Source organism: Halodurantibacterium flavum, from assembly GCF_042681825.1.
Taxonomy (GTDB): domain Bacteria; phylum Pseudomonadota; class Alphaproteobacteria; order Rhodobacterales; family Rhodobacteraceae; genus Halodurantibacterium; species Halodurantibacterium flavum.
The window spans coordinates 55086-163772 of the sequence record NZ_JBHUGH010000038.1 but is presented as its reverse complement, the minus strand read 5'-3'; the positions used below and the strand labels follow the sequence as shown (position 1 = coordinate 163772).

Sequence of the window (108687 nt, the reverse complement as noted above, 5' to 3'; positions counted from 1 at the left end):
ATCGACTGCCTGTCCGAAGGTCTCTCCGACACGGGCGAACGACTGGCGCCCGCCGATGGCGAGCGCATCGTCCGTCTCGTCGCACACCATGTCGGCGCCGAAGTTCATCCGGGTAGCCCGCGTGTCTCCGCCGAACTGCCCGAGACGGGGGAGCGGTTTGAAGGCTTGCTGCCACCCATCGTTGCGGCGCCTGCCTTCGCCATCCGCAAGCCTGCCATCGCTGTCTTCACACTCGATCACTACGTTGCCGGCGGCATCATGTCGGCGGATCAGGCCGAGGCGCTGCGCGCGGCCATCGCCTCGCGCGCAAACATTCTCGTCGCCGGCGGCACCTCGACCGGCAAGACTACACTGACCAACGCACTGCTCGCCGAAGTGGCGAAGACCACGGACCGCGTCGTCATCATCGAGGATACGCGCGAGCTGCAATGCGCCGCGCCAAACCTCGTCGCCATGCGCACCAAGGACGGTGTGGCGACGCTCTCCGATCTGGTCCGGTCCTCCCTGCGCCTGCGCCCCGACCGCATCCCGATCGGCGAGGTGCGCGGGTCCGAAGCCCTCGACCTCCTGAAAGCGTGGGGCACCGGCCATCCTGGCGGCATCGGCACCATTCACGCCGGCACCGGCATCGGCGCGCTGCGCCGTCTCGAGCAGCTCATCCAGGAAGCCGTCGTCACCGTCCCGCGCGCGCTCATCGCCGAAACCATCGATCTCGTCGCAGTGCTTGCCGGGCGCGGATCGCAGCGCCGGCTCGTCGAGCTTGCCCGTGTCGAGGGTCTCGGCCCGGAGGACGACTACCGCATCACCCCCGCAACGCAAGCCCCCAACCCAGCAGGAGATCCCTCATGAACCGCCATGCACTTCGCATCCGCCGCCATGTCGCGACGGCCGTCGCCGTTACCTATACCAGCCTAGTCCTCGCGCCCGCCGCCCACGCGTCTGGCTCGTCCATGCCGTGGGAAGCGCCGCTGCAATCAATTCTTGAGTCGATCGAAGGACCGGTCGCCAAGATCATCGCCGTCATCATCATCATCGTCACCGGCCTGACGCTGGCCTTCGGCGACACCTCGGGCGGCTTCCGCCGGCTGATCCAGATCGTCTTCGGCCTGTCGATCGCATTCGCCGCGTCGAGCTTCTTCCTGTCATTCTTCTCGTTCGGCGGCGGGGCGCTGGTCTGATGGCGGGCGGGTACGAACAGCTCGACGCGGTGCCAGGCTTCACCGTTCCGGTTCATCGCGCCTTGACCGAGCACATCCTGCTCGGCGGCGCTCCGCGCTCCATCGCCATCATGAACGGAACGCTGGCGGGGGCCGTAGGGCTCGGCCTGCGCCTCTGGCTGGTCGGTCTCGCGATCTGGGCCATCGGCCACTTCGCCGCCGTCTGGGCGGCCAAGCGCGATCCGCTCTTCGTCGAGGTCGGCCGGCGCCACCTGCGCATCCCCGGTCACCTGTCGGTCTGAGGACGGTGCCATCATGATGAACCTTGCCGAATATCGCCGCGCCGCCGCCCGCCTCGCCGACTACCTGCCCTGGGTCGCTCTCGTCGGTGAGGGCGCCGTCCTCAACAAGGACGGATCGTTCCAGCGCACGGCACGCTTCCGCGGCCCGGATCTCGACAGTGCCGTTGCCGCCGAGCTGGTCGCCGTTGCCGGGCGTCTCAACAACGCCTTCCGCCGTCTCGGCTCCGGCTGGGCGATCTTCGTCGAGGCGCAGCGCCACGAAGCCTCGACCTATCCGGAAAGCCGTTTTGCGGATCCTGCCTCGGCGCTCCTCGACGCCGAGCGCAAGGCGGCGTTTGAGGAAGCCGGGGCGCATTTCATCTCCAGCTATTTCCTGACCTTCACCTATCTGCCGCCGGCGGAAGAAGCCGCCCGCACCGAGACCTGGCTCTACGAAGGACGCGACCGCGCCGGCGTCGATCCGCACGAGATCCTACGCGGTTTCATCGATCGCACCGATCGCGTGCTGGCGCTGCTCGACGGCTTCATGCCCGAATGCGCCTGGCTCGATGACAGCGAGACGCTGACCTACCTGCATTCGACCGTCTCGACCAACCGGCACCGGGTGCGCGTGTCGGAAACCCCGATCTATCTCGACGCGCTGCTCGCCGATCAGCCGCTGACCGGTGGGCTCGAGCCGCGTCTTGGCAATGCGCATCTGCGCATCCTCACGATCATCGGCTTCCCGACCGCGACCACACCCGGAATCCTCGACGATCTCAACCGCTTGGCGTTCCCATATCGGTGGTCGACGCGGGCGATCCTGCTCGACAAGACCGACGCCACGAAGCTGCTGACGAAGATCCGCCGGCAGTGGTTCGCCAAGCGCAAATCGATCGGCGCGATCATCAAGGAGGTGATGACCAACGAGGCATCGGCGCTCGTCGACACCGATGCGGCCAACAAGGCCGCTGATGCCGATCTCGCCCTTCAGGAGCTCGGCGCCGACTATGCCGGGCAAGCCTACGTGACCGCCACCATCACTGTCTGGGACGCCGATCCCCGTATCGCCGACGAGAAGCTGCGGCTGGTCGAGAAGGTTATTCAGGGCCGCGACTTCACGGCGATGGTCGAGACCATCAATGCGGTGGACGCCTGGCTCGGTTCGCTGCCGGGCCATGTCTACGCCAATGTCCGCCAGCCGCCGATCTCGACGCTCAATCTCGCCCACATGATCCCCCTGAGCGCCGTGTGGGCGGGACCGGAACGGGATGAGCACTTCGGGTCGCCGCCCTTGCTGTACGGCAAAACCGAGGGAAGCACCCCGTTCCGGTTTTCCCTTCACGTCGGCGACGTCGGCCATACGCTTGTCGTCGGACCGACCGGCGCCGGCAAATCGGTCCTGCTCGCCCTCATGGCCCTGCAATTCCGCCGATATGAGAACTCGCAGGTTTTCGCCTTCGATTTCGGCGGCTCGATCCGGGCGGCCGCGCTCGCCATGGGTGGCGACTGGCACGACCTCGGCGGCGACCTGACCGAGGGATCGGACTTCTCCGTCTCACTCCAGCCGCTCGCCCGCGTCCATGAGATGCCCGAGCGGGCCTGGGCCGCCGACTGGCTCGTCGCCATCCTGATGCGCGAGGGCATCGCGATCACGCCCGAGGTCAAGGAGCATCTCTGGTCGGCGCTGACCTCGCTGGCCTCCGCGCCGGTCGAAGAGCGGACGATCACCGGCCTTTGCGTTCTCCTGCAATCGAACGATCTGAAGCAGGCGCTGCGCTCCTATTGCGTCGGCGGTCCCTACGGACGGCTGCTCGACGCCGAGACCGAGCATCTGGGCCAGGGCTCGGTGCAGGCGTTCGAGATCGAGGGCCTGGTCGGCACGGGCTCCGCGCCAGCCGTGCTCGCCTACCTCTTCCATCGCATCGGCGATCGTCTCGACGGCTCGCCCACGCTCCTGATCATCGACGAAGGATGGCTCGCGCTCGATGACGAAGGATTTGCGGGGCAATTGCGCGAATGGCTGAAAACGCTGCGCAAGAAAAACGCCAGCGTCATCTTCGCCACCCAATCGCTCAGCGACATTGACGGTTCGGCGATCGCGCCGGCGATCATCGAAAGCTGCCCGACGCGGCTGCTGCTACCGAACGAGCGCGCTATCGAGCCGCAGATCACCGCGATCTATCGCCGCTTCGGTCTCAACGACCGGCAGATCGAGATCCTCGCGCGGGCCACGCCCAAGCGCGACTATTACTGCCAGTCGCGGCGCGGCAACCGCCTCTTCGAGCTCGGTCTCTCCGAAGTCGGACTGGCGCTCACCGCCGCATCCTCGAAATCCGACCAGGCGGCCATCGCCCGCATCTTCGCCGAGCATGGTCGCGACGGCTTCCTCGCAGCCTGGCTGCGCCTGCGCGGCGTCGACTGGGCAGTCGACCTGATCCCCGACCTCACCAACCTGGAGACACCATCATGATCCGTCGCCCGCGCGCGGCCTTGCTTGCCGCAACATTCCTTTCGTTCCCCATCGCTTTGTCGCCGGTGCTCGTCGCACCCGCCGCCGCGCAGTGGATCGTCTTCGATCCGAGGAACTACGTCGAAAACGTACTCTCGGCGGCGCGCGCCATGGAGCAGATCAACAACCAGATTCAGAGCCTCCAGAACGAAGCGCAGATGCTCATCAACCAAGCCCGCAATCTCGCGAGCCTGCCGCATTCCTCACTCCAGCAGCTCCAGCAGAGTGTCCAGCGCACGCAGCAGCTTCTGAACCAGGCGCAGAACATCGCCTTCGATGTCCAACGCATCGACCAGATGTTTCAGCAGCAATACGGCAATGTCTCCATGTCAATGACGGAGCAGCAACTCGTCGCCGACGCCCTCGCGCGCTGGCAGAACACCGTGGGCAGCCTGCAGGACGCCATGCGCGTGCAAGCCGGCGTGGTCGGCAACATCGACACGAACCGTGCCGAAATGGCGACGCTGGTCGGCCAGAGCCAGGGCGCGACGGGCGCGCTCCAGGCGACCCAGGCCGGCAACCAGCTCCTCGCGCTCCAGTCGCAGCAGCTCTCCGACCTGATCGCCCTGATCTCGGCGAATGGCCGAGCCGGCGCGCTGAGCGAAGCCGAACGCGCGGCTGCGGCCGAACAGGGACGCGAACAGCGCCGCCGCTTCCTGACGCCCGGTTCCGGCTATCAGCCGGGCAACGCGCAGATGTTCAACAACGGCAACTGACACGGCGAAAGGGGGCGGCCATGGATGGCAAGATGCTGGCCCGGCTGGGCGTCTTCGTCTTCGTCGCCGTCGCCATTACCGCGACGGCGATCGAGATGACCCGAAAAGTAGAAGCTCCGGGAACGGAGCCGGTGCGCCTCATCGAGCCCGCACGCGATCCGTTGCGCGAGGCGCAACGCCGGTGCCAACAGCTTGGGCAGAGTGCCGCCAACGATCCCGACTGCCTGCGCGTCTGGGCCGAAACCCGCGACCGATTCCTCGGCCGTTCGCCGCAACCGGCTCCTTCGGCCGCGGGCGAGGGGAGATAGGTCGATGGGCGGAACAGGCGTTATCGATACATTCCTCGGGACATTCACCCGCTATATCGACTCTGGCTTTGGCCTGCTCGGCGACGAGGTGGCCTTCATCGCCACCACGCTGATCGTCATCGACGTGACGCTCGCGGCTCTCTTCTGGTCCTGGGGCGCGGACGACGACATCATCGCGCGGCTGGTCAAGAAGACGCTGTTCGTCGGCGTCTTCGCCTACATCATCGGCAACTGGAACAACCTCGCCAAGATCGTCTTCGATAGCTTTGCCGGTCTCGGCCTGAGGGGCTCCGGCACCAGCTTCACGGTCGAGGATCTCCTGCGCCCCGGCAAGGTCGCTCAGACCGGCCTCGATGCCGCTCGCCCCTTGCTCGATTCCATCTCCGACCTGATGGGCTGGGTCGCCTTCTTCGAGAACTTCATCCAGATCGCCTGCTTGCTCTTCGCCTGGGCGCTGGTGCTGCTCGCCTTCTTCATCCTGGCCGTGCAGCTCTTCGTGACGCTTATCGAATTCAAGCTCACCACCTTGGCCGGCTTCGTGCTGATCCCCTTCGGACTGTTCGGCAAGACCGCTTTCATGGCCGAACGGGTCTTGGGCAACGTCGTCTCCTCCGGCATCAAGGTGCTGGTTCTGGCCGTCGTGATCGGCATCGGCTCGACCCTGTTCTCGCAGTTCACCGCCGGCTTCGGTGGCCAGACACCGTCCATCGATGACGCCATGGCCGTCGTGCTCGCAGCACTTTCCCTTCTGGGCCTCGGCATCTTCGGCCCCGGTATTGCCAATGGCCTCGTGTCGGGCGGGCCGCAGCTTGGCGCCGGCGCAGCTGTCGGTACTGGCCTTGCCGTCGGTGGCGCAGCGCTTGCTGCCGGGGGCGCCGCGGGCCTTGCCGTGAAGGGTGGAGGGGCAGCGATCTCCGGCGGCGGCGCTGCTGTTCGCGGCGGTGCGGCCGCGGCAGGTGCGGCTTCGTCGGCCTACAGCCTCGGCTCGCTGGGACAGTCCGGCGCCGCGGGCGTCGCATCCGGCCTCGGCGGCGTTGCGCGCGCCGCGGGATCGGCCGCTGTCTCGCCGCTCAAGCGCGCCGCCGCCCGCGCATCCGAGAGCGTCAAATCCAGCTTCTCCGATGGCGCCAAGGCCGGCTTCGGCGTGACCGGTGGCTCCTCGACCATGGGAACCATTGGCGGCGCGGATGCGGCTGCCGAATCCGTCAGTCCTCAGCGCGATGGAGCCCCTGACTGGGCAAAGCGCATGAAACGCAGCCAGGCCCTCAGCCACGGCATCTCAGCCGCCGCGCACGCCGTCCGGTCCGGCGACAGCCACGGCGGCGGCTCTTCCGTCAATCTTTCCGAAAGTGACCGCTCATGAGCCTCTTCAAACGACCCGCCACCCACTACGGCAAGACGCCGGAACCAGAAACGCCTTACCAAAAGGCCGCGCAAGTCTGGGACGAGCGCATCGGCTCGGCCCGCGTCCAGGCGAAGAACTGGCGCTATATGGCGTTCGGCAGCCTGATCCTCTCGGCCGGCTTTGCCGCAGCCCTTGTCTGGCAGTCGGCGCGCGGGACCGTAGTTCCCTGGGTGGTGCAGGTGGACAACCTCGGCCAGGCCCAGACCGTCGCCCCGGCATCGGCCGACTATCGGCCGACCGATCCCCAGATCGCCTGGCACCTCGCGCGCTTCATCGAGCAGACCCGCTCGATCCCGGCCGACGCCATCATCGTGCGGCAGAACTGGCTTCGGGCCTATGAGTGGACCACGGACCGCGGCGCAGCCGCTCTCAACGACTATGCCCGCGCCAATGACCCGTTCACCCGCGTCGGCCGCCAGCAGATCGCCGTCGAGGTATCGAGCGTCATACGTGCATCGCCGGACAGCTTCCGCGTCGCCTGGACCGAGCGCCATTACGAGAACGGCCAGCTCTCCACCACCGAACGTTGGACCGCGATCCTGACGATCGTGATCCAGACGCCGCGCGACGCCGAGCGGCTGCGCGCCAATCCGCTGGGGATCTACGTCAACGCCATCAATTGGTCGCGGGAGATGAGCCAATGAGCCGCCCGACGATGAACAAACCCGCCTTTCAGCGTTTCCGTAAACCCGCATTGGCGATTGTCCTGCTTTCCGCCACCATGCTTGCGGGCTGTGCAACCAACCGGCCACCCCAGATCAGCTACGATGCCGACGTGCCGCCACTTCCGGCCGTGCCGGCGATCGTCACCGACCAGCGGCCGCGCCCATTGCATGTGCCGCCGGCCTGGACGCCGGCGCGCGGTGGTACCGCCGCCAGTACGCCGGAAGGTCGCGTCCAGAACGCCAATGCCGCCGCAAGGGTTCAGCCACGGCGCGAGGGATACTACAATTCCATCCAGATCTATCCCTGGAGCGAAGGGGCGCTCTATCAGGTCTATGCCGCCCCCGGCCAGATCACCAATATTGCACTCGAGCCGGGCGAGAGCCTGACCGGCGCCGGCCCGATCGCCGCCGGCGACACGGCGCGCTGGATCATCGGCGATACCGAGAGCGGCAGCGGCGCCGCCCGCCGCGTCCACATTCTCGTCAAGCCGACGCGCGCCGACATCACCACCAATCTCGTCGTCACGACCGATCGCCGCGTCTACATGATCGAGCTGCGATCAGGCGAAAGCCCCTATATGCCTGCCGTCGCGTGGGCCTATCCGCAGCCGCCCGCCGGTCAGCGGCAGAGCGTTCCGGCCACGCCGGTTATTCCGGCCGTTGCGGCGAGGAACTATCGCTACGGCCTGACCGGCGACACGCCGCCATGGCGGCCGGTCTCGGTCTATGACGACGGACGCCGGGTCTATGTCGAGTTCCCGCGCGGCATCGTGCAGGGCGAGATGCCACCGCTCTTCGTCATCGGATCGGACGGCGAGGCCCAGATCGTCAACAGCCGCATCTACCAGAACATCCTGATCGTCGATCGCCTCTTCGGCGCGGCCGAGCTGCGTCTCGGCGGCGGCGACCGCCAGCAGACCGTCAGGATCGTTCGTACCGACGGAAGGCCAACGTCATGAGCAACCACGAAGAAAAAAACGAAGAGAGCGCTCCGCTCACCGGCGTCGCCGTCGATTCCACATCCACCATGCGGCTGCGTGCGGAGCCGCCGCGCGTCACGCGCCTGTCGCGCAAAGTTCTGGCCAGCGTCGGCCTCATCGCCAGCATCGGCATCGCAGGTGCGCTGATGTATGCGCTCCAGACGCGCGATGCCGGTACGGAGAACGAGGAGCTCTACTCCATCGACAACAGGCCGACGGCCGATGGCCTCGCGGGCCTGCCGCGCGACTACACCGGCCCGGTACTGGGCCCAGCTTTGCCCGGCGATCTCGGGCGGCCGATCCTCGACGCCCAGAACCGCGGCCGGCCGGTCGTGCCGCCGGCCATGGCGACACCGCAGGTCGATCCCGAGGAACAGCGCCGTCTGGCCGAGGAAGAAGCGGCCCGGACCAGCCGCGTCTTCTTCCAGACCGGCCCGAGAACGGGAGCGGCTGCCGCAACCTCTCCAGGCGTAGCCAGTCCAAATCTTGCCGGCCTCGGGCTTGCAGGCCAGTTAGGTGCCCCAACTGCCCAGGACCGGCAAAACGCCTTCCTCAACGCCGCCGTCGACAGGCGCACCGTCGCCTCAGATCGCGTCATGCCGCCAGCATCGCCCTTTGTGCTGCAGGCCGGCGCGGTGATTCCAGCCGCGCTGATCACCGGCATCCGCTCCGATCTGCCCGGTCAGATCACCGCCCAGGTGACGGAACACATCTACGACAGCCCCACCGGCCGGGTCCTGCTTGTGCCCCAGGGCACCCGAATCATCGGCGAATACAGCAACGATGTCGGTTTCCGGCAGCGCCGCGTGCTGCTCGTCTGGAATCGCCTGATCTTCCCGAACGGTCGCTCGATCGTGCTGGAGCGTCAGCCCGGAGCGGACACGCAAGGCTATGCCGGACTCGAAGATGGCGTGGACTATCACTGGTGGGATCTGGCGAAGGCTGCTGGCCTCTCGACGCTGCTCGCCGTCGGCGCTGAGCTCGCCGTCGACGATGAGGACCGCCTGATCCGCGCCATTCGCGACGGCGCACAGGACACGATCAACGACGCCGGCCAGCAGATCATCCGTCGCCAGTTGCAGGTTGCTCCCACGCTGACCATCAGACCAGGCTTCCCGGTCCGCATTATCGTCACCCGCGATTTGGTCCTCGAGCCCTACGGAGCTGCGCAATGAACAAATCGACATTCGGCCCGATCATCGAAGACAAGCCCATCAAGCTAGGGCGTGTTGACAAAAGGGATTCACCGGGCGCGGTGATCGTGATTCAAGCTGGTATCTGCAATGGAGACCAGCGTGGCACGAAACCTGATGTCGAACGACGAGTGGGCGTTCTTTGAACGCTTCATCCTGGCTGTCCGTTCTCCGAACGGCCGCAAGCCCACGAACCATCGGCTTGTTCTGGATGGGATTTTCTGGATCGCCCGAACGGGGTCGCCCTGGCGCGACCTGCCGGAAGAGTTCGGCAAATGGTCGTCTGTCTATCGGCAGTTCCGGCGCTGGACGTTGGCGGGGCTGTGGGAACAGATCCTGGAGGCGCTGAACGAGAGCCGGATCGTGCCGGATGCGCTGCAGATGATCGACAGCACCGTGGTTCGCGCTCATCATCAGGCAGCGGGCGCAAAAGGGGGACTCCGCGCCAAGGTTTCGGCCGCTCGCGAGGTGGCTTCACGACCAAGATCCATCTGCGGGTCAATGCGGCAGGCCTGCCCATGAGAACCGAGATCACGGCCGGGCAGACATCGGACTACCTCGGCTTCGATCTGGTCATGGCTGACAACCTGCCCGAGCCAAGCGTTCTGCTCGCAGACCGCGGCTACGACTCCGACAACATCCGCAAGACCATGGAGGTGCGCGACGTGGTGCCGGTCATCCCCATGCGCAAAACCCGGAAGCTACGGGTCGCCGTTGACCGCAGGCTCTACCGCCTGCGCAATCTCGTTGAGCGGTGCTTCAACAAGCTCAAGAATGCCCGTCGCGTCGCCACCCGCTACGACAAGACCGCCGAAAGCTTCCTGGGCTTCATCGACATCACGTCGATCCGCCTCTGGCTCCGCCATTTGTCAACATGACCTAGGTCTGCGATCAGAACACGTTCTTCACTCTGGTTTATGTCTTCACGAGAGCGCCATTCGCGGATCTGGCTGCGGATTGCATCGATCTTCTGGGCATTGCCTTCCGTGAAATACATGCGGGACACAGAACAATGTTGTGAAGAAGCGGGGCTGTATTCACGCCAGATGAAGCCGCGCTGTGGCTTGAGCGAATTCAGCACCTCGACGGCACTGGCATACCCCCCGAGCCCGGAAAACAGAACGTCGGCTTTGGAGACCAGCCTCGCGAATGACATGATGGCCGACGAACTCAGATGATCGTTTACATGTACTTTCCAACCGGCTCTGGAAGCAGCTTCCGCAACCGCACCAGTCCCCGAAAATGCATCAATGAACATCCCGCTATCCGGCGACCCGATCCGGTCGATGATGGTGTCGACGACACGGGCCTTTGATCCGATATAACGGAATGACATGTACGGACGTTCTCCCTGCTCTTGTTTTTCTATATTCTGGTTGGCATCACTACGAGGAGTTTGTGTCATGGTTTCGGGGGCGTCGCTCCACGCTGCTGCCGAATTTGCGCCAATCGACGTTAATGAGTGTCTAAGATGAACGAAGACTCTGTTGCTGCGTTGCTCCGTATGAATTCAAGATCGGGTCACGGTCAACATGGCACAACGACACCCTCATGAGCAACATCTTGTAGAGGGCAGTGCCGATTGGGCTGCTCGTTGTGGCGTGGGTGGTTGAAGGGGACAACGCTGCAGGCCGACGCACAGTCCATGGGCGAATGACGAGTGCCTTGTTCGCAGGCTGCCGTCATCACAGTGAGGCGACGCAGAGCAGCGATGAGCCGTAAGCGATGGGGTGGACGCCGTCGAAGGTCTGAAGGCGGTACGGTCCGCATCGCGGAAGTTGATGCGTGAGACGACCGTGCCGGCTGGCTGTAGCAAAAGTTCGAGTTCTGTTCCATTTCAGCGAACGCCACTGGTGTCGATGTGCCCAGCTGCGACGTAGAAAAAGTCTCGCAAATCCAGATATTTGCAACAAATTCACCAAATCCGCGCAGTCATGAGGTCCGGAGAATATCGGCCATGAGAGACCTCTACCGGACCTCCTGGCACCGACGCCACTGAACAGCCCCATACGCATAACCCTCGAAAACAACGGAAAAATCTGGCCACAGCCGGATCGGGAGAACGCTTTCGCGGGGGAAAGTGGCGGAGTGGATGGGCCTGATATCCAACCTTCTCTGGAAGACCTGCCTTCTGACAGGTCGCCGTTCTCCTGGGCGATCCAGCTTCCCTGCAGGCCTACCAGTAGAGCCCAAGGCGATGGAACCGAGGCGGTGTCCCTCCCAGCGGTACCCTTGCGGTCGGGTAGCCGACAAGGGCGGGGATCGGGGTCGTGCGACCCGTGACCAGGTCCCGGAGGCGGCGGATTCGGCTTTCGGTCGGGGGATGCGTCCTGAGCAACGAGGGCTCCGGAATGCGGCGGCCGGGCAGAAGGATCTCCTCCCAGAACCGACCGACCCGGCGTTCGAGCTTGACGAGCGCGCGCACGAGCCCCTCCGGATCGCCGGTCAGCTCTGCGGCGGCGCGGTCGGCGTCGTACTCGCGCGTCCGCGAAAGGCCGAGTTGGACCAGCGCCATGAGGGTGGGCGCGAAGACAAGGAGAATCACGACATGCCAAGGCACATGGACCATGCCTGCCAGGACCAGAGGCAGGTTGAGGAGTAGAAGCAACTGTCCGAGCCAGCTTGCCAGCGAGACGAGGCGCGACATCATGTCGGCGAGGCTCATGATCCACAGGTCGCAGTTGGCGATATGCCCGATCTCATGCGCCAGAACCCCGGCGAGTTCTCGGCCGTCGAGCAGGTTGAGCAGCCCGTCGGTGACGCAGATGGCGCTGTCCTCGGGGCTGCCCAGGGCGAAGGCGTTCGGCAGCCGGCTCGGCACGCGATATAGCGCCGGCGCGCGCTGCAGCCCGGCCCTGCGGGCGAGTTCGGCCAGGGCCGCGACGAGACCGGGGGCATCACGACCGGTGAGCCGCTGCGCCTGATAGGCCGAGAGGAGCAGCCGGCGTGGCAGCGCGGGCGCAAACAGGAGACCCCCGACCATCGCGAGCGCCATGAGGAGACCGGTCTCGGGTCCGACGATCGCTGTCACCGCGATCCAGGCGATCGCGGCCATGAGCCCGAGCAGCAGCGCCGATTGCACGAAATTGAGCAGGCGGTGGCTGGCGGAGGCCGCGGTCATCGCGTCTCGTGGCCTCCGAGTTCGCGTCGGTCCTGATCGCGCACGAGCCAATGGACAGCGCCGAGCGCAAGCGCCGCGCCCGCGAGTGCGGCAATCTTGGATGATTCCGTCTCGCCGAGGTCCAGGATGATGAATTTGCGCACGATGGCGAGGAGCGCGATCAGCACGATCGTGCGGACCTGGAGGATCCCGAAGCTGCGTTCGGTCGCAACAAGAATGGAGCGCTTGAACTCGAGCGCGATCACCACGGTGAAGATCATGCCGAACACCACCTGGAAGGTGGCGTAATCGAGCGTGTCAAATGCCCCCAGAACCAGGCGGTTCACGACTTCGCGCATCAGCGCCCAGACCGACGCCACGACGATCGCCGCAATGATGACGCTGAGGACGAAGATGACGATTTGTTCGAACTTCTCGTAGAGCGTCATCGCCGACCATTGTTCACGGGTCAGGCCGGATCGTTGCAAGTCCTTCATGATTGCCCCTCGAAAGCCGCCCCGGAGAGACAAGCTCCCCGGGGCTTCGCCAGACGGTGCGATATCGCACGGAGCGGAGGGGACGCCGCAAACCGGCGACACCCGATTTGGCAAATCAGCCGTTCTTGACCTCGATGCGCTTGACCTTCGCCTGCGCCTCGGGTGTCTGGGGCAGCTTGATCGTCAGAACCCCGTTCTTGAAGGATGCCTGCGCCTTTTCGCCATCCACGCCGGGCGGAAGCGGGATCGTGCGGTAGATCGCGCCGTAGCTGCGCTCGGAGAGATAGTATCCCTTCTTCTCCTCCTGGCGCTCGATCTTCTTCTCCCCCTTCACGGTCAACATGTCATCGTTGACCGTCACCTCGATGTCCTTCATCTCCATGCCCGGCAGCTCGATCGACACTTCGATCGCCTTGTCGGTCTCAACCATGTCGGATTTGGCTTCGCCGCTGCCCCAGGGCCATTCGAACTGACCGACCCGGTTCCAGAAGTTCTCGAACACATGGTTCATTTCGCGCTGGAGCGTCGCGATCGGGTTGTCTTCGCTGCTCTTGGCGTCTGGCGCGCCGTCCTTGCGCGCCCAGGGGATCAGGTCCTTGATCTGCATGATGGTGTCTCCTTCGGTTTTCAGGCGCCCTTGACGGCGATCCTTTTTGGCTGCGCTTCAGGGGCTCGGGGGAGCGTCAGGGTGAGGACGCCTCCGCGCATCTCGGCCTCGATCCTGTCGGGGTCGAAATCCTCGGAAAGCGTGAAGGCCCTCTCGAAATCACCCTCGCCATATTCGGCATAGGCAAGTTCCAGGTTTTCTGGCCGCACCGGGTCAACCTTGCCGCGGATCGTCAGCACGCGATTTTCCAGCGTGATTTCGACCGCATCGGGGGCGACCCCAGGCATTTCGAGCATCATGGAGACGCCCTGATCGGTTTCGACGATATCGGTCAGCGGGCGGTAGATGCGGCCGCCGCCGGTTGTCTCGGGCGAGTCTGTCGGTGTCTTTTCGGTGGCTTGCGTGATGTCGGGGCTCATCGTTCCAGCTCCTCTCAGGCTGCCTTGATTTCGATTCTCTTCGGCTTCGTTTCCTCGGGCCTGGAGATGACGATCCGCAATACGCCGTTCGTCATCCTCGCCTCGACCTTGTCATCCGAGGCCGCGAACGGCAGACGGATAGCGCGGGAGAACCTGCCGTAACCGCGTTCGTTGCGGTGCCAGCGCGCACCTTCGGGAACCTCGGGCGCCTTGCGTTCGCCCGACAGCGTCAGGACGTTGTCCTTGATCGAAATTTCAATGTCGCCCGGTTCGATGCCGGGAAGTTCAGCGGTGACGGCGACGGCCTCAGGGCCTTGCCAGACATTCACCGCCGGGAACGCCGCGCGGGACGTCGGCCAGACGCCGCGGTCGAGATCGCGCATCATGGAGCGCATCAGCGCGAAGGGATCGCTGCGGCGCAGATATGTCGGATAGAGCATTGCTGGCCTCCTGCTGCTGATCGATGCCCCCGAACCGGCGGCATGGTCCGAGCGGGCAACGGTGCCGGCCAGATGTCGGTTCGGAGACCGCCCATCAAGATAGGCGGTTCCATTTATTATGCAAGCATATATGATGCGTGCATTGCGTTTTGGATGGAGTGCGGTCTCTCCTGTGTCCCATGCAATCGGAGGAAGGATACCCATGATCTCTTCGGACATCGCGCTGATCGGGACGACGATCCACCGGGTCGCGCAGCTCATCCAGCAGCGGATCGACCAAGAAATTCGCGGCAGCGGCCTGACCCGCCTGTCCTGGATGGCGGCGGCGCATGTCGAGGATGAGCCTGGGCTGACCATCGGCGATCTGGCCGACCGGCTGGAGGTCGGCCCGGCCACAGCCGGCCAGCTCGTCGATCGCATGGTCAGGGGCGGCTGGGTCGAGCGGTCGCCCTCGCCCGACGACAGGCGGGCGCAGATCGTCACGGCAACGTCGAAGGCCCGGGCGATGCTGAAGGAACTCGCGCCGCGGCAATCGGCGCTCGAAGATGAAATCCTGCAGGATCTGTCGGCGGACGAAAGGCGCGTCCTGCTGGCGCTGCTCGAGCGGATCAGGGCGCGGATCGGGCGCTAGTGAAAGGGACAAGGGGCATGGAAAGGAAGACCGAATACAACATCTGGTACTGGGTGGTGGCTTTCATAGCCGTGCTTTTCATCCAGAACCTGATCGCCGGCTGGCAATCCGTCGCGCCGATCAGCTACAGCCAGTTCGAGAAGTATCTCGCTGACGGGAAAATTTCCTCTGTCGCGGTCGGGTCAGACACTATCACAGGCACCTTCGCCGAACCGGTCGACGGCAAGAAGCAGTTCGTGACGACCGTAGTGAATCCCGCAATCCTGGAACGGATAGACCGGTCAGGTATCGAGATCACTGGCGTTCCGCAAAACACTTTTCTCGGCACGCTGATTTCCTGGGTGGCGCCAGCGCTTGTCTTCTTCGGAATCTGGATGCTGCTGTTCCGCAAGTTCGCCGACAAGCAGGGCTTCGGCGGGTTCATGCAGGTCGGCCGCAGCAAGGCCAAGGTTTACATGGAAAAAGAAACCGGCGTCAGCTTCGCCGACGTGGCCGGTGTGGACGAGGCCAAGGCCGAGCTCGAGGAGGTCGTGGAGTTCCTCAGGAACCCCGCCGAATACGGAAAGCTGGGCGCACATATCCCCAAAGGCATATTGCTCGTCGGGCCGCCGGGCACCGGCAAGACGCTTCTGGCGCGCGCAGTGGCAGGCGAGGCCGGCGTGACCTTCTTTTCGATCTCGGGATCAGAGTTCGTCGAGATGTTCGTGGGCGTCGGTGCCGCGCGGGTGCGCGACCTGTTCGAGCAGGCTCGGAAATCCGCGCCGGCGATCATCTTCATCGACGAACTCGACGCTCTTGGGCGGGCGCGCTCCTCCGGACAGATCGCCGGTGGCCATGATGAGCGTGAGCAGACGCTGAACCAGCTTCTGACCGAGCTCGATGGCTTCGACCCTTCTGTGGGCATCGTGCTCCTGGCCGCCACCAACCGGCCCGAGATCCTCGATCCCGCGCTGCTGCGCGCGGGCCGCTTCGACCGGCAGGTGCTGGTGGACAAGCCCGATAAGAAGGGGCGCATCCAGATTCTCGGCGTGCACATGAAGACGGTGACGCTCGCCCCGGACGTCGATGCCGAGAAGGTCGCGGCCCTGACCCCCGGGTTCTCGGGCGCTGACCTCGCCAACCTCGTCAATGAGGCAGCGCTCCTGGCCACGCGCCGCAAGGCTGATGCGGTGACGATGGACGACTTCAACAATGCCGTGGAGCGTATCATCGCGGGGCTGGAAAAGAAGAACCGCGTTCTGAACCCGCGCGAACGCGAGATCGTGGCGCATCACGAGATGGGGCACGCGCTGGTGGCGATGGCTCTGCCCGGCACGGATCCGGTGCACAAGGTCTCGATCATCCCGCGCGGCATCGGCGCGCTCGGCTACACCATCCAGCGCCCGACCGAGGACCGCTTCCTGATGACGCGCGAGGAGCTGGAGAACAAGATCGCCGTCCTCCTCGGCGGGCGCGCGGCCGAGAAGATCGTCTACGACCACCTCTCGACCGGGGCGGCCGACGATCTGGTCAAGGCCACCGATATCGCCCGCGCCATGGTCGCGCGGTACGGGATGGACGAAGACCTCGGGCATGTCAGCTACGACACCGATCGGCCCGGCTTTCTCGGCACCGGCGACCAGTCGTCGTGGCTGAACCGCCGCTACAGCGACGCCACTGCCGAGCGGATGGACGCGAAGGTGCGCGACATCGTGGATGGCGTGTTCAAGCGCACCCTCTCGCTTCTCGAAGCCAACCGGGCGCTGCTCGAGCAATCGGCGCAGGATCTCCTGCAACGCGAGACACTGGACGAGCCCGATCTGGTGGCAATTGGGTCCAAGGTGAAAAGAACGGAAGCCGTCGCTGCGTGACACCGTCACTGACGCAGATGATCGGCGGACAACCCTGACTGGATAAAGAAACGGAGAGGAAAAATGGCAAACGGAACTTGCGATATTTGCGGTCGCCCGGCGACGGCGCGCGTGCGCGCTTCGGTGAACGGCAGAGTTCAGAACATGGAGCTGTGCGATCAGCACTACCGCGAAATGGTGCGCCGGTCGGGCCGCAGCGCATCGCCGCTGGAGTCCCTGTTCGGACGACATTCCCTTTTTGACGAATTCTTCGGCGACAGCGGGTTCGGCGGCCTCTTTGGTGACAGCCCGCTGCGGGGCGGCACGCTCGGCTCCATGGGTGACGGCGATGACGATGTCGTCGACGCCACTTTCGGTGAGGGTGCCCCGCGGCGTGGATCGCGGCGCGGCGGTGGACGCACCATCGCTGACCGGCTGAGCGAACAGGGCAACAAGCTGTTGCAGGATGCCGCACAGAAGGCAGGCGAATTCGGGCGCAGCGAGGTCGATACCGAACATCTGCTTCTGGCACTGACCTCGTCCGACGTCGTCAAAACAATCCTGGAACAGTTCAAGGTCGATGTGGACGACCTGCAGCGCCAGGTCGAGAAAGAAGCGAAGCGTGGAGAGGCCAGGACGGAGGGCGAAATCGGCGTCAGTCCTCGCCTGAAGGACGCGCTGAACCGGGCCTTCATCGCCTCGAACGAACTCGGCCATTCCTATGTCGGTCCCGAGCACCTGCTGATCGGCCTTGCCGAGGAAGGTGAAGGCCTGGCCGCGTCGGTCCTGCGCAAGTACGGCCTCACGCCGCAAGCGCTGCGCCAGCAGGTGACCAAGGTCGTTGGCAAGGGCGCCGAGGAAGGCCGGGTGGAGGCGCCGTCCAGCACGCCCGATCTCGACCAGTTCAGCCGTGACCTGACGAAGCTCGCCCGCGAGGGCAAGCTCGATCCCGTCATCGGCCGCGCCCGCGAGATCGAGACGACGATTGAAGTGCTGGCCCGGCGCAAGAAGAACAACCCGGTGCTGATCGGCGAGCCGGGCGTAGGCAAGACCGCCATCGTCGAGGGACTCGCACAACGGATCGTCGCGGGCGAAGTGCCCGAGGCGCTGCGCGACAAGCGGCTGGTCGAACTCAACATCAACTCGATGGTGGCCGGGTCGAAGTATCGCGGCGAGTTCGAGGAGCGGGTGCAGAAGATCCTCAAGGAGATCACCGAGGAGAAGGACAGTCTGATCCTGTTCATCGACGAGATCCATACCATCGTCGGCGCCGGTCAGGGCGGTGGCGAAGGCGGTCTAGACATCGCCAACACCTTCAAGCCGGCGCTGGCGCGGGGCGAGCTGAACCTGATCGGCGCGACGACGCTCAACGAATACCAGAAATACATCGAGAAGGACGCAGCGCTCGAACGCCGCTTCCAGCCGGTCTATGTCGAGGAACCCACGGTCGCTCAGGTCATCATGATCCTGCGCGGCCTGCGCGACACGCTGGAGGCGCACCACAAGGTGACGATCACCGACGAGGCCATCGTCGCGGCGGCCGAGCTTTCGGACCGCTACATCACTGGCCGCTTCATGCCTGACAAGGCGATCGACCTGATCGATCAGGCCGCCGCACGTGTGAAGATCAGCGCCACAGCGCGCCCCGTGGACGTCCAGGAGCTAGAGGCCGAGGTCGCGCAGATCAAGCGCGAGCAGGACTATGCCGCAGCCCGCAAGCAATTCGACCGGGCAGCGGAACTGAAGAAGGAACTCGAACAGAAGCAGAAGGAGCTGGACGAGCTTCTGGAGATTTGGAAGCGCGACCAGGCTTCGGCGACCGCCGAGGTGCGCGCCGATCATGTCGCGCAGATCGTCTCGAAGATCACCGGCGTTCCGGTCACCGAGCTGACCACCGAGGAGAAGGACAAGCTCCTCAAGCTCGAGGAGAAGCTACACGAGCGCGTCATCGGCCAGGAAGAAGCGATCCGCGCCGTGGCCGATGCGGTGCGCCTGGCGCGTGCGGGTCTGCGCGAAGGCTCCGGTCCGACTGCGACCTTCCTGTTCCTCGGGCCGACCGGGGTTGGCAAGACGGAACTGGCCAAGACGCTCGCCGAGGTGATCTTCGGCGACCAGGATGCGATGATCCGCATCGACATGTCGGAGTATGGCGAGCGCCACTCGGTTGCCCGGCTGGTTGGCGCGCCTCCGGGCTACGTCGGATACGACGAAGGCGGGCAACTGACGGAGAAGGTGCGGCGTCGGCCCTACTCGGTCGTGCTCCTCGACGAAATCGAGAAGGCGCATCCGGATGTATACAACATCCTACTTCAGGTGTTCGACGATGGCCGCCTGACAGATGGCAAGGGCCGCGTGGTGGACTTCACCAACACCATCATCATCGCCACCTCGAACCTCGGTTCGGACATCATCCAGCGCAACCTCAAGAAGCGCGGCACCAAGGAGTTCGACGAGGCAAAGCAGAAGTCCGAACTGATGGACGTGCTGCGCGGTCATTTCCGGCCAGAGTTCATCAACCGGATCGACGAGATCATCGTTTTCCATTCGCTGAACCAGACCGAGATCCGCCAGATCGTCGAGTTGCAGCTGAACCGGGTGAAGCGGACTGCACTGGGGCAGGGGGTCGAACTCGAATTCGACGTGAGCGTCGTGGATCACTTCGGCGCGGTCGGCTTCCGTCCCGAATTCGGCGCCCGCGAGCTGCGCCGGCTGATCCGGTCGGAGTTGGAGACCGAGTTGGCCCGCGAAATGCTCTCCGGGCGGATCGAGGATGGTGACAAGGTCCGCGTCGCTTGGTCAGCGGACGAACAGAAGGTCGTGTTCGAAAAGATCGCAAAGGACACCGGTGACAATAGCCCGGACGATCAGGCCGAGGCCGGGATCGACGAGTCCAGCGAAGCTGCCGAAAACAAGGCGGACGCTCCGACACCCGATGTCCCGGTCGACACCAAGGATAGGGAGCAGTCCAAGGACGATAAGTCTACCGGGTGACGTCGTGGAGGACTGGCCGGCGCGATGACGGTCGCGCCGGCTCATCTCGTCAAAAAGCGACAAGCAAGGTCACACGGCATGGAAGTCATCAGAGCATTTCGCAATCTTGACCGGCACGGCCAACAGCGCGCGCCTGAGGTCATCGAGGAAGAGGTGCGGCAACTTGAACCGCATCTTGTACGCTTCCGCGAGAATCTCGTCCGGCTCGAAGTCGTCGCCTCCCAGACGAGGGGCAAGACGCGCATCAAAGTCAGCTTGCGCTTGCAACTGCCATCGGGCGTGATCGCGGCGCAGGAAGAGGGGTTCGAGATCGAGCCGGTCCTGCGCAAGGCCTTTGCCGACTTGCGCCGCCAAGTCGATCGGCATGTGGCGCGCCTCAAGCACGAGCCGGAGTACAAGCGTCCCGCCCGCCGGCGCCGGATCGGCGCCCCGCTGCCGCCCGCGCGGGATGCGGCGGAGGCGGAGCGGCGCCAACTCTTCTTCGACCTGATCGAGGATCATCTCGATACGGTCTACGACACCGTCAGGCGTGAGTTGACCTATCTCGAATGCAGCGGATCGGTACCACAGGGCTATCTTGCCGTTCGCGATATCGTCGATGCGACGATCCTCAATGGGCTCGATCGCTTCGAGCGGCGGCCGACCGAATTCTCCGTCCGGGACTGGCTGACGCAACTGGCCTTCGAGGCCATCGAGGCCGAGGCGCAGGCCGCGCGCCGCGCGGTGCCCGAGGATGCCGCCCCGATCGACGTGGCGCCCGAGGTGCTGGCCGGGGAGCCTACTGAGTCGGATGAGGAGATGTTCGAGTTCTACCAGCCCGACGACGTGCTGATGCTCGAGGAACTCGTCGCCGACGACGGTGTGGACGACCCCGAAACGGCGGTCGCTAAACGGCAGGACGCGCTGTTCTTGCATCGGGCGATCGCCGGTCTTCCGGCGCTATGGCGCAGGGTCCTGTTTCTTGTCGACCTGAACGACACCCCGCTTGAGAAAGCCTCTTCGGTTCTCGGCATTCCTGAAGACGACGTGACCCGGATCGTCCAGTCGGCTCGCAATTATCTTCGCGATAAACTGCGTGACTCAGGTCAGTCTTCCGATACCGCTCATGCGCTTTTTGAGAGTGCTCACCAGAGGAGGGTGCGAATTCCACAGCCCCTGCGGGATCGCGCCCGGCTGGAACGCGCTTTTCTGGGGGATAACCGAGGGGAAGCACCATGATGCGCGGTCACAATCGTCCACCCTTTCCGCCGAAGATACCCGGGACCAACATGAGATCATGGGACGTTCCGACCGCGATCATTTACCGGCCGGCACGTTCCGCGATGACATCGGCGCCGCGGCCCAACTACTGGATATTGGAATTCGAGCCGTCGCGCCCGCCCCACATCGAGCCGCTGATGGGATATACCTCCAGCGACGATCCCTATCGTCCGATCCGGCTGAAGTTTCCCGACCGCGAAAGCGCTGTGGCATTCGCGGAGCGGCAGGACTGGCGCTACCTCGTGCGCGAGGACACGACTCACCGACGTGCGCCGCACCACTGGCGGGGAGAGGAATGGCATCGGCTCTACAAGGGAGCCGATGCGCCGGAAGCCTATCGTATACCGTCCCGCGTGGATCACGGTCGCACGGATCACCGCCTCCGGCGCGCGGTCGAGGAGAAAGGCACGGTGGACCTGTCGTCGCAAGAACAGGCCGAATTCGATCCGGTGCTCGAAGCCTCGCTCGAATCCTTCCCTGCCTCCGATCCCCCGGCCTGGACGGGCGTGACGATAGCCGGGAAAGAACAATGAACGGAATGTCTAGCGCGAGCGAGGATCTGCCGCTTGTTTCCCTATCTTGACAGCGTCGCGCGCCGCTACCCGCCCGTCATCGTATGGGCGGTCATCGGCATGAGCGTCCTCGCGTTCCTCTATCAGACCAGCCTGCCGCCGCACGCGCTGGATCGGTTCCTTTTCGAGTTCGCGCTGGTGCCCTCGCGCTTCTTCGGGCAACTGAGCCTCGTCGCCCCGTCGGACTGGACCCCTTTCCTGACCAACATCTTCCTGCACGGGGGCTGGCTGCACCTCATATTGAACATGTGGACGCTCTGGATCTTCGGCCCCGCCGTCGAAGATCGGCTCGGACCGGGTCGATTCACGCTGTTCTATCTGTTCTGTGGTGTGGCAGCCGGACTGGCTCAGGCGCTGGCGAACCCCGACTCAGTCGTTCCCGCGCTTGGCGCATCGGGGGCGATCGCGGGCGTGATCGGTTGCTACGCGCGCATGTTTCCGGCGGCTCGGCTGGTGGTGATCGTGCCGATTCTATTCATTCCCCTCTTCTTCGAAGTGCGCGCGGTCATTTTCGCGATGATCTGGTTTTTCATGCAGGTCATTCCCGGCTTTCTGTCGCTCGGCAGCGATCAGGCCACGGGCGGGATCGCCTGGTGGGCGCATATCGGCGGGTTTCTCGCCGGTTGGCTTGTAACGCCACTCCTGCGAAGGCGCGCCGATGCCTATCGCCACTATTATCGCGACGAGGGTATCTATGGCTTTCTGCCGGATGGCCGACGGGAAGGAGGACAAGGTCCATGGACATAATGCAGCTGTTCTGGCTGTTCTTCATCATTTCGGCGCTGCAGCCGGTTCTGCAGCGCAGATATCTTGAGGCGATGCGCACTCGCAAGATCGCCAACATCGAGAAGAAGCGCGGCAGTCGCGTCATTCTGCTGATTCATCGGCAGGAGACCATGAACCTGCTGGGTTTCCCCCTGATGCGCTACATCGACGTCAATGACTCGGAGGAAGTGCTGCGCGCGATCCAGATGACCGACGACGAAGTGCCGCTCGACATCGTGCTGCACACACCGGGCGGCCTTGTGCTGGCGGCAACACAGATTGCCCGCGCCATTCAGGGACACAAGGGCAAGGTCACAGTGTTCGTGCCACATTACGCGATGTCCGGTGGCACGCTGATCGCACTCGCTGCCGACGAGATCGTGATGTGCGAACACTCCGTGCTGGGACCCGTCGATCCGCAACTTGGCCAGTTGCCTGCTGCCTCGCTCATCAAGGTCGTCGAGGAGAAACCTATCGCCGAGATCGACGACCAGACCCTGATCATGGCCGATGTCGGTCGCAAGGCCATTGCGCAGATCGAGGCATTCGCGAAACGTCTGCTGTCCGACAAGATGGACGAGAACCGCGCAGCGTCCGTGGCGGCGAAGCTGGCGACGGGCACCTGGACCCACGACTATCCCATCTCTGCCGATGAGGCCCGCGACATGGGCCTGCCCGTTGGAACGGACATGTCCAAGGAAATACTGGAGCTGATGACGCTCTATCCGCAGCCGGTTCGGCGCCAGGGCGGTGGCGTGGAATACCTGCCCGAGCCGCGGCAGCGAGAGGCGCGCCGCGCCATATCCACGCGCTGAACGCTTGCATCATTCGGCCGCCGAGCCCGGCTCGTCAACGAAAGGATACAGGATGCCCACGGTCGCTTGCCTGCAGTGCAATTCCACCAACAGGGTGCCGCAAGAGCGCCTGAGCGACAACCCCAATTGCGGACGCTGCGGCGCGCCTCTCTTTCAAGGCATGCCCGTCACGCTCACCGCGGCTAATTTTGACCGCCATGCGAATGCCGAACTGCCAATGCTGGTCGATTTCTGGGCCGAGTGGTGCGGGCCATGCAAGATGATGGCGCCCCAGTTCGAGGCGGCGGCGCGCTCGCTCGAACCCCATGTCCGCCTGGGCAAGCTCGACACCGAGGCCGAACAGCAGATTGCCGGCCGCTACGGGATCCGCGGCATTCCCACCATGATCCTGTTCAGGAGCGGCAAGGAAATCGCGAGGACGAGCGGTGCAATGCCTGCCGCGCAGATAGCGCAGTGGGCGCGCTCGCACGTCTAGAGGTTACAGGTAGCGGCCTTCCCTGCGCCATGTCATCAGGAGAAGAACATGCATGGCGTGACCGGATTTGTCGAGAGTGCGGCCTTGTTGGTCTTTGCCGCGTTCGTACCTTGAGGCACATGGCCGTGGATGACATGGCAACGGCCCCGCCGATGAGGATTGCGGGGACGGGCGCGAGATCGAAGATCAGACTCGCTATCAACCTCACCGTCGTTTCCAACAATGCCGGCGTCGACGGCTACGGCCTCGGCATCCTGCTGGAGACGCGTCAGATCAGGAAGATGATCTCCTCTTATGTCGGCGAGAACAAGCTGTTCGCCGAGCAGTATCTTGCAGGCGATCTTGAGCTTGAATTCAATCCGCAAGGCACGCTTGCCGAGCGCATTCGCGCCGGCGGGGCGGGCATTCCCGCCTTCTTCACCCGCACCGGCGTTGGCACGCTCGTGGCTGAAGGCAAGGAGGTACGCGCCTTCGGCGGGATCGACCATGTGATGGAGACCGGCCTGTTCGCGGACCTCGCCATCGTCCATGCGTACAAGGCCGACACCGAAGGCAATCTGGTGTTCCGCAAGACGGCCCGTAACTTCAATCCGGTGATGGCGACGGCCGCCCGCGTCACCGTGGCGGAGGTCGAGCATCTGGTTGAAGCGGGTGAGATCGATCCCGACCATGTCCATACGCCCGGCATTTATGTGCAGCGCATCGTGCAAGTGCCGAACCCTGAAAAGCGCATCGAGCAGCGCACGGTGCGCCCGGTACGCCAGACGGAAGACGCCTGACATGGCCTGGACGCGAGAGCAGATGGCGGCCCGCGCAGCACGCGAAATCCGCGACGGCTTCTACGTCAATCTGGGCATAGGCATTCCGACGCTGGTGGCCAACTATATTCCCAATGGGGTCGACGTCACCCTGCAGAGCGAGAACGGCATGCTCGGCATGGGGCCGTTCCCGTATGAGGGCGAGGAGGACTCCGACCTTATCAACGCCGGCAAGCAGACCATCACCGAGCTGCCGAAGACCAGCTATTTCTCGTCCGCTGACAGCTTTGCCATGATCCGCGGCGGCCATATCGACCTGTCGATCCTCGGCGCGATGCAGGTGTCAGAATGCGGCGACATCGCCAACTGGATGATTCCCGGCAAGATGGTGAAAGGCATGGGCGGGGCCATGGACCTCGTGGCCGGGGTGAAACGTGTCGTGGTGGTGATGGAGCACGCGGCGCGAGGTGAGCCGAAACTCCTGAAATCCTGTACCCTGCCGCTAACCGGACAGCGCGCGTCGATCTCGTCATTACCGATCTTGGCGTGTTTCGTCTGGCGCGCGAAGGGGCGCAGCCTATGACGTTGATTGAGCTTGCCGACGGCGTTGCGCTGGACGAGATCAGGGCCAAAACACGGGCGTCGTTCGACTTGCAGATCGGCTGACCAGGCTGTTTGGGGAGCGAGCAACGATGCTCGCGGCGCTCGGCTTAGTCGTTACGCCGCCGCGCCAAACGATACGTACCTCGGCCCGGTCGCGGGCGCTGCGGTGCCCGGTCGCGAGGTTGTATTGGCCCGCTTGCTGGAGGTTTTGCTGATCGAGGCCTTGCGATCAACCACGGGACCGGCTTCGGTACCTGGCCTGCTGCGCGGACTTTGCGACGATCGGCTTGCCGTCGCGCCGCGGGAGATGTACGAACGCCCGGGCAAGAGTTGGTCAGTCATGAATCTCGCGAAGGCGGCCGCGCTTTCACGCTCGACATTTTTCGACCGGTTCCGGCGCGAAGTCGGCGTTGCGCCGATGGAATACCTCCTGGGCTGGTGCATGGCCCTGGCGAAGGACCTGCTGAGGCGGGAAAGACTCAGCGTAACCCAAGTGGCCGAACGCGTGGGTTATAGCTCGGCAAGCACGTTCAGCGTCGCGTTCTCGCGACACGCTGGAACGCCGCCAGCGTACTACGCGCGCGCAACCTCGTAGTTTTGCGGATCTTCCGTCAATGGAAAGACGGGCCTTCAACATATGATCAGCGATTCTACGGTACGGCGATTCCACGTGGTAGGACACGCGAGAGCCTGTCCCCTCGCTCAACCGCCTAGAACCCAGATATCTAAGGAGATTCTTTGTCAACTTGTGCGGTAATCGGCGGCCAAGCGGAGGCCATGAACATAGGAACTGATCACTACAACGGTGTGCCTTGGCATCGATAGGATCAGTCGTAGAAGAACCGCAGGCTGCATGCCTCATCGCACTTCCAGTCCGTGGAGTCCGGCTGTAATCTTGTTACCGTCGCGCAGTGCCGGCAGCCAACGGTACGGTCGGGCATTCACGATGGGATAGCTCTCCCGGGCAAAGCCGGTCGTGTACTTCACCGCGCATGCCGATTTTCCTGTTGACCGATACCTTCAAATTATCGTAGGTTCGCAGCAATGAAAATCGATCTCGAATCCATGCAGACCGCCGCTGACGATGCCAGCGAATTGCTGAAGGCGCTCGCTAACCGGCACCGCCTCCTGATCCTGTGCCAACTCATCGAGAGCGAAAAATCAGTCGGGCAACTCGCGGAGTTCCTCGGCATTCGTGACTCGACCGTGTCTCAGCACCTGGCTTTGCTCCGCCGTGATCGACTGATTGCAGGCCGACGGGACGGCCAGACCATCTGGTATCGGATCGAGAGCGAGCCGGCCCGCAGCGTCCTGAGTGTGCTCTACAAGTCCTTTTGCGAGCCGCGGGCAGCAAAGGGAACGGCCACGCTCGCCGACGGCCCTTCTGCGGGAAATCGCGCTTCCGGGCGCAGGAAAGTCACGCAGGACTGATCGGGAATGGAGGCCGAGCCGTTGTTGAACTTCTGCACGCTAATAGTTGCAGTTTTTTGCAATCGTTGTTGCGCAACAATCGGTGCGCGACCTTCAAACGAGAGGAATGAACCATGACCAAAAATGTCGGAGGCATCGATCGCATCCTCAGGATCATCGTCGGTCTGGCGCTGCTGTCGCTCATCTTTCTGCTTGACGGCAACGCACGCTGGTGGGGGCTGATCGGGCTCGTTCCGCTGCTGACGGGCCTGTTCTCGACTTGCCCGCTCTATCCGCTCTTCGGCTTCAACACGTGCCCTCTCAAAGGGGGGCGGCAATGAAGCCTGTCCGCATCAACGACCGGCTGTCGATCTGCGAACAGCTCAGCACCAGCGATGTCAGCGCAGCTGCCGGGTCGGGCTTTCGGGCCCTGATCAACAATCGGCCGGATGGCGAGGATTTCGGCCAGCCGCGTGCCAGCGAAATTGCCGAGGCCGCCGCGCAGGCCGGACTCTCCAGTACGCATATTCCCGTGCGCGCCGCCGAGATCAGCGAAGATGCCGTGCGGGCGTTTCAGCGTGCGCTCGCCGATAGCGGCGGCCAAGTTCTCGCCTTCTGCCGGTCCGGCACCCGTTCCTTGACACTCTGGTCCATCGGCGAGGTTCTCGACGGCCGCATGGCGAAAGACGACGTCATCCCCTTCGGGCGGGAACGCGGCTTCGATCTGTCAGGAGCCGTTGCCTGGCTGGGAGCCCATGGCCACTAGCACCGCAAATCCATTTTCAGCAGACGAACCTTCAGAAAGGTAGCTCTTATGGCCCAGAAACCGGAAGTGACCGGCTTTTTCGACCGTCGCACGTGGTCGATCCAATATGTCGTCGCCGATCCCGAGACGAAGAAATGCGCGATCGTTGATCCCGTCTATGACTTCGACGAGAAGTCAGGCCAGACGGCCTCGACGAATGCCGACCGCATCCTCGAATTCGTGCGGGACAACGGTTACGAGGTTGAGTGGATCCTCGACACCCATCCGCATGCCGATCATTTCTCGGCTGCCGCCTACCTGAAACAGAAGACAGGCGCACAGACCGCCATCGGCGAGAAGGTCATCGAGGTCCAGAAGCTGTGGAAGGACTTCTACAACTGGCCGGATTTCCCGGCCGACGGCTCCCAGTGGGACCGGCTCTTTGCCGACGGAGACACCTTCCGGGTCGGCAATATCGATGCCAAGGTGATGTTCTCGCCCGGCCATACGCTCGCCTCGATCACCTATGTCATCGGCGATGCCGCCTTCGTCCATGACACGTTGTTCATGCCCGACAGCGGAACGGCGCGCGCCGACTTTCCCGGCGGCAGCGCCAAGGTGCTGTGGAAGTCGATCCAGGACATTCTGGCGCTTCCCGACGAGACCCGCATCTTCACCGGTCATGACTATCAGCCCGGCGGCCGGGAACCGCTGTGGGAGTCGACGGTCGCCGAGCAGAAGGCGAAGAACATCCACATGGCCAAGTACAAGACGGAAGAGGAGTTCGTCGCCGCGCGCGAGGCCCGCGACAGAACTCTGCCCATGCCGAAGCTGATCCTGCATTCGCTGCAGATCAACACCAGGGGTGGCCGTCTGCCCGAACCGGAAGCGAACGGCCGGCGCTATCTCAAGATCCCGCTCGATCTGTTGACAGGCGCATCCTGGGACTGAACCGGTGATCGAAAAGCTCTCCTGCGAAGCCGCCGATCTGAAGGCCAATGTCGATGAGGCATCGGCCTTCCTGAAGAAGCTGTCCAATCCGGACCGCCTGCTGGTCTGTTGCGCTCTCGTGGAGGGCGAGCGCTCCGTGCGCGAGCTCGAGGATCTGCTTGGCATCCGCCAGCCGGGCCTCTCGCAGCAGCTCGCCGGTCTTCGCGAGGCAGGACTGATCGCCGGCCGCAAGGAGGGCAAGCATGTCTTCTATCGGCTCGCCGACGCCCGCGTCGCGGCCTTCATCCACACCATGCATCGGTTGTTCTGCCAAACCGGCACGACCAACCCACAACCACGAGACTGATCGATGACCGAGTTCACACCACTCGCCTCCCTTCTCGGGGGCGCTATGATCGGCCTTGCCGCCATCCTCCTTATGGCCTTTCACGGCCGCATCGCCGGCATGACCGGCATTCTCTCCGGGCTCCTTCCGCCCTTGTCGAACGACTGGGCATGGCGCGCTGCTTTCATCGCAGGGGCGATCGTGGCTCCCGCCTTGATCATCATCGTAGCCGGGGCTTCGGCCGTGCCGTTCGAAAGCCCGGTTCCTACGCCCTGGCTCATCATCGGCGGTCTCATCGTCGGCATCGGCGTCCATTTTGGCGGAGGCTGCACGTCGGGCCATGGCGTCTGCGGGCTTGCACGCCTCTCGCCGCGCTCGATCGCCGCCACCCTGATCTTCATGGCTTCGACGGCGCTCACCGTCTTCGTTGTCCGTCACCTTCTCGGAGGCTTCTGATGGCCCGAATCCTTTCCGCCCTGATTGCCGGGCTCATTTTCGGCGCCGGCATCGCCATTTCCGGCATGATCAATCCCGCCAAGGTGCTCAACTTCTTCGACTTCGCCGGAACCTGGGACCCGTCGCTGGCCTTCGTGATGGGCGGCGCGCTCGTGGTCACCGCCATCGGCTACAGTTTCATCCTCAAGCGCCCGGCGCCGCTCTTCGACAAGACGTTCCATCTGCCGACGGCACGCAAGCTCGATCTTCCGCTTGTTGCCGGCTCGGCCGTGTTCGGCATCGGCTGGGGCATCACCGGCTTCTGTCCGGGCGGTGCCGTTCCGGCTCTCGGTCTTGGAGAGATGAGCGCCGTGATTTTCGTCGGCTCGATGCTCGCGGGCATCGTGCTGGCACGCTTCATCCGTCGTTCGGTTACCACGCGGATGCAATCGCGCATCGCCTGAGCAGGGGAAAGCAACAGGAACAATGCGTCTTCCAGCCATCAGGCTCCAGCGCTACCTCCCGATCCTCGACTGGGCACGGGCCTACGACCGCGCGACACTCACCAGTGATGTTGTTGCCGCGATCATCGTGACGATCATGTTGATCCCGCAGTCGTTGGCTTATGCAATGCTCGCCGGCATGCCGCCCGAAGTCGGCCTCTATGCCTCGATCCTGCCGCTCGTGGCCTATGCGCTGTTCGGCACCAGCCGCACGCTCGCAGTCGGCCCGGTAGCAGTCGTTTCCCTGATGACGGCCTCTGCCGTTGGCCAGATCGCCGTACAGGGGACGGCCGACTACCTTACGGCGGCGATCGTGCTGGCGCTGTTGTCGGGCGTCATGCTCGTGCTGATGGGGCTGTTGCGGCTCGGCTTCCTCGCCAACTTCCTCAGCCATCCGGTGATTTCCGGCTTCATCACCGCCTCCGGCATCCTGATCGCTGCCAGTCAGCTGAAACACATCCTTGGTGTTGCGGCCGGCGGCGACACGCTCCTCGAGATGATCATCGCGCTTGCCGGGCTGGCCGCTGAGATCAATCCCTACACCGTCGCCGTCGGCGTCGGCGCACTGGCCTTTCTCTACTTCGCGCGCACCCGCCTCAAACCTCTGCTGATCGGCATCGGCGTCGCGAAGCGCGCAGCCGACCTTGCGACCAAGACGGCGCCGATCCTTGCCGTAGCCGTCACCATCCTTCTCGCCGTCGCCCTCGACCTCGCCGCGAAGGGCGTGCCGCTTGTCGGTTCGATCCCGCAGGGCCTGCCGGCACTCGGCTTCCCCCAGGTTTCTTTCGAGCTGATCATGACGCTTGCCGCGCCGGCCTTTCTGATCAGCATCATCGGCTTCGTCGAATCCGTCTCCGTTGCCCAGACGCTCGCCTCGAAGCGCCGGCAGAGGATCGTCCCGGACCAGGAACTGATCGGGCTCGGCGCGGCCAACATCGCCGCCGGCCTCTCATCCGGCTATCCGGTGACCGGCGGCTTCGCCCGCTCCGTCGTCAATTTCGATGCCGGCGCCGAGACCCCTGCGGCCGGCGTCTTCACGGCTGTCGGCATCGCCTTCGCCACACTCTTCCTCACCCCGCTGCTCACCAGCCTGCCGCAGGCGACGCTGGCCGCAACCATCATCGTCGCGGTGCTGTCGCTCGTCGACTTCAAGGCGATCCGCCATGTCTTCCACTATTCGAAGGCCGACTTCTCCGCCATGGCCGCGACGATCATCGTCACGCTGCTCTGGGGGGTGGAGCCGGGTGTCGTCGCCGGCGTGGCACTCTCGCTGTTTCTCCACCTCTACCGCACCAGCAAACCGCATATGGCGATCATCGGCCAGGTGCCGGGCACCGAGCACTTTCGCAACGTCGAGCGACACCAGGTTCTGACCGATCCGCAGATACTGTCGATCCGCGTCGACGAAAGCCTTTATTTCGCCAACAGCCGCTATCTCGAGGATCGTATTGCCGAACTCGTTGCGCAAAGGCCGGACGTCCGCCACGTCGTGCTGATGTGTTCCGCCGTCAACGCCATCGACGCCAGCGCGCTGGAAAGCCTGGAGGAGATCAACCACCGACTCAGGGACGCCGATGTCACCTTCCATCTGACCGAAGTGAAAGGCCCGGTAATGGACCGGCTGAAGCGGGCCGACTTCCTTGACCACCTGACCGGCAGGGTCTTCCTCAGCCAGTTCGAGGCCATAAGTGCGATCCGTAGCGCAAATCCGTGACCCTCACTCGCTCCGCGGCTTTATCCCGAACCCGGCCGCGCGCTGCAACGGCGATGCATTCGACGGACATGCCCAGCGCAGTCACGTGCCGGTGCTGGTTGACGTTATAGCACCCTGGCGCGGCCCGTGCCGCGTGATGGTCTGCGCACGGACCCGAGATTGCCCGCCTCTCAGGCGGGATGGCAGCCGCATGGCGCGTCGCCAGTGCGCCGCCGACCCATAGCGGCCAATAGACCACTTATCCAACGGGGGAGGACTACGACAATGAAAAGACGAGATTTCCTTTTGGCCGGCGGGGCATTTGCTCTTGTCGGTCTTCCAGCACAACGGGCATCCGCCGCACGCCGATGGCGAGCGTGATCGTGATGACGGCGGGCAACCCCTCCGGCACCACGCCGACGGCGAGGGCGACGACCGCAATCAGCGCCTCTTGCCAGACGAAGCCGCGCACCTCGACCGCGAACCGGAACAAAAGCAGCGCCGCCGCGATGGCGATGAAGGTGAAGCGGCGGCCGAAACGGTTGATCTGCCGCAGCAGCGGCGTGGCCAGCTCCTCGACGCTGCCGACCAGGGTGCTGATCTTGCCGATCTGTGTGGCGGCGCCGGTGGCGATCACCACCCCGGTGCCCTGTCCGGCCGCCACCATCGCTCCGAATAAGCCATGGAGGTGCGGTCGCCCAGCTCCGCGTCGGCCGGCGCGGGCCCTTCGGCCTTGGCGCTGGCGACGGATTCGCCGGTCAGGGCCGCCTCTTCAAGGAGCAGACCCCGTGCGCGCAGAAGCCGCAGGTCCGCCGGCACGCGGTCGCCGGCCTCCAGCAGCACGACGTCGCCCGGCACGAGCTCGGCGGCGGGCACACTCTGGCGCCGCCCGGCCCGCAGGACATGCGCCCGCGGCGAGATCATCTTGCGGATCGCGGCAAGCGCGTCCTCGGCCTTGCCCTCCTGAACGAAGCCCACGATGGCGTTGATCAGCACCACGGCGACGATGACGCCGGCATCGACGAAGTGTCCGAGGGCCCAGGCCGCGCCCGCGCCCGCGAGCAAGAAATAGATCAGCGCGCTGTTGAACTGGGCCAGGAAACGAAAGACGGGATGGCGCCCGGTCGGCGGCGGGAGGGCATTCGGCCCATGCTTCCGAAGGCGCTGCGCAGCCTCCTGCGCCGACAGGCCGGAAGGGTACGAGCCGAGCGCGGAGACCACCTCCTCCGCCGGCAGGGCATGCGATCGCTGCGCCATATCCATCGAAATGCAGTTTCTCCTTCGCGTGTTCGGCGGCAAGCGCGCGCAGCCTGCCCCTCGTCAGACGCGATCTGCGGCCCGCAACCTTCGAACTCACCCTGGCACGCAGGCGGCGGTCTCGATATCCGACGATCGCCAGAGCCACGCCGGCCGATGATCCGGTCCGTTCACCCGGCCAGGCTTTGCGCGCTGACGGAGGCCGGTTCGGATTGCATGCTGCCGCACTCGCGCAGTTTCGCGTGCCAGGAGAGCGCTTCCTCGATGACATGCGGAGTGTGGCCGCCGCGGGCAAGCGCGCGTCGATAATAGTCGGAGAGTGCGTCGCGATAGGCCGGATGTGCGCAGTTCGCAATGATCAAACGGGCGCGTTCGCGTGGCGCCAGCCCCCGCAGATCTGCAAGACCGATCTCGGTTACCACCAGGTCGACATCATGTTCGGTGTGATCGACATGACTCACCATCGGCACCACGCTCGACACGAAACCATCCTTGGCCGTCGACTTGGTGACGAACACCGACAGGTAGGCGTTGCGCGCGAAATCGCCGGAGCCGCCAATGCCGTTCATCATATGCGTGCCGCCGACATGGGTCGAATTGATGTTGCCGTAGATGTCGAACTCCAGCGCGGTGTTGATGCCGATAATGCCGAGCCGGCGCACGACTTCCGGATGATTGCTGATTTCCTGCGGCCGCAGGATCAGCCGCTGCTTGTACCGGGGCAATTCCGGCAGCACGACCTGGTATTTCGCCGCCGAGAGCGTGATGGACGAGCCGGAGGCGAAATCGAGCTTGCCGGCATCGAACAGATCGAAGGTCGAATCCTGCAGCACCTCGGAATACATGGTGAGATTGTGGAAGGGCGTGTCGATCAGCCCGTGCAGCACCGCATTCGCAATGGTGCCGATGCCGGCCTGCAACGGTTGCAGGCGCTCTGTGAGCCGGCCCTTCTTCACCTCGTGCAGGAAGAACTCCGTCAGGTGCCCGGCGATCGCGCGCGTCTCAGCGTCGGGCGGCAGCACGCTCGAGGAACTGTCGAGCTTCGTCGTGATGACGATGGCCGCGATCTTTCCCGGGTCGACGGGAATGAAGGGCAGTCCGATCCGGCTTTGCGGCGCGACGATCGGAATCGGCTCGCGGGCAGGCCTGTGCGTGGGGATGTAGATGTCGTGGAGACCTTCGAGCGCGGCGGGCTGGGAGAGGTTGATCTCGACGATGACCTTCTCGGCGAGAATGGCGAAGCTCGCCGAGTTGCCGACCGACGTCGTCGGCACGATGCCGCCCTCTTCGGTAATGGCCACAGCTTCGATCACCGCGATGTCGACCGGGCCCATCTGGCGGCTGCGCAGCAGCTCGACGGTCTCCGACAGGTGCTGGTCGATAAACATCACCTCGCCGTTGTTGATCGCCTTGCGCAATGCAGGGTCCGACTGGAACGGCAGGCGGCGGGCGAGAACATGAGCCTCCGCCAGCGTCTTGTCGAGGTCGTTGCCGAGTGACGCACCGGTGATCAGGGTGATCTTCAGCGGCTCGGTTCGCGCGCGCTCGGCGAGCGCCATCGGCACCGCCTTGGCCTCGCCGGCGCGGGTGAAGCCGCTCATGCCGACCGTCATGCCGTCCTTGATCAGGCGCGCGGCTTCCTCCGCGCTGACCACCAGATCCCGAAGGTCGGAACGGCGTACCCGATCCTGATGCATGCGTGTTTCCCCCGCTTGTCGCCGTCGGTCCTGGCCGCCCCAGGCAACAGCTGCTTGTCGTTCTCGCGGGCCAGCCGCACTGGCTGACCCGCTTCGCGCTACCGGCAATGCTTCGATTGCCTGGCGTCATCATTCCTGCGCGTATCCTCCATCCCAGTGGCAGCGCGCATCCGGGCCTGTCTTTCTCACTGGGCCGTATAGCCGCCGTCAATCACAAGTTCCGAGCCCGTCACGAACTTCGACTCGTCGGATGCGAGGTAGAGGATTCCATAGGCGATGTCGTTCGGCTCGCCTACGTGGCCGATCGGGTGCAGCGCGTCGAGCGCCTTGCGTCCCTCGTCCGCCTCCCCATCCTCACTTACCAAAGTGTCCACCAGCGGCGTCCAAATGTAGCCCGGGTGGACCGAGTTCACGCGGATATTGAGCTTCTCCTTGGCGCAGTAGAGAGCCACAGACTTGGTGTAGAGCCGGACACCGCCCTTCGAGGCATTATAGACGCCGAGCAGCGGATCGCCGACGAGCCCGAGGATCGAGGAGAGATTGATGATCGAGCCGCCTGGGCGGGGATCATTCCGCTTCATCGCGAGTATCGCGTGCTTCGTCCCCAGATAGACACCGTCGAGGTTGATGCTCATCAGCTTGCGCCAGTCTTCATAGGTCTGCTCGTCGGGCGGGCAGGATTTGGCGATGCCGGCATTGTTGACGACGATGTCGACGCGACCAAAGCGATTGATCGTCGCCTCCACCGCCGCTTCCCACGCGCTTTCATCCGTCACGTCATGGTGAACAAACAAGGCGTCGCCGCCGGCATCGCGGATGCCCTTGGCCACCTGCTCTCCTTCCGCATCCTTGATGTCGGTGATCGACACCTTCGCCCCCTCGCGCGCCAGCAACTCGACCGTCGCCCTGCCGATACCCTGAGCCGCACCCGTGACGATGGCGACCTTTCCTTCAACACGTCCCATGACAATTTCCTTTCCACGATGCCTTTTGAATATTCGCTGTTGCTTGGCAAACCACTTTGATCCCGGTCAATCGCTATCGTACGGGCTCCAGCATGATCTTCTTCAGAATCCTGCGCACGAGCGGCGCGACCACCAGCACGCTCGGGAAGGCGATCACCCAGGACGAGAAATAGGCCCGCACCCAGAAGGAGACGAGCTCGGCCGACCAGCCGACCGCGAGCGCCGTGGATATCCCCGAGATGATGAAGGTCTGTATCCCGGAGAGCAGCAGCGCGAAGGCCAGATTTTCGTATTTCCTCGGCAGGAACGCCATTCCAACAACCATGATGCAGACGGACTTTGCCTCAAAATATACGATACTGCGCAAATGCGTAGAAACGAATAATTCGCATCACCGTCATTGAGGGCGTCGATCAGGCGCACTGTCCGCGGTTCACGACGAACAAGTGTATCTTCGCACTTGCGTAGGTACGTCATCGCGCGTATAGGAGTTTCAGAAATTTTTGAAACTTCAGGATACGCGAGTATGAACCTTCCGCCACTCGTCCAGGCCTTCGTGCTGCATTTCGGCGAAATGGGCAGCCGCTGGGGCATCAACCGCACCGTCGGCCAGATCTATGCGCTTCTCTATGTCTCGCCCGAACCGCTCTGTGCCGACCAGATCGTCGAGGCGCTCGGCATTTCGCGCTCCAACGTGTCGATGAGCCTGCGCGAGTTGCAGGGGTGGGACCTCGTCGTGCTCAAGCACCTGCCCGACGATCGACGCGACTTCTTCACCACGCCGGACGACGTCTGGCAGATTCTTCGCACCCTCGCCGAGGAGCGGAAAAAGCGCGAGATCGACCCGACGCTCTCGGTCCTGCGCGAAATCCTCATGCAGCAGCCGGGCAACGAGAATGAGCGCTTCGCGCAGCAGCGCATGGCCGAGATGCACGGCCTGATCGAGCGTCTGACCAATTGGTACGACGATGTCAAGCGGCTAGAAACCGACCGCCTCGCAACGCTTCTGAGCCTCGGTTCCAAAGTGACGAAGCTTCTGGAGACCAAGGACAAGATCGTCTCCATCGGCCGCAAGAAGCCGCGCTCCGGGGAGACGTGATCGTGATCGGGGCGGGCACCATCAACATGCGATCGGGTTCGGGAACGCCGCCGGCGGCGTCCTGCCCCTCCGCCAGTGCCCGCACCGGATCGACGTCTCTTGCTGATGAGGGTCTCTCGGACGACAGACCGAAACGGTATGCGCGGACGCTTTTGGGACCGGCGCTTCAGGTCGCCGCCTCGCTGCTCTGGATACCGCAGGCCGCGCTCATCAGCCTGTCGGTCGGCGACATTGCCGCCGGTGGCGACATCGACGCCGTGCTCATCAATGCGGGAGGCGTTCTGGCGCTCGGCATCGTCAGGGCCGTGGTCGACGCGCTCGGCGGCCGGGTCGCCTATCGCCAGGCGCGGGCGCTCCTGTCCCATCATCGTCGCGACGCGCTCGCGACGCTGGCCGCGCGCTCGCCGCTCGATGCCGGGCGCCCGGGATCCGGGCTGGCCGCAAGCACGCTCGGCGAGCAGGCCGAGGCGATCGTTCCCTATCTTGCGCGTTTCCAGCCGGCGCGCCTGCGGGCGAGCATCGTTCCCCTTGCGATCCTTGGCTGCGTCTTCGTCTGGTCATGGGTGGCCGCTCTCGTCCTCCTCATCGCCGCGCCGCTGATCCCGATCTTCATGGCGCTCATCGGATGGCGCGCCAAAGCAGCCTCCGAGGCGCAGCTTGTCGAATTGGGCGGCATGAATGCCTTTCTGCTCGACAGGCTGCGCGGCCTGGCGACGATCCGTTCGCTCGATGCCGTCGATCTGACGGCCAATCGGCTGAGAACCGACGCCGAGAGCCTGCGCACCCGCACCATGGCGGTGCTGCGCATCGCCTTTCTGTCTTCGGCCGTGCTCGAGCTCTTCGCCGCGCTCGGCGTCGCCATGGTCGCCGTCTATGTCGGTTTCCATCTTCTCGGCCAGCTTCCCTTCGGCGCATGGGGCAGCAAGCTTTCGCTGAGCGAAGGCCTGTTCATCCTGCTGCTGGCGCCCGCCTTCTTCGAGCCCTTGCGCGACCTCTCCGCCGTCTGGCATGACCGCGCTGCCGGCGAGGCCGCGCTCGAAGCCCTGCAGCGCCTCGCCCAGAAAGGCGAACGGCTTCCCGGCGCCGCTGACGGGGCGTCGGCGGACAAGCCATCCTCGCTGGCGCCGCTTTCGGTGCGCGTCGAGAACCTCCGTTTCCGTCATGCCGGACAGCGCGCGCCGGTCTTCGATGGTTTCGGGCTCACGGTCGCGGCGGGAGAACATGTCGCACTGCTCGGGCCCAGCGGAACGGGAAAATCGACACTGCTTGCGCTGCTTGCCGGTCTCTCCCTTCCCGAAAGCGGGCGCATCGTCATCGCTGGAGAGACGCTGACGGACCGCAATGCCTCGCTATTGCGCCGCCGCATTGCCTGGATCGGCCAGACACCGCATGTCTTCGCCGGCACGCTCGCCGGCAATGTCTCCCTCGGTCGGTCCGACGTCGGCAGGGCAGCCATCCAGAGCGCGCTGCAAAGCGTCGGTCTCGAAGAGGTTGCGGCCAGGAGAGGGGCCGTTCCGGTCGGCGAGAACGGGGTCGGGCTTTCGGGCGGCGAGGCTTCCCGCCTGGCGCTCGCGCGCGTGGCCGTGGCCCCGCAGACTGGGCTGGTCCTCGTCGACGAGCCCACCGCCCATCTCGACACCAGGACCGCAGCGGCGATCGCCGATGCGTTGATTGCGCTTGCCCGTGGCCGCACGCTGATCGTGGCCACCCATGATCCGGTGCTCGCGGCGCGCATGGACCGGATCGTGCGCCTGGCGCCTTCGCCGCTGGAGGACGCCGCATGATCGCTCGTGCACGCCAGTTACTTCCGGTCGCGCGGCTGTTCCTCACCGGCAACCGCCCCATGCTGCTCTCCGGACTGTTGCTTTCGGCGGCGACGGCGCTTTCCGGCGTGGCGCTCCTCGGCCTTTCCGGCTGGTTCATCACCGCGACAGCCATCGCGGGTCTGTCCGTTGCGACCGCGCTCGCCTTCGACGTGTTTGCGCCGTCCGCGGGCATCCGCTTCCTGGCGCTGGCGCGCACGGCCGCCCGCTACGGCGAGCGGTTGACCACGCATGACGCCACGCTCGGCGTTCTCGCCGAACTGCGCGAGCGCCTGTTCCGGGGATGGGCAAGAGCAGGGGTGGCGGGCGAACTCGCCAAGCGTCCCGCCCGTCTTCTCTTCCGCCTCACGCTCGACATCGACTCGCTCGACTCGCTCTATCTGCGGGTCGCCGTCCCGATCGCCGCCGCGCTCGCCGTGGCGCTGACGAGTGGTGTCGCCCTGGCGCTGGTGCATCCCGTGCTCGGCGCGGTGACCGCCATCTTTCTGGTTGTCGTCGGGACGGGCATCCCGATCGCAGCGGCGGTGGCTGCGAGGCGGCCGGCCCGGCGCAGGGCCTATGCCCTGGAGATCCTGCGCTCGCGGGTCATCGACCTCATCGCCGGCCAGACCGAATGGATCATGGCCGGGCAGCTCGCCGATCGCCAAGGCGAGCTCGGCGCCGTAGACCGCTACCTGTCGGACAGTGACGACGCACTGAACCGCATCGAAACGATGACCAGCATCGCCTTCGGCGCTGCCGGCGCGCTTCTCCTGTCGGCCGTCCTCGTGGCCATGGGGCTTCTGGCCGGACAAGGCATGTTCGCCGCGCCGGTCGCCGCCCTCGCTCTCCTCATAGCCCTGGCCGCGCTCGATCCCTTTGCGGCGCTGCGGCGCGGATCCGTCGAACTCGGCCGCACGCTGCTTGCGGTACGGCGGATCGCACCGCGTCTGGAGGCGGCGGCGCCGGCACCCGGTATCGCACCGCCGCCACCGGGTATCGCCGCGTGCCTTGCCGATGTCACCGTCAGGCATTCCGGCGCGAGAGCCCCGATCCTCCATGCGATCTCGCTTTCAATACGGGCTGGCGAGCGTGTCGCCGTGATCGGCCCGAGCGGAGCCGGCAAGTCGACGCTGCTTGCCCTCATCGCGGGCGAGATCGGCGCCGAGACGGGGCAGGTCGCATGCCGCTCCGCCACGCTCTTCACCCAGCGGACCGAACTGTTCCAGGATTGCCTACGCGACAATCTGCGCCTTGCCGACCCACAAGCCGACGACCGCCGTCTTTGGGAGGCGCTGGACGCCGCCGGGCTGCGCCGCGATGTCGACGCCATGGCGCACGGTCTGGACACGCGCCTCGGGGAAGGAGGGTACGGCCTTTCCGGAGGACAGGCGCGCCGGCTCGCACTCGCCCGTCTCCTCCTTCGTGACACGCCGCTCTGGCTGCTCGACGAGCCGACGGAAGGTCTCGATGGGGCGACGGCGCGCGACGTGCTGGCGCGCATCATGGCGCGCGCCGCAGGCCGCACGATCGTCGTGGCGACGCATATCCGGCGCGAGGCCGAAAACGCCGACCGACTGGTCATCCTGAACAAGGGAACCATCACCGCCGTCATCGGGCGTGGCGAGCCCGGCTTCGTGGCCGCACTCGCCGCGCTGCGACCCGACTGACGGCGCTCAACCGCAATCAGGCGCTACCTCTGGCGTGACGCCGTAATGACAAGGAGGCCGGACGAAGCCGGACCAAGTCAATGGAACTCGATATTGTTGATCTTTCGCGGCTGCAATTCGCCATAACCGCGCTCTACCACTTCCTGTTCGTGCCGCTGACGCTCGGCCTCTCCGTGCTGCTGGCCATCATGGAGACGGTCTATGTCATGACCGGCCGGCCGATCTGGCGACAGATGACGAAATTCTGGGGCACGTTGTTCGGCATCAACTTCGTCCTCGGCGTCGCCACCGGCATCGTCATGGAATTCCAGTTCGGCATGAACTGGAGCTACTACAGCCACTATGTCGGGGACATCTTCGGCGCGCCGCTGGCGATCGAGGGTCTGATGGCCTTCTTCCTCGAGGCGACCTTCGTCGGCCTGTTCTTCTTCGGCTGGGACAAGCTCTCCAAGGTCGGTCATCTCGTGGCGACCTGGGCGGTGGCGCTCGGCTCCAACCTTTCGGCGCTGTGGATCCTCGTCGCCAACGGCTGGATGCAGAACCCGGCCGGCTCCGTCTTCAATCCCGAAACAATGCGCATGGAGGTTAGCGACTTCTATGCCGTGCTGCTCAACCCGGTGGCGCAGGCGAAGTTCGTCCATACGGTCTCGGCAGGCTATGTCACCGCCGCGGTGTTCGTGCTCGGCGTTTCGGCCTGGTACGCGCTCAAGGGCCGTCATGCGGAACTCGCGAAACGCTCTATGACGGTTGCTGCCTCCTTCGGCCTTGCGGCTGCCCTGTCCGTCGTCGTGCTCGGTGACGAAAGCGGTTATCTGTCGACCGAGCACCAGAAGATGAAGCTCGCGGCCATCGAGGGCATGTGGGAAACCGAACCGGCTCCCGCCGCCTTCACGCTCCTCGGCTTGCCCGATCAGCAATCCCGCGAGACCCATTACGCAGTCAAGATTCCCTGGGTCATGGGCCTGATCGGAACGCGCTCTCTCACGACCGAAATCCCGGGCATCGAGGAGCTCGTGGTCCATGCCGAAAGCCGCATCCGCCGGGGAATCGCCGCCTTCGACGCGCTCCAGCAGATTCGGGAAGCCGGAGGCCCGAACGCCGTCGCTGCGGACGTTCGCGCGGCCTTCGAGGACAACGGCCAGCATCTCGGCTACGCCTTGCTGCTCAAGCGGTACGTCGACGATCCGCGCCAGGCGAGCGACGCGCAGATCGCGCAGGCGGCATGGGATACGGTGCCGCACGTGCCGTCCCTGTTCTGGTCGTTCCGCATCATGGTCGGGCTGGGCTTCTTCTTCATCGCTTTGATGGCCCTGTTCTTCTATCTCTCGGCAAGACGCAGGCTCGACCGCTATCCCCTGCTGCTGCGTCTCGCGGTCTTTTCCATCCCGCTGCCGTGGATCGCAGCCGAGCTCGGATGGGTCGTCGCCGAGTTCGGTCGCCAGCCCTGGATCATCGAAGGTGTGCTTCCCACCGCCGCCGCGGTCTCGAATCTCGGGGCCGCGACGCTGCTCGTCACCATCGCCGGCTTCGTGCTGATCTACACGGTCCTGTTCGTCATCGAGATGGCCCTGATGATCCGGGCGATCCGCAAGGGACCCGAGCCCGACGACGAGGCCGAGGCCGAACTCGTTTCCCCGTCCCTTGTCGCCGCGGAGTGAACATCATGATCCTGCATCAATTCATCGACTACGAAATGCTCCGCGTCGTCTGGTGGCTGCTGCTCGGCGTGCTCCTGATCGGTTTCGCCGTGATGGACGGCTTCGACCTTGGTACCGCCACGCTGCTGCCCTTCGTCGCCAGGAGTGATGTGGAGCGGCGCGTCGTCATCAACGCGGTCGGGCCGGTCTGGGAAGGCAACCAGGTCTGGCTGATCCTCGGCGGCGGCGCCATCTTCGCCGCCTGGCCGCCGCTCTATGCGGTGTCCTTCTCCGGCTTCTACCTGGCCATGTTCGCCATCCTCTTCGCGCTGATCCTGCGCCCGGTCGGTTTCAAATACCGTTCCAAGCGCGACAGCGCGGCCTGGCGCTCGGCCTGGGACTGGGCCCTCTTCATAGGCGGTTTCGTGCCGGCGCTCGTCATGGGCGTGGCAGTCGGCAATGTGCTGCAGGGCGTGCCGTTCCGTTTCGGCGACGATCTGCGCATCTATTATGAGGGCACGACGCTGTTCGAACTGCTCAATCCGTTCGGATTGCTGGCCGGGCTTGTCTCGGTCGCCATGCTCGTCATGCATGGGGCGGCCTGGCTCATCCTGAAAAGCGAGGGTCCCGTCGCCGAGCGCGCGCGACGCTGGGGAAGCATCGCCGCCATCGTGACGATCGCCCTGTTCGCGCTCGGCGGCGTCTGGCTCTGGCTCGGCATCGACGGCTATCGGATCGCCAGCGAAGTCACCACGACCGGTGCGTCCAACCCGCTGCGCAAAACCGTCGAGCAGGCGCCAGGCGTCTGGTTTGAGAACTATGGCGCGCATGCGTGGATGACGATCGCTCCCGCGCTCGGCTTCCTCGGCGCGGCGGGGGGCTACGCCTTCATGCGCGCGCGCCGGGAAATCCCGGCACTGCTCTCCACCTCGATCTCCATCCTCGGCATCATCTCGACGGTGGGATTGTCGATGTTCCCGTTCATCCTTCCGTCCTCCCTCGACCCCCGGTCGAGCCTGACGGTCTGGGATGCCTCCTCGAGCCATCTCACGCTCTTCATCATGCTGGTCGTGACCGTCGTCTTCGTGCCGATCATCGTCGCCTATACCGCGTGGGTCTATCGCGTCCTGTGGGGCAAGGTGGACGAGAAGGGCATCCGCGAAGGAAACGGTCACGCCTATTGACGGAAAGGATAGTTGCAATGTGGTATTTCGCCTGGCTTCTCGGCCTGCCGCTGGCGGCGGCGTTCGCCGTCCTCAATGCGATGTGGTACGAGCTCATGGACGACACGGCGAAGAAGCCGACGCAGCCGCTGCCCGCGGCCGGACACGCCCGCCCGGACCGGTGAGCCCCGGGACGTCACCTTTCGGTGGCGTCTTGGCGTCTTCCAGCGGCGGCAGTCGCTTTGCCATGCCGCAGCGGCGATGGTTCAGCGGCGCATGCCAAGGGCGGATGCCATGCCGCGTGGCGGCCTCGCTTCACCCCTGCTGGCCTTTGGCCCAGGTCTGGATGAGCCGTCCCAGGGCACGAAACTCCTCGCCGCGCATCGATTGCCTGCGCCAGCACAGGCCGATCTCCCGGGCATTGGCCTGGTCCGACAGCGGCCGCGTCACCACCGGGCTGCCTTTGAGAATGCCCGCGGACAGCGCGCTTTCGGGAAGCAGGGTCGCTCCCATCCCCTCGGCGACCATAGCGACCAGCGTGTGCAGGCTGGTCGCCGAAAAGGTCGTCTGCATCCGTCGGGGAGCCGCCTCCAGGAACGGCAATGCATGGCTGTGAAGGCACTGATCCTTCTCCAGGAGCAGAAGCGGCTCGCCGTTGAGGTTATCCTCGCTCAGACATTGCGCATCGGCGAGCGAATGCTGAGGGCTGCAGGCGAACCAGTAGGGATCCTTGAACAGGGCCATCGTCTCGAAGCCGCCCACGTCATAGGGGAAGGCCATGAGCAGCAGATCGAGCCGGCCCGCCGCCAGCCGCTCGAGCAGAGCCCCCGTCTTGTCCTCCCGCAGCACCAGCCTCAGCTCCGGATATCGCCCGCTGATGTAGGGCAGGAGCCTCGGAAGAAGAAACGGCCCGATCGTCGGGATCACCCCGAGGGCGAGCTGACCGGTCAAAGGCAGGGCTGCCCTCGCACCCATCTCGATGAGCGCCTCGGCCTCCTGGAGAAGATGGCGCGCCCGCTCGGCGATCTGGAGACCGGCCGGTGTGATGAAGACGGTCCGCTTCGTGCGCTCGGCCAGCGTGACGCCGAGCACGGCTTCGAGTTCCCTGATGCCAACGCTGAGCGTCGACTGGGTCACCCCGCATGCATCCGCCGCCCGTCCGAAATGGCTGTGATCCGCCAGGGCGACGAGATAGCGCAGCTGCCTCAGATTCGGGAGCGGCTTCACCGGCAATCGTTTCCTTCGATAACTGAAGCCAGAATAATTCATTTCTACGAACTTACGCAATATCGTATATGAGGCGCAGAGCAATATTCGAAGGAGGATCATCTGATGGGCCCGAAGCCAGCTTCCTATCCAGTCGATCTCTCGGTCAGTCCAGACGTAACGCCGTTTTTCGACGAGGCGACCAACACCATCAGCTACGTCGTCAAGGACCCGGCCTCCAAGGCGTGCGCCATTGTCGATTCGGTGATGGACATCGACTACGCCGCCGGCCGGATCGCCTACGAGTCCGCCGATGAGATAATCGACTTCGTCACCAGGAATGGATTGACCGTCGAGTGGCTGATCGAGACGCACGTCCACGCCGACCATCTTTCGGCCGCGCCCTACATCCAGGCGAAGCTCGGCGGCAAGCTGGGCATCGGCGACCGCATCACCATCGTCCAGGACACCTTCGGCAAGATCTTCAACGAAGGCACCGAGTTTCAGCGGGACGGCAGCCAGTTCGACCGGCTGTTCCAGGACGGCGACACCTACACGATCGGGACGATGAATGCGTTCGCCATGCACACGCCCGGCCACACGCCCGCATGCATGACCCATGTCGTCGGCAATGCCGCCTTCGTGGGCGACACCCTGTTCATGCCCGACAGCGGAACGGCTCGCGCCGATTTCCCGGGTGGGGATGCACACGAACTCTATCGCTCCATCAAGAAGGTGCTCGCCCTTCCTCCTGAGATGCGCCTGTTCATGTGCCACGACTATGGTGCCGACGGCCGGCGGGAAATCCGATGGGAAACCACGGTCGGTGAGGAGCGCGCGCACAACAAGCACGCGCGCGACGGCATCAGCGAAGACGAGTTCGTCGCCATGCGGACGGCCCGCGACGCGACCCTCGCCATGCCCAAGCTCATCATTCCGTCGATCCAGGTGAACATGAAGGCCGGCGAACTGCCTGCGCCCGATGCCAGCGGCAAGCGCTTCCTCAAGGTTCCCATCGACGCTCTCTGACTGCCGGATATCCGCAGCAGAATCACCCCGCACCCCGCTCAACCACAACGAAAAGGACAACCCTATGAGCTGCTCCGATACCAGACCCCAGCCGACGCCGACGGCCAGCGAGAGCCCGGCGCCAAGCGCCGCCACTTCGTCGTACGCATCGACCGAGCCAACCGGCTCCGCGGCCATGCCCCGCATCAACGAACCGGCGCCAGCCTTCAAGGCCAACACGACGCATGGCGAGCGCTCGCTTGCGGACTATAAAGGGCGCTGGCTCGTGCTGTTCTCCCACCCGGCCGATTTCACGCCTGTGTGCACCACCGAGTTCATCGGCTTCGCCAAGGCTGCCAACGCGTTCAAGGCGCTCGATTGCGAATTGCTCGGTCTCTCCATCGACAGCATCTTCTCGCATCTAGCCTGGGTCAGGAACATCAAGGAGAAGTTCGAGGTCGATATCCCGTTCCCGATCATCGAGGATCTGTCGATGACGGTCGCCAGGGCCTACGGCATGATCCATCCGGGCGCCTCCGACACCTCCGCCGTGCGCGCGACCTTCATCATCGATCCCAATGGCATCCTGAGGGCCATGGTCTACTACCCGATGACCAACGGCCGCAGCGTCGCGGAGATCCTCCGCCTCGTGAAAGCGCTCCGCACCAGCGATGCCCATTCCGTCGCCACCCCGGAGGCCTGGCAGCCCGGCGAGAAGGTTCTGGTCGGTGCACCGAAGACCGTCGAGGCCTGCGAGAGCCGCATGAAGGACGGCCTCGAGACGACAGACTGGTACTTCTCCATGAAGTCCGTCGCCTGACAATCAGCTTCGGGACGTTCCCCAAAGGGACGTCCCGACATTGTTGCCTCCGGCGACAAGAGCGGCCTCGACGGGGCGGAAGCCCGCAAGGACGGATGCGGCCGAAGAAATGGGCCGACGCGCGAGAAGCATCGCGCCGAAGCGAGCATCGGTCTCTCACCGGGCGAGCTCATCACGAAAAGCAACCTCGGAGGCTGAAGCGCTTGCTTGCCCCGTCAATGGCCGAACGGCGCCGATTCAATTGAGATGTTCAACGAGCGAGTGTAGCCGCATATGTCTGTCACAACCGATCGCAATATCGTTCATATAGAGGAGAGTGGTCACGGCCCCTACGGTCAGTTCGTCAGCATCGGTCACCATGTCCTCGGCGCGGACGAGCCGCAGGCGCTTGGTGGCGAGGACACCGGCCCTGATCCCTTCGAGTTCGTCATGGCCGGTCTTGGCGCCTGCACGGCCATGACCATCCGCATGTACGCGAGCAGAAAGAACTGGCCGCTTGAAAACGTCCAGGTATCCGTCCAGCACGTGCGCGCCACGGGCGTCTCTTCAGATACCAGGCCGCACGCCATGGAACGACGCATCGTGCTCGTCGGTCCGCTCACCGACGAGCAGCGCGACGCCCTCATCAAAATAGCGCAAAAGTGCCCGGTCGGTCTCGCCCTCGAGGCCGGGATCGAGGTGCTCACGGTCGAGGCGAGCGGAGTGAGTTGAACGGTCTCTACCAAGGCGAATTCAGGGCTCTTCTCGACCGCGCCAACCTACCGCTCCATAGTTGCACGATCGGCGTTCGTGTCGAAGACGCCATGGGGTGGGGCAAGCAGCAGCGACGGCCCATTCAGGTCGAACACCTTCGCCATCCCCGCCGCATCCGTGCTGACCCACTCTCAGGCAATCAAGCGTGGCCATTTTCATCTCGGTTCGGCGATGCTGGCGCAGCATGTAGCCGGAGAACACCCAGCCGCTGACCGCATCGGCACCACGGTAGACGACCGTGTCGACGAAGTTCTTAGTCTTGTATTTGTCGGCTGTCGGCACCGAAATTAAAAGGCATCTCGCGACCGGGGCGCACAAGCGCGTATTCTCCGACGTGCGGATAACCATGCCTATGCCTGCCCCCGATGGTGATAGGTGAGCGCCGAACTCCGCCTACAGTCGCCATCCGCCCCCGGGACCACCATAGGAACCGTTGTAGTAGATCAGATGGCGGATGCTGTCGGGATAGAGCGAGGCATGGTGGTCGAGTCACTGCGACCCCGTCGTCCAGCCACGCCATCATGCCGCCTATCCCCTCGGCATGATTGCGCTGTGTCGACGGTCGCCGGGTTTGGTAGATCTTCTCAGAAGAAGAGCTGTGATTTGGCAATGTCTCGGCAATGCGGCGCGTCATAGAGCCTCGACTACCGGTCTGCGCGGGTTTGCTTGGCCAGTTCGCGTGCAAAGCTGATCAGGCGCTGCAGGCTCGGATTGTCATTTGCAGGAGACCAGACGGCGCTGAAAGGAACAATATCCGCCTCTGCGCTAAGAGGGACCAGGCTGAGGTCACGGATGGTCACCCCCCTCCAAGCCTCGACGACCGGCGTTATTCCTTTGCCCATGGCGACCATATGCATCAAGGTCTCCTGATGCACATCGTGATATTCAACCATCGGATAGGTGCTGTAGTCACAGATTCTCCGCACGATGTAGTCACGGATTTCCGGTCCGGGACCAAATCGGGATACGATGAACACTTCATCGACCAACTGCGACCAATCGAGCTTCTCGAGCCGGGACAATGGATGGGACCGAGGCAGGGCGATATGGACCCGCTCTCGCCAGAGCTCCACCGTATTGCACCCCTTCACCTCGCCGTTGCCCGTAAAAAATCCCACGTCGAGCTGATGGGCGCGAATGGTGCGAATATGGTCCTGACGCCCGCCATCACGAATATCGAGCCGGACTCCAGCGTGCGCAGCCTCGTATCTACATAGGAGCTCCCGCAGAAATCCTCCGGCGAGCGTCGTGATCACCCCGACCCGCAGCCTGCCGGTCTCCACACGCCCCGCAGCTTCCGCGCACTGGATGGCCTGCCAGATCTGTCGAATCGCCGGGACCGCTTGCTCAATGAACTGCCGGCCTGCTTCGGTCAGCCGAGTGCCAAACTGGCCACGCTCGAACAGTCCGACACCTGTTCGATTCTCGAAATCTCGTATAGCTTTGCTGACACTAGACGGTTCCACACCCAGAAGATCCGCCGCGCCCCGAATGCTCGTGCTCTCTGCGGCGGCCAAGACATATCTTATTTGCCTGAAGTCAAAGTCTTTGGCCTTGCCAAAATGATCTGACGACGTCGCTTCTCGCGGATGCTTTCCTTTCGACATTCCGCCCCTTCCGGACATTTCCTACACGCGGGCGAGCTGACCTTTCGTCGTTAGAATCGGCCGCACAAGCAATGCGCCATTTGCCCTTACAGTCCTCTTCTCGGGCTGGGTGCCGCAGGTCCGGGCCGTGGCGTAGGCTGTAGTCAGAAGCTGTACCTTCTACTACGAGCAGCTGATTGCTCTGTTCTCGGCGCGATCGGGATCGGCGCGGGGCGCTCGCGACAGCATGGCTTTGCTGAATTGCAGCTCCGCGCGAAGACCGCCCTCGGAACGGTTCCCGAGACTGACATTCCCGCCGAGGCGCTTCGCCGCCAGCTCGGCAATCGCGAGCCCGAGACCGCTTCCCATCGCTGTCTTGTTGCGGCCGCGGTAGAACCTTTCGCAAACCTTGGGCAACTCGTCTTCGGGGATTCCGGGGCCGTTGTCTTCAATGGTCACCGCGACGGCGTCGCCATCGATCCTCACTCCGCAACGGACGACGCCGTCGTTGCGGGAATGCAGCACGGCATTTTCCATGAGGTTGCGCACCGCCAGCATGAACAGCGACGCGTCGAGCTGAAGATAGATATCGTTCAGCTTGGCGTCGATCTCGATCGGCACCGCGTCCGAGTAGTGTTGGCGGATGTCGTCGACGAGCTGGCCGACCAGCTTGCCCAGGTTGACGCGACGACCGTCGGCATCGGCTTCGCCCCGCTCGGCATTCGTCAGGTCGGTGAGCTGACGCATCAGCCGAGAGGTCCGGTCCACTCCGACCACAATCTGGCGCAGCGCGTTGCGCCGAATGTCGGGATCGTCGCTACCCAGCGCGACCTGCGCCTGGGTTTTGAGTCCCGCAACCGGCGTGCGCAGTTCATGCGCCGCGAAAGCCGTGAAGTCGCGCTCGCGCTCGCGGGCCGCATGGACGCGTCCGAACAGCCCGTTGAGCGAGCGGATGACGGGCTTGATCTCGGAGGGCGTGTCCACGTCCGGCAGCGCGCTCAGATCGGACGCCGGACGTGTCTCCAACGCATGAGCCATCTTGTTGAGAGGCCCGAGGCCTTTCCTGACGCTCAGCCATATCAGCCCGGCCAGGATCGGCAGGATCAGCAGTGCCGGAAGGGCCAGGCCCCGGATGACATCGGCGACCAGCCGGTCGCGAACGCGCATATTGTCCCCGACGAGAACGCGCATGCCCAGATCGGCGTTGACCACGGCATAGACGCGCCAGGTCTCTCCATCGATGAGCGTCTCCGAAAAGCCATCCTTGGCATCGGATAGGGGAGTCGCCGGCGCTGCGTCCGAACGGCCGACCAGGGTCCCGTCCAGCGCCCAGATCTGACACGAAAGCTGGCGATCGTAGGAGGCATGCATGGTTGGCTCGATGGCCGGAATCTGCGCTGCGCGCATCGGATCGATCTCCTGGCTGGTGATCAGCGAGCTCACCATGCGCGCCGCCTCGATCAGCCGGGCGTCGAGAACCCGCTCCACCTCAGCGCGGGTGCTGAGATAGATCCAGGCGATAGCCGACATCCACACCACGCCGGTGGTGATCATCAGGATCAGGAAGAGCCGGCTCCGGATCGACGTCACGCGGTCGCCTCCGCCAGCTTGTAGCCGACGCCGCGCACCGTCTCGATGACGCCCGGGCCGAGCTTCTGCCTCAGATTGTGGATGTGCACTTCGATCGTGTTGCTTTCGATATCCTCTTGCCAGCCATAGAGCCGGTCCTCGAGCTGCGACTTCGACAGGATTTGGCCGGGCCGATCCATCAGCGCATGCAGGATGGAGAACTCGCGGCGCGAAAGACGAACCGCCTCACCGCTCTTTGAGACCGCCATCGTCGCGGGATCGAGGCGCAGATCGCGCCAGATGCGGCAGGCGGACGTGCCGCCGTTGCCGCGTCGCGTCAGCGCCCTCAGCCGGGCGGCTACCTCGTTCAGATCGAAGGGCTTCCCCAGATAGTCGTCCGCGCCGGCGTCGAGGCCGGCGATCCGGTCGGGCACGCTGTCCCGCGCCGTCAGAAGAAGGACCGGCGTTCCAACCTGCCGCCCTCGCAATTCGTCCAGTACGCCGAGCCCCGAGCCGTCAGGGAGCATCAGGTCGAGAACGACCGCGTCAAAGGCCGAGATTCTTAGTGCAGCCGAGGCATCGGCGCAGGTGGAGACTGCGTCGACCGTGAAGCCGGCCAGGCCCAGCCCGACCTGCAGGCCGTTCAGCAGCACCGCGTCATCTTCGACGACCAAAACCCTCATGACAACTTTACTCAGCTTCCGTCAGAACAGTCGCAATCGGGTGCCGACCTTAAGCCAGCCTTAAGGTGGCAGGCGTGGATCCCGGCTCCAGGCGGTATGCCGCCTGTCCCTCTCACGATCGAAAGGAGATTCCGTATGCCAGCTCTCACGCGTCGCGGCGCCATGGTCGCCATGGGAGGCGCGGCTCTCGCAGTGCCTCTCATGCAACGCTCCGCCCTCGCGCAACACGCCGACGTTTCGAAGGAAATGATTCTCAATGACCCCGCGGCCCCGGTTTCCGGAGACCCCCGCGGCGACCTGACGATCGTGGCCTTCCTCGACTACAACTGCCCCTACTGCAAGAAGTCCGCGCCCGACCTTGCTCGCGTCGTGAAGGAAGACGGCAAGATCCGCCTCGTCTACAAGGATTGGCCGGTGATCCGGCCGACCTCGATCGATGGCGCGACCATGGCGCTCGCCGCCAAATATCAGGGCAAATACGAGGTTGCGCACCACGCGCTGATGGGCATTCCCGGGGTCGGCGTCCCAAGGGAGAAAATGCGCGAAGGTCTGGAGGCCGCGGGCATCGACATGCGCCGCCTCGACGCGGACATGACAGCCAAGGCAGCTGAAATCGACGCCATCATCAAGCGCAACATGGCGCAGGCCGATGCCATCGGTTTCTCGGGCACGCCAGCCTACCTCATTGGGCCCTTCCAGACTTCGACCCTGGACTATCAAGGCTTCAAACTGGCTGTGGCGGACGCGCGAAAGCGGCAGGCAGAGGGACAGTGAGACGAACACGTGCTCACCACCCCCGCTCGCGATGTTTGCTGTCGATCCTGCTGCCTTTGATCTTGCCGATCGCGACGGTCAGCGGGCACGAGCCATAGCCGTCATAGGCCTTCGGAAACGACTTGCCATCGCAGGCGGACAGGAGGTTGGCCACCACGGAAGACTGAAGCCGCACGGCTGCAGCCGTCTGGGCATTTGCCGTCGAGACCGCATCCCTGCCCGGCTGGTACGAATGCGTCTCCGAGGGCTCCGCGACGGCGATGTCGAGATCACGCCTCGGTCGCTTGAACTCGCAACGGCTATACCGGCGGCTCCTCCACCGACGATGATGATGTGGTGCTTGAGCTGCAGCGCCTTCGGCTCCTGCGGATGCACGGCAGCTTCCATTGAATTTTCCCATTTTCAGATCGTTACTTCTGATTTTATGTAACTGTGTAATCCATGTCGACAATAGTCAAGCAGGCATCCCATGGAGCTCATTCCGGTCACAGAGAAGTTTTCCGTCGCGGGGCAACTTCAGCCCGACGATTTCGCTAAGTTGCGTCGCCTCGGGTTCAGGAGCGTCATCAACAATCGTCCCGACGGCGAGGACCCGTCACAGCCGGGAACCGATGTGGAAGAAGCGGCGGCCAGGGCGGCCGGTCTCGACTACGTGTTCATCCCCGTCACCAGCACCTTGATGACGGCGGACGATGCTCGCCGTTTCGCCGAAGCCATCGTCGCGTCGGACGGCCCCGTCCTGGCGCATTGCCATTCCGGCGCGCGTTCCTTCTACATGTGGGTGCTGGCCGGCGACGCGGACGTTCCGGGATTCAAGAATGACAAGTTCGTCGCCACGGCGAGCGGGACCGCACCGGACCACGCCCAAGTCCGGATCGCTGTGAGTCGAGGTCCAGCCAAACCAACGATGTAGGGTTTCTTCGATCCTCGCACTTGAGGCCGTCCGGTGCGTCGCCGGCGATCCGGCGATCAGATCATGCGCCATCATCGATCCGGTCCTCGCCTGCGCCGAGAAGCCCGGAGCTGCCAGGACCGAACACGCCGACGGGATCCTCGCCAATTCGTCGAGCAGGTCCTGATGGTTGAATGTATTTTCGACACCCAACCCCGCACGGCGTCCACCTGCGGAGGCCGCCGTCTCTCCTAATGCTGTCTTAAGCTGGCAGGGAGAGGACGCCAACGTTCTGAGTTTTGCACGCGACGGTCTCAATGGGCATGATCGAATTGAAGAAGCTTCTGCTCGCTGCCGCTTTCGCAGCGAGCCTCGCAGGCTGCAATGACGACAGCGGCACGGCCTCGGCAGATGCTGGCCGTGAGGGGGAGGCGGTCTTGCAGGCTCTCGAGGAACGGGGCCTGGCCGTCCACGGTCCTCTCGATGTCCCGGGAGGATTGAGCGCATTCGCCGCGAGCTCGGGCACGCAGCCGGTGGCCATCTATGTCATGCCGGACTCCAACTACGCGCTGATCGGCGCGCTGATCGATGCGCGCGGCAGTTCCGTCGCTGACGCCGAGTTAAATCGGGTGGCGAGCGAACCGATCGAGCGCGAGGCTTGGGCAGCGCTCGAGGCCGCGGCCTGGGTTCAGGACGGAAACCCCAATGCGGAGCGCGTCGTCTATGTGTTCACCGATGCGAACTGCCCGTACTGTAACCAGCTATGGCGCTCGGCGCGTCCATGGGTGGAGGCCGGCAAGATCCAGCTACGTCATATCATGGTCGGCGTGATCCGCGCCGATTCTGCCGGGAAGGCGGCCGCGATCCTGGAAGCATCCGATCAGCAGGCCGCGCTCACTCAGAATGAACTGAACCATGCCAGCGGCGGCATCGCCCCTCTTGCGACCATATCCGCCGACACCAACGCCAAACTCAACAGCAATGTCGAGTTGATGAGGCGGCTGGGCTTCAGCGGCACGCCGGGGCTCGTTTCCAGAGGCAGCGACGGTTCCCTCAACGTGCAGGCCGGCGCCCCCCGGGGAACCGCCCTCGAGACCGTGTTCGGGCCGCTTTAGGCCGTATCGGTCGCCGTCGTGCGGCGTCAGCAGAGCCGCGCACCTCTTAAGCCTGCCTTAAGCTGCCGATCAGACCTCTCCCGCCCGTGTCACATGAAGCGGGAGCATGCCGTTGCCTTCGAGAACTATCTGGTCCGTCCTTGTCGCGGTGCTGATGATTGCGATTGCCGCGATATCCACGCCGGCATCTGCGCAGGTGACGTCCACGGGAGGGATGCCGCTCCCCGTCGATCAGGCGTTCCAGCTCTCTGCGACGCGCGAAGGCGACGAGGGCGTCCGGCTGCAATGGACGATCGCGTCAGGCTACTACCTCTATCATGATAAATTCGGCGTCACGCAGGGCGCGTCCGACCTCGCGATGCCCGAACTCCAGGGCAACGGTCAAAGCAAAGACGATCCGACATTCGGCCCATCCACCGTCTTCCATGACCACGTCGCCGCCGTGGTTCCTCTCGGAGCCTCGGCATCCGGCCCGCTCGAAGTCCACTATCAGGGATGTCAGGACAACGGCATCTGCTACCCGCCGATCGTCCGACATGTCGATGTCACGACGCTCGCCGTGACCGATCCGCAGCAACGCGCACCGGCAACCCAGGCTCATGAATGGACAGCTCCCATTTCGGGGGCGCCGGCGCTGGCGAGCGGCGTCACCATCGCGGCGGATAATGGCGGCTTGATCGGCTCGCTGCTCAAAGACGGCGGCGTCGCGATGGTGCTGGCAAGCTTCCTGATGTTCGGCGTGCTGCTCGCCTTCACCCCTTGCGTGTTCCCGATGTACCCGATCCTCGCCGGAGCGATCGCGCGTCAGGGCGACTCGGTCACAGCGGTCAGGGGGTTCAACCTGTCGCTCGCCTATGTCTTGGCCATGGCGACCGCCTTCGGGCTCCTCGGCGTGGTCGCCGCCTGGTCGGGCCAGAACCTGCAGATGGCGCTTCAGTCTCCGCTCGCCATCGGCGCCGTCTCGATCCTGTTCGTCATCCTCGCCCTGTCCATGTTTGGCCTGTTCGAATTGCAGCTGCCATCGGCCTGGGTGAACGCCATCGGCCGTATCGGACAGGGTGATCGCGGGTCGCTGGCCTCGGCCGCACTGCTTGGCTTCACCTCCGCGCTGATCGTCGGACCGTGCGTCACCGCACCGCTCGCCGGTGCGCTGATCTATATCGCGCAGACCGGCGACGTGGCGCTTGGCGCCGCATCGCTCTTCGCGCTCGGCCTCGGCAAGGGCATTCCGCTGATTGCCTTCGGCACGCTCGGTCCGAAAGCCTTGCCCAAGGCCGGGGCGTGGATGACCTCGGTGCGCCAGGCGTTCGGCTTCGTGTTCGTGGCCACCGCGATCTGGATGGTCTCGCGCCTCATCCCCGCCGAGGCCGCTCTTGCGCTCTGGGCCCTCTTTGCCATTGGTCTTGCGGTGTGGCTCGGAGCCTTCGATTCGCTCGGGCCCGACGCACCAGGGCGACGCCGGACCGCCAAGGCCGCCGGCATCGCCGCAGCCCTCTACGGCATCGTGCTCGCGGTCGGCGCCGCCAGCGGGGCCAATGACCCTTTCCGTCCCCTGAGCAACCTCACCGCGAACACGAGGGGCGGCGCCGGTTCTGCGCAAGCGCTGGCTTTCCGAAACGCGGCGACCCCGGCCGAGCTGCGAACCGGGCTTGCCGCAGGCAACGGCAAGCCCAGCCTCCTCTATGTCACGGCCGACTGGTGCATCACCTGCGCGGTCATCGATCGCAGCATTCTTTCCGATCCCGCCGTCCAGTCCACGCTCGCCCGCTTCAATCTCATCAAGCTCGACGTCAGCGCCAACACGCCCGACCAGCGCCAGATCATGCAGAGCCTTCAGGTCGTCGGTCCACCGACGATGATCTTCGTCGGTCCCGAGGGACAGGAGGCAACGGGAACCCGCCTCGTCGGCGACGTGACCAAGGCGACCTTGTGGGCCTCGGTCGAGCGTACGGGCCTGGTCCAATGAACGCCATCAGCATCGGCCCGTTCGTCTTCGCCGCGGCGCAGTTCGCGGCCATTCTCGGCATTTTCGCCTTCACGATCACAACGTCGATCCTGGCACGCCGCGTCGACCCGCTGATCGGCCGCTGGTCGACATGGGCGTTGATCGGCGGCCTGATCGCGGCGCGGCTCGGGCATGTCGGCCTGCATTGGCAAAGCTTCATCGCAGAGCCGTGGCGAGTGATCGCATTCTGGCAAGGCGGCTTCGAGCCGGTCGCCGGTCTGATCGGCGTCGCCATCATCAGCGCTTTCTTCATTCGTTCCCTCAAGACCGGTGCGGCAGCCGCAGGCGCGCTTGGCCTCAGCCTTGTCGTCTGGATCGGCGTCACGCAACTCACCCAGGCGACTCTCGGCCAGCCTGCGCCGACCGTCGCCCTGCAACAGATCGACGGCCCGCCGCTTGCCGTTAGCGACGTCGCCGGCAAGCCGGCCGTTATCAATCTCTGGGCGAGCTGGTGCCCGCCCTGCCGCAGGGAAATGCCATTGCTTGCCGAGATCGCCGCAAGCAGGGACGACGTCGCCTTCCTCTTCGTCAATCAGGGCGAAGGCTCGGACACGATCCGCTCCTATCTCGCATCCGAGAATCTCAAGCTCGATCGCGTACTGCTCGATCAGTCGATGCAGATCCCGCGGCACTACGGGACGATGGGGCTTCCCATCACCCTTTTCCTCAGAGCCGACGGAACCCTCGCGTCCATGCATATGGGCGAAATCTCCCGGGAAGCCCTTAACGCCAATATCGAGAAAATGACGGGTCCGACATGACGCCGGTGGTTCCGATGCAAATCGCGGCCGGTCCGCTGCCCTTCACCCCCAAAGTTGAACCATCCGCCTTCCTCGATCCGGGCGCGGCCAACGATGCGTAACGACCAATGATTTCGTCTAGGAAAAGCGGCGCGTTCTTCACCCTGCTGGTCAGCCTCGTTGTGGCCGGTTGCACCACGACGACATCCACATCTGTCACCCAGGCGCGCGATCGCTCACAACCCGCCGCTGGGATCGAGGCTTCCAGGGTCGATCCGAAGAACCGGCGACAACAGGTGGACTATCGCACGCCGCATGCCCCGGGAACGATCATCGTCGATACGACAAATCGCTTCATCTATCTGGTGCAGGAAAACGGAAAGGCGATGCGTTACGGGGTCGGCGTCGGTCGCGAAGGACTCGCGTTCACAGGCACGGCCAATATTGGTCTCAAGCGCGAATGGCCGCGCTGGACGCCGACACCCAACATGATCGCTCGCGAGCCCGAACGATATGCGCGCTGGGCCGCCGGGATGGAGGGCGGACCGAACAATCCTCTCGGCGCGCGGGCGCTCTACCTTTACAAGGACGGTAAGGACACGCTGTTTCGCATCCACGGCACCAATGAGCCGCACACCATCGGCCATGCCGTCTCGTCCGGCTGCATCCGCATGTTGAATCAGGACGTCATCGACCTCTATCGTCGCGTCCCGGCAGGATCGAAAGTCGTTGTGCTGTAGCCGCGTTGGCATAGTCAATCATTTGGAACGGACGCCTCCCATTCCAACGATCCGGAGGCCTTCAAAGCAATGGGGTTTCGTAAAATGGAGATCAATTGGGACAGCAGATTCGAACGTGAGGACTATCTCTTCGGGACCGAGCCAAACGCTTTTCTTGCCTCGCAGGCCTTCCGGCTGCAACCTGGAATGAAGGCGCTTGCGGTCGCCGACGGAGAGGGGCGCAACGGCGTCTGGCTCGCCGAGCGCGGGCTCGACGTCGTTTCGTTCGATGCCTCAACGGTCGCGCTTGCAAAGGCGCGGGACCTCGCCCGCCGACGCGACGTGACCTTGCAGACCGTGCATTCCGATCTTGCCAAGTGGGAGTGGGAACCCGAAACCTACGACGTCGTCGCCGCGATCTTCGTGCAGTTCGCACCGCCCGATTTGCGCAAGACGATGTTTGAAGGCTTCCACACATGCCTGAAGCCTGGCGGAATTCTGATCATGCAGGGATATCGCGTCGAACAGCTTCGCTACGGCACCGGTGGCCCGCCGCACGCCGATCATCTCTACACGAAGGATATGCTGATCCGGTCATTCGGGCATTGGGAAATCCGATACCTTCAGGAGCATGACAGCGTGATCGAGGAAGGAGCCGGGCATTCCGGCATATCGGCCCTGATCGATCTCGTTGCCGAAAAGGCAAGACATGATGTCCTGCCGCTCCCCTCATTGAAGGCCGCGTAGACGGATTGCATAGCGATGTCGTAGCTCGTGACGTCATCGCGCATCGGGCGCCACCTAGCCAACCGCCAGATACGACATCATTGGGTCGGGGATGACGACGATCGGGCTGCCATCGCGAACCTCGTCATGGAGATGGATGACATCCTGATTGAGCAGCCGGATGCAGCCGGACGAGACGGCATGGCCGATCGAAAAGGCCTCAGGCGTGCCGTGCAGCCGATAGAGCGTGTCGCGCCCGCCTTCATGAATGTAAAGCGCGCGCGAGCCAAGCGGGTTGTTGAGTCCGGGGTCCATTCCGCCATTTGCGATGCTGTACGGCTCCAGCTCGGGCTGGCGGGCGACCATGCTGTCGGGCGGCGTCCAACGCGGCCATTTGCGCTTATAGGCGACGATCGCGCGCCCCGACCATGCAAAGCCTTCGCGGCCGACGCCGATGCCATAACGCGTCGCGCGGCCCTCCGGCTTCACATGGTAGAGGTACTTGCCAGGCGTATCGACGATCAGCGTTCCTGGCCCCTCCTCTGTCGGATAGTCGACCTCCGTCCGCCAGAAGCGGCGATCGACCTGGGAGACGTCGACCTCGGGAATGGGGAACGGCTCGTTCGGCATCGCCGTATACATCAGCGGAACCGCGGGTTCCGGCTCGACCTTGACAACTGGCGCCATCATCGGGACCGGCTGGCGTGTCGATACGCAGCCCGCCAGTGTAAAGGCGCTGGCGCCGACCAGAAATGCGCGCCGTGCCAGCGGCCTGGAAAGTGTCGTTTTACTCAATTGTCTCTCAGCCTTCCGAATCATTCCGGTTCAGAACGCTCAAACGTCAGGGCCACCTTAAGCCTGCCTTAAGACGGGAACTCACCGTTGCCTCGAACAACGGAGAGCCACAGATGCTGATTTCGACCTGGAAGCTGGCAGACATTCACCGGAACGATCAGGGCGCGGGTGCCTGCGGTCATCGTCCGTCCCGGTCCGCGATCGTCGCAACGCGGCGTCAGCTCCTGATCGGAGCTCTCAGCGTCGCGGCCGCTACCAGCCTTGCCGTTCCTGCCGGGGCCGCGGTCCTGACCGTCACCAACCTCGACCAATACCGAGGCGGTCTTGCACGCCTCGCTCCGCGCTACCGGACCGCGCTCGTCGACATTGGCGCGGAATGGTGCGCCTTCTGCAAGACCATTGATCAGAAGATCCTCCCGGACCCCGGCGTCCGGCGAGCCATGGAGCGAATTGCGCTGATCAAGGTCGACGTGACCAGAATGGGCCAGTCCAGCCGCGAGCTCCTTCGATACCTGCGCGCCGACGGGCCCCCAACGCTCTTCGTCGTGCAGACTGCGAGCGGACGTGAATTCTCAGGCACGCGATCCGTCGGAGCCTTTCGAGCGAGTGACCTCGTCCGGCGCCTGCGCCCGTTCGCCTGACATCGATACCGGTTTCAAGACATGCGGGAGCTTGATTGAGATCAACGCGTGCGTTGGGTCGCTCATGATACTTACATAATTACTGAAAGTAATGGGGCGGATCGTGAAACTGTTCATCAAGCTGGCGCTATTCGCGATCTGCGGACTTGGAATCTCCTATGCCTTCGCGATTTCCACCCCCTATTGGTTCAAGCCGAAGGCCGAGGCGCATGTCGACGTCACCGATGCCGCCCTGATCCGCCAGGGCGCGTATCTCGCGCGCGCAGGCGACTGCATCGCTTGCCACACCGCCCCTGGCGGCAAACCCTTCGCCGGCGGCCTCGGCATGCAGACGCCGATGGGCACGATATATTCGACCAACATCACGCCCGATGCTCAAACGGGTATCGGCGGCTACAGCTACGGCGACTTCGAGCGGGCCGTACGAAAAGGCATCCGGCCCGACGGCACGCACCTCTACCCCGCCATGCCCTACGTCTCCTATGCTGTCGTCAAGGACGAGGACATCAAGGCGCTCTACGCCTACTTCATGTCGAGCGTCGAAGGGGTCCGGCAGGACAACCAGCCGACCACCATGCCTTGGCCGCTCAGCATGCGCTGGCCGCTTGCCTGGTGGCAGCTCATATTCGCCCAGCCCCGCGACTTTGCCGCGACGACCACCGATCCGCAGCTCGTGCGCGGCGCCTATCTTGTCGAGGGCCTCGCCCATTGCGGCGCCTGCCATACGCCACGCGGCATCGCGTTTCAGGAAACGGCCCTCGCCGATGGCCCGAACAGCCGATTTCTGTCGGGCTCCGTCCTGGAGGGCTGGTACGCCAAGAACCTTCGCGATGAAGACACTGGCCTGTCGACCTGGACGGTCGATGAGATCGTCGATTTCCTGAAGACTGGCCGCAATGCCAAGACGGCGGCCTTCGGCTCGATGTCCGATGTCGTTGAGCATTCCACCCAGTATCTTGCGGCCGACGACCTGACGGCGATCGCCACCTACCTCAAATCGCTGAACGCCCGCGACGGACGCAGCCCGACATGGCAGCCGAAGGAGGATCTCACCACCGCGGCCCTCAAGGCCGGCGATTTCAGCGCCCCCGGCGCCATGTCCTACGTCGAGCACTGCGCGACCTGCCACCGGATGGACGGCAAGGGCGCGCCGCGCATCTATCCGGCGCTCGCCGGAAACTCGATGGTCTTTGCCGATGATCCAAGCTCCCTCATCCAGGTGACGCTTGCCGGCGGGCGCATGCCCCGCACCCCGCATGACACCATGGCCTTCACCATGCCCGGCTTCGCTCACCTGACGAACCGCGAGGTCGCGGCGATGCTGAACTTCATCCGCAATGGCTGGGGCAATCACGGCAGCGAGATCACCGAGGCCGACATCTCGCGCATGCGTCATGAGATCGCGCGAAAGCCGAAGCACTACGTACCGGGAGAACAAGAATGACCAACCGCTCCCTCATCTTGACCGGGATCGCGATCGTGGCGATCACCGCAGCGGCCGGCATATTTGCGCTAACGCACCAGCGCACGCTGGATGCCCCGGTTAACGACGCAATCGCGATCCTGGACGCTACCGGCGCCCGCATCGGCGACTATCGCATTCCGCCGGACAGTTCGATCGCGCAAGAGCCGAATGCGGTTGCCATCATGCTTGGCAAGCGGCTGCTGAACGAAACCGCGCGCCTGCTTCCCATCAATGTCGGCAACGGGCTCAACTGCAACTCCTGCCACATGGCTCAAGGCAAGCTCTCCGACGCCAACACCTACATCAATACAAGCAATTTCTATCCCGCCGTCATGCCCCGCGCCGGGCGCGCGGTCGATCTCGTCACGCGCATCAACGGCTGCTTCCAGCGATCGATGAACGGCAAGCCTCTCGCAGAGGACAGCTCCGAAATGCAGGCAATGGTCGCCTATATGGACTGGTTGCGGCAGGACGTGGCCAAAGGCGCCAGGGTTGCGGTCCGCAACGCCGGGCCGATCGACGACACCCTGATACCGGATCCCGAGAGAGGCCAGGCGATCTACGCCGCCCAGTGCGCCTCATGCCATGGCGCCAATGGGCAGGGCATGAAAGACCAGTCCGGCAACTATATCTTCCCGCCGCTCTGGGGTGACGAATCGTTCAATATCGGCGCCGGCATGGCGAGAACTTACAAGGCGGCGCAGTTCGTCAAATATGCGATGCCGCCGGCCATGAACCTGATACCACCGCTCGGAACGGGCGGCGTCCTCTCCGATCAGGATGCCGTCGATGTTTCGGAATACTTCACCCACATGCCCCGTCCCGATTTCGCCGGAAAAGTGCACGACTGGCCCACAGGCAACAAGCCGAAGGACGCGCGTTATTAGAACATGTCTTTTTCAAGGCTGAACCTGGTTTCTTAAGGTTGCCTTAAGCTTGGTTTCCGAGCGCTGACCCCATGCGCCTGCCGCAAGAGCCAGGCCGCAAAGGGGGAGGGGTTAGCGCATGGTGACGATGGGACTGTTGTTGGCGTTGAGCTTCGCCGTGTCGCTGCTCGCGCTCGCGTTCCTGATCTGGGCGATCAGCAACAAGCAGATCAAGCTCGACCAGCAAGACGCCAAGGTGATCTTCGCCGCGGGCGACGAGAACCACCTCGACAGCCCCGACGCCGAGCAATCACCCGCCAGGCGACATTACTTCGACACCGTCACCACCGGCATCGACCACATCTCCATGAGGCCGGCGGCCGTCCTTCTCGTCGCGGCCACCCTATGGCTGCTCGTCGGTTCGGCCTTCGGCCTCATCGCCTCGCTGAAGCTGCATTGGCCGGACTGGCTTTCCGCCTACGCACCGCTCACCTTCGGCCGCGTCCGCACGCTACACCTCAACCTTGTCATCTACGGGTGGCTGTCGCAGGCCGGCATCGCCGCGATGATCTGGATTTTGCCGCGCATCTTCCACACGCCGCTGCGCGCGCCCCGGATGCCGATCATCGGAGCGGTCCTCTGGAACATCGCCGTGGCGCTGGGAGCCGTCGCGATCGCCAACGGCTGGACGGATGGCGAGGAGTGGCTGGAAATTCCCTGGCAGCTCGACATGCTGCTGGCGCTGGCCGGCGTCTTCTTCGTCATCCCGCTGGTGAAGACGACGCTCGCCCGGGAGGTCCACCACATCTATGTGAGCGGCTGGTACTTCCTCGCGGGAATCCTCTGGTTCCCCTGTCTCTTCGTCATTGCAAACCTGCCCATCCATTCGGGCGTCGAAGAGGCCACGGTGAACTGGTGGTTCGCTCACAATGTGCTGGGCCTCTGGCTGACGCCGCTCGGCGTGGGAACAGCCTACTACTTCATTCCGAAAATCATCGGCAAACCGATCTATTCCTATTCCGTCTCACTGCTTGGATTCTGGGGCCTCGCACTCTTCTACAGCCAGGTGGGCATCCATCATCTGATCGGCGGACCGGTGCCGACCTGGGTCGTGACGCTCTCCATCGTTCATTCGGTGATGATGTTCATCCCGGTGATCGCGGTGGCCATCAACCAGCATGTCACGGTCGCCCGCAATCTCTGGGCCCTGAAAGAATCGCTGCCGTTGCGTTTCATATCCTTCGGCGCCGTCATGTATACGCTGGCCTCGTTCCAGGGTTCGATCGAGGCGCTGCGCTCGGTCAACACGGTCACGCATTTCACGCACTATACGGTCGGGCACGCCCATCTCGGAGCCTACGCCTTCGTGACGATCGTCATGTTCGGCGCGGCCTATCACATGCTGCCGCGCATGACCGGCCGGGCCTTCCTGTGGCCGGCTCTGATCAACGCGCATTTCTGGCTGATCGTCGTCGGCTTCGCGATCTACTTCTTCGGGCTTTCGATCGGCGGCGTGCTGCAGGGCCTCGCCATGCTCGATGCGACACGCCCGTTCTCTGACAGCGTCATCCTCACGATCCCTTATCTCGAGGCGCGCAGTCTCGGCGGCAGCCTTATGACGCTTGGCCACATCCTCTTCGCCGTCAATGTCGCCGCCATCCTCATTCCGCGCCGGGCATCGGCGGCCGCACGCGTGGTGCCCGCCGAATGAACCGCTATCTTCCCCTTTCGATCATCGCGCTCGGCATCCTGGCTTTCGCAACCTTGCTGCTTGTCATCGCGCCGGGCATCCAGATCGGCCGTCACGACGCTCCGCCTGGTCTGGAGCCCTATACCGAGCAGCAATTGCGCGGCCGCCAGGTCTACGTGTCGCTCGGCTGCGTCTACTGTCACAGCCAGCAACCGCGATCGCCCGACCAGGCGCCCGACGGCGCACGGGGCTGGGGACGTCCGGCCATTGCCGCGGATTACACCTACGATGCGCCCCATCAGCTCGGGACAATGCGCACCGGACCCGATCTCCTGAACGTCGGCGCAAGACTGCCGTCACGGGACTGGCACCTGGCCCATCTCTATCAGCCGCGCGCCATCTTCGACTGGAGCATCATGCCGGCCTATCCTTTCCTCTTCGAGGTCAAGGGTGCCCCCGATCCCGGCGACGTTGTCGTCTCCATGCCTTCCGGCTTTGGGCCCGAAGCAGGCGTTATCGTCGCCAAGCAGGACGCGCTTGATCTCACCGCCTACCTGCTGTCCCTCGACCGTACCTATCCGGCGCCCGCCGACGCCATTCGCGACGATGGCTACCGCCGTCCGGAGGGCACGCCATGACCGCTGACAAAAAGCAGGAAGCGGAGCGCTCTTCTCGCATCGACGAAACCTTCGAGCCCTACGAACTGCACGGCAAGATGCCATGGCCGCTGATCGCGTTCGCCGTCGGACTCGGTCTCTGGGGCGTTGCCACGCTGTTCGAGACGCGAGAGGACGTTGTTGGCGCTCAGGCGGAGCGCGTCGCTCGAAGCCATACGGAAACCGGCGTGGCGACTGAACCCGGCGCGCCGCTCTTCCTCGCCCGGTGCTCGACATGTCATCAGCCGGACGGCTTGGGCGTGCGCGGCGCCATCCCTCCGCTTGCCGGCTCTGCCTTCGTCGCTCACGGGCCGGAGCTTGTCGCAACGATCCTGCTGCGCGGCATTGATGGACCGATCCGTGTTGGCGACCATGTCTTCAACGGGCACATGCCGAGCTTCTCCAGTGTGCTCGCGGATGTCGAAATCGGCGAGCTCGCAACCTATGTCGCACGTCGCTTCGGCACGTCGTCCGACAGTCTCAACGCTCCGGATGTGGCCATGCTGCGCGATCGTGTCGCCGGCAGCGGCAGCTTCAAGGGCGGGGCCGAGATTGCGTCGTCCACCGACCTCGATCTGGGCCATCAGCCGGCCTTCGTCCCTGCGACCGCCGTGTCGCTCACCCCGGAAGTGTCCGCGCTGGTCTTCACCGGCCGCGGCGAGCAATGGGCTTGCGCAAGCTGTCACGGCGATCTCGGCCAGGGCAAGGAGAATACCCCGCGCCTCGCCGGCCTTTCCGCCGATTACATCGTCAAGCAGCTCGGCGACTTCGCGGCGGGCCGTCGCCTCAACGAATCCATGCGGTTGATCGTGGCCTCGCTGTCCGATGAGGAAAAGCGCCAGCTCGGCGACTATTACGCCGCGCTACGCGTGCCATCGAACGCCCGGCCCGATCTCGGCGGGAGCCTCGCGCGCGGCGAGGCTCTCGCGCTTCATGGCGACTGGAGCCGCAACGTCCCGGCCTGCTTCTCCTGTCATGGGCCCTCCGGCTTCGGCGTCGCACCCGAATTCCCGCCGATCGCCGCCCAGCATGCCGCCTACACCGCGAGCCAGCTTGCGGCATGGGCCGGGGGCCGTCGCAACAATTCTCCGCTCGATCTGATGGGGCGGATCTCACGCGAACTCAGCGACGCCGATCGAAGGGCCGTGGCCGACTACCTCGCCTCCCTCCCTCCAGTGCCAGCAGGAGACGACACCCAGATCGCGGAAATCGGAGAACATCCATGACAGAGCCTGCGGAGAGCCTTGCCGCCAAACCAGCCGATCCTCAGAGAGGGCGGATTGCACGATGGTGGATCCACGCAGCCGGCGCTGGCATCATCGCCGCCGCCCTGGGAGCGCTCGCCTACGAAAGCGGCATCATCCCAGGACGACAAACGTCGCAGCAAGTCGCCGGGCCTGCCACGGCTGGCTTCTTCCAGCCTCCGGCCGACGACCAGATTCCCGACGACGAGTTCGGCGCCGCCATCCGTCGGGGGCAGGCGATCTTCATGAACACCTCGACCAATGCATCCCAATATGTGGGCAACGGCCTGTCCTGTTCGAACTGCCATCTCGGCGCCGGCCGCCAGCCATTCTCCGCCCCGATGTGGGCTGCCTGGGGCCAGTATCCCCGCTACCGGTCGAAGAACAACCAGATCAACACGATGGAAGATCGCGTGCAAGGGTGCTTCACCTTCTCCATGAACGCCCAACACTCGGTTGCCGGTGGGCCTCCGCCGCATGGCGATGACATCTATCGCGATCTTCAAAGCTACTTCTACTGGCTTGCCAGCGGCGCCCCCAACAACGAGCTGATGAGCGGCGCCGGATTTGGCAGAGTGGCCAGGACCGAGCTCGGCTACTCTCCCGAGCGCGGCGCCCAAGTGTTCGCGGCCAACTGCGCCGTCTGCCACGGTGCCGAGGGTCAGGGCCAGATGGACATCAACGATCGCTATGTCTTTCCGCCGCTCTGGGGTCCGAATTCCTACAATTGGGGTGCCGGCATGGCCCGCATCGACACGGCTGCGGCCTTCATCAAGCACAACATGCCATTGTCCCAGCCCGGCCGGCTGACCGATCAGGAGGCGTGGGACGTCGCCGCCTATATCAACAGCTTCGAGCGTCCGAAGGATGCGAGACAGCAGGGGCGCACGATCGAGGAAACGCGCCGACTCTACCACGATGGCGATGAGATCTATTACGGACAGGTCGTCAACGGCGTGCTTCTGGGCGTCGGCACCCCCGATCCGGTGCGGCCGGTCGGCGCCGTGGACTGACCGCCATGCGCCGGCTCGTCGCGGTCGAGGGCATGGCATGCGGCGGCTGCGCGCGCGGGCTGGAAAAGCGTCTCAGCCAACTCGAAGGCGTCAACAGCGTCGGCGTCCACCATCTGACCGCATCCATGCTGGTCGATTGGGACGAGGCGAGGACATCGATCGCCAAGATCGCGTCCGTCGTCTCGAGCGCCGGGTATGCCCTGGTCGACCGGCATCAGCCCGACGAACTATCGGCAATGCTTTCTGGAGATATTCGCCGGCTGAGCCTTCGCCTTGCCGTCGCCGTGATGGCAGGGATGTGGTCGATGGCGCTCGCCGTCGTACTCTACGTCTCCGACATCGATGCGACAGTCGCCTGGTGGATCGCGCTCGCCTCCGGCGTCCTGGCGCTGCCGGTCCTGCTCTGGGCGGGAGCTGGCATCTTCTGGATGGCCTTCCGATCAGTCCGACTGCGTACGCCCACCATGGATCTGCTGATCGCCTTGGGCGCCGGCGGCGCATTTGCTCTCTCTCTGGTGTCACTCGCGTCCGGATCATCGCATGTCTATTTCGACACCGCGACAATGCTGATCACGCTTCTCCTTCTCGGGCGTCTCGTCGATCTGATCACCAGGCGCAGCGCAATCGATGCGTTGAAGGCTCTCGAAGAGGCTTCCGTGGAGACGGCCGTAAGACGCACCGCTTCGGGGAACAAAGTTGTCCCATGCAGTGAGGTCGAGATCGGCGATCGGGTCGTCATCGACGCCGGCGCGGCGATCAGTGTCGACGGGATCATCCAGGAGGGCCGGAGCCTCATCAACCGCGCGGTCCTGACAGGTGAAAGCCATCCGCTTCCGGTCGGCGCCGGGCAACGCGTCGAGGCGGGCGCGATCAATCTCGAAAGGCGCCTCATCGTTTCGGTCGACCGTGCCCATGGAGATCGCGACCTTGATCGTATGGGCGGCGCGATCATGCTGGAGCTTGCCCGGCGCGGCACGCTCGCCTCACGCGCCGACCGTCTCGCCGGCGTGCTGAGCTGGGGAATCCCGGGATTGGCGCTGCTCACTGCGGTCACGCTGCCGCTCGCAGGGGTCGCGGGAGCAGACGCCATTCTGAGGGGGCTGACGGTGCTTGCCGCAGCCTGCCCGTGCGCTTTGTCGATCGCCGCGCCGCTTGCACAGGCGCGCGCGGCCGGCATCGCGGCGAGACTCGGCCTGCGGCTCCGGGATCCTGTCGCTTTTGAATCGCTCGCCCAGCCGGCAACAGCCATCTTCGACAAGACGGGTACTCTGACCACAGGCCTCCCCTCAGTGGTTGAGGTCGCTGCTGCCAAGGGCTGGAGCAAAGACGATGTGCTGCGGCTTGCTGCAATTGCCGAAACCGGGATCGATCATCCTCTGGCGCGGGCGATCGTCGCACGACACGGCCGTGAAGAAGGCGCGGGCGGGACGCGGCGGGAACGCAGCGCCGAGGCAAGGGATCGCGACGGTCGTTGCATCAGCGTCTATGGAATCGATCGCGACGACGGCATGACCTCGCTTGCCGTGAGCCTCGACGATGTCGTCATCGGCTCCCTCGGCCTCGCCGATGCTCCCACCGGCCAAGCGCGCGGGACCGTCGACCGGTTCCGGGAGATGGGTATCGACATGTGGATTGCGTCCGGAGACGGCGGCGGTCCGACGTTGCGGGTCGCGAAGGCTCTCGGTATTCCCGCGCCCCGCGTCCGTTACGGCTGCACGCCGGCAGACAAGGTCGAGCTCGTGAAAGCCGCAACCGCTCCTGTTCTCTTCGTCGGGGATGGCGTTAACGACGCTCCGGCGCTCGCCGCCGCCGATTGCGGCATTTCCGTTGCCGGTGCCCATAGCGCCGCTGCGCGAACCGCGGACGTGGTCATCGTCAAAGGCGGCATCGATCAGCTCGTGTCTGCGATCGCGCTTGCCCGTCGCACGGTATCAATCACCCGACAAAACCTGGGCCTCGCCATCGTCTACAACCTGTTGGCCGTTCCGTTGGCAATTGCAGGCACGCTGTCTCCTTCCCTGGCGGCGCTCGCCATGCTCGCGAGTTCGTCGTCGGTCGCGTTCAACAGCTTGCGCTTAGAACTATCAGGAACGTCCGCCGTGCCGGCAAAAGCGGCGCCCCAGTCCGCAGAACTCTGCGACGAGCCGTTGGTTAGGCGCGGTTAGAGTGCCGCTTCGTGGGCGGCCTGCGAATAGAGCTTCGTCACCGACAAGATGCGAGATACTCGGTTCCAATCTTCGCGAAGATCGCCAGCCGACGTACCCAGGACGAGCAGGTGAGCCCGCAAGCTTAAGAGCCGGTCAAGGATCGATGATCCGTCAACGCAGTCGCGCGAAGTTGGCGGCGCCCTCGATCACATGCTCTCGTTTCTGACTCGCTTCCGGCCGCGTCATCTTGAGAAGCATTTGTTCAGGATTGCCGGCGCCGAATACCGCCTCGATGCTGCGCACGCACAAAACAACGGGTTCGCCGGCAAGGCTGTAATAGACCTGCTTGGCCTGACGACGCGTCGTGACCAGCTCAGCCTTGCGGAGCTCGGCGAGCTGCTGGCTGAGCGCTGGCTGCCCGATGCCGGTTGCCGCGTCCATTTCCGTCACCGACTTTTCCCCTTCGAGGAGAAGGGACAGGATCATCAACCGTTGCGATTGCGCGAACTTGCGCAGCTTGTCGGCCGCGGCCTCGGCTTGCGCCCGGGACTGCCATAGCGCCTTCATCCATCTCTCCGGCAGAACCAGTCGGATTCGTGCTGCGCCTTTTCATCGGCCGGCAGGAGAAGCGGCTGCCCCGGCTGCCAATCAGCCGGAGCAAGCTTCTCGCCGGAATGGGTGGCCTGCAGCGCCGCCACCATCCGCAGCATCTCGTCGACCGAACGTCCGATGGTCAGCGGATAGTGCGTGATCGCCCGGATGACGCCCTCCGGGTCGATGAAGTAACTCGCCCGAACTCCCGCGCTGTTCTCCGCCGTCTCGTCGATCATACCGTAGGTGCGACCGACGAGCATGGACGGGTCCTCGATCACCGGAAACGGGATTTCCACCGAAAAGAGCTCACGTATGGAGCGGGCCCAGGCGAGATGCGCATAGAGGCTGTCGACCGACAGACCGAGAAGTGCGCAATCGAGCGCAGCGAAACGATCGTGCGCTTTGGCGAGCGCCACGAACTCTGTGGTGCAGACCGGCGTGAAGTCCGCCGGGTGCGCAAAGAACACCAGCCACCGGCCCTTGTAGTCGGAAAGCCGGATCGGACCTTGGGTGGAACGGGCCTCGAAATCAGGAGCGGCGTCGCCCATACGCAGGGTCGGGGGAGGTATGCGGATCGATACGTCGTTCATCGAAGCCGTGGTCTCGAAAGCGTCACTTACGTGTTTGTCGTATGGCGCGCCGCCTGACGCAATACGATTACACAGTTACATGGTTAGTTGAATAGATAAAAAAGGCGGCGACGCGACCGGCTTCGAAACCCGAGAACGGCCGGTTCCGACCCGGACCAAACTGGGCAACCTCCTTCGACCCAGGCCTTCTATACGGCCCGTCCACGCGGTCCTCGCCGCCTACCTCGCCACGGCTTTCGTCGTCGGAGGGGTTGGCTTCCAATGTCGTCTCAAGGACCGGACCAATTCCGGTGCGCAACACGCTTGAACGTTGCCCGCCAGAGCATCTACGCTGCTACCCGGAACAGCGCGTACAATCGGCCGCCGGAGGCCCCGATGACCTTTATCTGCTTGGCAATTTCGGGCACGTCGGTTGGCCTCATGGGGCGGCCTTCGTGGGACCGCAAGTAAAGATGGTTGCGCCCTCCCGCAACCATCGCTACCAGCTGGCTTCGGCAACGTCGGTCGCCTTGGACAGGACGGCCTCCAAGCGATCGGCAATGATTCCGCACTCTGGAACCGCCAGCCCAAGTGTAGCAGGCATCTGCGATTCGATGAGCAGATCGTGCCTTCTTCGATCGAAGGAGCCAGTGGTCGTGTCCTGCAGACAGCGGATCGTCTTGCCGAGAAGGCGTGGTGGGCGCCAAAACTACGCTGCCATATCCGAAAACGCCCATTCTCGTGCTTACATACTGCTTACACATAGCGGTCGCACAGGCCGTGTAAGCAAAAAGCGCCCCAAGGGCGCTCTTTAAGCATTTGACTTTCTTGAAGAAAACTGGAGCGGGCGAAGGGATTCGAACCCTCGACCCCAACCTTGGCAAGGTTATGCTCTACCCCTGAGCTACGCCCGCACTCCGGGGGCTTCTCTACGGCGATCATCGCGCGGTGGCAAGAGGAAATTGTGCCGTCACAAAAATGATAATGATTTGCAGTTGCATTTCATGGCGGTGCCGCTATCTGTTGGTCATCGGCTGACGGAGGGTGCGGATGAATCGGTTTCGGACGGCAGGTCTGGCGGGGACATTGGTCGCGGCCATGGCGCTGCCCGGTGCGGCGCAGGAACGGCCAAGGGTTCTGGCGACGGTCGGAATGCTGGCCGACATGGTCGACAACCTCTCGGACGGTTGCGCCGAGGTCGAGGCGTTGATGGGGCCGGGAATCGACCCGCATCTTTATCAGCCGACGGCCGCAGATGTCGCGCGGCTTCAGCAGGCGGATGCAATCCTTTATGTCGGCCTGGGGCTGGAGGGACGGCTTGGTGCCATTCTTGGCCGTCTGGGCGCGGATCGCGCAACGCTGGGCGTGGGCGAGGGGCTGGACGAGGGCGAGAACCTGATCCGCACCGACGATGCCTATGGCGTTGATCCGCATATCTGGATGGATGTCGCGCTTTGGGCCCGGGCGATCCCGGCTGTGTCGGGGTTTCTGGGTGATCTTGGATGCGCCGCCGCGCCGGAGGGCTATGCCGGCGAACTCGCGGCGCTCGATGACTGGGTCAGGTCAAGCATCGCGTCGATTCCACCCGAACAGCGCGCACTCGTCACCGCCCATGACGCGTTTGGCTATTTCGCACGGGCTTACGATATTCAGGAGGTCTCGCTTCAGGGCATCTCGACCGAGACGGAAACGAGCATCGCCGACATCCGCGACACAGCCGATCTGGTGGCGGCGCGTCAGGTGCCGGCGGTCTTTGTCGAAAGCACCATCAACCCGCGCAGCATCGAGGCGCTGCGGGCCGCCCTGCGCGACCGGGGGCATGAGGTGGCGCTGGGCGGCACGCTCTATTCCGACGCGATGGGCGAGACCGGCACGCCCGAGGGCACCTATATCGGCATGATTCGCGCGAACACGATCCGCATCACCGAGGCGTTGGGCGGCACCCCCGCACCATGGCCTGACGCCCTTGGACCCTGGGCCGCCGGGCAGGGGCTTGGCAATCCCTGACAGGCAACGCATCCTTGGCCCGAAGGAGCATGACACGATGCCCACCCTGCATCAGAACGAACAGGCGCTGCACGAACCCGGTCTCGCGCTGCATATCGAGGATCTGACCGTCACCTATCACCGGATGCCCGTCCTTTGGGATATCGACCTCGATATCCCGCCGGGGGTCATGGCCGCAGTCGTCGGGCCGAACGGCGCCGGGAAATCGACGCTGATCAAGTCGGCCTTGGGGCTCGTGCGTCCGGTGGCGGGGCATATCCGCTTTTTCGGGGCGCGTTATGGCACGATGCGCCGGCGCGTCGGCTATGTGCCTCAGCGGTCGAGCGTCGACTGGGATTTCCCGACCACCGTCGTCGACGTGGTCCTGATGGGGCTTTACGGGCGGCTGGGCTGGTTCCGCCGCCCCGGCCGCAAAGAGCGGGCCGAGGCGATGGCGGCCCTCGAACAGGTCGGGATGCGCGACTTTGCCGACCGGCAGATCAGCCAGCTTTCGGGCGGGCAGCAGCAGCGCGTCTTTATTGCGCGGGCGCTGGTGCAGGATGCCGACATCTATTTTCTGGATGAACCGATGGCCGGGGTGGATGCCACGACCGAGCGTGCCATCGTCGCGCTGCTCAAGGGGCTCCGGGATGCGGGCAAGACGATCGTCGTGGTGCATCACGACCTTCAGACGGTGCGGGTCTATTTCGACTGGCTCGTGATGCTCAACGTGCGCGTGATCGCACAGGGGCCGGTCGACACCGTCTATACCGCGGAAAACCTGCGCCGTACCTATGGCGGGCAAATCGCCCTTCTGGGGCCGGACGGGGCGCCATGACGCTGCCGCTGTTCCTGCAGGACTACACGCTGCAGACGGTTCTGGCCGGGGCGGTTCTGTTGGGCATCATCAGCGGCGTGCTGGGAAGCTTCGCCGTCCTGCGCGGGCAAAGCCTGATGGGCGATGTGCTGTCTCACGCGGCCTTGCCCGGCATATGCCTCGGGTTTCTGGTGGCTGGCACCCGGGATCTGGGCGCGATCCTGACCGGGGCCTTCCTGTCCGGGACGGCGGCGGCGATTATGGTGCTGGTCATCGGGCGGACGACGCGCCTGCGTGCGGACGCGGCGCTGGGGATCGTGCTGGGGCTGTTCTTTGCGGGCGGCGTCGTGCTCTTGACCTATATCCAGACCACGCAGGGCGCGGGGCAGGCGGGGCTCAACAGTTTCCTTTTCGGGCAGGCGGCGGCGATGCTCCGGTCAGACCTGCCGGTCATGGGGGGCGTCACGGCGGTCGCGCTGTTGCTTGTCGGGCTCTTCTGGAAAGAGTTCAAGCTGGCGACCTTCGATCCGCTTTATGCCCGCACGCTGGGCCTGCCGGTGCTGGCGCTCGATCTTGCACTGACGGTGATGATCGCGCTTGCCATCGTCGTGGGCTTGCAGATGGTGGGCGTCGTGCTGATGACCGCCATGATCATCGCGCCGGCGGCGGCGGCCCGGCAATGGGTCGACCGGCTGGGGCCGATGGTGCTGCTCTCGGCGGCTTTCGGGATCGCGGCGGGGATCACGGGTGCTGGGATCAGCGCAGGCGCGCGGGGTCTTTCCACGGGTCCGCTGATCGTGCTTGCCGCGTCGGCCATCGTGCTGGTGTCGGTGCTGCTTGCGCCGGGGCGCGGCATCCTGTGGCGCGCCCTGCGGGACTGGCGGGCCGCCCGGCGGCTGGAGGCGGGGCGCGTTCTCCTGACGCTCGACCGGCTGGCACGGGACCACGACGCGCCCGGCTTCCGCAGCGACGAGGGGCTCTTGCGCGCCTATCACGGGACGCCGCCGCGGCGCGCCCTGGCCCGGCTGGAGGCCGAGGGCCTGATCCGGCAGGTGCCCCATGGCCCCGACGCGCAGCGCCATTGGGAGATCACGCCCGAGGGCCGCGCCCGCGCTGCGGAACTGCCGACGGGGGCCTGGAATGCTTGAGTGGTTTTTCGGCAATCTCGGTGCGATGATCGTGGGAACCGGCGCCCTTGTCGGGGTGGCGGCGGCACTGTTGGGGGTGTTCCTGCTGCTGCGGGGCGCGGCGATGCTGACCCACGCGATCAGTCATTCGATCCTGCTGGGGATCGTCATCGCCTGGATGATCAGCGGCCATACCTCGGGCCCGCTGGTTCTTGCCATGGCGGCGCTTGCGGGCCTTGGGTCGGTGCTGTTGACCGGGGCGCTGGAACGGTCGCGGCTGGTGCGGATGGACGCCGCGATCGGGCTGGTCTTTCCGGCGCTCTTTGCGCTGGGGGTGCTGCTCGTCAGTCTGAACGCGCGGAATGTGCATATCGACGAACATGCGGTGTTGCTGGGCGAGATCGGCTTTGTCTGGCTCGATACGGTGCAGATCGGGGCCTATGCCGTGCCCCGGGCCATGCTGGCGGTGGGCACACTGCTGGTCGTCAACCTGTGCTTCGTCACGCTGTGCTACAAGGAGCTCAAGCTCTCCTGCTTTGACGCCGCGCTGGCCCATGCGCTCGGGTTCATGCCGGGGGTGATGTTCTACCTGCTGCTTGGCCTGACCAGCGCGACGGCCGTCGCGAGCTTCGATGCAGTCGGTGTCGTCCTTTTCCTTGCCTTCATCGTCGTTCCGCCGGCGGCGGCGCTGATGCTGACGGACAGGCTTGGCATCGTCATCCTGATCGCGGTGGGCATCGCGGTGGCAAGCAGCCTTTCCGGCTATCTTCTGGCGATCCGCTGGAATGTCTCGATCGGCGGGATGATGGCGCTTTCGACCGGGGCCTTCCTGATCGCCGCCTGGGCGCTGGGGCCGCGCCACGGGGCCATCGCCCTGATCCTGCGGCGCAACCGCCAGCGACAGGAAAACGACGGGCGGTCGCTTGTGGCCCATCTCTACAATCACGAGAACAGCCCCGAGGCGGGCGAAGAAAACACCGTCCGCGCCCTGCACGACCACCTGTCATGGTCCGAAGGGCAGGCCCGGCGCGTGATCCTTTACGGTCTCGACCGGGGGCTTGTGGAACGTCAGGGCCAGGATCTGCACCTCACGCCCAAGGGCAGGGCGGTGGCGTTCCAGATATTCGAGCCATGGCGACGCGGCCCGGATGCCCGCGCCTGAGCGTCATGCGAATTTCGTCTGCGGGTCGAAAAATCGCGTCAGATGCGCTTGACGTTGCCCACGGGTCTGCATATTACCCTCGCACGTTCGGGGCGATCCGGACGGGTGGACACGCGGTTGTAGCTCAGTCGGTTAGAGTACCGGCCTGTCACGCCGGGGGTCGCGGGTTCGAGCCCCGTCAACCGCGCCACCCACCCGGATCGCCCGAACGTATGATGCGCGGTTGTAGCTCAGTCGGTTAGAGTACCGGCCTGTCACGCCGGGGGTCGCGGGTTCGAGCCCCGTCAACCGCGCCATTAATCTCAGAACCTGAATATTCAAACGCCGCGCGGGCCTTGAAGACCGATGGCCCGGCAAGCCTTGGGGGCTGCCTCAGCCTCCTGTTTCGCGGCCCATGCTGCCGAACTCCGGGGCCCGGACCACGTCTCAGAACCGGCCGGACTGCATGTCCCGGATCAGTCGCGCGCGCAGATCGTCATTCGCGGTGCTGACCATCGCCGGGATGAGAAACGCGTCGATCAGCAGCCATAGGCCGGCAATGCCGAGCAGGATGAAGCCGACGCCGATCACCGTGAGCAAGGTGCCAAGGCCCCACAGGATCAGGAGCAGGATCGCCGAAAGGTATTTGCCCAGGTAGAAACGGTGTCCGCCAAACCAGCCCGTGAAAATCCAGAGCAGGTAGGCCACGATCATGGACTTTCCGTTATTCGTGACGCGCTGCTCGATCAGCAACTGTTCCTGCACCGTCAAGGCCATTCCGCTTTCCTTCGTTCCGCGCGTTTCGATACCTAAGCTAAGCGTTGCCGCACCAACAGAAAACCCCCGCCAGTGGCGGGGGTTTCGGTTTTCGCGTCCAACGGACCGGGATCAGCAGGAATAGTAAAGCTGGAACTCGATCGGGTGGGGCGTGTGCTCGTAGGCATAGACCTCTTGCCATTTGAGGGCCATGTAACCTTCCAGCTGGTCCTTGGTGAACACGTCGCCGGCCAGCAGGAACTCGTGATCGGCCTCCAGGGCTTCCAGCGCCTCGCGCAGGCTGCCGCAGACGGTCGGGATTTCGGCCAGTTCCTCCGGCGGCAGGTCGTAGAGGTCCTTGTCCGAGGCCGGGCCCGGGTCGATCTTGTTCTTGATGCCGTCAAGGCCGGCCATCAGCAGCGCCGAGAAGGCGAGGTAGGGGTTCGCCGACGGATCGGGGAAACGGGCCTCGACACGTTTTGCCTTGGGCGATTCCGTCCACGGAATACGGACGCAGCCCGAGCGGTTGCGCGCCGAATAAGCCCGCAGAACCGGAGCCTCGAAGCCCGGGATCAGCCGCTTGTAGCTGTTGGTGGACGGGTTGGTGATCGCATTCAGCGCCTTGGCGTGCTTCAGGATGCCGCCGATGAACCACAGCGCCTCCTGGCTCAGGTCAGCATATTTGTCGCCGGCAAAGAGCGGCTTGCCGTCTTTCCAGATCGACATGTTGACGTGCATCCCGGTGCCGTTGTCGCCCTTGATCGGCTTCGGCATGAAGGTTGCCGATTTGCCATAGGCGTGGGCCACGTTGTGGATGACGTATTTGTATTTCTGGATCTCGTCGGCCTGCTTGGTCAGCGTCCCGAAGATCAGCCCGAGCTCATGCTGGCACGAGGCAACTTCGTGGTGGTGCTTGTCGACCTTCATGCCCATGCGCTTCATGGTCGAGAGCATCTCGCCGCGCAGGTCCTGGGCGTCGTCGATCGGGTTGACCGGGAAATAGCCGCCCTTGATGCCCGGACGGTGGCCCGAGTTGCCCTGTTCGTACTGCGTGTCGGTGTTCCACGCGCCGTCGATCGCGTCGACCTCATAGGACACCTTGTTCATCTTCACGCTGAAACGGACGTCGTCGAAGATGAAGAATTCGGCTTCCGGCCCGAAATAGGCGGCATCACCGATGCCCGACGACTTCAGATAGGCCTCGGCCTTCTGCGCAGTCGAACGGGGGTCGCGGCCATAGGCCTCACCGGTGTCCGGCTCGACGATCGAGCAATGCAGGCAAAGCGTCTTTTCCGCGTAGAACGGGTCGATATAGGCGCTTTCCGTGTCCGGCATCAGTTTCATGTCGGACTGGTCGATGGACTTCCAGCCGGAGATGGACGAGCCGTCGAACATGAAGCCTTCCTCAAGGAAGTCCTCGTCGACCAGATCGGCCACCACGGTCACGTGCTGCAGCTTGCCTTTCGGGTCGGTGAAACGGATATCGACATATTCGACCTCCTCGTCCTTGAGGAGCGAAAGAACCTGTTCCTTGCTCATAAACCTTCTTCCCTTTCGTTGAGCATTGCGTTGCGGGCCTCTGGCGGGCCCGATCTCAGACGGCGTCTTCGCCGGTTTCGCCGGTGCGGATGCGGATCACCTGTTCGACCGGGCTGACGAAGATCTTGCCATCCCCGATCTTGTCGGTGCGCGCCGCGGAAATGATTGCCTCGATGGCGCTTTCGACCTGATCATCCGCAAGGACGACCTCGATCTTGACCTTGGGCAGGAAGTCCACGACGTATTCGGCGCCGCGATAAAGCTCTGTATGGCCCTTCTGACGGCCGAAACCCTTGACCTCGATCACCGAGAGTCCCTGCACGCCGACATCCTGAAGCGCTTCCTTCACCTCATCGAGTTTGAAGGGCTTTATGATCGCTTCGATCTTTTTCATGCTCGACTCCTCGCCTGTCCGTCGCAAACCGTCAGACCACTTCCGCGCAGGGGGGACAATCGGATACGGTGGACCCGATGCAGGCGCCCGTTCGAAATCCGATGAGCCGCCTAAAAAATAGTCACAGCGTCCGCAAAAGCGGCGGTATGAAAAATTTCATTTGGAGCAAGAAATGAACGAACTTCTCACTTCTGCCCAAATGCGCGCCATTGAGGCTGCCGCCATTCAGGGCGGAACGGTTACGGGGCAAGAGCTGATGGAGCGTGCGGGGGCCGGTGTCGTCGCTGCAATAGATCGGGAATTTCCTGACTTCGCGCAGGGCGGGCCCCGCGTGGTCGTTCTATGTGGACCCGGCAATAACGGCGGCGACGGCTTTGTCATTGCCCGGCTGCTGCAGGGGCGCGGGTGGCAGGTGGGGGTGCGGCTTTACGGCGACGCCGACAGGCTGCCCCCCGATGCGGGCGCGAATTTCAGGCGCTGGACGGCGCTTGGCGACGTTGCGCCGCTGGCGCAGGATGATCTGCCGCCCTGCGACCTGATCGTTGATGCTCTATTTGGCACGGGGCTGGCGCGACCGCTGATCCCGCCGCGCGATCCGCTGGCGGGGCTTCAGCCGCGACCCCGCGTCGTGGCCGTCGATATCCCGTCTGGTATCTGCGCCGACAGCGGCCGGGTGCTTGAGGGCGGTGTCTATATTCCGGCCGATCTGACAGTGACCTTTCACAGGCTGAAGCTGGGGCATGTGCTCGATGCAGGCGGCCTTGCCTGCGGCAAGGTCCTGGTCTGCGACATCGGCCTTGGCGATAATCCCGCGCAAGGCGAGGCCGCGCGAGAGGTCGCAGTTGCCCCCAAGATCTTGCGCAAGGGCGGTCGGGAGATGGCGAACAAGTTTTCCTTTGGCCATCTTCTGGTCCTGGGCGGATCGGCGGGGCAGGGCGGTGCCGCCCGTCTTGCGGCGCGCGGCGCGTTGCGGATCGGGGCGGGGCTGGTGACGATCGGTTGCCCGCCGGCCGCGCTTGCGGAAAACGCGGCGCGTCTGGATGCCATCATGCTGCGGCCGGTTCCGGACAGCGCCGCCCTTTCGTCCATGCTTCAAGATCCGCGCATCACGGCGCTTTGCCTCGGGCCTGCCCTGAGCCTCGGGCTGCGGGAACGGGATATGGTGGCCACGGCCCTTGCGGCGCGGCGCGCGACGGTTCTCGATGCCGACGCCCTGACGCTGATCGGGCAGGACGACGCGCTTTTCGCGGCGTTGCATGACCGTTGCGTTCTTACGCCCCATGGCGGCGAATTCGCGCGGCTCTTTCCCGACATCGCCGAGCGGCTGGCGGCGGGTGCCACGGCCGGCCCGGCCTTTTCCAAACTCGACGCGGCGCGGGATGCGGCGGCCCGCGCCGGCTGCACGATCCTGTTCAAGGGGGCGGATACGGTGATCGCCGCCCCGCACGGCCCTGTTCTTGTCAACGCTGCCGTGCGGGAACGCGCCGCGCCCTGGCTTGCCACGGCGGGGGCGGGGGACGTTCTGGCCGGGTTCATCGCGGGGTTGCTGGCGCGGGGAATGGACGCGCAGACGGCGGCGGCAACGGGCGCGTGGCTGCATGTGGAAGCGGCCCGCCGCTTTGGTCCCGGGCTGATCGCCGAGGATCTGCCGGAAACCCTGCCGGCGGTGCTTTGCGATCTGCTGGCCCAGAATACGTGACCCGCTCTTTTCCTCTCGCATCCTGAATGGAGCTTTGCTAGAAGGACGCGGATTTTCGGGGCGGCCTGCGGGCTGCCTTGCAGGTTATGCGGGTGTGGCGAAATTGGCAGACGCACCAGATTTAGGTTCTGGCGCCGCAAGGCGTGGGGGTTCAAGTCCCTCCACCCGCACCAGGATGGGAAAGAAGGACGAACACATGCAGGTCACCGAGACCCTGAACGAAGGTCTGAAGCGCGGCTACACGATCACCGTGTCCGCCGCCGAGCTGGACGCCAAGGTGCAGGAAAAACTGGTCGAGGCCCAGCCCGAGATCGAGATCAAGGGCTTTCGCAAGGGCAAGGTGCCGCTGGCCATCCTGCGCAAGCAGTTCGGTCAGCGCCTGCTGGGCGACGCGATGCAGGACGCCATTGACGGCGCGATGCGCGACCATTTCGAGGCGACGGGCCACCGCCCGGCGGTCCAGCCCGACGTCAAGATGACGAACGAGGACTGGAAGGAAGGCGACGACGTTGTCGTGGCGATGACCTATGAGGCGCTGCCCGACATCCCCGAGGTCGATCTGGGTTCGGTGACGCTGGAACGTCTGGTCGTCAAGGCCGAGGATGAGGCCGTGCAGGACGCGCTCAAGAACCTCGCCGAGACCGCCCAGAGCTTTGACGACAAGGACGGCGCCGCGGAAGAGGGCGATCAGGTCGTGATCGACTTCCTCGGCAAGGTGGACGGAGAGGCGTTTGACGGTGGCGCGGCCGAGGATTACCCGCTCGTGCTCGGCTCGAACTCTTTCATCCCGGGCTTCGAGACCCAGCTGGTCGGCGCAAAGGCCGGCGACGAGCTGAACGTGAACGTGACCTTCCCCGAGGAATACGGCGCCCAGAACCTCGCCGGCAAGGACGCGGTGTTCGAATGCAAGGTGAAGGCGGTCAAGGCGCCGAAGGCCGCCGAGATCAACGACGATCTGGCCAAGCAGTTCGGGGCCGAAAGCCTCGACGCGCTGAAGACCCAGATCGCCGAGCGGCTGGAAGCCGAATACAAGGGCGCGGCCCGCGCGGTGATGAAGCGTGCGCTGCTTGACCAGCTGGACGACCTGGTGAAGTTCGACCTGCCGCCGAGCCTTGTTGAGGCCGAAGCGCAGCAGATCGCGCACCAGCTCTGGCACGAGGAAAACCCCGAGGTGCAGGGCCATAACCACGGCGAGATCGAGGTGAAGGACGAGCACAAGACGCTCGCCGAGCGCCGCGTGCGTCTGGGCCTGCTGCTGGCCGAGGTCGGGCGCAAGGCCGAGGTGGAAGTGACCGATGCGGAAATGACCCAGGCGGTTCTGGCGCAGGCGCGTCAGTATCCGGGGCAGGAACGCGCCTTCTTCGAATTCGTGCAGAAGAACGCCGCCGTGCAGCAGCAGCTTCGCGCGCCGATCTTTGAAGACAAGGTTGTGGATCACATCGTCGAGGGCGCCAATGTCACCGACAAAGAGGTGTCCAAGGACGACCTGCAGAAAGCCGTCGAGGCGCTGGACCAGATGTAAGGTTCCGCGCAAGCGGATTGGCAGGGCCGCCCCTCGGGGCGGCCTTTTGCTTTAGTGCTGCACGGTGCGCGAAAAGAGGTTGATGACCAGCACACCCGCGATGATGAGCACAAGCCCGAGCACCGCCGGTAGGTCGAGCCGTTGGCCAAAGACGAAAAAGCCGATGGCCGAGATCAGGACGATGCCAAGTCCGCTCCAGATCGCGTAGGCGACTCCCACGGGCATCACGCGCAGGACCTGCGACAGGAAAAAGAAGGCGCCGAGGTAAGACACCGCCATCAGCACGGTCGGCACCGCTTTGGTGAACTGCTCTGACCGTTGGAGAAAGCTGGTTCCGACCACCTCCAGCGCGATGGCGGTCAGGAGCATCAGGTAGGTGACGAAAGCAGAGGGCATGGCGGACCTTGGCAGGAAAAGACCGCCCGATCCTTCCACAGTCGCGCAGGGTTGTCACGCCGGCGGCATTCTGCGATCCCTTGCCGGGTCCGAGCGAAGGATTGAAACTGTCATGGACACCGCACCCGAAACCACCCCGCAGAGCCAGCGGCATGAGCTTTGGTCGCGCCTTCCGCTTGTGGATTACATTGCGTCTCATCGGCGCGCGGAAGGTGGGCTCACGATCTTTCAGCACATCCCCAAGACCGCCGGTTCTTCGCTGGTCGCCGAATTGCAGCGCCATATCGGCGGCTATCATTCGCTCCACAACGATTTCAGCGGCCTTGGGACCGACGATGTGGTGCATGAGGGGCTGGCCGAACGTCTGCGCGCGGAAATGCACGGGGTGCTCGATCAGGCGCTGGTGCGCTATCAGCCGGGCGTGATGCGGTCGATGTCGGGGCACATCCATCATGAACATGTGGACCGGTTGCGCGCCGTCTTCCCCGACGCGCTGTTCTTCACCTTCCTCCGGTCGCCGGTGGCCCGAGTCATCTCGCATTACCGCTATCAAAGGACACCCGCTCATCCGCCCTATCGCGCCTTCATCCGCGCCTGTCCGACATTCGAGCATTATCTCGAAAACGACCCGGATTCTTCGGACATGATGTTCGATTATCTCGTCGGGCGTGACTATGGGCTGGAAGAGGGGATCGCGCGGGTCGAGCGGCTCTATACTTTCATCGGCATACAGGAGATGTATCCGATGTCCTTCGACATCCTGATGCGGCTGCACGGGCTGGATGTCCGGCCCTCTGCGCGACTGCGCATGACCGAAGGGACGGCGGATAACGAGGTCGAGTTGACGCCGGAACTGCGCGCGCGCATCGAGGCGCGGAACCCGAAGGACGTGGCGCTTTACAACCACTTTCTGGCAAAGATGCGCGCCCGGCGCGGCGAGTGGCAGGCGCTGCGGGCGGCAGGAGGTACCGCGAAATGAAAAAGGCCGCGCCCGATGATGGCGCGGCCTTTCCTTATGCTCTTGTGGCGATGAACGCCCCTTATTCGTCGTCGTCCTGCGCGGCACCGATCTCGTCGAAAAGCTCCGAGATCTCGTATTCGGCCGCGGCCTCTTCCTCGGCTGCGATCTGCTGGATCGACTTGCCCGAGGCCTGGACTTCGGCTTCCTCGTTCGAGCGTGCGACGTTCAGGGTGATCTGAACCGTCACCTCGGGGTGCAGCACGACATCGACCGTGTGCAGACCCAGTTCCTTGATCGGCTGGTTCAGCACGACCTGGGCGCGCGAAACGGTAAAGCCCGCCTCGGTCGCGGCCTCGGCCGCATCGCGGGTCGTGACCGACCCGTAAAGGCCGCCTGCGTCCGACGCGGAGCGGATGACCACAAAGCTCTGGCCGCCCAGCTTCTCGGCGAGCGCCTCGGCTTCCTTGCGGGTCTCGAGGTTCTGGGCCTCAAGCTGGGCCTTGCGACCCTCGAACGACTTGATGTTCGCCTCGGATGCGCGCAGCGCCTTGCCCTGCGGCAGAAGGAAGTTGCGGGCGTAGCCGTCCTTGACGTTCACGACCTCGCCCATCTGGCCAAGCTTGGCCACACGTTCCAGAAGGATGACTTGCATATCGGTCTCTCCTTACTTCACGGCATAGGGAAGCAGGGCGAGGAAGCGGGCGCGCTTGATCGCGCGGGCCAGTTCACGCTGCTTCTTTGCCGAAACGGCGGTAATGCGCGACGGGACGATCTTGCCACGCTCGGAGATGTAGCGCTGCAGAAGACGCACATCCTTGTAGTCGATCGCAGGTGCATTCTCGCCCGAGAAGGGGCAGACCTTGCGGCGACGGAAAAACGGTTTGTTAGCCATGGATCAGAATCCTTTCCTCAAGCCCCGGATCAACGACGACGGTCGCCGCGATCACCGCGGTCACCCCGGTCACCACGCTCACGGTCGTCACGCTTTTGCATCTGGACCGAGGGGCCGTCTTCATGCGCGTCGACCTTGACGGTCAGAACGCGCATCACGTCCTCGTGCAGACGCATCAGGCGCTCCATCTCCTGCACGGCTGCGGCAGGCGCATCCGAACGCAGGTAGGCATAGTGGCCCTTGCGGTTCTTGTTGATCTTGTAGGCCATCGTCTTGACGCCCCAGTACTCGTGCTCGACGACCTTGCCGCCGTTATCCCCGAGTACGGAGGAGAAGTGTTCGATCAGCCCTTCGGCCTGCGCGTTGGAAAGATCCTGGCGCGAGATAAAGACATGCTCATAAAGCGGCATGCAGCACTCCAGTCATATCAGGCGCACTTCAGAGGCGGGCAGAACCTTCCGCGACCCGCTTGCGAGAGGATACGCCGGTTTCGCATATGCGGAAGGATGGCGCGTTATACACCTGCGCGATCATGATGCAAGCGGATTGCACCCGCGAAAACGTGTTGTTTGTCCCTGCACAGCGGCTGTGAGCAGGTACGGGGTTGCAGCATGTGCCCAGGAAGGAAATGTTGCAGAGGCAGAAAAACCCCTCTCTAAATCCTCTCAAGGAGCGATCCATGAAACACCTGATGACCGCCTCGGCGCTTGCGTTCTCGACCCTCGCCACCGCTGCCGTCGCTGCCCCCGAGCCCTATGTGCTGGACCCGAGCCACAGCCAGATCCTGTTCTCCTACGATCACCTCGGCTATTCGACGACCTGGGGCATGTTCTCCGGCTTCGAGGGCGAGATCCAGTTCGACCAGGAAGATCCGGCGGCATCCTCCGTCACCGTCTCCTTTCCCGTAAGCAGCATGTTCACCGGTTGGGAAGGGCGTTTCGAGCACTTCATGGGTGATGACTTCTTTGGTGGCGCGGACGAAACCGTCACTTTCACCTCCACCTCGATCGAAGTCACGGGTGAGGACACCGCGCTCATCACTGGCGATCTGACGCTGAACGGCGTCACGCAAGAGGTGGTGCTGGACGCGCGCCTGAACCAGGCAGGCGACCACCCGATGGAGGGGCGTGCCTGGGCCGGTTTCGACGCGACCACGACGCTGCTGCGCAGCGATTACGGCCTCGATCTCTTTGCGCCGTTTGTAAGCGATGAGGTCGAGGTTCAGGTCTCGATCGAGGCCATGCGCGCGGAGTAATCCGGGCGATCTGCGCCGCAACACGGCGATGGGGCCGTCCCGCCGGGGCGGCCCTTTTTCTTATGATGTATCAGCCTTGCCTGAAAAGTATCCGCCTGCTACTATCGTTAAGGTTGTATGAAACGGTGTCTGGCGGATGCCTTGGCGGACAGGTGGATGGAGCGAGCAGAGCATGATCCTGGCCTGAAGGAAGCCATTGCCCTGGTGCAACGGCAATCCGGCATGATCACAGGTATCGCGGCAGCGGTTCTGGTGCTTGCCATGCTCTGGCTGATGGCCGCGACACCGCAATATCAGGCGACGGCCTTGCTTCTGGTCGACCCGTCACCTGCCGAATTGCTCGACCCGCGCCGTCCGACGACGTCGCAAGCCAGCGAGAGCGCGCGGGTGGACAGCGAGGTAGAGATACTGCGCGCCGATACGACCCTGCTGGCCGTGATCACGCGGGAAGGGCTCACGCCGGCCTCCCTTGCCGGCCCGCCGCGGCTGAGAGATCTGCTTTTTGGTCCAGGCCCTGCCGCAGAGGGCGGATCGGATCTGGCGACGCTGCGCGTCTTTCGTGAACGGGTCACGGTCCGGCGGCGGGGGCTGACGCATATCCTTGCCGTTTCTGTCCGGGACGCTGACCCTGCCCAGGCCGCCCGGCTGGCCGACGCGCTGGCCGACGTATATATGGCCCGGCAGGTCGCCGCAAAGATCGCCGCTGCCACGGTCGCCCGCGACGTGGTGCAGGGGCATCTGGACCGCGCCGCGGCAAGCGTCGTACGCGCCGAGGCCGCGGTGGCAAGCCAGGGCGGCGTGGCGGTTGCACCTGTTCCCCTTGTGCAGGAGCTTGAGGCGGGCCGCCGCCACTATATGGTCCATCTTGACCGGCTGCGGGATCTCGACGCCCAGACCATTCTTCAGGTTGCGGACAGCCGATTGGTTTCGGCGGCCGTGATTCCGGCGACTCCGGCCTTTCCGAACCGGCGCATGACGCTTGCCGTGGCGCTTGCGCTTGGCTTGGGGCTGGGCCTTGGGGCAGCCTTCCTGCGCGAGTTTCACGCGGGCGGTGTCACGACGCAGCGCCAGTTGCAGAACCTGTTGGGTCTGCCCGTGTTGGCCGCAGTTCCCCCAGCCGCCCTGCTGCTTCCTGCCGATGGCATTGCCACGGACCCGCTTGGCCCGTTTGCAGAGGCTGTCCGCAAGATCCGGCTGGGTCTCGACCGGGATGGGGCGCAGGTCGTCCTGGTGGCCTCTGCGCTGGCTGGCGAGGGCAAAAGCACCATCTCGCTTGCGCTTGCCCGCAGTTTCGAGGGCGCAGGACGGCGTGTTCTTCTGATCGACAGCGATCTGCGCCACCCGGGGCTGCATGAACTGGCGGGGCTTGCGCCCGAACTCGGGCTGCTTGACTACCTGCGGGCGCCCGATCGCGCGGGACCCGCCTTTTGCCTGCGCGATCCGTTCAGCGGGGCAGAAATCATCGCTGGTGCCGCGGCAGCGACCGGACCGACCGATACGCTGTTGACGGACGGGGCATTTGCCCGGCTGGTCGCCGAGGCGCGCGAGGTCTTCGACGTGATCATCCTTGACAGTCCGCCTGTGCTCCCGGTGGTCGACGCCCGGCTGGTCGCGCGGCACGCCGACGCGATCCTTCTGGTGGCCGGAACCGGATATGCAACACGTTCGGAACTCCTGCAGGCGGCTGGTGAGCTTTCGGACGCAGCTGCTGGCGCGCGGCTGTCGACGGTTTTCAACCGCTCCATGGAGGGCGTCGCGGTGTATCGCAACAGGCGTAATGTACCAGGAAACCCGGTCAGCCACCGCCCGGGACGCGGCGCGGCGGTTGTTGCGGCGAATTCGCGCTAGCCGCGGCACCGTTCGATTTCAAGGGCCTGCTGGGACATCTTGTCAGACTGCTTGAAGTGTCGGCGAAGATTGGCTGGTTTGCTCATCAGGTTTGGCAAACTGCTGCCGGTCTCACATTCCGATCACGAATTTGGGAAGAGTCGGAGCCTTCTCTTTCCGCGCGCCGCCTTCCATATGGAACCGCAGGCAGCACTGACCCGTTAGTGGGGACTTGCAGGCCGCGGCCACGAAACAGAGCTTGTGGCTGCAATCGAGAAGGACAGGAGAAAAGATATGAAAAAGTCGCTTTACGCCGCAGCCTCGGCGCTCGCGCTCACCGGTCTGTCGGCCCCGGCTTTCGCTGGCGGTCTGACCCAGCCGATCATCGAGCCGGCACCCGTTGCGGCGGCGCCCGCGCCGGTCATCGTTGCCCCGGGCCGTGACTGGACCGGTGTCTACGGCGGTGCGCAACTCGGCTATGGCTGGGCCACCTTCGAGAACGATGGTCTTGGCATCGATGAAGACGCTGACGGTGTTGTCGGCGGTCTGCACGTTGGTTTCGACTACGACTTCGGCCAGTTCGTTCTGGGTGCAGAAGCTGCGTTCAACGCGGCTGATCTGAGCGTCGGCGACGCCGAGCTTGACCAGATGACCCGTCTCGGCCTCCGCGCCGGTTTCGACGCTGGCGACGCGCTGATCTACGCAACCGGCGGTTGGGCCAATGCGCGCATCAACTCGGGCGCTCCGGGCACCGACCGTTCGACCAATGACGGTTACTTCGGTGGCGTCGGTGTGGACTACTTCCTTGCCGACAACTGGACCGTTGGTGGCCAGATCCTGATGCACCGCTTCGACGACGTGGACGGCCTTGACAGCGACGTCAAGATGACCACGGCCGAAGCACGTGTGTCGTTCCGCTTCTGATCCCTGCGATCATGTAGCGAAGGGCGGGCCATTGGCCCGCCCTTTTTCGTTTGTGCGGGACCTAAAGGGCGGGTTCCTGCACCACCCGTCCCGCAAAGGCCGCGATGCGCACCAGCGCATCCTCAAACGCGTTATCCTCGATCGTCATTGCGACCCGCAGGTGCCCCGCGGCTGCCGCGCCAAAGCTCTCGCCCGGCATCACGGCAATCGCTTCCTCCGCAAGCAACCTCTCGGCAAAGGCATTTCCCGACAGTCCGGTCGCGCGGATGTCGAGCATGAGATACATCGCCCCCGAAGCCGGGATAAGCCGCAGCCCCGGATTGGGCCCGCCCAGCACGCGCATCGCGATATCCCGTCGCCGTCGAAAGGGTTCGGCGATCGCGCTTTCAAACGCTCCGCCCTGTTGGAGCGCAAAGAGCGCCGCATCCTGAATGAAGGGCGCGACGCCGTAGGTCGTGCTGGTCGCAAGCGTGGTGATCGCGGTGACGACCTCGGCCGGGGCGACAACCCAGCCCAGCCGCGATCCGGTCATCGCATGGCTTTTGGACATCGAGCCGATGACGACGGTGCGTTCCGCCATCCCGGGTAGCGCGCGGGGGCTGAGATGCTCCCCCTCCCAGATCTGCGTATCGTAAACCTCGTCCGAGATCAGCCAGGTGCCGTGTCGGGTCACCGCATCCGCGACGCGTTCAAGGGTAGGGCGGGACCAGACGACGCCGGTCGGGTTGTTCGGCGTGTTGATCAGAAGCGTGCGCGCCCCCGGAAGATGGGCATCTAGCACCTCGGCCGTAGGTTGAAACGCGTCGGCTGATCGCGTCGGTACCGGTACGGCCTCGGCCCCGGTTGCGCGGATCGTGCCGGGATACGTCGCGTAATAGGGGTCGATGAAAAGCGCCCGGTCCCCGGCATCGCAGAGAACCATATGGCTGGCGAAGAGGCCCGCCTGACCGCCCGGTGTGATGATGACATTCTCGGGGCCTGTCCTGACGCCGGTGCGTAGTTCCACCCGCTCCGCGACCGCCGCCCGGAGCGCCGGTTTGCCTGCCCCGAAGGTGTAGCCCGTATTTCCCGCACGGGCGCTCCGATGCATCGCATCGAGGATGGCCGGATCGGTCCGCACATCATGTTCGCCGATGGTCAGGTTCGTCACCGGCTGGCCCGCCTCGGCCATGGCGCGTGCCTGATAATAGATTGCCCAGCCGTCCGGGCCGCCTCCGGTCATGTCGCTGACCCGCTTTGCAAGACGCATCGCGCCCTCCTTCCGTCCAAATGTTCCGACCACAAGCCATGCAGGACGCTGCACTGTCAAATCAGCGATCATGATAGGGCATAGGGCAGGGCTTGATGACGCCAGATTGGCCCTTGGCAGCCCCGCGACCTGTGGGTATTGTTCCGCGCATGAACCGCGCGACGATCATCTGCATCGGCTGCATTACCGCCTGACCTTGTCAGGCGGGCGCTCTTCGTGTTTCCAACCCGGATCGAAGCTGGTACCCCGCCGCAAGGCAGGCCGTGATGTGCCCAATGCGGCGCCGCATCATCAGCCGCATCATCCCATTGGGGGGACCATGACCGAGATCAGGCTTTACAACTCACGCACCCGGCAGGTCGCGCCGTTCCGACCCATCGACCCGGACCGCGTGCGGATCTATGTCTGTGGCCCCACCGTCTATGATCGGGCGCATCTGGGAAACGCGCGGCCGGTGGTGGTGTTCGACACGCTGTTCCGCCTGTTACAGCATGTCTACGGGGCAGAGCGGGTGATCTACGTCCGCAACTTCACCGATGTCGATGACAAGATCAACGCCCGTGCCGCCGAAACCGGCCGCCCGATCCGCGAGATCACGGATGAGACAATCGGCTGGTATCATGATGACATGGACCGGCTGCTTGCGCTGCGCCCGACGCATGAGCCGCGCGCGACCGATTACGTCGGCGCGATGATCGCGATGATCGAGGAGCTGGTGGCAAAGGGCCATGCCTATGCGGCCGAGGGTCACGTCCTTTTCGATGTGCGCAGCTTTCCGGCCTATGGGCAGCTGTCGGGGCGCAGCGTCGACGACATGATCGCGGGCGCGCGGGTCGAGGTTGCGCCCTACAAGCGTGATCCGATGGATTTCGTGCTGTGGAAGCCGTCAGCGCCGGACCTGCCGGGCTGGGACAGTCCCTGGGGCCGGGGGCGCCCGGGCTGGCATATCGAATGTTCGGCCATGGCGCATGAACTGCTGGGCGACAGTTTCGACATCCACGGCGGCGGGATCGACCTGCAGTTCCCGCACCATGAAAACGAAGTCGCGCAAAGCTGCTGCGCCCACCCCGAGGGTCAGTTCGCCCGCGTCTGGATGCATAACGAGATGCTGCTGGTCGAGGGCAAGAAGATGTCGAAAAGCCTCGGCAACTTTTTCACGGTCCGCGACCTGCTGGACAAGCGCATCGGGGGGGAGGTGATCCGGTTCGTCTTTCTTTCGACCCATTACGGCAAGCCGATGGACTGGACCGAGGCCAAGGTCGCAGAGGCGGAAACGGTCCTGCTGCGCTGGCGGGGTCTCGTCGCGGGTATCGAACCCGCGCAAAGCCCGGCCCCCGCGGTTGTCGCGGCGCTTGGTGATGACCTGAACACCGCGGGCGCGATTGCGGCGCTGCACGGTCTGGCCGCGTCGGGCGATGCGGCGGGGCTTCTGGCCTCGGCCCGCCTGATGGGACTGTTGGAGGAAGGGGCGGGTGGCTGGGCCGTGCGGTCGGTCGATTCCCGAACAGCCGCATTGATCGAAGAACTGCTGGCCGCGCGAGCCGCGGCCCGCAAGGCGCGCGATTTCGCCCGCGCAGACGCGCTGCGGGACGGATTCGCGGCCGCTGGCCTGATAGTGCGGGACACGCCGCAGGGGGCGGAATGGGAGGCAGGGCCGAACTTTGACCCCGCGGCGCTGGAGGCCCTGAGATGAACCGGGACCGCCTCTATCTATATGACACGACCCTGCGCGATGGGCAGCAGACCCAGGGGGTCCAGTTCTCGACCACTGAGAAGATCCAGATCGCGGGAATGCTCGACGGGCTGGGGATCGACTATATCGAGGGCGGCTGGCCCGGCGCGAACCCGACCGACAGCGAGTTCTTTGAACGCAGGCCCCGGACCCGCGCGACGATGACCGCCTTCGGGATGACGAAACGGGCCGGGCGTTCTGCCGCGAATGATGAGGTTCTTTCGGCGGTGCTGAACGCAGGCACGCCCTCGGTCTGTCTGGTGGGCAAGACGCATGAGTTCCATGTGACGACGGCGCTCGGGATCACGCTGGAAGAAAACCTTGAAAACATCGCGCAATCGGTCGCCCATCTTGTGGCACAGGGGCGCGAGGCGATCTTTGACGCCGAGCATTTCTTTGATGGCTGGGCGGCGAACCGCGATTACGCGCTGGCCTGTCTGCAGGCGGCGCTCGACGCGGGCGCGCGCTGGATCGTGCTTTGCGACACGAACGGGGGAACGCTTGCGCCCGAGATCGGGCGGATCGTGGGCGAGGTGATCGGGGCGGGTATCCCGGGCGAGCGGCTGGGCATTCACACGCATAACGATGCCGAACAGGCGGTCGCGGGCGCGCTTGCCGCCGTCGATGCCGGCGCGCGTCAGATCCAGGGCACGCTGAACGGGCTGGGCGAACGGTGCGGCAATGCGAACCTCACCTCGCTGATCCCGACGCTTCTGCTCAAGGAGCCCTATCGCAGCCGGTTCGAGATCGGGGTGGATGCCGCGGCGCTTCAGGGGCTGACCCGCATGTCCCGCCGTCTGGACGAGATCCTCAACCGGCTGCCACAGCGGACCGCGGCCTATGTCGGGTCGTCGGCATTCGCGCACAAGGCGGGGCTGCATGCCAGCGCGATCCTCAAGGACCCGTCGACCTACGAGCACGTCGATCCGGCGCTGGTCGGCAACGCGCGCATCATCCCGATGAGCAATCAGGCCGGCCAGTCGAACCTGCGCGCCCGTCTTGCTGACGCGGGGATCGAGGTCGCAGCCGGCGATCCGGCGCTGGCGCGTATTCTGGAACGGGTCAAGGCGCGGGAGGATCAGGGCTACAGCTATGACACCGCGCAGGCGAGCTTTGAGCTGATCGCGCGCGAGGAACTGGGCCTGATGCCCCGGTTCTTCGAGGTCCTGCGCTACCGCGTGACGCTGGAACGGCGCCGCGACAGACACGACCGGATGAAGACCCTTTCCGAGGCCGTCGTCGTGGTGCAGATCGGCGAGCAAAAGATGCTCTCGGTTTCGGAATCGCTCGACGAGAGCGGGAGCGATCGTGGACCGGTCAACGCGCTCTCCAAGGCGCTGGCCAAGGATCTGGGCCCCTATCAGGATCTGATCGACGATCTGCGGCTGGTCGATTTCAAGGTGCGGATCACCCAGGGCGGGACAGAGGCCGTGACCCGCGTCATCATCGACAGTCAGGACGGGCAGGGCCGGCGCTGGGCGACTGTGGGCGTGTCACCGAATATAGTCGATGCCTCGTTCGAGGCGCTGCTGGACGCGGTGAACTGGAAGCTGTTGCGGGACGGGGCGCAACCGGCATGAGCGTGACCGAGGCCTGCGCTGATCTGGTGCGTCAGGGGGACCCGGACCGGTTTCAGGCGACGATGGCGGCGCCGCCCGGGGCGCGGTCGCGGCTCTGGCCGATCTACGCCTTCAATCTTGAGGTCGCGCGGGCGGCCTGGGCCTCGGCCGAGCCGATGATCGCCGAGATGCGGTTGCAGTTCTGGCTGGATGCGCTGGATGATCTGTCAGAGGGCCGGATGCCGGCAGGACCGGAAGTTCTGAAGCCTCTGTCGCAAGGGATAGCGGAAGGCTGGATCGCGCCGGCCCTGCTGGCGGGCATCGTCGAGGCGCGGCGCTGGGACCCCTATCGGGAACCGTTCGAGGATGAGGCAGCCTTTGCCCGCCATATCGACGCGACCGCCGGAAACCTGATGTGGCAGGCCGCGATGGCGCTTGGGGCCGACAAGATGGCCGAGCCGGTGGTGCGCGATTTTGCCTTTGGCAGCGGGGTTGCAAACTGGTTTCTGGCCGTGCCGGAGCTTGAGGCGCGGGGCCGGCTGCCTTTGGTGGACGGCCGGCCGGCGGCGGTCGCCACGCTCGCCCGGCAAGGACTGGCGGCGATCGACCGGGCGCGGGCGCAGCGGCCTGCCGTGACACGCGCGGCGGCGCCCGCCTTGCTGGCCGGCTGGCAGGCGCCGGCCCTGTTGCGGCAGGCGGCCGCATCGCCGGAAAGGGTGGCTGCCGGGGCGTTGGGCCAATCGGAATTCGCGCGGCGCGGCAGCCTCTTGTGGCGCGCCGTCAGCGGGCGGTGGTAGTCAGGCGGCGCGTGGGCGCAGGGCAAGCCAGATCAATGCACCGCCCGCCAGAACAAGGAAGGGCAGCATGGCGACGTTCACCGCCTGCCAGCCTGCCTCGACCGTGCCGCCGGAGCAGTTCATCAGCCCGCCCGAGCTGAACGAGGCCATGGTCACGCCGGCAAAGACGATAAGGTCATTGAGTCCCTGCATCCGGCCGCGTTCCTCGGGGCGGTGCGCGGTGCCGAGCATCGCCGTGGCGCCGATGAAGCCGAAGTTCCAGCCAATGCCCAGGAGGATCAGGGCCAGGAAGAAATGCTCAAGCTCCACCCCCATCAATGCCACGGTTCCCGCGCCGGCAAGGATGGCAAGGCCCAGACCCACGATCCGCTCAACCCCGAAGCGTGCGATCAGATGCCCGGTGAAGAACGAGGGCACATACATCGCCAGGACATGGGCCGTGACCACATTCGCCGCATCCGAAGTGGTGAAACCGCAGCCGACCACAGCCAGGGGCGAGGAGGTCATCACGAGGTTCATGAGTGCGTAGGACACGGTGGCGCAGATGATCGCCACCGCGATGCGGGGCGTCCGCAGCAACTCGGCCCGGCTGCGTCCCAGCGGCGCATCGGCGGCGGGCGGGGCAGGGCGCGGGATGCGCAGGAACCCGAACAGGAACAACCCGCCCAGGTTCAGCGCGATCACCGCCAGATAGGTGCCGAGGAACGGCACGACCATTTCCAGCGCCGTGACCTTGACGATCTGCGGCCCGACGATGGCCGACAAAAGCCCGCCCGCCATCACATAGGAAATCGCCTTGGGCCGGTAGGCCTCCGAGGCGGTATCGCTGACGGCAAAGCGGTAGAACCCCTGTGCCGACATATAGCAGCCCGAGAAGAGCGCGCCCGCGACGAAGATCGCGAAATTCCCCCACCAGAGCCCCAGTGCCGCGATGGTCGCGCCAAGCGCGCCCCCCAACGCCCCGAGGATGAAGCCGGGGCGACGGCCGAACCGCTGCATGAAGGCGGAAAGCGGCGTCGCGGTCAGCATCGACCCGATCACCATGGCCGAGATCGGGAGCGTCGCCCAGCAGGGGTTCGGCGCAAGGCTTTGGCCCGCAAGCCCCGCCACCGTAAAGAGCATCGGCATCTGCGCACCCAGCACCGCCTGCGCGGCCACGAGCACAAGGACATTGCGCCGGGTCTGCGCGTCGGAATGGGTCACCTCGGTCATGCGACAGCGTTAGCGCCGTCACAGCCCCTTGGAAAGGGGGCGCGTTATGCCTAGTGTCGGGCCATGGTAGGACGGATCATCGAGACCGAGCTTTGCGTGGCGGAGGGGGCGGAATGGCTGGCCGCGGCCGAGCCGCGTTTCGCTCATGCGCTGACGCTGACGGGGCCCTTGCCGCTGCGCCGCCGCCCCGACGGCTACCAGGCGGTTCTGGGCGCGATCGTGAGCCAGCAGGTCAGCGTGGCCGCCGCCAATGCGATCTGGGGCCGGATCGAGGCCGCCGGCCTGCATGACCCGCTGCTGCTGCTTGCCGCGTCCGAGGATGACTTGCGCGCCTGCGGCCTGTCCCGGCAGAAGATCCGCTATGCCAGGGCGCTGGCCGGGGCGGGGATCGACTTTGACGCCCTCCGGCTGGTCCCTGACGAAGAAATCGTGGCAACACTGACCGCGCTGCCGGGGATCGGGCGCTGGACGGCCGAGATCTATGCCATGTTCTCTCTGGGGCGCGCCGATGTCTTTGCCCCTGCCGATCTAGCGCTGCAGGAAGCCGCGCGGCTGCTCTTTGACCTGCCCGAGCGGCCCAAGGAAAAGGCGCTGCGCGAAATGGCGCTTGCCTGGTCGCCCTGGCGCGCGGTTGCGGCGCGGCTGCTCTGGGCCTATTACCGGGTCGCGAAGGAACGGGAGGGGATCAGATGACGTTGCAGTTCGGGCGCCGGCCGGCGAAATCAGGTCAGGCCAAAAGCGCCGTGATCTTTGTCCATGGCTATGGCGCCGACGGCCGCGACCTTCTGGGCCTTGCCGAGCCTCTGGCGCCGCATCTGCCCGACACCGCCTTTTATGCCCCCGACGCACCGGACCGCTGCCGGAACAATCCCTTCGGCTATCAGTGGTTTCCGATCCCCTGGATGGACGGGTCGAGCGAAGTTGAAGCGCGGACTGCGCTGATGCGCTCCGCCGATCTGCTGGACAGCTTTGTCGACAAGGTGCTGGCGGATGAGGGTCTGGCGCCGGCACAGCTGGCGCTTGTCGGCTTCTCTCAGGGCACGATGATGAGCCTGCATATCGCGCCCCGTCGAGCCGAGCCGCTGGCGGGTGTCGTGGGCTTTTCCGGCCGTCTTCTGGGCGAGGAGGACCTGCCCGCCGCCATCCGCAGCCGACCGCCGGTCCTGCTGATCCATGGCGATGCCGATGACGTGGTGCCGCCCCAGTCGATGCCGCTTGCCGCCGCCGCATTGCAGCGCGCGGGCATCGACGTGCAGACGCATGTGTCGCCCGGAACCGCCCATGGCATCGCCCCGGACGGCCTGACGCTTGCCCTGCGTTTTCTGCAAGAGCGTCTGTGATCGTCGCGCTGTCATAAGGCTGTCGCACCATTTCGTTACATAACCCGCGACATCACCGCATCTTGCGGGGCTTGTCAGGCGCGAAACGCCATATATAGTCACAACAGCTAGGGCGGGTTCGTCCTGCCTTGGTGCCATGGGGCAGACGAGGCGGAGACGGAGTCGATAATGGACGGCGATTTCAGGACTAACTTCGTACGAGAACCCGCCGCGCTGCGGCATCACCCCGCACTGGTGCTGAACGCGGATTACCGGCCCCTGTCATACTACCCCTTATCCCTTTGGCCGTGGCAAGAGGCCGTGAAGGCCGCCTATATGGACCGGGTGACGATCATCGCAGAATATGACAGCGTGGTCCGAAGCCCCACCACGGTGATCCGAATACCCTCGGTGGTGGTGCTCAAGGAATTCGTAAAACCGCAGAAGCGCGTGGCATTCACGCGCTTCAATCTTTTTCTGAGGGACGAATTCGCCTGCCAGTATTGCGGGGCCAAGGGCGATCTGACCTTTGACCATGTCGTTCCGCGTGCGCGTGGCGGCATCACAAGCTGGGAAAACGTCGTGGCGGCCTGTTCCCCCTGCAACCTGCGCAAGGGGTCCAAGACGCTGCGCCAGTCGGGCCTGTCGCTGCGCCGCCCGCCGCGTCAGCCCTCGGCCGAAGAGATGCGCAATGTCGGACGGCGCTTTCCGCCGAATTACCTGCATGACAGCTGGCTCGACTACCTCTACTGGGATCAGGAACTGGACGCCTGATCAGCCCAGATGGACCTGGCCTTCAGGGTATTTCACCCGCGGCGTCATCTGCGTCGCAAGGAAGAACCCGAGCGTAAGCGGCCCGACCCGCCCCAGGAACATGATGGCGATGATGACCATTCGCCCGAAATCCGTAAGCTCTGCGGTATAGCCGCGCGACAGCCCGACCGTGCCGAAGGCGCTTGCGACCTCAAAGCTGATATCGAGGAAGTGGCCGTCATGCGTTGCGGTCAGCAGGAACACCCCGACGAAGACAAGGATCAGGCTGATCGCCGTCAGCGCCATGACCTTGAGCACCTGAACCAGTCCGATGCTGCGCCCGAACGCGCTGAGCTGGGTCTGGCGGCGGAAAAAGGCGATGGTCGCCAGAAGCATCACGACAAAGGTCGAGACCTTTATGCCGCCCGCGGTCGAGGTCGACCCACCCCCGATCAGCATCAGTGAGATGAACATCAGCGCGGTGCTGTCATGCAGGCCGCCGACATCGACCGTGTTGAAGCCGGCGGTGCGCGTCGTCACCCCCTGAAACCAGCTGATCAGCATCCGTTCCCATGCCGCATCCTGCAGGGCGAGCGTGTCGGGGTTGTTCCACTCCAGCACCGCGAAGGACAGCGTGGCCCAGGGGATCAGGATCGCGGTGCCTGTCAGCGTCAGTTTGGTATGGAGCGAATAGGCCCGCCAGCGGCGGCGGTGGCGCAGGATATCGGAGATGACGACATAGCCGATCCCGCCGATGATGAAGAGCGCCGGGATCACAAGGTTCACCACCGGGTCGGTGGCCCAGCCCGTCAGCCCCTCGGAAAACGTGGAAAACCCTGCATTGTTGAACGCCGAGACGGAATGGAAGATCGCGTGCCAGACCCCCGGCCAGAACCCGTATTCCGGCACGAAGACAAGCGCGAGCAACAGCGCGCCGACGCCCTCGCAGAGCAACACGGCCTTGAGGATGACGCGCACAAGTTCGCCCAGCTGCCGCAACGACGTCTGGTTCAGATCCTCGCGCAGATAGACGCGCTGGGTGATCCCGATGGGCAGCCCCAGCGCCGAGAGGATCAGCACCGCGAAGGTCATCAGCCCCAGGCCGCCCAGTTGGATCAGCACGGTCAGGATCATCTGGCCGGCCAATGTCATGTCGTGCTGGGTGTCGATCACGGCGAGCCCCGTCACCGTCACCGCCGAGGCGGAGGTGAAGAGCGCGTCCGTGAAGCTGATCGGCCGAGGCGTCGAAAAGGGCAGCAGGAAGGCCAGCGCGCCAATGAAAATCAGGCTGATATAGAGCGTCGCGAGCACAAGCGGCGGCGGCATCCGGCTCAGCCGGCGCCTTGCCCGCGTGAAGAGGGGTGTCATCACGGCCTCAGAGCGTGTCGCCGAAGCGGCGCAGATCGGGCCGCTTGCCCAGCAGGAGAAGCTTGTCCTCGCGCCGCAGGACGATGTCTTCGGCGACGCAGGCGTGATATTCCGTTCCCCGCATCAGGCCGAGCGGACGCAGGTCGAACGTGTCGCGCAGGTGCAGGTCCGCGATGGGCGTGCCGTCAAGCTTGTCAGGAACGATGATGTTGACCACGTTGAAGCCGTTCCCGAGGCTCACATAATCCTGCAAAAGCGGGTTGTGCAGCATCTGCGCGATGTGGCGGCCCATTTCTTGTTCCGGCAGGATCACCCGGTCAGCGCCCAGTTTGGACAGGATGCGGTGGTGGGTGCGGCTGGACGCCTTGACCCAGATCGTTTCCAGCCCGAGCATCCGCATGTTCATCGTGGCAAGGATGCTTGCCTCAATGTCCCGTCCAATGGCGACAAGCGCCACGTCATAGCTGTCGATCCCCGCCTCGCGCAGGGCGTTTTCGTCCCCTGCGTCAAGGATCACGGTGTTCGAGAGGGTGGCTGACATCTGCGAGACGCGCCGTTCGTCGGCATCGACCCCCAGCACATGGTTGCCGAAGCGGGCGAGTTCGCTTGCGACGGCGCTTCCGAATGCACCCAGGCCGATGACGACAAAGGTGCGGCCTTTTCTGGCCATGATGCGGCTCCATCAGGGTTACGCCCGCCGGACCCTGATCCTGACCCGATCGAGAGTCAAGCATGGGGCGGCGGGCGTTCCCTTACGGCCTAGTCGCCGAGGCTGACCCCGATGCCGTCGCGCCCGACGCTGACCCCAAGGCCGCCCGAGCCGCCGATGCCTGCGTTGATGCCGCCGCTGTTGCCGCTGCCCGCGCCGGTTCCGCCGCCGCCGATATCGGCGTTGATCCCGCCGGTGTTACCCGTGGCAGCGTCCCGTCCTACCCCGACGTTGAGCCCGCCGGAACTGCCCGAGGCAGCGCCACTTCCGACACCTGCGTTGAGGCCCCCGCTGCTGCCGGATGCAGCGCCGCTGCCCGCGCCGACATTGAGCCCTCCCGTATTGTCGCTGCCGGCACCCGTGCCTGCCCCGACATTCAGCCCGCCGGTATTACCCGTGCCCGCGCCGCTGCCGACACCGACAGTCGTGCCGGTCCCGCCGCCGACGCCTACCGTGACACCCGGCGTCCCGGGGGTTCCCGGCGCTCCCGGTGTACCTGGCGTTCCCGGCGCACCGGGGGTTCCGGGGACGCCCGGCGCCGTGGGCGTTCCGGCCTGCGTGACCGTGCTGCGCGGCGGGGCGGGGGTGCAGACCCCGTTTGCCACCAGACGCGCCTGCGAGGGCGTCAACTGTCCGGCCGGCAGGTTGCAGATCTCTTCGGCAACCAGTTGCGCGGATGCGGGCGTCACATGAAACGAAGCGGTCGCCAGAAAGGCGATGGCGCCCAGTTTCGTAAGTCCGGTCTTCATGTCCTCCTCCTGAAGATGATTTTCCTCCGTGGAAACAACCTTCAGTGAGGGCTTCCTGTTCCAGTTCGCGTCTTGTTCAGGCGACTCGTGATGGCGAAGGCAGCGCCCCGAGAGCGGGCCGAGCGATCAGATATCCCTGCACAAGGTCCACCCCGTGATCGAGCAGCACCGAAAGTTCCCCTTGGGTCTCGACCCCCTCGCACACGATTTCGGTCCCGAGTTCCTGCAGCATCCGCACGACATGGCCAAGGATGGTACGCTTGTCGCGATCCGCGTCCACGCCCCGGACCAGTTCCATGTCGAGCTTGACGATGTCGGGGCGGAACTGGGTCAGGAGCGTCAGCCCGGCATAGCCGGCGCCGAAATCGTCAACCGCCGTGCGGAAGCCGATGTTGCGATATTCGCGCAGGATGCGGCCAAGATGGGCGGGTTCGACCCGCTCGCTTTCGGTGAATTCAAAGATGATGCGTTCGACCGGGAAGCCCAGGCGCCGCGCGGTCCGAAGGGTTGCCTCGATACAGGCGCGCGGCTCGTATACAGCGTTGGGCATGAAGTTGATCGAAAGGCAGGCCGTTTCATCCCGCAGCCCCAGATCGACGGCCGTTTCCAGCGCCCGGATGCGGCAGGCCTGGTCGAAGGCATAACGGTTCGTGTTGGTCACCTGTGCAAGCACGCTCGCGGCGCTTTCGCCCATGGGGCCGCGGACCAGCGCCTCATAGGCAAAGATGTTTCCGCTGCCGAGCGACAGGATCGGTTGAAACGCCATGGATATGTCGAGATCCAAGACCTTTCCGTTGCGGCAGCCCTCGCAGGTATGCCCCATCGAATGCTCCTCGTGTGGCGTTTTGACACGTTAGCGTACCGCAGCGCGTCCGGGCTGTCGCCCAAAACTGCCCGTGATTATCGACTATTATGTATGCATGAGGCGCGGATGCATCGCCGCCTCAGATCGGGATGCGGATCTCACAGGCGACCCCGTCCGGTTCGAAACGGAGCCGGGTCTCGCCGCCGATGCTGCCGAACGTCTCGTGGATCAGGCGCATTCCAAGCCCCTGCCGACCGGGCGGCGAGAGGTCCTGTGGCCCGCTCTCTTTCCATCTGAGGGAGAGGTTCCGGTCCTGAACCTCCCACCGGATGTCGAGCACGCCCTCTGCGACCGACAGCGATCCGTGTTTGCGGGCGTTGGTCGCCAGTTCATGCAGCACAAGCGCGAGCTTGACCGCGAGGGTCGGAACCAGGCTGACGGGCGGGCCGGCCCAACTGATCCGCTGGCTGTCCAGCACGACCTGATCCGCCACCAGCGCGGCGATGTCCGTTCCCTTCATCTGCGCCTCGACCAGCCTGTCATAGGCCCGGGTCAGCGCATCGATGCGCCCGCTGAAGGCTGCCACGAAGGCCGCGGGGTCGTGGGTGCTGCGGAGCGACTGGCGGGCGATGGACTGCACCACCGCCAGCGTGTTCTTCACGCGGTGATTGAGTTCGTCGATCAAAAGCCGCTGGACCTCTTCGTGCTGGCGTCGCTCGGATATGTCCCGCGCGACCTTTGATGCACCCACGATCTCGCCCGCCCGGTTGCGGAGCGGCGAGACAGTGATCGACAGCGGAACGCGACGCCCGTCCCGGGTCAGCCGTTCGGTATCGAAAGGCTCGACCCGCTCACCGGCGCGGATCTGGCGCAGGATCTCCTTTTCTTCGGCGAGCAGATCATCCGGAATGATCGTTTCGATGGGCTGGCCGATCATCTCGGCTGCGGTCCAGCCCAGAATGCGTTCTGCCGAGCCGTTCCAGCTTGTCACGCGGCCCTCCAGCGTCTTGCTGACGATCGCATCGGCGGATGAGGAGACGATGGCGGCAAGCCGCTCCAGCTCCAATGCGCTGAAATCCTCGTCTGCTGCTCCCGACACCTGCGCCTCATCCCTGCATCGCGGGGATGGTCAAGCCCCACCTGCGCATGAAACCAAGCCAAGGCGGGACAAGCAACCCCCTGCGTCAATCCTCGACGTCACCGCGCATCAGATACACCCAGGCGGGGCTGCCGTCCTGCAGGGGCATCTCGACCCGGTCATAGACCTGCCCGAGATATTCGTAGCGGTCGAGACGGCGCAGCCCGACGGCATCCACCTCGAACACCCGCCCCTCGACTCCGCTCCCGGGGGCGGGGATCAGGTCGCGCCCGTCCCGGGTGAACCCGTCCAACGCGGCAGGCCGCGACGGGACAGGGTGGCCCACCACGACGAACCGCACCAGCGGGTTCGTCAATGTCGCATAGCCAAAGACCCGATGGGCCCCGGGTTCCGGATGCTCGGCCTCGATCCGGGGCAGGTAGATCGGCGCGTGGCGGATACCGATCAGCGCCACCGCCAGCAGAAGCGCGAGGATGAGAAGGACGCGGACGGCTGCGCGACGGGTGTTGCTCATCCCCCGCATCCTGTCACTGCCGCCGCCGGGTCAGCCACCGCGCCCATGTGCCCGGATCGCCGTAGAAGGTATTGATGTCTACCGGGCCACGAATGCCGGGCACGACCCCTGTGCCCGTATATTGCCAAAAGACCCATTCGCGCCCCCCATAGACCGTGCCCGGATGATCCGCGACGGAACGCAGCCAGAATTCGGTGTTGCGAAGAGTGCCGATGCCGGTATCCCGATAAAAGTCGACCGTGGTGTAGATGATCGGCCGCTGTCCGTAATGTCGCCCGACGATATCGAGGAACCGTTCCGCCTCGGCCCGGACGATGGCGCCGGGGGGGCGCTGCGGGCAGTTGCGTGACCGCGTCCATTCCATGTCTAGCACCGGCGGCAGCGCGCCCCGTTCGCGTGGCACATTGGCGATGAACCAGCGCGCGTTCTCCTCTGCCGAACGGCAGAAATAGTAAAAGTGATAGGCGCCCCGCGGGATGCCTGCCGCGCGCGACTCTTCCCAATAGGTCCGGAACATCGGGTCGGCATGGTCGCCCCCCTCGGTCGCCTTGATGAAGGCAAAGGACACGCCCGCGCCCTGGACCGACCGCCAGTCGATCGACCCCTGCCACCGCGACACGTCGATCCCGTGGATCGGATAGGCGGTGGGCCGGCGGCCCGGCCAGTCCACCGGGTGCAGATCGTCAAAGCGCGGCGCGGTAAATGTGACAGGCGCCGTCGGGCGCGGAATACGTGGCGCGCAGGCTGTCAGAAACAGGACGCCCACAAGTAACATAAGAAGGGCGGTGGCCCTTTTACGGCGCGCGTGGCTGCGCTGGCCGGGCACGATGCCGGTCGACGAAAACATGCTCAATCCCTCGTCCCCTTGCAGGAGGTTTCTTCCGGCATTCCCCTGCCGGATTGCCGCTCAGATTAGCGAAAAGCCGCCGGGCGCGCTACAAAAGGCCGACAGACCGTGCTGCCGATAGTATCACAAAATCATTGGTTGACTTCATTCGCGACGGGTGCGGCGGCTGTGACCGGAACAGGCCGGTTGATCCGTTCAAGCGCGATGCAGGCGGCGCCGTCGCCCCCGGCGCAAAGCGCGGTCAGCTCTTCTTCGGCGGGGGTGAGGGGGGTGGAATTGACGGTCTCACAGGCGGCGATGGTCAGCAAGGCAATCAGGGGCAGGAAAAATCGCATGTAAATTCTGGTCCGGTCGCTTGGGGCTGTACGCCCTTGTTCTTTTTGCCCAGGGGCTGTTCGGAAAGGAAACGGTTGCGTCTGGTCCGGGTTCCGCTGTGCTGAGGGCACATCGCGGGATGCCGCTGTCGCCGGCACGTTCCCGCCAGCGAAACCTGGCGAAAGAAGTTGAAGCAAAGGCAACCCGAGGCGCCCGAACCGGTTATACTGGCACCTCGGCAGGATGGGTGCACCGGTGCAGCAGAACGAAATGAACGCAAAGGATCCCGTGCTCCGGGTGGGGCAGACCTGCTGGCGCATGGGCCGGGCCGAGAGGGTGGCCGTCATCGTCGATGCCGCGGATTATTTTGCGACCGTGCGCGCCGCCGTGCTCAAGGCGCAGCACAGCGTGATGATGATCGGCTGGGACTTCGACACGCGCATCGCCCTTTTGCCCGGGCAGAAGGGGCTGGAGGGCCCGAACCGACTGGGCCGGTTTCTGAGCTGGGTGGTCAAGACCCGACCAGATCTTCGCGTCTATGTGCTGCGATGGGATCTGGGCGTGGTGATGGAGCTCAAGCGCGGCTCTACCCCGCTCTTCGTTCTCAACTGGATGACCAGCCGCCGGATGCGTCTTGTGCTCGACCATGTGCATCCGCCGATGGCGGCCCATCATCAGAAGATCATCACGATCGACGACACGCTCGCGTTTTGCGGCGGTATCGACATGACGGCCGATCGCTGGGACACGCGCTCGCATCGCGACGACGAACCGTATCGCGTCCGCCCGACCAGCCGGCGCCGTTACAAGCCCTGGCATGACGTCGCAACGGCCGTGGAGGGAGAGGTTGCAAAGGCGCTGGGCGAGCTTGCGCGGTCGCGTTGGGAACGTGCGACAGGCGAACGGCTCGACCCGCCGCCACCGCTTGAGGGCGCCTGGCCCGAGGGTTTGCAGACCACGTTCACGGATGTCGATGTCGCCATCGCAAGGACTGTCCCCGACCATGAAGGCCACACGGGCGCGCGGGAGATCGAGGCGCTCTACCTCGCCGCGATCGCTCGATGCCGGCGCACGCTTTATATCGAAAGCCAGTACTTCGCGTCCCGCCGGATCGCCGACGCGATGGCCGCGCGCCTCTCGGAACCCGATCCGCCCGAGATCGTGGTGATCAACCCCGAAAGCGCCGATGGCTGGCTGCAGGAAGAGGTCATGGGGTCATCGCGTGCACGGCTGCTGCAGCTTGTCCGGCGCGCCGATCACAAGGGGCGGTTCCGCATCTATACGCCGGTGACGAAAGGCGGGCAGCCGATCTATGTCCATGCCAAGGTTTTGGTGATGGATGACCGGTTGTTGCGCGTGGGGTCCTCGAACCTCAACAACCGGTCGATGGGCTTCGACAGCGAATGCGACCTCGCGCTGGAGGCCGGTGCCGATGACGTGGACCTGCGGGGGCAGATCGTCGGTGTTCGGGACGATCTTCTGGCCGAGCATCTGGGTGTCGATGAGGCGCGGCTGCGCGCTGCGCTGGATCAGGGCTCGCTCATCGCGGCGATAGAAGTGTTGAGGGGGGAGGGCAGGACGCTCGTTCCCTTTGACCCGCCGGACCTCAATGGTTTTGAAGAAGAGGTCATGGCCGAGAACGCGCTTCTCGACCCGGAAAGCACCGCAGCACCGCGCCGTTCCCTGCGCGGCTGGATCAGGGGGCTGTGGTCCTGGCGAAAGAGGTCGCCGCCGCTCAGACCCTGACCTTGCGGGCCTCGCTGCTGGCGCAGGACCAGCGCGTGACGATCATACTCGGGTGTTCGCTGACCCATTGCGCAAGCTGCGGCTGCGCCTGCATCATGCAGGACTGCACGGTTACACCCGGCATGTGCATATGTGTATGTTCGCGGCAGTTCGACGGGTCCGTGGCAAGGCAGGCGACAAAGATCAGTTCGATCATGGCGAGGTTCCCTTGATGGTTTCCCCGATCATGCTGCAGTGCAGCATAAGGTCGAGTAAATTGTCGCAGCGGGCCTCACGCTTTTCCCGGTGGAAGAAATTTGAACGAGTTTCTGCGCGGGATTGCCCGCTGTCTTTGCAGATGCAGAACGCGGGGGGGGGGCGACATCCGGGTCGCCCTGAACGCCTCCCCTTGGTCGGTCAGTCGTCGTCGCCCTGATCGCGCAGGCCGGGAAACTCGCCCAGGTTCTCCTGAAGCGATTGTTCCTCGATGCCTTGGGATGTGTGGGGGTCCTGATGCCCGGCCTCGGGCACTTCCTCGAGCGCGACAAGCTCCTTCGCCTTTTCGCGGAACTCATCCAGCGCGCCGTCGGGTTTGCCGTTTTCGGCCCAGAGCGCCTGCGCGCGCGCCTCGATCCGGGATTCCCATTCCTTGAAGTCTTGCTGGTTCATGGCTGCCTCCTGCGAGCTTTGGGGGTCAACCCGACCCTGCGCCCCGGGGTTCCGTCAACGCGGAAGGCCGCGCGCCAAGGGCGGCGCGGCCCATCGGAAGATCAGGATGTGGCAGCTTTAAAAGGCGAGGGCCAAAGCCCCCGCCCGCGCGCGCGTCTCAGGCACCCCGTGCCAGCGCCGCAACACCCGTCCGCGCGACCTCTTTCAGGCCGAGCGGACGCATGAGATCGGCAAAGGCGTCGATCTTTTCGCCCGTGCCGGTGATCTCGAACACAAAGCTCTCCAGGGTGGAATCCACCACATTCGCCCGGAAGATATCGGCCAGACGCAACGCCTCCACCCGCTGGTCGCCCCGGCCCGCCACCTTGAAGAGCGCCAGTTCCCGCTCGACCGAGGGGCCATCGACGGTCAGGTCATGCACCTCATGCACCGGGACCATGCGGCCAAGCTGCGCCTTGATCTGTTCGATCACCTGAGGCGTGCCGCGCGTCACGATGGTGATGCGCGAGCGGTGGCCCAGATGGTCCACCTCGGCCACCGTCAGGCTTTCGATGTTGTAGCCGCGACCCGAAAAAAGCCCGATCACCCGGGCCAGGACGCCGCTTTCGTTATCCACCAGCACAGCGAGCGTGTGCGTCTCGGTCACGTCCGCATAGGGGTCGCGAAGATCGTAGGCCGAATGCCGCGACGACCCCTGTTCGATGTTCAGCCTGCTCATGTTCATCTCCCTGCCTCAGACCAGAACCGCGCCCTTGGCGCCGATCACGCCCTGGGTATCGGCCTCGCCCAGCAGCATTTCGTTATGGGGGCTGCCCGACGGGATCATCGGAAAGCAGTTTTCGTGTTTCTCGACCAGACAGTCAAAGATCACCGGCCCGTCATAGCGGATCATCTCCATGATCGCGTCATCAAGGTCCTTCGGGTCCGAACAGCGCAGGCCCTTGCAGCCGAAGGCCTCGGCCAGCTTGACGAAGTCGGGCAGGCTTTCGGACCAGCTGTGGCTGTAGCGTTCGCCATGCAGCAGTTCCTGCCACTGGCGGACCATGCCCAGACGCTCGTTGTTCAGGATGAACTGCTTGACCGGGGCGCGGAACTGCATCGCCGTCCCCATTTCCTGCATGTTCATCAGCCATGACGCCTCGCCCGCGACATTGATGACCAGCGCCTCCGGGTGGGCGATCTGCGCCCCGATCGAGGCGGGAAGGCCATAGCCCATCGTCCCCAGCCCGCCCGAGGTCAGCCAGCGGTTCGGCGCCTCGAAGCCCAGAAATTGCGCCGCCCACATCTGGTGCTGCCCAACCTCGGTCGCGATGTAGCGGTCCATGCCCTTGGTCAGCGCCTCGAGCCGTTCCAGCGCATATTGCGGCTTGATCGTCTTTTCCGATGGCGTGTAGGTCAGGCAGCGTACGGCGCGCCATTCGTCGATCTGCGCGTTCCAGCGGGCCAGCGCGCCGGAGTTAACCTTGCGGCCCCGGGCCTTCCAGATCCGCAGCAGATCCTCCAGCACATGGCCCACATCGCCCAGGATCGGGATGTCCACACGGATCACCTTGTTGATCGAGGACGGATCGATGTCGATATGCGCCTTGCGCGAGTTCGGGCTGAAATCAGCCACGCGCCCGGTGATGCGGTCGTCGAACCGGGCGCCGATGTTGATCATCAGGTCGCAGCCATGCATGGCAAGGTTCGCCTCATAAAGCCCGTGCATCCCGAGCATCCCGAGCCAATGCTTGCCCGAGGCCGGATAGGCGCCGAGGCCCATGAGGGTCGAGGTGATCGGAAAGCCCGTCGCATCGACCAGTTCGCGCAAAAGCTGGCTTGCCCCGGGGCCGGAGTTGATGACGCCGCCGCCGGTATAGAAGACCGGGCGTTCGGCCGTTTCCATCAGCTCGACCAGCGCGGTGATCGCCTCGATATCGCCCTTGCGGCGCGGCTGGTAATGGGCCACGCGCGCCTTTTGCGCGGGTGTGTAGGTGCCGGTGGCGAACTGCACGTCCTTGGGGATGTCGACCAGAACCGGCCCGGGACGGCCCGAGGTCGCGACGTGAAACGCCTGATGCAGGGTTTCGGCCAGCCTGTCGGTCTCTTTCACCAGCCAGTTATGCTTGGTGCAGGGGCGGGTGATGCCGACGGTATCCGCCTCCTGAAAGGCGTCGTTGCCGATCATGAAGGTCGGGACCTGCCCCGACAGGACAACCAGCGGGATCGAATCCATCAATGCGTCGACAATGCCCGTCACCGCATTGGTCGCCCCGGGTCCGGATGTCACCAGAACGACGCCGGGCTTGCCGGTCGCGCGGGCATAGCCCTCGGCCGCATGGACCGCGCCCTGTTCGTGCCGGACAAGGATATGGCGGATGTCGTTCTGCTGAAAAATCTCGTCATAGATCGGAAGCACGGCGCCGCCGGGATATCCGAATACGACTTCCACACCCTGATCCTTCAGGGCCTGAACCACCATCTTCGCGCCGGTCATCGCTTCCGTCATCGCATTCACTCCATCGCCAGTCGCTGGCTGCCACAATCGCGTAACAAAAAGCCCCCGGAGGATCTTCCTTCGGGGGCGCATGGGGGTCCAAAAGGGTTTCCGTTACCGGCCCATGCGCACCTTCCCTACAAGTACGAGAATCCCGTTCATTGCGGTCCCTTCCGTTACAAGGGCGGACATTATGGTTGGCCTTGGGGGTCGTCAACCGCCAATGCGCGATATTTTCTGTCGCCGGCTAACTTTTTCCGTTACCGAAATTGCGCAAGGCGGGCCAGCACAGCAAGAAAGGCCGCCGAAATGCCTCAGACCTTCGGCGCGCGGGTGTCGGGCAGGCTGATACGCGCGACCTGCTCGGCGATCGGATCGACCGACAGCGGGTGCGGGTCGGCGCTGTAGCTTTCAGGGTCGCCGATCGGGCGCCAGTCGCCGTCGCGGTAGATCTCCAGCCCTGAAAACCGGGCCTTGTAGCCCATCTTGCGGCTGCCGGGCACCCAATAGCCCAGATAGACGAAGGGCAGACCGGCCTCACGCGCGATGGCGATATGGTCGAGCACGACATAGGTGCCAAGGCTGTCCGTGGCCCGTTCGGGATCGTAGAAGGAATAGACCATGCTGAGGCCGTCATCCATCACGTCGGTCAGGCAGACGGCGGTGAGCTGATGGCGCCGTTCACCGGCTTCGGGCGGACGGGAATATTCAACGACGCGGCTGCGGATCGGCGTTTCCTCGATCATCGCGGCGAATTCGAAGATGTCCATATCGGCCATGCCGCCATCGGCGTGGCGGCTGTCCAGATACCGGCGGAACAGCGCGAACTGGTCTTCGGTCGCCCAGGGGCTGGTCGCATCCCGTTTCAGGTCGGTGTTCCGGCGCAGGGTGCGGCGCTGGCTTTTGTTCGGCACGAAATCGGCCACGCGGATGCGCGCGGACATGCAGGCCGAACATTCGGAACAGGACGGACGGTAGAGCACGTTCTGCGACCGGCGGAAGCCCTGCTTGGACAGCGCGTCGTTCAGCTTTTCGGCATAGTCGCCCTGAAGCGCCGTGAACAGTTTACGCTCCATGCGCCCCTCCAGATAGGGGCAGGGCTGGGGGGCCGTCACGTAGAACTGGGGCGCAATGGGCAGTGTATGACGCATATCGTGGTGATCTCTGCGCAAGGGGCAGCGGGCTGCGATGGCAGGTTAGCAAGAGGCCGCGATTAGGCCAAGTAGGGTTTTCGCGTCAGTGTTACAAGGCTTGGGCCGACGATGGCGTACCGGCATGAAAATGCCCGGCCCCTTTCCGGAACCGGGCATCTGCCTGTCATGGGCATGTCAGGCGTTTTCGGCGTCCCGCACATCGCGCTGGTCACGGGCGGCGCGGGCGCGTTCGTCCATGAACTGGTCGAACTCGGTCTTGTCCTTCGCGTCCCGGAGCCGCTGGAGGAAGGCCTCGAAGGCGTGCTGCTCTTCCTCGAGACGGCGCAGCGTGTCGGATTTGTAGGCGTCGAAGGCCGTGTTGCCCGATGACCGTCCGACCCGATGATCCATGCCGCGGTTGCGGCGCGAACTGCACGAAAACATGCGTCTGCTCCATATCATGTAAAAGAGGATGGCGAGCCCGATGGGCCAGAACACGATGAACCCAAGGATCATCGCGACAATCCAGGCGGGCTTGCCGCGCTGGTCAAGCCAGGCCTCTGCCTGTGCGGGCAAGCTGGCGATGGAAGAGGTCGTGGTCATCGAGGCTCCTTTCCCCTGAGATGTAAAAACCTTTCACATCTCCTACATCGGGATCGGGAGGCCCTGCGTCAAGAGGCAAAGTGAAAGGTGTTTACATTTTTCGGCGCGGGTTTTGTCGCGAGCCGGATCGAGGCAGGAGAACCCGCTAGGAAAGGACGAAATCGGCCGGCTCCGCGCCCGACGCATCCATCAGGCGGTCCGGGGCAATTTCAAAGATATGCCGCGGCGTGCCGGCGGCGGCCCAGACGGTCGCATAGGTCAGAAGCTTCGGGTCCAGAAAGGGGCGGGGCGGGGTCAGGTGGCCCACTGGCGCGACGCCCCCGATCACAAAACCCGTTTCCTGCCGGATCTGCGCAGCCTCGGCCTTTTCCAGGGGCTCGCCCGCGCAGGCCGACGCCTTTTCGGGGCAGACACGGTTGCCACCGGCCGTGATGAAGAGGTAAAGCCGCCCGCTCTGCCGGCCGCGGAACAGGATCGACTTGGCGATCTGGTCCACGGAACAGCCTGCCGCGTCGGCGGCCTGCTGCGCGGTGCGCGTTTCTGCCCCCATTTCCAGCAACCGGGCCTCGATCCCGGCCTCGGCCAGCGCGGCCTCGACCCGCTTTACACTCTTGCTCATCGGCATTTCCTTCCTGTTCGGCGGCAGATTAGCCGCGCGCCTTGCAGGTGCAAGGGTCCTTGACGGACCGTCGCGTGCAAGGCCGTTGACCATGCTCGTCGGGTAGCTCACTTTCCATGCATGGACTTTGCCTCTCGCCTTATCCGTTCGCCGATCCCGTTCGACCCGGTTCAGGGGGGTGAGACCTCCGCCCTGCTTGACCTTCCGCCCGGGCTCCGGCCGCTCTGCGAGGGGGTGGCGGGGTGCAGCCCCTATCTCGCCGGCCTCATGCGGACCGAGGGCGACTGGCTGGCCGCCAGTGTGCGCATGACACCCGAGGCGGCGCTGGCGGCTGTTCTTCTGTCGCTCGACCCGGTGCCGCTCGCCGATCTGGGCGCGGCGCTGCGGCAGGCCAAGCGGCGCGTGGCGCTGCTCGCGGGTCTCGCGGATGCGGGGGGCGTCTGGACGCTGGAGGAGGTGACGGGCGCCCTCACGGCGCTGGCTGACCGTGCGGTGCATCTGTCGATCACCCGCCTTGTCGCCGAGGAAATCCGGCGGCGCAAGCTGCCGGGTGCGACCGAGGAGGACATCGAAACCGCCGGCGGGATGGTCG

Annotated in this window: 115 protein-coding genes, 4 tRNA genes and 1 pseudogene (2 of these 120 running past the window's edge); 76 read left to right on the top strand and 44 right to left on the bottom strand. The window is 64.5% G+C overall.

Annotated features, from left to right (window positions below):
• The 12 genes from trbB to ACFSGJ_RS20455 form a co-directional block, all read left to right on the top strand.
• Positions 1–849, top strand: partial view of a P-type conjugative transfer ATPase TrbB gene (gene trbB, locus ACFSGJ_RS20510; RefSeq protein WP_342640486.1) — the 3' portion only. 141 nt of this gene lie to the left of the window's left edge; the window shows 849 of its 990 coding nt (coding positions 142–990); the start codon falls outside the window, past its left edge; the stop codon is at positions 847–849.
• Positions 846–1178 (top strand): TrbC/VirB2 family type IV secretion system protein, encoded by a 333-nt coding sequence (locus ACFSGJ_RS20505; RefSeq protein WP_342640487.1) that lies wholly within the window; start codon positions 846–848, stop codon positions 1176–1178. Before trbB ends, ACFSGJ_RS20505 begins: the two co-directional genes overlap by 4 nt.
• On the top strand, positions 1178–1459 hold the full coding sequence (locus ACFSGJ_RS20500; protein ID WP_342640488.1) for a VirB3 family type IV secretion system protein: 282 nt from the start codon (positions 1178–1180) through the stop codon (positions 1457–1459). Before ACFSGJ_RS20505 ends, ACFSGJ_RS20500 begins: the two co-directional genes overlap by 1 nt.
• Before the next feature lie 13 nt (positions 1460–1472).
• Positions 1473–3911: a conjugal transfer protein TrbE gene (gene trbE, locus ACFSGJ_RS20495; RefSeq protein WP_342640489.1), complete on the top strand. Its 2439-nt coding sequence runs from the start codon at positions 1473–1475 to the stop codon at positions 3909–3911.
• Positions 3908–4666, top strand: a complete 759-nt coding sequence (trbJ, locus tag ACFSGJ_RS20490) for a P-type conjugative transfer protein TrbJ (RefSeq protein WP_390266025.1) — start codon at positions 3908–3910, stop codon at positions 4664–4666. Before trbE ends, trbJ begins: the two co-directional genes overlap by 4 nt.
• Positions 4667–4686: 20 nt before the next feature.
• The gene (gene trbK-alt, locus ACFSGJ_RS20485; protein ID WP_390266023.1) at positions 4687–4974 is read left to right on the top strand and encodes a putative entry exclusion protein TrbK-alt; all 288 of its coding nucleotides are present in this window, start codon (positions 4687–4689) and stop codon (positions 4972–4974) included.
• A 4-nt stretch (positions 4975–4978) separates the two neighbouring features.
• Entirely contained in the window at positions 4979–6337 is a 1359-nt protein-coding gene (trbL, locus tag ACFSGJ_RS20480; RefSeq protein ID WP_342640492.1) for a P-type conjugative transfer protein TrbL, read from the top strand.
• Positions 6334–7023 carry a conjugal transfer protein TrbF gene (gene trbF / locus ACFSGJ_RS20475; RefSeq protein WP_342640493.1) on the top strand — a complete coding sequence of 230 codons (690 nt, stop codon included), beginning with the start codon at positions 6334–6336 and terminating at the stop codon, positions 7021–7023. Before trbL ends, trbF begins: the two co-directional genes overlap by 4 nt.
• Positions 7020–8003 (top strand): P-type conjugative transfer protein TrbG, encoded by a 984-nt coding sequence (gene trbG / locus ACFSGJ_RS20470; RefSeq protein ID WP_390266021.1) that lies wholly within the window; start codon positions 7020–7022, stop codon positions 8001–8003. Before trbF ends, trbG begins: the two co-directional genes overlap by 4 nt.
• A 68-nt stretch (positions 8004–8071) precedes the next feature.
• Positions 8072–9199, top strand: coding sequence for a TraB/TrbI/VirB10 family type IV secretion system protein (locus ACFSGJ_RS20465; protein ID WP_390266049.1), 1128 nt, complete (start codon positions 8072–8074; stop codon positions 9197–9199).
• Positions 9196–9363 (top strand): hypothetical protein, encoded by a 168-nt coding sequence (locus ACFSGJ_RS20460; RefSeq protein ID WP_390266019.1) that lies wholly within the window; start codon positions 9196–9198, stop codon positions 9361–9363. Before ACFSGJ_RS20465 ends, ACFSGJ_RS20460 begins: the two co-directional genes overlap by 4 nt.
• A protein-coding gene (locus tag ACFSGJ_RS20455) for an IS5-like element ISPme2 family transposase (RefSeq protein ID WP_088238952.1) occupies positions 9308–10095 on the top strand; the annotation gives its coding sequence in 2 pieces (ribosomal slippage) (positions 9308–9644 and positions 9644–10095; 789 coding nt in all). The genes ACFSGJ_RS20460 and ACFSGJ_RS20455 overlap by 56 nt, the downstream gene beginning before the upstream one ends.
• Here ACFSGJ_RS20455 and ACFSGJ_RS20450 read toward each other — a convergent pair.
• The 6 genes from ACFSGJ_RS20450 to ACFSGJ_RS20425 all read right to left on the bottom strand — a co-directional run bounded on the left by ACFSGJ_RS20450 (position 10014) and on the right by ACFSGJ_RS20425 (position 14280).
• A complete protein-coding gene (locus ACFSGJ_RS20450) occupies positions 10014–10553 on the bottom strand; it encodes a DNA adenine methylase (RefSeq protein ID WP_390266016.1) in 540 nt (179 codons plus the stop codon). The genes ACFSGJ_RS20455 and ACFSGJ_RS20450 overlap by 82 nt on opposite strands.
• Positions 10554–11393: 840 nt before the next feature.
• A complete protein-coding gene (locus ACFSGJ_RS20445; RefSeq protein ID WP_390266014.1) occupies positions 11394–12338 on the bottom strand; it encodes a zinc metalloprotease HtpX in 945 nt (314 codons plus the stop codon).
• Positions 12335–12814 (bottom strand): phosphate-starvation-inducible PsiE family protein, encoded by a 480-nt coding sequence (locus ACFSGJ_RS20440; RefSeq protein WP_390266012.1) that lies wholly within the window; start codon positions 12812–12814, stop codon positions 12335–12337. The genes ACFSGJ_RS20445 and ACFSGJ_RS20440 overlap by 4 nt, the downstream gene beginning before the upstream one ends.
• A 115-nt stretch (positions 12815–12929) precedes the next feature.
• Positions 12930–13421 (bottom strand): Hsp20/alpha crystallin family protein, encoded by a 492-nt coding sequence (locus tag ACFSGJ_RS20435; protein WP_112999681.1) that lies wholly within the window; start codon positions 13419–13421, stop codon positions 12930–12932.
• Positions 13422–13441: 20 nt separating this feature from the next.
• Entirely contained in the window at positions 13442–13840 is a 399-nt protein-coding gene (locus ACFSGJ_RS20430) for an Hsp20/alpha crystallin family protein (RefSeq protein ID WP_063187819.1), read from the bottom strand.
• Positions 13841–13854: 14 nt separating this feature from the next.
• A complete protein-coding gene (locus tag ACFSGJ_RS20425; RefSeq protein WP_063187817.1) occupies positions 13855–14280 on the bottom strand; it encodes an Hsp20/alpha crystallin family protein in 426 nt (141 codons plus the stop codon).
• A gap of 202 nt (positions 14281–14482) precedes the next feature.
• Between ACFSGJ_RS20425 and ACFSGJ_RS20420 the strand changes: the two genes are divergently transcribed.
• The 19 genes and pseudogenes from ACFSGJ_RS20420 (at position 14483) to ACFSGJ_RS20330 (ending at position 31062) form a co-directional block, all read left to right on the top strand.
• On the top strand, positions 14483–14911 hold the full coding sequence (locus tag ACFSGJ_RS20420) for a MarR family winged helix-turn-helix transcriptional regulator (RefSeq protein ID WP_063187815.1): 429 nt from the start codon (positions 14483–14485) through the stop codon (positions 14909–14911).
• 17 nt (positions 14912–14928) lie between these two features.
• Positions 14929–16761: an ATP-dependent zinc metalloprotease FtsH gene (gene ftsH, locus ACFSGJ_RS20415; RefSeq protein WP_354079781.1), complete on the top strand. Its 1833-nt coding sequence runs from the start codon at positions 14929–14931 to the stop codon at positions 16759–16761.
• A 63-nt stretch (positions 16762–16824) separates the two neighbouring features.
• Positions 16825–19731, top strand: coding sequence for an ATP-dependent Clp protease ATP-binding subunit (locus ACFSGJ_RS20410; RefSeq protein ID WP_390266009.1), 2907 nt, complete (start codon positions 16825–16827; stop codon positions 19729–19731).
• Positions 19732–19809: 78 nt separating this feature from the next.
• Positions 19810–20949 (top strand): HPF/RaiA family ribosome-associated protein, encoded by a 1140-nt coding sequence (locus ACFSGJ_RS20405; protein WP_390266007.1) that lies wholly within the window; start codon positions 19810–19812, stop codon positions 20947–20949.
• Complete coding sequence (locus ACFSGJ_RS20400) at positions 20946–21524, top strand: NADH dehydrogenase ubiquinone Fe-S protein 4 (protein ID WP_086466671.1); 579 nt, start codon at positions 20946–20948, stop codon at positions 21522–21524. Before ACFSGJ_RS20405 ends, ACFSGJ_RS20400 begins: the two co-directional genes overlap by 4 nt.
• Before the next feature lie 33 nt (positions 21525–21557).
• Complete coding sequence (locus ACFSGJ_RS20395) at positions 21558–22310, top strand: rhomboid family intramembrane serine protease (protein WP_372502310.1); 753 nt, start codon at positions 21558–21560, stop codon at positions 22308–22310.
• Positions 22310–23143 carry an SDH family Clp fold serine proteinase gene (locus ACFSGJ_RS20390; protein ID WP_390266004.1) on the top strand — a complete coding sequence of 278 codons (834 nt, stop codon included), beginning with the start codon at positions 22310–22312 and terminating at the stop codon, positions 23141–23143. Before ACFSGJ_RS20395 ends, ACFSGJ_RS20390 begins: the two co-directional genes overlap by 1 nt.
• 52 nt (positions 23144–23195) lie before the next feature.
• Positions 23196–23618: a thioredoxin TrxC gene (gene trxC, locus ACFSGJ_RS20385; protein WP_183754619.1), complete on the top strand. Its 423-nt coding sequence runs from the start codon at positions 23196–23198 to the stop codon at positions 23616–23618.
• A 29-nt stretch (positions 23619–23647) separates the two neighbouring features.
• Entirely contained in the window at positions 23648–24397 is a 750-nt protein-coding gene (locus tag ACFSGJ_RS20380) for a CoA transferase subunit A (RefSeq protein ID WP_390266047.1), read from the top strand.
• A gap of 1 nt (position 24398) precedes the next feature.
• A pseudogene (locus ACFSGJ_RS20375) lies at positions 24399–25042 on the top strand (3-oxoacid CoA-transferase subunit B).
• 124 nt (positions 25043–25166) lie between these two features.
• Positions 25167–25574 carry a helix-turn-helix transcriptional regulator gene (locus ACFSGJ_RS20370; protein ID WP_390266002.1) on the top strand — a complete coding sequence of 136 codons (408 nt, stop codon included), beginning with the start codon at positions 25167–25169 and terminating at the stop codon, positions 25572–25574.
• Between the two features lie 449 nt (positions 25575–26023).
• Complete coding sequence (locus ACFSGJ_RS20365) at positions 26024–26410, top strand: ArsR/SmtB family transcription factor (RefSeq protein WP_183319051.1); 387 nt, start codon at positions 26024–26026, stop codon at positions 26408–26410.
• A 113-nt stretch (positions 26411–26523) separates the two neighbouring features.
• Positions 26524–26730 (top strand): YgaP family membrane protein, encoded by a 207-nt coding sequence (locus ACFSGJ_RS20360; RefSeq protein WP_183319053.1) that lies wholly within the window; start codon positions 26524–26526, stop codon positions 26728–26730.
• On the top strand, positions 26727–27155 hold the full coding sequence (locus ACFSGJ_RS20355; protein WP_183319055.1) for a protein tyrosine phosphatase family protein: 429 nt from the start codon (positions 26727–26729) through the stop codon (positions 27153–27155). Before ACFSGJ_RS20360 ends, ACFSGJ_RS20355 begins: the two co-directional genes overlap by 4 nt.
• Before the next feature lie 48 nt (positions 27156–27203).
• Positions 27204–28085 (top strand): MBL fold metallo-hydrolase, encoded by an 882-nt coding sequence (locus tag ACFSGJ_RS20350; protein WP_390265999.1) that lies wholly within the window; start codon positions 27204–27206, stop codon positions 28083–28085.
• A gap of 4 nt (positions 28086–28089) precedes the next feature.
• Positions 28090–28431 carry an ArsR/SmtB family transcription factor gene (locus ACFSGJ_RS20345; RefSeq protein WP_122003499.1) on the top strand — a complete coding sequence of 114 codons (342 nt, stop codon included), beginning with the start codon at positions 28090–28092 and terminating at the stop codon, positions 28429–28431.
• A gap of 3 nt (positions 28432–28434) precedes the next feature.
• Entirely contained in the window at positions 28435–28866 is a 432-nt protein-coding gene (locus ACFSGJ_RS20340; RefSeq protein ID WP_342640501.1) for a YeeE/YedE family protein, read from the top strand.
• Complete coding sequence (locus tag ACFSGJ_RS20335) at positions 28866–29309, top strand: DUF6691 family protein (RefSeq protein WP_390265997.1); 444 nt, start codon at positions 28866–28868, stop codon at positions 29307–29309. The genes ACFSGJ_RS20340 and ACFSGJ_RS20335 overlap by 1 nt, the downstream gene beginning before the upstream one ends.
• Before the next feature lie 22 nt (positions 29310–29331).
• Positions 29332–31062, top strand: a complete 1731-nt coding sequence (locus tag ACFSGJ_RS20330) for a SulP family inorganic anion transporter (protein WP_390265995.1) — start codon at positions 29332–29334, stop codon at positions 31060–31062.
• A gap of 256 nt (positions 31063–31318) precedes the next feature.
• Here the strand turns inward: ACFSGJ_RS20330 and ACFSGJ_RS20325 are convergent, their stop codons facing one another.
• The 5 genes from ACFSGJ_RS20325 to ACFSGJ_RS20305 form a co-directional block, all read right to left on the bottom strand.
• A complete protein-coding gene (locus ACFSGJ_RS20325) occupies positions 31319–31705 on the bottom strand; it encodes a P-type ATPase actuator domain-containing protein (RefSeq protein ID WP_390265994.1) in 387 nt (128 codons plus the stop codon).
• On the bottom strand, positions 31675–32304 hold the full coding sequence (locus ACFSGJ_RS20320) for an HAD-IC family P-type ATPase (protein ID WP_342640504.1): 630 nt from the start codon (positions 32302–32304) through the stop codon (positions 31675–31677). Before ACFSGJ_RS20320 ends, ACFSGJ_RS20325 begins: the two co-directional genes overlap by 31 nt.
• A gap of 164 nt (positions 32305–32468) precedes the next feature.
• Positions 32469–33995, bottom strand: coding sequence for an acetyl-CoA hydrolase/transferase family protein (locus ACFSGJ_RS20315; protein ID WP_183319065.1), 1527 nt, complete (start codon positions 33993–33995; stop codon positions 32469–32471).
• Positions 33996–34180: 185 nt separating this feature from the next.
• Positions 34181–34960, bottom strand: a complete 780-nt coding sequence (locus tag ACFSGJ_RS20310) for a glucose 1-dehydrogenase (protein WP_183319068.1) — start codon at positions 34958–34960, stop codon at positions 34181–34183.
• Positions 34961–35033: 73 nt separating this feature from the next.
• Entirely contained in the window at positions 35034–35273 is a 240-nt protein-coding gene (locus ACFSGJ_RS20305) for a DUF2798 domain-containing protein (protein ID WP_183319069.1), read from the bottom strand.
• 213 nt (positions 35274–35486) lie between these two features.
• On the opposite strand from ACFSGJ_RS20305, the gene ACFSGJ_RS20300 reads away from it, so the two are divergent.
• The 6 genes from ACFSGJ_RS20300 (at position 35487) to cydX (ending at position 42516) form a co-directional block, all read left to right on the top strand.
• Positions 35487–36059 (top strand): GbsR/MarR family transcriptional regulator, encoded by a 573-nt coding sequence (locus ACFSGJ_RS20300; RefSeq protein WP_183319071.1) that lies wholly within the window; start codon positions 35487–35489, stop codon positions 36057–36059.
• Positions 36056–37843: a thiol reductant ABC exporter subunit CydD gene (gene cydD, locus ACFSGJ_RS20295; protein ID WP_390265990.1), complete on the top strand. Its 1788-nt coding sequence runs from the start codon at positions 36056–36058 to the stop codon at positions 37841–37843. Before ACFSGJ_RS20300 ends, cydD begins: the two co-directional genes overlap by 4 nt.
• On the top strand, positions 37840–39531 hold the full coding sequence (cydC, locus tag ACFSGJ_RS20290; protein WP_183319073.1) for a thiol reductant ABC exporter subunit CydC: 1692 nt from the start codon (positions 37840–37842) through the stop codon (positions 39529–39531). The genes cydD and cydC overlap by 4 nt, the downstream gene beginning before the upstream one ends.
• An 80-nt stretch (positions 39532–39611) precedes the next feature.
• Positions 39612–41189 carry a cytochrome ubiquinol oxidase subunit I gene (locus ACFSGJ_RS20285; protein WP_183319075.1) on the top strand — a complete coding sequence of 526 codons (1578 nt, stop codon included), beginning with the start codon at positions 39612–39614 and terminating at the stop codon, positions 41187–41189.
• A 5-nt stretch (positions 41190–41194) separates the two neighbouring features.
• Complete coding sequence (gene cydB, locus ACFSGJ_RS20280) at positions 41195–42352, top strand: cytochrome d ubiquinol oxidase subunit II (protein WP_183319077.1); 1158 nt, start codon at positions 41195–41197, stop codon at positions 42350–42352.
• Positions 42353–42369: 17 nt separating this feature from the next.
• The gene (gene cydX / locus ACFSGJ_RS20275) at positions 42370–42516 is read left to right on the top strand and encodes a cytochrome bd-I oxidase subunit CydX (RefSeq protein ID WP_183319079.1); all 147 of its coding nucleotides are present in this window, start codon (positions 42370–42372) and stop codon (positions 42514–42516) included.
• 130 nt (positions 42517–42646) lie between these two features.
• On the opposite strand, the gene ACFSGJ_RS20270 is transcribed toward cydX, so the two are convergent.
• Positions 42647–43558, bottom strand: a complete 912-nt coding sequence (locus ACFSGJ_RS20270) for a LysR substrate-binding domain-containing protein (RefSeq protein WP_183319089.1) — start codon at positions 43556–43558, stop codon at positions 42647–42649.
• A 105-nt stretch (positions 43559–43663) separates the two neighbouring features.
• On the opposite strand from ACFSGJ_RS20270, the gene ACFSGJ_RS20265 reads away from it, so the two are divergent.
• The 3 genes from ACFSGJ_RS20265 (at position 43664) to ACFSGJ_RS20255 (ending at position 46076) form a co-directional block, all read left to right on the top strand.
• A complete protein-coding gene (locus ACFSGJ_RS20265; RefSeq protein ID WP_183319081.1) occupies positions 43664–44566 on the top strand; it encodes an MBL fold metallo-hydrolase in 903 nt (300 codons plus the stop codon).
• A 64-nt stretch (positions 44567–44630) separates the two neighbouring features.
• A complete protein-coding gene (locus ACFSGJ_RS20260; protein WP_183319083.1) occupies positions 44631–45365 on the top strand; it encodes a peroxiredoxin in 735 nt (244 codons plus the stop codon).
• 273 nt (positions 45366–45638) lie between these two features.
• Positions 45639–46076, top strand: a complete 438-nt coding sequence (locus tag ACFSGJ_RS20255) for an OsmC family protein (protein ID WP_183319085.1) — start codon at positions 45639–45641, stop codon at positions 46074–46076.
• A 686-nt stretch (positions 46077–46762) separates the two neighbouring features.
• On the opposite strand, the gene ACFSGJ_RS20250 is transcribed toward ACFSGJ_RS20255, so the two are convergent.
• The 3 genes from ACFSGJ_RS20250 to ACFSGJ_RS20240 all read right to left on the bottom strand — a co-directional run bounded on the left by ACFSGJ_RS20250 (position 46763) and on the right by ACFSGJ_RS20240 (position 49956).
• Positions 46763–47725 (bottom strand): LysR family transcriptional regulator, encoded by a 963-nt coding sequence (locus ACFSGJ_RS20250; RefSeq protein ID WP_390265986.1) that lies wholly within the window; start codon positions 47723–47725, stop codon positions 46763–46765.
• Positions 47726–47887: 162 nt separating this feature from the next.
• Positions 47888–49294: an ATP-binding protein gene (locus ACFSGJ_RS20245; protein ID WP_183319031.1), complete on the bottom strand. Its 1407-nt coding sequence runs from the start codon at positions 49292–49294 to the stop codon at positions 47888–47890.
• Positions 49291–49956: a winged helix-turn-helix domain-containing protein gene (locus ACFSGJ_RS20240; RefSeq protein WP_183319028.1), complete on the bottom strand. Its 666-nt coding sequence runs from the start codon at positions 49954–49956 to the stop codon at positions 49291–49293. The genes ACFSGJ_RS20245 and ACFSGJ_RS20240 overlap by 4 nt, the downstream gene beginning before the upstream one ends.
• A 135-nt stretch (positions 49957–50091) precedes the next feature.
• Between ACFSGJ_RS20240 and ACFSGJ_RS20235 the strand changes: the two genes are divergently transcribed.
• A complete protein-coding gene (locus ACFSGJ_RS20235) occupies positions 50092–50730 on the top strand; it encodes a DsbA family protein (RefSeq protein ID WP_183319026.1) in 639 nt (212 codons plus the stop codon).
• A 13-nt stretch (positions 50731–50743) separates the two neighbouring features.
• Here the strand turns inward: ACFSGJ_RS20235 and ACFSGJ_RS20230 are convergent, their stop codons facing one another.
• A complete protein-coding gene (locus ACFSGJ_RS20230) occupies positions 50744–51130 on the bottom strand; it encodes a hypothetical protein (RefSeq protein ID WP_183319024.1) in 387 nt (128 codons plus the stop codon).
• Between the two features lie 69 nt (positions 51131–51199).
• Between ACFSGJ_RS20230 and ACFSGJ_RS20225 the strand changes: the two genes are divergently transcribed.
• From ACFSGJ_RS20225 to ACFSGJ_RS20200, 6 genes are all read left to right on the top strand, one after another.
• Positions 51200–51643 carry a protein tyrosine phosphatase family protein gene (locus ACFSGJ_RS20225; protein ID WP_342640508.1) on the top strand — a complete coding sequence of 148 codons (444 nt, stop codon included), beginning with the start codon at positions 51200–51202 and terminating at the stop codon, positions 51641–51643.
• Between the two features lie 302 nt (positions 51644–51945).
• Positions 51946–52737, top strand: coding sequence for a thiol:disulfide interchange protein DsbG (gene dsbG / locus ACFSGJ_RS20220; protein WP_390265983.1), 792 nt, complete (start codon positions 51946–51948; stop codon positions 52735–52737).
• Positions 52738–52843: 106 nt separating this feature from the next.
• Entirely contained in the window at positions 52844–54703 is a 1860-nt protein-coding gene (gene dsbD / locus ACFSGJ_RS20215) for a protein-disulfide reductase DsbD (protein WP_183319018.1), read from the top strand.
• On the top strand, positions 54700–55503 hold the full coding sequence (locus tag ACFSGJ_RS20210) for a TlpA disulfide reductase family protein (protein ID WP_183319016.1): 804 nt from the start codon (positions 54700–54702) through the stop codon (positions 55501–55503). Before dsbD ends, ACFSGJ_RS20210 begins: the two co-directional genes overlap by 4 nt.
• 107 nt (positions 55504–55610) lie before the next feature.
• A complete protein-coding gene (locus tag ACFSGJ_RS20205) occupies positions 55611–56222 on the top strand; it encodes a L,D-transpeptidase (RefSeq protein WP_183319014.1) in 612 nt (203 codons plus the stop codon).
• An 84-nt stretch (positions 56223–56306) separates the two neighbouring features.
• Positions 56307–56948, top strand: coding sequence for an SAM-dependent methyltransferase (locus tag ACFSGJ_RS20200; RefSeq protein WP_183319012.1), 642 nt, complete (start codon positions 56307–56309; stop codon positions 56946–56948).
• 54 nt (positions 56949–57002) lie between these two features.
• Here the strand turns inward: ACFSGJ_RS20200 and ACFSGJ_RS20195 are convergent, their stop codons facing one another.
• On the bottom strand, positions 57003–57746 hold the full coding sequence (locus tag ACFSGJ_RS20195; protein WP_183319010.1) for a L,D-transpeptidase: 744 nt from the start codon (positions 57744–57746) through the stop codon (positions 57003–57005).
• A gap of 89 nt (positions 57747–57835) precedes the next feature.
• Between ACFSGJ_RS20195 and ACFSGJ_RS20190 the strand changes: the two genes are divergently transcribed.
• From ACFSGJ_RS20190 to ACFSGJ_RS20155, 8 genes are all read left to right on the top strand, one after another.
• A complete protein-coding gene (locus ACFSGJ_RS20190; protein ID WP_342640509.1) occupies positions 57836–58363 on the top strand; it encodes a thioredoxin family protein in 528 nt (175 codons plus the stop codon).
• A 103-nt stretch (positions 58364–58466) separates the two neighbouring features.
• Positions 58467–59807, top strand: a complete 1341-nt coding sequence (locus ACFSGJ_RS20185) for a c-type cytochrome (protein WP_342640510.1) — start codon at positions 58467–58469, stop codon at positions 59805–59807.
• Positions 59804–60715, top strand: coding sequence for a c-type cytochrome (locus ACFSGJ_RS20180; RefSeq protein ID WP_183319095.1), 912 nt, complete (start codon positions 59804–59806; stop codon positions 60713–60715). Before ACFSGJ_RS20185 ends, ACFSGJ_RS20180 begins: the two co-directional genes overlap by 4 nt.
• Positions 60716–60833: 118 nt before the next feature.
• Positions 60834–62405, top strand: coding sequence for a cbb3-type cytochrome c oxidase subunit I (locus tag ACFSGJ_RS20175; RefSeq protein WP_183319097.1), 1572 nt, complete (start codon positions 60834–60836; stop codon positions 62403–62405).
• The gene (locus ACFSGJ_RS20170) at positions 62402–63022 is read left to right on the top strand and encodes a cbb3-type cytochrome c oxidase subunit II (RefSeq protein WP_183319099.1); all 621 of its coding nucleotides are present in this window, start codon (positions 62402–62404) and stop codon (positions 63020–63022) included. The genes ACFSGJ_RS20175 and ACFSGJ_RS20170 overlap by 4 nt, the downstream gene beginning before the upstream one ends.
• Positions 63019–64266: a c-type cytochrome gene (locus tag ACFSGJ_RS20165; protein WP_183319101.1), complete on the top strand. Its 1248-nt coding sequence runs from the start codon at positions 63019–63021 to the stop codon at positions 64264–64266. The genes ACFSGJ_RS20170 and ACFSGJ_RS20165 overlap by 4 nt, the downstream gene beginning before the upstream one ends.
• Complete coding sequence (locus ACFSGJ_RS20160) at positions 64263–65297, top strand: c-type cytochrome (RefSeq protein ID WP_183319103.1); 1035 nt, start codon at positions 64263–64265, stop codon at positions 65295–65297. Before ACFSGJ_RS20165 ends, ACFSGJ_RS20160 begins: the two co-directional genes overlap by 4 nt.
• Before the next feature lie 5 nt (positions 65298–65302).
• Entirely contained in the window at positions 65303–67462 is a 2160-nt protein-coding gene (locus ACFSGJ_RS20155; RefSeq protein ID WP_183319105.1) for a heavy metal translocating P-type ATPase, read from the top strand.
• Between the two features lie 153 nt (positions 67463–67615).
• Here ACFSGJ_RS20155 and ACFSGJ_RS20150 read toward each other — a convergent pair whose 3' ends face one another.
• The 3 genes from ACFSGJ_RS20150 to ACFSGJ_RS20140 form a co-directional block, all read right to left on the bottom strand.
• On the bottom strand, positions 67616–68011 hold the full coding sequence (locus ACFSGJ_RS20150) for an ArsR/SmtB family transcription factor (protein ID WP_183319107.1): 396 nt from the start codon (positions 68009–68011) through the stop codon (positions 67616–67618).
• Positions 68008–68628 (bottom strand): peroxiredoxin, encoded by a 621-nt coding sequence (locus tag ACFSGJ_RS20145; protein WP_246373343.1) that lies wholly within the window; start codon positions 68626–68628, stop codon positions 68008–68010. The genes ACFSGJ_RS20150 and ACFSGJ_RS20145 overlap by 4 nt, the downstream gene beginning before the upstream one ends.
• Positions 68629–69446: 818 nt before the next feature.
• A tRNA-Gly gene (locus tag ACFSGJ_RS20140) sits at positions 69447–69521 on the bottom strand.
• 136 nt (positions 69522–69657) lie between these two features.
• Between ACFSGJ_RS20140 and ACFSGJ_RS20135 the strand changes: the two genes are divergently transcribed.
• The 6 genes from ACFSGJ_RS20135 (at position 69658) to ACFSGJ_RS20110 (ending at position 73995) form a co-directional block, all read left to right on the top strand.
• A complete protein-coding gene (locus ACFSGJ_RS20135) occupies positions 69658–70614 on the top strand; it encodes a metal ABC transporter solute-binding protein, Zn/Mn family (protein WP_390265976.1) in 957 nt (318 codons plus the stop codon).
• Positions 70615–70651: 37 nt separating this feature from the next.
• On the top strand, positions 70652–71431 hold the full coding sequence (locus ACFSGJ_RS20130; RefSeq protein WP_390265974.1) for a metal ABC transporter ATP-binding protein: 780 nt from the start codon (positions 70652–70654) through the stop codon (positions 71429–71431).
• A complete protein-coding gene (locus ACFSGJ_RS20125) occupies positions 71428–72558 on the top strand; it encodes a metal ABC transporter permease (protein WP_390265972.1) in 1131 nt (376 codons plus the stop codon). The genes ACFSGJ_RS20130 and ACFSGJ_RS20125 overlap by 4 nt, the downstream gene beginning before the upstream one ends.
• Positions 72551–73699 (top strand): metal ABC transporter permease, encoded by a 1149-nt coding sequence (locus ACFSGJ_RS20120; protein ID WP_390265970.1) that lies wholly within the window; start codon positions 72551–72553, stop codon positions 73697–73699. The genes ACFSGJ_RS20125 and ACFSGJ_RS20120 overlap by 8 nt, the downstream gene beginning before the upstream one ends.
• Positions 73700–73812: 113 nt before the next feature.
• Positions 73813–73889, top strand: a tRNA-Asp gene (locus ACFSGJ_RS20115).
• A 29-nt stretch (positions 73890–73918) separates the two neighbouring features.
• Positions 73919–73995, top strand: a tRNA-Asp gene (locus ACFSGJ_RS20110).
• Positions 73996–74125: 130 nt separating this feature from the next.
• On the opposite strand, the gene ACFSGJ_RS20105 is transcribed toward ACFSGJ_RS20110, so the two are convergent.
• The 3 genes from ACFSGJ_RS20105 to ACFSGJ_RS20095 all read right to left on the bottom strand — a co-directional run bounded on the left by ACFSGJ_RS20105 (position 74126) and on the right by ACFSGJ_RS20095 (position 76367).
• Complete coding sequence (locus ACFSGJ_RS20105; RefSeq protein ID WP_390265968.1) at positions 74126–74455, bottom strand: TM2 domain-containing protein; 330 nt, start codon at positions 74453–74455, stop codon at positions 74126–74128.
• A gap of 111 nt (positions 74456–74566) precedes the next feature.
• Positions 74567–75973 (bottom strand): type I glutamate--ammonia ligase, encoded by a 1407-nt coding sequence (glnA, locus tag ACFSGJ_RS20100; protein WP_390265966.1) that lies wholly within the window; start codon positions 75971–75973, stop codon positions 74567–74569.
• Between the two features lie 55 nt (positions 75974–76028).
• Positions 76029–76367: a P-II family nitrogen regulator gene (locus ACFSGJ_RS20095; RefSeq protein WP_390265964.1), complete on the bottom strand. Its 339-nt coding sequence runs from the start codon at positions 76365–76367 to the stop codon at positions 76029–76031.
• A gap of 172 nt (positions 76368–76539) precedes the next feature.
• Here ACFSGJ_RS20095 and ACFSGJ_RS20090 point away from each other — a divergent pair, with 172 nt between their 5' ends.
• The 3 genes from ACFSGJ_RS20090 (at position 76540) to tig (ending at position 79588) form a co-directional block, all read left to right on the top strand.
• Positions 76540–78066, top strand: coding sequence for an NAD(P)H-hydrate dehydratase (locus ACFSGJ_RS20090; RefSeq protein ID WP_390265962.1), 1527 nt, complete (start codon positions 76540–76542; stop codon positions 78064–78066).
• A gap of 88 nt (positions 78067–78154) precedes the next feature.
• Positions 78155–78239 (top strand) — tRNA-Leu (locus ACFSGJ_RS20085).
• Positions 78240–78262: 23 nt separating this feature from the next.
• Entirely contained in the window at positions 78263–79588 is a 1326-nt protein-coding gene (gene tig, locus ACFSGJ_RS20080; protein ID WP_390265960.1) for a trigger factor, read from the top strand.
• 51 nt (positions 79589–79639) lie between these two features.
• On the opposite strand, the gene ACFSGJ_RS20075 is transcribed toward tig, so the two are convergent.
• The gene (locus ACFSGJ_RS20075; RefSeq protein WP_390265958.1) at positions 79640–79984 is read right to left on the bottom strand and encodes a DMT family transporter; all 345 of its coding nucleotides are present in this window, start codon (positions 79982–79984) and stop codon (positions 79640–79642) included.
• Positions 79985–80096: 112 nt separating this feature from the next.
• Here ACFSGJ_RS20075 and ACFSGJ_RS20070 point away from each other — a divergent pair, with 112 nt between their 5' ends.
• Positions 80097–80963 carry a sulfotransferase family protein gene (locus ACFSGJ_RS20070; protein ID WP_390265956.1) on the top strand — a complete coding sequence of 289 codons (867 nt, stop codon included), beginning with the start codon at positions 80097–80099 and terminating at the stop codon, positions 80961–80963.
• A gap of 61 nt (positions 80964–81024) precedes the next feature.
• Here ACFSGJ_RS20070 and rplI read toward each other — a convergent pair whose 3' ends face one another.
• Genes rplI through rpsF form a run of 3 tightly spaced genes read right to left on the bottom strand, consistent with a single transcriptional unit; the run spans position 81025 to position 82247 of the window.
• Complete coding sequence (gene rplI, locus ACFSGJ_RS20065; protein WP_390265954.1) at positions 81025–81597, bottom strand: 50S ribosomal protein L9; 573 nt, start codon at positions 81595–81597, stop codon at positions 81025–81027.
• A 12-nt stretch (positions 81598–81609) separates the two neighbouring features.
• Complete coding sequence (rpsR, locus tag ACFSGJ_RS20060; RefSeq protein ID WP_390265952.1) at positions 81610–81837, bottom strand: 30S ribosomal protein S18; 228 nt, start codon at positions 81835–81837, stop codon at positions 81610–81612.
• Between the two features lie 29 nt (positions 81838–81866).
• Positions 81867–82247: a 30S ribosomal protein S6 gene (gene rpsF / locus ACFSGJ_RS20055; RefSeq protein ID WP_390265949.1), complete on the bottom strand. Its 381-nt coding sequence runs from the start codon at positions 82245–82247 to the stop codon at positions 81867–81869.
• Positions 82248–82516: 269 nt separating this feature from the next.
• Here rpsF and ACFSGJ_RS20050 point away from each other — a divergent pair, with 269 nt between their 5' ends.
• The 3 genes from ACFSGJ_RS20050 (at position 82517) to ACFSGJ_RS20040 (ending at position 85843) form a co-directional block, all read left to right on the top strand.
• Positions 82517–83092: a YceI family protein gene (locus ACFSGJ_RS20050; RefSeq protein WP_390265947.1), complete on the top strand. Its 576-nt coding sequence runs from the start codon at positions 82517–82519 to the stop codon at positions 83090–83092.
• 156 nt (positions 83093–83248) lie between these two features.
• Positions 83249–84940: a tyrosine-protein kinase domain-containing protein gene (locus ACFSGJ_RS20045; RefSeq protein WP_390265945.1), complete on the top strand. Its 1692-nt coding sequence runs from the start codon at positions 83249–83251 to the stop codon at positions 84938–84940.
• Positions 84941–85213: 273 nt separating this feature from the next.
• Complete coding sequence (locus ACFSGJ_RS20040; protein WP_390265943.1) at positions 85214–85843, top strand: outer membrane protein; 630 nt, start codon at positions 85214–85216, stop codon at positions 85841–85843.
• A gap of 61 nt (positions 85844–85904) precedes the next feature.
• Here the strand turns inward: ACFSGJ_RS20040 and ACFSGJ_RS20035 are convergent, their stop codons facing one another.
• Entirely contained in the window at positions 85905–87092 is a 1188-nt protein-coding gene (locus tag ACFSGJ_RS20035; RefSeq protein WP_390265941.1) for a pyridoxal phosphate-dependent aminotransferase, read from the bottom strand.
• A gap of 319 nt (positions 87093–87411) precedes the next feature.
• Between ACFSGJ_RS20035 and cysS the strand changes: the two genes are divergently transcribed.
• Genes cysS through ACFSGJ_RS20020 form a run of 3 tightly spaced genes read left to right on the top strand, consistent with a single transcriptional unit; the run spans position 87412 to position 91180 of the window.
• Positions 87412–88785: a cysteine--tRNA ligase gene (gene cysS / locus ACFSGJ_RS20030; RefSeq protein WP_390265939.1), complete on the top strand. Its 1374-nt coding sequence runs from the start codon at positions 87412–87414 to the stop codon at positions 88783–88785.
• The gene (gene cimA, locus ACFSGJ_RS20025; protein ID WP_390265937.1) at positions 88782–90404 is read left to right on the top strand and encodes a citramalate synthase; all 1623 of its coding nucleotides are present in this window, start codon (positions 88782–88784) and stop codon (positions 90402–90404) included. The genes cysS and cimA overlap by 4 nt, the downstream gene beginning before the upstream one ends.
• Positions 90401–91180, top strand: coding sequence for a squalene/phytoene synthase family protein (locus tag ACFSGJ_RS20020; protein WP_390265935.1), 780 nt, complete (start codon positions 90401–90403; stop codon positions 91178–91180). The genes cimA and ACFSGJ_RS20020 overlap by 4 nt, the downstream gene beginning before the upstream one ends.
• On the opposite strand, the gene ACFSGJ_RS20015 is transcribed toward ACFSGJ_RS20020, so the two are convergent.
• Positions 91181–92392, bottom strand: coding sequence for an MFS transporter (locus ACFSGJ_RS20015; RefSeq protein WP_390265933.1), 1212 nt, complete (start codon positions 92390–92392; stop codon positions 91181–91183).
• A gap of 63 nt (positions 92393–92455) precedes the next feature.
• On the opposite strand from ACFSGJ_RS20015, the gene ACFSGJ_RS20010 reads away from it, so the two are divergent.
• From ACFSGJ_RS20010 to ACFSGJ_RS20000, 3 genes are all read left to right on the top strand, one after another.
• Positions 92456–93085, top strand: a complete 630-nt coding sequence (locus ACFSGJ_RS20010; protein ID WP_390265931.1) for a DNA-3-methyladenine glycosylase family protein — start codon at positions 92456–92458, stop codon at positions 93083–93085.
• Positions 93082–93732 (top strand): alpha/beta hydrolase, encoded by a 651-nt coding sequence (locus ACFSGJ_RS20005; protein ID WP_390265929.1) that lies wholly within the window; start codon positions 93082–93084, stop codon positions 93730–93732. The genes ACFSGJ_RS20010 and ACFSGJ_RS20005 overlap by 4 nt, the downstream gene beginning before the upstream one ends.
• 168 nt (positions 93733–93900) lie before the next feature.
• Positions 93901–94485 (top strand): HNH endonuclease, encoded by a 585-nt coding sequence (locus ACFSGJ_RS20000; protein WP_390265927.1) that lies wholly within the window; start codon positions 93901–93903, stop codon positions 94483–94485.
• Here ACFSGJ_RS20000 and ACFSGJ_RS19995 read toward each other — a convergent pair whose 3' ends face one another.
• From ACFSGJ_RS19995 to ACFSGJ_RS19960, 8 genes are all read right to left on the bottom strand, one after another.
• Positions 94486–95832 carry a TrkH family potassium uptake protein gene (locus ACFSGJ_RS19995; RefSeq protein ID WP_390265925.1) on the bottom strand — a complete coding sequence of 449 codons (1347 nt, stop codon included), beginning with the start codon at positions 95830–95832 and terminating at the stop codon, positions 94486–94488.
• Positions 95833–95839: 7 nt separating this feature from the next.
• Complete coding sequence (locus tag ACFSGJ_RS19990) at positions 95840–96502, bottom strand: potassium channel family protein (RefSeq protein WP_390265923.1); 663 nt, start codon at positions 96500–96502, stop codon at positions 95840–95842.
• 89 nt (positions 96503–96591) lie between these two features.
• Positions 96592–97290 (bottom strand): hypothetical protein, encoded by a 699-nt coding sequence (locus ACFSGJ_RS19985; protein WP_390265921.1) that lies wholly within the window; start codon positions 97288–97290, stop codon positions 96592–96594.
• Positions 97291–97366: 76 nt separating this feature from the next.
• Positions 97367–98113 (bottom strand): EAL domain-containing protein, encoded by a 747-nt coding sequence (locus ACFSGJ_RS19980; RefSeq protein WP_390265919.1) that lies wholly within the window; start codon positions 98111–98113, stop codon positions 97367–97369.
• A 121-nt stretch (positions 98114–98234) separates the two neighbouring features.
• Positions 98235–99194: a sensor histidine kinase gene (locus ACFSGJ_RS19975; RefSeq protein WP_390265917.1), complete on the bottom strand. Its 960-nt coding sequence runs from the start codon at positions 99192–99194 to the stop codon at positions 98235–98237.
• Between the two features lie 85 nt (positions 99195–99279).
• Entirely contained in the window at positions 99280–99708 is a 429-nt protein-coding gene (locus tag ACFSGJ_RS19970) for a gamma-glutamylcyclotransferase family protein (RefSeq protein WP_390265915.1), read from the bottom strand.
• Positions 99709–99721: 13 nt separating this feature from the next.
• Complete coding sequence (locus ACFSGJ_RS19965; protein WP_390266044.1) at positions 99722–100483, bottom strand: glycoside hydrolase family 25 protein; 762 nt, start codon at positions 100481–100483, stop codon at positions 99722–99724.
• Between the two features lie 203 nt (positions 100484–100686).
• Positions 100687–100890: a hypothetical protein gene (locus tag ACFSGJ_RS19960; protein ID WP_390265913.1), complete on the bottom strand. Its 204-nt coding sequence runs from the start codon at positions 100888–100890 to the stop codon at positions 100687–100689.
• A gap of 250 nt (positions 100891–101140) precedes the next feature.
• Between ACFSGJ_RS19960 and ACFSGJ_RS19955 the strand changes: the two genes are divergently transcribed.
• Complete coding sequence (locus ACFSGJ_RS19955) at positions 101141–102616, top strand: phospholipase D-like domain-containing protein (protein ID WP_390265911.1); 1476 nt, start codon at positions 101141–101143, stop codon at positions 102614–102616.
• Here ACFSGJ_RS19955 and ACFSGJ_RS19950 read toward each other — a convergent pair.
• The 7 genes from ACFSGJ_RS19950 to ACFSGJ_RS19920 form a co-directional block, all read right to left on the bottom strand.
• Positions 102606–102812: a hypothetical protein gene (locus ACFSGJ_RS19950; RefSeq protein WP_390265909.1), complete on the bottom strand. Its 207-nt coding sequence runs from the start codon at positions 102810–102812 to the stop codon at positions 102606–102608. The two genes, ACFSGJ_RS19955 and ACFSGJ_RS19950, sit on opposite strands and share 11 nt — an antisense overlap.
• A gap of 200 nt (positions 102813–103012) precedes the next feature.
• Positions 103013–103264, bottom strand: a complete 252-nt coding sequence (locus tag ACFSGJ_RS19945) for a DUF2934 domain-containing protein (RefSeq protein WP_390265907.1) — start codon at positions 103262–103264, stop codon at positions 103013–103015.
• A gap of 157 nt (positions 103265–103421) precedes the next feature.
• On the bottom strand, positions 103422–103982 hold the full coding sequence (gene ilvN / locus ACFSGJ_RS19940) for an acetolactate synthase small subunit (protein WP_390265905.1): 561 nt from the start codon (positions 103980–103982) through the stop codon (positions 103422–103424).
• A gap of 15 nt (positions 103983–103997) precedes the next feature.
• Positions 103998–105752, bottom strand: a complete 1755-nt coding sequence (locus tag ACFSGJ_RS19935) for an acetolactate synthase 3 large subunit (RefSeq protein WP_390265903.1) — start codon at positions 105750–105752, stop codon at positions 103998–104000.
• Between the two features lie 302 nt (positions 105753–106054).
• Positions 106055–106891 (bottom strand): arginyltransferase, encoded by an 837-nt coding sequence (locus ACFSGJ_RS19930; protein WP_390265901.1) that lies wholly within the window; start codon positions 106889–106891, stop codon positions 106055–106057.
• Positions 106892–107068: 177 nt separating this feature from the next.
• Positions 107069–107476 carry a DUF2852 domain-containing protein gene (locus ACFSGJ_RS19925; protein WP_390265899.1) on the bottom strand — a complete coding sequence of 136 codons (408 nt, stop codon included), beginning with the start codon at positions 107474–107476 and terminating at the stop codon, positions 107069–107071.
• Between the two features lie 145 nt (positions 107477–107621).
• Positions 107622–108095: a YbaK/EbsC family protein gene (locus ACFSGJ_RS19920; protein ID WP_390265897.1), complete on the bottom strand. Its 474-nt coding sequence runs from the start codon at positions 108093–108095 to the stop codon at positions 107622–107624.
• A 120-nt stretch (positions 108096–108215) separates the two neighbouring features.
• Here ACFSGJ_RS19920 and ACFSGJ_RS19915 point away from each other — a divergent pair, with 120 nt between their 5' ends.
• Positions 108216–108687, top strand: the beginning of a protein-coding gene (locus ACFSGJ_RS19915; RefSeq protein WP_390265895.1) for a [protein-PII] uridylyltransferase family protein. 2312 nt of this gene lie beyond the right edge of the window; 472 of the gene's 2784 nt are visible here — the first part of the coding sequence; the start codon lies at positions 108216–108218; its stop codon lies off the right edge, out of view.

Bases quoted from the DNA above. Each gene is read 5' to 3' on its own strand.
- ACFSGJ_RS20505 (WP_342640487.1), top strand. From the start codon at position 846: ATGAACCGCCATGCACTTCGCATCCGCCGCCATGTCGCGACGGCCGTC.
- ACFSGJ_RS20500 (WP_342640488.1), top strand. From the start codon at position 1,178: ATGGCGGGCGGGTACGAACAGCTCGACGCGGTGCCAGGCTTCACCGTT.
- trbE (WP_342640489.1), top strand. From the start codon at position 1,473: ATGATGAACCTTGCCGAATATCGCCGCGCCGCCGCCCGCCTCGCCGAC.
- trbJ (WP_390266025.1), top strand. From the start codon at position 3,908: ATGATCCGTCGCCCGCGCGCGGCCTTGCTTGCCGCAACATTCCTTTCG.
- trbK-alt (WP_390266023.1), top strand. From the start codon at position 4,687: ATGGATGGCAAGATGCTGGCCCGGCTGGGCGTCTTCGTCTTCGTCGCC.
- trbL (WP_342640492.1), top strand. From the start codon at position 4,979: ATGGGCGGAACAGGCGTTATCGATACATTCCTCGGGACATTCACCCGC.
- trbF (WP_342640493.1), top strand. From the start codon at position 6,334: ATGAGCCTCTTCAAACGACCCGCCACCCACTACGGCAAGACGCCGGAA.
- trbG (WP_390266021.1), top strand. From the start codon at position 7,020: ATGAGCCGCCCGACGATGAACAAACCCGCCTTTCAGCGTTTCCGTAAA.
- ACFSGJ_RS20465 (WP_390266049.1), top strand. From the start codon at position 8,072: ATGCGGCTGCGTGCGGAGCCGCCGCGCGTCACGCGCCTGTCGCGCAAA.
- ACFSGJ_RS20460 (WP_390266019.1), top strand. From the start codon at position 9,196: ATGAACAAATCGACATTCGGCCCGATCATCGAAGACAAGCCCATCAAG.
- ACFSGJ_RS20450 (WP_390266016.1), bottom strand. From the start codon at position 10,553: ATGTCATTCCGTTATATCGGATCAAAGGCCCGTGTCGTCGACACCATC.
- ACFSGJ_RS20445 (WP_390266014.1), bottom strand. From the start codon at position 12,338: ATGACCGCGGCCTCCGCCAGCCACCGCCTGCTCAATTTCGTGCAATCG.
- ACFSGJ_RS20440 (WP_390266012.1), bottom strand. From the start codon at position 12,814: ATGAAGGACTTGCAACGATCCGGCCTGACCCGTGAACAATGGTCGGCG.
- ACFSGJ_RS20435 (WP_112999681.1), bottom strand. From the start codon at position 13,421: ATGCAGATCAAGGACCTGATCCCCTGGGCGCGCAAGGACGGCGCGCCA.
- ACFSGJ_RS20430 (WP_063187819.1), bottom strand. From the start codon at position 13,840: ATGAGCCCCGACATCACGCAAGCCACCGAAAAGACACCGACAGACTCG.
- ACFSGJ_RS20425 (WP_063187817.1), bottom strand. From the start codon at position 14,280: ATGCTCTATCCGACATATCTGCGCCGCAGCGATCCCTTCGCGCTGATG.
- ACFSGJ_RS20420 (WP_063187815.1), top strand. From the start codon at position 14,483: ATGATCTCTTCGGACATCGCGCTGATCGGGACGACGATCCACCGGGTC.
- ftsH (WP_354079781.1), top strand. From the start codon at position 14,929: ATGGAAAGGAAGACCGAATACAACATCTGGTACTGGGTGGTGGCTTTC.
- ACFSGJ_RS20410 (WP_390266009.1), top strand. From the start codon at position 16,825: ATGGCAAACGGAACTTGCGATATTTGCGGTCGCCCGGCGACGGCGCGC.
- ACFSGJ_RS20405 (WP_390266007.1), top strand. From the start codon at position 19,810: ATGGAAGTCATCAGAGCATTTCGCAATCTTGACCGGCACGGCCAACAG.
- ACFSGJ_RS20400 (WP_086466671.1), top strand. From the start codon at position 20,946: ATGATGCGCGGTCACAATCGTCCACCCTTTCCGCCGAAGATACCCGGG.
- ACFSGJ_RS20390 (WP_390266004.1), top strand. From the start codon at position 22,310: ATGCAGCTGTTCTGGCTGTTCTTCATCATTTCGGCGCTGCAGCCGGTT.
- trxC (WP_183754619.1), top strand. From the start codon at position 23,196: ATGCCCACGGTCGCTTGCCTGCAGTGCAATTCCACCAACAGGGTGCCG.
- ACFSGJ_RS20380 (WP_390266047.1), top strand. From the start codon at position 23,648: ATGTCATCAGGAGAAGAACATGCATGGCGTGACCGGATTTGTCGAGAG.
- ACFSGJ_RS20365 (WP_183319051.1), top strand. From the start codon at position 26,024: ATGAAAATCGATCTCGAATCCATGCAGACCGCCGCTGACGATGCCAGC.
- ACFSGJ_RS20360 (WP_183319053.1), top strand. From the start codon at position 26,524: ATGACCAAAAATGTCGGAGGCATCGATCGCATCCTCAGGATCATCGTC.
- ACFSGJ_RS20355 (WP_183319055.1), top strand. From the start codon at position 26,727: ATGAAGCCTGTCCGCATCAACGACCGGCTGTCGATCTGCGAACAGCTC.
- ACFSGJ_RS20350 (WP_390265999.1), top strand. From the start codon at position 27,204: ATGGCCCAGAAACCGGAAGTGACCGGCTTTTTCGACCGTCGCACGTGG.
- ACFSGJ_RS20340 (WP_342640501.1), top strand. From the start codon at position 28,435: ATGACCGAGTTCACACCACTCGCCTCCCTTCTCGGGGGCGCTATGATC.
- ACFSGJ_RS20335 (WP_390265997.1), top strand. From the start codon at position 28,866: ATGGCCCGAATCCTTTCCGCCCTGATTGCCGGGCTCATTTTCGGCGCC.
- ACFSGJ_RS20330 (WP_390265995.1), top strand. From the start codon at position 29,332: ATGCGTCTTCCAGCCATCAGGCTCCAGCGCTACCTCCCGATCCTCGAC.
- ACFSGJ_RS20320 (WP_342640504.1), bottom strand. From the start codon at position 32,304: ATGGATATGGCGCAGCGATCGCATGCCCTGCCGGCGGAGGAGGTGGTC.
- ACFSGJ_RS20315 (WP_183319065.1), bottom strand. From the start codon at position 33,995: ATGCATCAGGATCGGGTACGCCGTTCCGACCTTCGGGATCTGGTGGTC.
- ACFSGJ_RS20310 (WP_183319068.1), bottom strand. From the start codon at position 34,960: ATGGGACGTGTTGAAGGAAAGGTCGCCATCGTCACGGGTGCGGCTCAG.
- ACFSGJ_RS20305 (WP_183319069.1), bottom strand. From the start codon at position 35,273: ATGGCGTTCCTGCCGAGGAAATACGAAAATCTGGCCTTCGCGCTGCTG.
- ACFSGJ_RS20300 (WP_183319071.1), top strand. From the start codon at position 35,487: ATGAACCTTCCGCCACTCGTCCAGGCCTTCGTGCTGCATTTCGGCGAA.
- cydC (WP_183319073.1), top strand. From the start codon at position 37,840: ATGATCGCTCGTGCACGCCAGTTACTTCCGGTCGCGCGGCTGTTCCTC.
- ACFSGJ_RS20285 (WP_183319075.1), top strand. From the start codon at position 39,612: ATGGAACTCGATATTGTTGATCTTTCGCGGCTGCAATTCGCCATAACC.
- cydB (WP_183319077.1), top strand. From the start codon at position 41,195: ATGATCCTGCATCAATTCATCGACTACGAAATGCTCCGCGTCGTCTGG.
- cydX (WP_183319079.1), top strand. From the start codon at position 42,370: ATGTGGTATTTCGCCTGGCTTCTCGGCCTGCCGCTGGCGGCGGCGTTC.
- ACFSGJ_RS20265 (WP_183319081.1), top strand. From the start codon at position 43,664: ATGGGCCCGAAGCCAGCTTCCTATCCAGTCGATCTCTCGGTCAGTCCA.
- ACFSGJ_RS20260 (WP_183319083.1), top strand. From the start codon at position 44,631: ATGAGCTGCTCCGATACCAGACCCCAGCCGACGCCGACGGCCAGCGAG.
- ACFSGJ_RS20255 (WP_183319085.1), top strand. From the start codon at position 45,639: ATGTCTGTCACAACCGATCGCAATATCGTTCATATAGAGGAGAGTGGT.
- ACFSGJ_RS20250 (WP_390265986.1), bottom strand. From the start codon at position 47,725: ATGTCGAAAGGAAAGCATCCGCGAGAAGCGACGTCGTCAGATCATTTT.
- ACFSGJ_RS20240 (WP_183319028.1), bottom strand. From the start codon at position 49,956: ATGAGGGTTTTGGTCGTCGAAGATGACGCGGTGCTGCTGAACGGCCTG.
- ACFSGJ_RS20235 (WP_183319026.1), top strand. From the start codon at position 50,092: ATGCCAGCTCTCACGCGTCGCGGCGCCATGGTCGCCATGGGAGGCGCG.
- ACFSGJ_RS20230 (WP_183319024.1), bottom strand. From the start codon at position 51,130: ATGGGAAAATTCAATGGAAGCTGCCGTGCATCCGCAGGAGCCGAAGGC.
- ACFSGJ_RS20225 (WP_342640508.1), top strand. From the start codon at position 51,200: ATGGAGCTCATTCCGGTCACAGAGAAGTTTTCCGTCGCGGGGCAACTT.
- dsbG (WP_390265983.1), top strand. From the start codon at position 51,946: ATGATCGAATTGAAGAAGCTTCTGCTCGCTGCCGCTTTCGCAGCGAGC.
- dsbD (WP_183319018.1), top strand. From the start codon at position 52,844: ATGCCGTTGCCTTCGAGAACTATCTGGTCCGTCCTTGTCGCGGTGCTG.
- ACFSGJ_RS20210 (WP_183319016.1), top strand. From the start codon at position 54,700: ATGAACGCCATCAGCATCGGCCCGTTCGTCTTCGCCGCGGCGCAGTTC.
- ACFSGJ_RS20205 (WP_183319014.1), top strand. From the start codon at position 55,611: ATGATTTCGTCTAGGAAAAGCGGCGCGTTCTTCACCCTGCTGGTCAGC.
- ACFSGJ_RS20200 (WP_183319012.1), top strand. From the start codon at position 56,307: ATGGAGATCAATTGGGACAGCAGATTCGAACGTGAGGACTATCTCTTC.
- ACFSGJ_RS20195 (WP_183319010.1), bottom strand. From the start codon at position 57,746: ATGATTCGGAAGGCTGAGAGACAATTGAGTAAAACGACACTTTCCAGG.
- ACFSGJ_RS20190 (WP_342640509.1), top strand. From the start codon at position 57,836: ATGCTGATTTCGACCTGGAAGCTGGCAGACATTCACCGGAACGATCAG.
- ACFSGJ_RS20180 (WP_183319095.1), top strand. From the start codon at position 59,804: ATGACCAACCGCTCCCTCATCTTGACCGGGATCGCGATCGTGGCGATC.
- ACFSGJ_RS20175 (WP_183319097.1), top strand. From the start codon at position 60,834: ATGGTGACGATGGGACTGTTGTTGGCGTTGAGCTTCGCCGTGTCGCTG.
- ACFSGJ_RS20170 (WP_183319099.1), top strand. From the start codon at position 62,402: ATGAACCGCTATCTTCCCCTTTCGATCATCGCGCTCGGCATCCTGGCT.
- ACFSGJ_RS20165 (WP_183319101.1), top strand. From the start codon at position 63,019: ATGACCGCTGACAAAAAGCAGGAAGCGGAGCGCTCTTCTCGCATCGAC.
- ACFSGJ_RS20160 (WP_183319103.1), top strand. From the start codon at position 64,263: ATGACAGAGCCTGCGGAGAGCCTTGCCGCCAAACCAGCCGATCCTCAG.
- ACFSGJ_RS20155 (WP_183319105.1), top strand. From the start codon at position 65,303: ATGCGCCGGCTCGTCGCGGTCGAGGGCATGGCATGCGGCGGCTGCGCG.
- ACFSGJ_RS20150 (WP_183319107.1), bottom strand. From the start codon at position 68,011: ATGAAGGCGCTATGGCAGTCCCGGGCGCAAGCCGAGGCCGCGGCCGAC.
- ACFSGJ_RS20145 (WP_246373343.1), bottom strand. From the start codon at position 68,628: ATGAACGACGTATCGATCCGCATACCTCCCCCGACCCTGCGTATGGGC.
- ACFSGJ_RS20135 (WP_390265976.1), top strand. From the start codon at position 69,658: ATGAATCGGTTTCGGACGGCAGGTCTGGCGGGGACATTGGTCGCGGCC.
- ACFSGJ_RS20130 (WP_390265974.1), top strand. From the start codon at position 70,652: ATGCCCACCCTGCATCAGAACGAACAGGCGCTGCACGAACCCGGTCTC.
- ACFSGJ_RS20125 (WP_390265972.1), top strand. From the start codon at position 71,428: ATGACGCTGCCGCTGTTCCTGCAGGACTACACGCTGCAGACGGTTCTG.
- ACFSGJ_RS20120 (WP_390265970.1), top strand. From the start codon at position 72,551: ATGCTTGAGTGGTTTTTCGGCAATCTCGGTGCGATGATCGTGGGAACC.
- ACFSGJ_RS20105 (WP_390265968.1), bottom strand. From the start codon at position 74,455: ATGGCCTTGACGGTGCAGGAACAGTTGCTGATCGAGCAGCGCGTCACG.
- glnA (WP_390265966.1), bottom strand. From the start codon at position 75,973: ATGAGCAAGGAACAGGTTCTTTCGCTCCTCAAGGACGAGGAGGTCGAA.
- ACFSGJ_RS20095 (WP_390265964.1), bottom strand. From the start codon at position 76,367: ATGAAAAAGATCGAAGCGATCATAAAGCCCTTCAAACTCGATGAGGTG.
- ACFSGJ_RS20090 (WP_390265962.1), top strand. From the start codon at position 76,540: ATGAACGAACTTCTCACTTCTGCCCAAATGCGCGCCATTGAGGCTGCC.
- tig (WP_390265960.1), top strand. From the start codon at position 78,263: ATGCAGGTCACCGAGACCCTGAACGAAGGTCTGAAGCGCGGCTACACG.
- ACFSGJ_RS20075 (WP_390265958.1), bottom strand. From the start codon at position 79,984: ATGCCCTCTGCTTTCGTCACCTACCTGATGCTCCTGACCGCCATCGCG.
- ACFSGJ_RS20070 (WP_390265956.1), top strand. From the start codon at position 80,097: ATGGACACCGCACCCGAAACCACCCCGCAGAGCCAGCGGCATGAGCTT.
- rplI (WP_390265954.1), bottom strand. From the start codon at position 81,597: ATGCAAGTCATCCTTCTGGAACGTGTGGCCAAGCTTGGCCAGATGGGC.
- rpsR (WP_390265952.1), bottom strand. From the start codon at position 81,837: ATGGCTAACAAACCGTTTTTCCGTCGCCGCAAGGTCTGCCCCTTCTCG.
- rpsF (WP_390265949.1), bottom strand. From the start codon at position 82,247: ATGCCGCTTTATGAGCATGTCTTTATCTCGCGCCAGGATCTTTCCAAC.
- ACFSGJ_RS20050 (WP_390265947.1), top strand. From the start codon at position 82,517: ATGAAACACCTGATGACCGCCTCGGCGCTTGCGTTCTCGACCCTCGCC.
- ACFSGJ_RS20045 (WP_390265945.1), top strand. From the start codon at position 83,249: ATGGAGCGAGCAGAGCATGATCCTGGCCTGAAGGAAGCCATTGCCCTG.
- ACFSGJ_RS20040 (WP_390265943.1), top strand. From the start codon at position 85,214: ATGAAAAAGTCGCTTTACGCCGCAGCCTCGGCGCTCGCGCTCACCGGT.
- ACFSGJ_RS20035 (WP_390265941.1), bottom strand. From the start codon at position 87,092: ATGCGTCTTGCAAAGCGGGTCAGCGACATGACCGGAGGCGGCCCGGAC.
- cysS (WP_390265939.1), top strand. From the start codon at position 87,412: ATGACCGAGATCAGGCTTTACAACTCACGCACCCGGCAGGTCGCGCCG.
- cimA (WP_390265937.1), top strand. From the start codon at position 88,782: ATGAACCGGGACCGCCTCTATCTATATGACACGACCCTGCGCGATGGG.
- ACFSGJ_RS20020 (WP_390265935.1), top strand. From the start codon at position 90,401: ATGAGCGTGACCGAGGCCTGCGCTGATCTGGTGCGTCAGGGGGACCCG.
- ACFSGJ_RS20015 (WP_390265933.1), bottom strand. From the start codon at position 92,392: ATGACCGAGGTGACCCATTCCGACGCGCAGACCCGGCGCAATGTCCTT.
- ACFSGJ_RS20010 (WP_390265931.1), top strand. From the start codon at position 92,456: ATGGTAGGACGGATCATCGAGACCGAGCTTTGCGTGGCGGAGGGGGCG.
- ACFSGJ_RS20005 (WP_390265929.1), top strand. From the start codon at position 93,082: ATGACGTTGCAGTTCGGGCGCCGGCCGGCGAAATCAGGTCAGGCCAAA.
- ACFSGJ_RS20000 (WP_390265927.1), top strand. From the start codon at position 93,901: ATGGACGGCGATTTCAGGACTAACTTCGTACGAGAACCCGCCGCGCTG.
- ACFSGJ_RS19995 (WP_390265925.1), bottom strand. From the start codon at position 95,832: ATGACACCCCTCTTCACGCGGGCAAGGCGCCGGCTGAGCCGGATGCCG.
- ACFSGJ_RS19990 (WP_390265923.1), bottom strand. From the start codon at position 96,502: ATGGCCAGAAAAGGCCGCACCTTTGTCGTCATCGGCCTGGGTGCATTC.
- ACFSGJ_RS19985 (WP_390265921.1), bottom strand. From the start codon at position 97,290: ATGAAGACCGGACTTACGAAACTGGGCGCCATCGCCTTTCTGGCGACC.
- ACFSGJ_RS19980 (WP_390265919.1), bottom strand. From the start codon at position 98,113: ATGGGGCATACCTGCGAGGGCTGCCGCAACGGAAAGGTCTTGGATCTC.
- ACFSGJ_RS19970 (WP_390265915.1), bottom strand. From the start codon at position 99,708: ATGAGCAACACCCGTCGCGCAGCCGTCCGCGTCCTTCTCATCCTCGCG.
- ACFSGJ_RS19965 (WP_390266044.1), bottom strand. From the start codon at position 100,483: ATGTTACTTGTGGGCGTCCTGTTTCTGACAGCCTGCGCGCCACGTATT.
- ACFSGJ_RS19960 (WP_390265913.1), bottom strand. From the start codon at position 100,890: ATGCGATTTTTCCTGCCCCTGATTGCCTTGCTGACCATCGCCGCCTGT.
- ACFSGJ_RS19955 (WP_390265911.1), top strand. From the start codon at position 101,141: ATGAACGCAAAGGATCCCGTGCTCCGGGTGGGGCAGACCTGCTGGCGC.
- ACFSGJ_RS19950 (WP_390265909.1), bottom strand. From the start codon at position 102,812: ATGATCGAACTGATCTTTGTCGCCTGCCTTGCCACGGACCCGTCGAAC.
- ACFSGJ_RS19945 (WP_390265907.1), bottom strand. From the start codon at position 103,264: ATGAACCAGCAAGACTTCAAGGAATGGGAATCCCGGATCGAGGCGCGC.
- ilvN (WP_390265905.1), bottom strand. From the start codon at position 103,982: ATGAGCAGGCTGAACATCGAACAGGGGTCGTCGCGGCATTCGGCCTAC.
- ACFSGJ_RS19935 (WP_390265903.1), bottom strand. From the start codon at position 105,752: ATGACGGAAGCGATGACCGGCGCGAAGATGGTGGTTCAGGCCCTGAAG.
- ACFSGJ_RS19930 (WP_390265901.1), bottom strand. From the start codon at position 106,891: ATGCGTCATACACTGCCCATTGCGCCCCAGTTCTACGTGACGGCCCCC.
- ACFSGJ_RS19925 (WP_390265899.1), bottom strand. From the start codon at position 107,476: ATGACCACGACCTCTTCCATCGCCAGCTTGCCCGCACAGGCAGAGGCC.
- ACFSGJ_RS19920 (WP_390265897.1), bottom strand. From the start codon at position 108,095: ATGAGCAAGAGTGTAAAGCGGGTCGAGGCCGCGCTGGCCGAGGCCGGG.